Source organism: Pseudomonas sp. B20 (assembly GCF_020515755.1).
GTDB classification, from domain to species: domain Bacteria; phylum Pseudomonadota; class Gammaproteobacteria; order Pseudomonadales; family Pseudomonadaceae; genus Aquipseudomonas; species Aquipseudomonas syringae.
Genome location: NZ_JAHPJG010000023.1, coordinates 1 through 114,696, shown reverse-complemented (window position 1 = coordinate 114,696; position 114,696 = coordinate 1). Strand labels below are relative to the sequence as shown.

Sequence of the window (114,696 nt, the reverse complement as noted above, 5' to 3'; positions counted from 1 at the left end):
CTCTGTATATTTACCCATGACGCCTCCAAAGGTTGCATCCAACCTTCGGGGGTCACCCCACTCCGCGTGGGAATGCAGTTCGTGACGCTCCGCGTCACACAGCGGTTCTGCGATATCAGGTGGATTGAGGTTCAACTCAGGTCACCTTTTCGCCCCTCGGCGACTCACTTTGAGGGACCAAAGTGAGCAAAGTCCTTCGCTCCTGTTTCCGGCCCGACTTCGTCGGGTTCCTTCGCCCTGTCACTGATCCGGGGGTCGCCGGATCAGCGCCAGGACTCAGCCGTCACTAACGTCGCACTCTGCGTCGTCAGTGCCATCGCGGTTGAAAAGCACTGCGGTGGCAGCGACTGCGTTTAAGGCATAACATTGTTTCGCATCGACGATTTGTGACGCGGAGCACCAAGAACTCCATGCCTGCACGGAGCATTGGCACGATAATCACTGGAGCGTGCGAAACGAGAGTGAGAAATCACTTTCTCACGGCTTTGGCCACGTCCAGCCTGCGCAGGTGGCAGGTGACTTCTTCGCGGTCGTGGTAGAGCTGTTTGCAGCCGATGGACACGCGTACCCCTCGCGTCTGAAAGCCTTCTTCGATGCGGTCGAGCAGTCGGCGTACTTCAGCGTAGCGCTGTTTCATCGGCAACTTGAGGTTGACCACCGCTTCGCGGCACAGGCCTTCACCCAGCCAGGTTTCCAGCAGGGCTGCATTGCGCGCAGGCTTTTCGACGATGTCGCAGACCATCCAGTCCACGGGGTGCCGAGGCTTGTAGGTAAAACCGTCCGCCATCAGATGCTGCACCAGCCCGGTGTCCATCAGGCTTTCCGCCATCGGCCCGTTATCGATGGCGGTCACCAGCATGCCGCGGCGCACCAGTTGATACGTCCAGCCGCCCGGCGCGGCACCCAGGTCCACGCCGGTCATGTCGCCGGAAAGGCGCTCGTCCCACTGGTCTCTGGGAATGAAATGGTGCCAAGCCTCTTCAAGCTTCAAGGTCGAACGGCTTGGCGCCTCGCGGGGAAACTTGAGGCGCGGGATACCCATGGGCCACATGGCGGAGTTGTCCGCATCGGCCAGACCGAGAAACACCTCGCGACCACTCTTGAAGGTCAGCAGCAGACGCGGCTTGCGCGGGTCATCCACCAGTTTGCCTGCCTGAGTCAGGGCCTTGCGCAGCGGCGCTTCGAACTTCTTGCAGAAATTCGACAGTTCCTTGCCGTCGTTGGTATCCACGACCTCCAGCCACAGACTGCCGCAGGTAGGGAACGCCGCCAGCTGCGCGAGAATCACACTGATGCGATCGGTTTCCGGCAACTCGAGAAACAGCCCCCGCGCCCACTGCCGGGGAAAGATCAGCTTGTCGAAGCGCTGACCGTTCATCAACCGTTCGGCGCCATCCGCCTCGGTGCAGATGAATTCGGCGCAGGCCGTGTCGGGACGGGCCTTGGCATACCCGGCCACGTCCAGGCGCGCGGCGTGATCGGCTATTTCCGAGCAGACTTCGCCCTCAAAACCGGGTCGGCAGTGCATAAACAGTGTATTCATGGGTTACTCCTGGGCAGTGGGCACTCGGGCGTAACCCCGCAGACTTGAAAGCCGCGCATGATAGCCCAATCCAGGAACCACTGGTGCGGCCGAACAGTCCACACAACTTGAAGCCTGATGCGGCGCTCCCGACCTGATGCACATGGAGCCCGTGAACCGATGTTCGGAGAACATTCCTCAAAGGAGACATTCATGCCCTCCCTCGATAGCCTGAAGAGCCTTAAAACCCTCGAAATCGATAACAAGACCTACCACTACTTCAGCCTGCCGGAAGCCGCCCGATCGCTGGGCGATCTGGACAAGCTGCCCATGTCACTCAAGGTGCTGCTGGAAAACCTGCTGCGCTGGGAAGACAACAAGACGGTAACCGGCAACGACCTCAAGGCCCTCGCCGACTGGTTGACCGAGCGTCGTTCGGACCGGGAAATTCAATACCGCCCTGCCCGCGTCCTGATGCAGGACTTCACCGGCGTACCGGCGGTGGTCGATCTGGCCGCCATGCGCGCGGCCGTGGCCAAGGCCGGCGGCGATCCGCAGCGAATCAACCCCCTTTCCCCGGTGGACCTGGTGATCGACCACTCGGTGATGGTCGACAAGTTTGGCAACGCCGAAGCCTTCGGCGAGAACGTCGATATCGAGATGCAGCGCAACGGCGAGCGCTACGCGTTCCTGCGCTGGGGCCAGAGCGCTTTCGATAATTTCAGCGTGGTGCCGCCCGGCACCGGCATTTGCCATCAGGTGAACCTCGAATACCTGGGCCGCACGGTATGGACCAAGGAAGAGGACGGCCGCACTTACGCGTTCCCCGACACCCTGGTCGGTACCGACTCGCACACCACGATGATCAACGGCCTGGGCGTGCTGGGCTGGGGCGTGGGCGGTATCGAAGCCGAAGCGGCGATGCTCGGCCAGCCGGTGTCGATGCTGATTCCCGAAGTGATCGGTTTCCGGCTGACCGGCAAACTGAAGGAAGGTATTACAGCTACCGACCTGGTGCTCACCGTCACCCAGATGCTGCGCAAGAAAGGTGTGGTCGGCAAGTTTGTCGAGTTCTTCGGCGACGGCCTGGCCGATCTGCCGCTGGCCGACCGCGCGACCATTGCCAACATGGCGCCTGAATATGGCGCGACCTGCGGTTTCTTCCCGGTCGATGACGTGACACTGGACTACCTGCGTCTGTCAGGTCGCCCCGACGAAACCGTCAAGCTGGTCGAAGCGTATTGCAAGGCTCAGGGTCTATGGCGTCTGGCGGGCCAGGAACCGGTGTTCACCGACAGCCTGGAACTGGACATGAGCACGGTCGAAGCCAGCCTTGCCGGCCCCAAGCGCCCTCAGGATCGTGTAGCACTGCCGAATGTGTCCAAGGCGTTCAGCGATTTCCTCGGTCTGCAGGTCAAGCCTGCCAAGGTCGATGAAGGTCGGCTGGAGAGCGAAGGCGGCGGCGGTGTCGCGGTTGGCAACGAGGCCCAGGTCAGTGGCGAAACCCAATATGAATACGACGGCCAGACTTATCACCTGAAAGACGGCGCCGTGGTGATCGCGGCGATCACGTCCTGCACCAACACTTCCAACCCCAGCGTCATGATGGCAGCCGGGCTGGTCGCGAAAAAAGCCGTCGAGAAAGGCCTGAAACGCAAGCCGTGGGTGAAAAGCTCGCTGGCACCCGGTTCCAAAGTGGTGACCGATTATTACAACGCAGCGGGTCTGACCCAATACCTCGACGCCTTGGGCTTCGATCTGGTCGGCTACGGCTGCACCACCTGCATCGGCAACTCCGGTCCGCTGCTGGAGCCTATCGAGAAAGCCATTCAGCAGTCCGACCTGACCGTTGCGTCGGTGCTGTCGGGCAACCGAAACTTCGAGGGCCGCGTCCATCCGCTGGTCAAGACCAACTGGCTGGCATCGCCACCCCTGGTAGTTGCCTATGCACTGGCAGGCTCGGTGCGCATCGACATCAGCAGCGAACCGCTGGGCGAAGGTGCAGACGGCAAGCCGGTTTACCTGCGTGATATCTGGCCGAGTCAGCAGGAAATCGCCGACGCTGTGGCCAGCGTCAACACCGGCATGTTCCACAAGGAATACGCCGAAGTCTTTGCCGGCGACGAACAATGGCAAGCCATCGAGGTGCCGCAGGCTGCCACCTACGTCTGGCAGGACGATTCCACCTACATTCAGCACCCGCCGTTCTTCGACGGCATCGACGGTCCGCTGCCGGTTATCGAAGACGTGGAAAACGCACGCATCCTGGCGCTGCTGGGCGACTCGGTGACCACCGACCACATCTCCCCTGCCGGTAATATCAAGGCCGACAGCCCAGCCGGGCGCTACCTTCAGGAGAAAGGCGTCAAGTATCAGGACTTCAACTCTTACGGCTCGCGCCGTGGCAACCATGAAGTGATGATGCGCGGGACCTTTGCCAATATCCGTATCCGCAACGAAATGCTCGGCGGCGAAGAAGGTGGCAACACGGTGCATGTGCCCTCCGGCGAGAAGCTGGCGATCTACGACGCGGCCATGCGTTATCAGACAGAAGGCACGCCGCTGGTGATCATTGCCGGTCTGGAATACGGCACGGGCTCTAGCCGTGACTGGGCTGCCAAGGGTACCAACCTGCTGGGCGTCAAGGCGGTCATCGCCGAAAGCTTCGAACGGATTCACCGCTCGAACCTGGTGGGCATGGGCGTGCTGCCATTGCAGTTCAAAAACGGCCAGACGCGCAAGACCCTTGGCCTGACCGGCAAGGAGACGTTGAAGATCACCGGGCTGACCAACGCAGACGTGCAGCCGGGCATGAGCCTGACCCTGCATATCGAACGCGAAGACGGCAGCAAGGAAACCGTCGACGTGCTGTGCCGCATCGATACGCTTAACGAAGTGGAATACTTCAAGTCAGGCGGCATTCTGCATTACGTACTGCGCCAGCTGATCGCGTCCTGATACCCCTGAATGGGGCCTGCACCCTGTTTAAGGGTCAGGCCCCAGCATGAAAATTTCTATAATCTCGCCCCTGCCCTGCTGAACGCCGGATAGAATTCCCCGCTCTCAAGGCAGGACTTACTCATGACCACAAGGCACTGGCTGACTTTCTGCCTCCTGAGCAGCGGCTACGCGCTGGCGTTGTTTCACGGCAGCCTTGACCCTTCGGCAGCGCTGAGCTTTGGCGCATTGTTCATTGCCTGGTTCTGCGTGGCGCGATCCTCTTATTCCTCCATTCGCCTGTGTGGCCACGGATTGTTCATCGTGACCGGTCTGGCGCTGGCCTTTCACCTGGCGCCCGGCTTCAATAACGCCAACGTCATCGAAGCAACGCGATTCAGTGCCGATGCCGCGCTGTTCTCCATGGACCTGAATCTGGACAAGCCGCTGATCGGCTTCTGGCTGATACTGGCCTGCCCCTGGATTCTGCCCAAGGTTGACGTCGCCCATTCACTGCAAACCGGGCTTCTGGCGCTGATTGTGACGTCGGCGTTCTGCATGACCGCTGCGGTCATGTTGAACGTCGTCGGCTGGACACCGAAATGGCCTGCCCAGGGCCTGATATGGCTGCTCAACAACCTGTTGCTGGTGACCCTGACCGAAGAGCTGTTTTTCCGCGCTTATCTGCAGGGCAGCCTGATGCGCCTGTTCAAGAGCTCAAGGTATGCGACGGCATTATCGATCACCCTCGCTGCCGGCCTGTTCGGGCTTGCGCACGCAGGTGCCGGCCCGCAGTGGGTGGCATTGGCAGGCATGGCTGGCGTGGGGTACGGCATCGCATTTCGTTTCGGCGGGCTGCAGGCCGCCGTCATCAGCCATCTGGGCCTGAACCTCGTGCATTTCGGGCTGTTCACCTACCCCATGCTGGCCCGCCAGGGCTGACTCTACGGTCACTTGTCGCACGCCGCTCAATTTATCGACGTGCCCGCCGATAACCACGCCATAGTCTTCCGGATCGAAGGATCGAAATCCCATGCGCAACAACCAGCCCGTCACTCAACATGAGCGGACATTTCCTGCCGAACAACGACTGATTTCCACCACCGACACCCGCGGCACCATCACCTATTGCAACGATGCCTTCGTCGATATCAGTGGCTACAGCGAGGCTGAGTTGGTGGGTGCGGCGCACAACACCGTACGTCATCCGGACGTACCGCCGGCGGTATTCGAGCACATGTGGACCACGCTCAAGTCCGGGCAGCCGTGGATGGGTATCGTCAAGAACCGCTGCAAGAACGGCGATCATTATTGGGTCAATGCCTACGTGACGCCGGTGCTGGAAAACCGCCAGGTGGTGGGTTTCGAGTCGGTACGTATCAAGCCGACCGCCGAACAGATCCGCCGTGCCGAGGCGCTTTACACCCGGCTCAACAAGGGCAAGAGCGCCGTCCCAAGCCGCGACAAGTGGCTGCCGGTACTTCAGGACTGGCTGCCGTTCATTCTGGTCAGCCAACTGAGCTTCCTGATCGGCGTGTGGCTCAATTCACACTGGGGGTTTGCCCTGGCTGCGGCACTGTCGGTACCACTGGGCCTGCTCGGGCTTTCCTGGCAGCAGCGTGGCACCAAACGCTTGTTGCGCCTGGCCGAACAGACCACTTCCGACCCGTTGATCGCGCAGATGTACACCGACAGCCGCGGCCCGCAAGCGCGCCTGGAAATGTCGATCCTCAGCCAGGAAGCGCGCATGAAAACCTGCCTGACGCGTTTGCAGGACACCGCCGAACACCTGAACAGTCAGGCCCGCCAGTCCAACTCGCTGGCCAATGCCAGTTCGATCGGGCTGGAGCGTCAGCGTGTGGAAACCGAGCAGGTTGCCGCCGCCATCAACCAGATGGCCGCCACCACCCAGGAAGTCGCCAGCCACGTAAACCGTGCCGCTGACGCCACCCAGCAGGCCAACGAACTGACGCGTCGCGGGCGCGATATCGCCGGTGAAACCCGCGAAGCCATTCAGCGTCTGTCAACCTCGGTGGGCGAAACCGGCCTGACCGTGACCCGCCTGGCCAAGGACAGCGATGAAATCGGCGGCGTGGTCGATGTGATCAAAGGCATCGCCGACCAGACCAACCTGCTGGCGCTCAACGCCGCGATCGAAGCGGCGCGCGCCGGTGAGATGGGTCGCGGTTTTGCCGTCGTGGCAGATGAAGTGCGCCAGCTGGCGCAACGCACCGCCGAGTCCACCGGGCAGATTCATGGCCTGATCGCCAAACTGCAGCAGACCGCAACCGACGCGGTACACACCATGGACACCGGTCGCCGTCAGGCCGAAGAAGGCGTTGCCCGGGTGCTGGAGGCAGATCAGGCGCTGGTGGGCATCAGCGAGGCTGTCGCCAATATCACCGACATGACCACGCAAATCGCCACCGCCACGGAAGAGCAAAGCGCCGTGGCCGAGGAAATCAATCGCAACATCGCCACCATCGCCGGCCTGGCAGACCAGACCTCTGACGAAGCGCGTCGCTCTGCGGTATTAAGTGGCGAACTGACCGACACGGCCAACTCACAGTATTCGCTGGTAGAGCGGTTTAATCGCTAAAGCCTGATACTGTTTGCCAAGCCTCGACAAACTTCGGTTGGTCGGGGCTTTTTAGGAGTATTAATAGTGTGCACTGTTAGCACCCTATTCAAATCTGACAGAACTTGAGAAGCCATCTGAAGAGCGTGTAGGATATTTCTTTAACATCTTTAACGACAGCAATGCAGTACTTTTGACCATTGACAGTGAACGCATACTCCGATTAGTTGAAACTCAGGTGGTGCGGTAGTTATCTATTACCCCTTACGTCGACATACAGATCGTTTTCAACAAAGCATTCCTGCCCGGTCTGGACACCCCGGCACTTTCAATGCAGTTTTAAGCACAGCAGCCTACATTTCTGCCCATAACCTTGACGGCCTCGCACGCTAACGCGTGCGAGACCCTAATGATAAAGTTGAGTGAATATTCCTACGCAGGAGTGGGAATTCAGCCAAAACTTACTTTTTTACCTTTTGTAAGACTTATCTGTAGTTAACGTCCTACAGGTATTTCACACACAAAAAGCCATGAAAGAACACCCACATCAAGCCACACCCTTTATTTACAGCATCTCCGACACTAACGAGCGATAACTCACTATGCACATGATACCAAATGTAACTGCATAACCTCGCACAACCTTGGCTTACCTTTGATATCGGCAGACACTTGACCTGAACACTTATGTGCCTTGTAATATTTCCGTTGCCGACAACTGCCGGCACGCACATAACAACTCAACTTAATGTCAATAAAAGAGTTTACGATGGATAAAGAACAATCCACGGATGTAGCGGCGCGCACCCAAAAAAAACAAAACAATCCCGACAGCGCGAGCACTGTTCAAGAAGCCCCGCCCCACAAGAGCCTCTACCGACACGCGAGCCCCCTCCATCTTCCATCCGATATTTCCGATACGCTGAAAGCACCTGTGCTGCCTGACATCGATCCTGATTCCATCAGTCACGAACAGGCACATGCGGGCATTACCATTCATATCCCGGGGTCAGTCAAAATGTGCTGGGGTGACGAAATCCGTTTTTATTGGGGGAAAAACCTGTCATCGACAACGCTTTTTCATCGGGTAGGCGAAAACAGCGTGATACGTGTGCTGTGCATTTCCTACACTTTTACGCCCTATATTCAGTACGGTCTGGTTGATCTGTATTACGAGCTTTATCGTGATCATCGACTGATCGGCACATCGCCAGTGCTACGGGTGAACGTCAACTACGCAGTGCCTGTCACCTCCCGACAGAGACAACGCAAACGCAGGTTCACCGATCATTAACTGAAAAGCCCCCGGTGATCATTCACCGGGGGCTCTGGTGTTGCTCAGGCACTGGCCTTAAGAATCAGAATGCCAGGCGTAGCCCTACATTCGCTCCCCAGGGTTGCTCGATATGCCGACCTTTCATGTAATCGAAGTCTGCGTGCAGTTTCAGACGCTCGGACAGCGACACCGATACCCCGGCTCCCAGTTCGCCGCGCGAACCGAACAGGCTGTTATCGAATTTCACATCGTTGGCTTTCACCTCGTTGCGGCGCGAAAACTCCTGTGCAACGGCGACGCGCACATAAGGCTGCAATACCCCGCCATCCTTGAGCGCGACACTGCGGCCCAGCGAGGTGCCCACCTTGCCCACTACCGATTGGGTCTGGTCGTTCTTCGCTTTCATGCCGTTGTCCAGGCGCAGTTCCTGTCCCTGAACGACGACACTGGACAACTGAGCGAACGGTTCGAGAAAGTAATCGTCCGCCAGTTTGATGTGGCGGCCGAACTCTACCCAGCCCCCTATCCCGTTGTTGGTGTAGTCACCCTTGGCCTTGCTTGCATCGCTCATGGCAACATCTGCCTTGTTGCGAAAGCGGTTGAGTTTGAGCACGCCGTCAACGTAGTAGCCTTCGTCCAACAGCCAGGTGGCATAGGCGCCTGCATAGTAGCTGTCGACTTTACCCGTAGTGCCACGGCTCAAATCGATACCGGACGTGCTGTACCCTCCCAGCACACCCACTACCAGTTGGCCGTTGCTGACCTCGACGGGCGCATCGACACCCAGCGACAGGCCACTTTGTTTCTGCCGGTAGTCAACACCGTCACTGGTCGTGGCATTCAGCCTGTTGCCATAGGCACGCATCCAGCCGCCCGCCCTGCCGCTTGCACGAACCTCACCCATGCGCGAACGCAAGGTAGAGAGCTCACTCATCCAGATGGCAGGTGCCGCGCTGTAAAGGGCAAGCGCGCTCTGGGTCGAAGGGCTTATGACCTTGTCTTTACCGACGATGAACCAGTCATTGCCTTGCTGCTCCAGCAAATACGAATAGGCGCCCAGGTCGACCCGTCCGCCCAGCAGGCTGAATTGCGCGTCGCCACCTTCGGTATGCACCACCTTGAGCGGTGCCATGTCGGCAGACACAATCTCCTCCCCCGTGTTGCGCACCCGCAAGCCGAACTGCCCACTGGCCTGGCCGTTGACGTCAATGAGGTCTCCGACGCCGTTGTCCAGATCCACGCGCAAGCCGAACGTGCCAGCCCCTGACAACTCATTCAGCGAAAGGGTATGAAACCCTTCGCCAGCAAACGAAACCCTGCCACCCTGCAGGGAAAGCGACGTGACGGCATTGTCGCCCTGCATCTGCCAGTGACTGCCCGAGGTAATCGCCAGACGGTTGCCATTGACGATGTCGCCGTTCAATTGCGCGCCGTTTTGCAGCGTGATGTTCAGGGTGCTGGTGTCATCGGCGACAAGGTTGCCATTGAGGGTGCTGTTGTCGACGTTGAAGTTGGCGGTGCTCTGGTTCAGAACCTCAAGAAGCATGCCATTGCCGGACAGCAGGAGGGTGTTGTTCTTGATCTCAATATCCGCAAGGTGGCTTATACCCTCACGCCCTTCCACCCTTATGGCAGCTCCAGTCAGCCCTTCGACGGTAGAGTTGTCGATGCTCAGTTGACCGTGATTGAACTGCGTTCCATCACCCACTGTGAGGCCTGGATGAGTGAACCATACCCCGTGAGACAAGCCTTTTATGTAGCTCCGGGAAGTGATATCAGCGCGAGCGCCAAAAATGCCAACGCCCCAGCCAGTGTGTCTACCCACTTCATCCTGCAGCGAGCTGACCTGTGTATTGCTGATCAGGGCCGAGGCGTCCTCGACAACGGTAATGCCGCCCCCTTTTCCCTCAACGACACTGTGTTCAAGTGTCACGTTCGAGTTGCCCTGCACGATGAGCGCTACCGAGCTATCGCTGAGGATGGTGGAGTCTTTAACTAAAACCCGAGCGTCACCGTCAGACAACATTCCATCCTTGACCAGGGTATTGCCCGTTAATTCGACCCTTCCGCCATAAGAAGACATACGTTTGATCGTAGCCCCATCGGAATGAAGGTATCCAGTACCGTATACAAGGTAATTACCAAATGCGCTGGCCGCATCCACATACTCTGTCCGGTCTCTGACAATCTCCCTAAGCGGAGAGTCGGCCATCACGTGAGTCGACGCGAGGTACGCAATAGCGCCCAGCCCTGCCCTGTAAAGCCCACACTTCCCAATAAAACACTCAGCCACAATAAGAAACTCTCAACATTCATAGGAGTTTTATTGTGGCTGCACCGCTAGCAGATACAATTAATTTCCACTAACAAACAAGTAGTCCAATTCCGAAACTTTAGTAGTACCTTTCCCACAAAACACTAGGCTAATCCGATTGGACAGCCAGCCTACATTAATAAAAATATTTATCCAAAGAGCATTGACAGCCGTTCAAAAAGTCTATTACTTAAAAATCCAGATGAAGCCAAGAGCTTCTCTCTGACGGCCAAGCGCCCCTGGAATTATCGTTATCGACTGACGACATCAGGACACTCCTGCTCGTCAATAAAAAATTAAATAGAGGAGTTTCGACATGCGTCAAAAAAATACTTTTTACACACGCGGCCCCAATCAAGAACCGACGCTCATACCACCGTTTGTTCCTGTCGCAGACGAAGTGGACGGACTTATAAAAACAGCCGACCTTGCCAATGACATCATCGTCGAATTTCCAGTCTGGGAAGGTGCCAGGCTTCAAGACTCTTACCAGTTGCGATTGAATGGCGATGAAGTTGGTTTAGCAGGCCAACTGATACCTCTTCCACCGGTCGGAACGCTATTACGCTTGACCATCCCCGTCGACACCGAACTGAAAGACGATGGCGCGTACGAACTTGACTACATGACGATCGGTTATCCCAGTGGTGTGAAGCAATCGTCCCAAATCAAAACGCTTGTTGTCGACCGCACCGCTCCGGGCGCCCATCAACTGGGTTACATGGATTTTCCGGCTGAGGCCAAAGATGGCCTGACACTTGAAGAGCTTCAGTCCATGGGCGGTGTATTGACCGGTAGCATTTTCGGATATTCGGGACTGAATCGCGGCGACGTTATCAAAACCTATTGGGGAAACGTGCCCGGTCCAGAGCTTGAACTGAACGGTCTGGAAGATGAAAGTCAAGCGATCGAAATCCTGTTTACCCAAGAGTTTCTTACTGCTCTCGGCAGCCCTGCAGGTGCAACCTATTACACGGTGACAGACCGAGCCGGCAACACGTCTGCCGAGTCTCAGAAGATTACCATCCCTCTGTTTCTGACCGAAGTGACGCCCGGCCTGCCTGCTCCGGTTATTGATAATAACGACGGCGTGATTGATTACGCAGAGGCCATGGCCAGCGTCGAGGTAAAAATTCCTTTCTCGTCCTTTTTGATGGAAGGCGATCAGATTCTCCTGCACTGGGGTTCTGAAGAGTTAGGGCCTGCCGCTATTGCCGTGGAGGACTTGGGCGAGCCTTTCATTCTGTTTTTTGATGTCCCGTATCTGATCATTGAACAGGCTCAGAATGGTCTGCGCGATATCAAGTATGACGTCATTAGAAACGGACAGGTTACCGGTACTTCAGACCCGCTTGAGGTGCTTGTCAACATCGAGCTGCCCGTACCCGGCATTCTCGACAAACCGACGATCAAAGGTAGCAGCAGCACGCCCAGCAATGAAGACAACTTTATTGATGAGAACGACTTTGAACTTGACGCCACCGTATTGATTAACTGGAACCCCCTCTTTAAGGCCAATCAGATCTTGACAGTCTTTTGGGGTGGCCAAGAGGTATTGGAACAACCCTACACGCTCACCAACAGCGACGTCGTCGCAGGCCGTACGCTGTTGCTCACTGCGCTGAACAGTAAGTTCACCGCCGTGGGCACAGGAAACGACATCAGAGTTTATTACACCGTCAAAACCGAGGGTAACCCCAATCTCTCCACGTCATCAGAGCAGGGCTTGATCGTGCGTTCAAAAAATGAATTACCGGGTGGCCCGGACGGACCAGAAGCGCCGCAATTTATGTCGCTGTCTGCCAACGGCACGCTCACCTTTGAAAACAGTGCGCAAGGCGCCCCCATTTTTATCCAACCCTATTTAAATATGGCCCCAGGACAAGTCATTGTCTTCACCTATGAAGCCTACAACGAGCTGGTGGGCGATGATAAAAAATTCGAATGGTCAGTCACGTCACCGGCCCTCACTCAGGAAGAGGTCCAAAACGGCGTTAATATTCTGGTGCCCCGCACTGTATTGAACCAGCACTGTTACGGGCATGCCGAGATCAGCTTCCAGGTAAGAAGCAGTATGGGCCAAGGTAATTCGAAACGCGCCAGCGCCTACGTCGATATGCGTGTCGGTGGACTCTGCAGAATTTGACCTCGCCTGAACGTCGCCATTTATCTTTAAACACGAAAAAGAGAACATCCATGAATACACTACAGACCTTACCTGCACTGCCTGTCCCACTGCCCTTGAGCTATAACCCTCAAGGCATTGGCGATGTTGACGTAGCAGATCCGGCCAAGCCGATAGAAATACTGATCGGCCCTATCAACCTCAAGCCAAAAGACCGGATCGACCTGTTCTGGGGCACACACAATGAGGTTATTGATACCTACACACATTCTTCAGACTCACCGAACACCAATGGCTTTTTTTCATTGTATGTGGATACCCGCTGGGTCCAGTCAGGCCTTACTGATGTCAACTATCTCTATACACCGTTCCCCTCCAATATCCAGGAACATTCGCCTGTTAACAAAATAGTCGTCAAACTGGAAATCCCCGGTGGTCGGGATCCCGACCCAGCCACACCCTACGAAAATGAAAAGCTCGACATCCCGACCGTCAACCCGTCTGGTGTGATCACCTCACCTGAGGGGGTAAGCGTTACCCTCGACGCTTACGAAAATATGGCTACAGGTGATTCGATTTTTATCTATTGGCACGGCATCAGAGTCGAACATCCTCCTCTGACAGCAGACCAGCTTGGTAAACCGGTCACTGTGAGTATCGACAAGCAGATCATTATCGAAGCAGGGGACTCGGAAAATATTGTTGTCCGTTACGATGTCAGGGATGTCGTCAATAACTGGTCCCGCTTCTCTTTCCCAGCCTATGTCACAGTCGAAGCTGGCAACTCCAGCCTGCAGGCCCCCATCGCCCCGCAGGCGCCCAACATGGAGCTTGACCTCGATAAACTGGCGGGCGCAGATGTTCAAGCGCTTGTGCTGTCACATGCCAGTATCGCCACCGGTGACATCATAAACTTTGTGATGGAGCGAAATACTGCAGAAGGCATTCAACTGGAGTCCTTCACCGCATCAAAAGTGGTTCAGATACCTGGCAGCTTCGTAGAGTTTCTTATCCCCAATGAACAGTTCCACCCCATCGCACAGGGTCGGGCACGCCTGAAATACACAGTGATCAAAGACACTGGCGAGGCGTTGCGCTCAAAAAGTCTGACACTCGCAGTACTCGGCCAACCGCAGCAGCTGTCATTGCCACAAGTCCAAGGCGTCACCAATGGAATTCTGAACCCTGATAGTCACAATGTGATCACTCAGGTGCCGCCTTACTACTTTATGGCAGACGGCCACGACATCAACCTGGTATGGATTGGCAAAACTGCTAACGGTGAGACGGTCATGCATCAGGAGGTTAAAAACCTGAATGCCGATGATATCGGCAAGAGCATCGAGTATTTGATTCCGGATGAAAAGGTTGGTGCATTGGCAGGCGGCTCACTTGAGGTTTACTACACCGTAACCACCTACGCGAAAGCGTTCTTCAAATCGCCCACACTACGGTTGCTCGTGGACGTGGATAACAGCACTCCGCTGGAAGCTCCTGTCGTAGATAAGCTGAGTGCGGACGGCATTCTCGACCCGGCCGATGTACCACTCGAAGCCATTGTTCGCGTGTCGCCTTATCGCGCAATGGCTGAGGGAGACAAAGTCACCATTCACTGGGAAGGCGTTGACGCAGAGGGTACCTATGGCACCTACACCGTTATTAATTCCGGAACCGTCAACAGGGAGACCGTATTCCGCATTCCTAAACGGTACGTAGATGCCAATTTAAACAGGCTGGTCCAGGTCTGGTATACGGTACAACACGGAGACAGAATTGCTGAGTCGGAGAAATTAGCAATTACTATCCGTGAGATGGTGGCACTGCCCCTCCCCACCCCCACCCTGAAAGAAGCCATCGGTACCACGCTCGACCCGGCCAACGCTTCATCCGGTGCAACCGTGGTGATCGACGCCGTCGCCAATCTGCAAGCGGGCGACCAGGTCATCACACAGTGGCAAGGGCCCAACGGCAACGACACCCGGGAAAAAACCCTGACTGGCGCAGACGCGGGCAAGACGCTGGAGGTAGTGTTTGCTGCGGCGCTGGTGACGGCAAACGCCGGGCAGACGGTGGCGATTTCTTATGTCGTCAATCGCGTCAACGGTCTGGTGCAGGTATCCGGCACGCTGGCCTTGCAGATTCTGGCGGCGCAGCCCGAGCTTGAGCTAGACACTTCGCCGGTCACGCTGGCTGGCAAGGTGTATCTGCTTCCGGGCTCGCCGGACCTGTTGCCGAACTTCCCGGCCGACACCACCCTTCTGCGTCAAGCCAGTGGCGGACAGGCACCCTATCAGTACGCTTCGAGCGACCCGCTGGTCGCGAAAGTGGACAGCAATGGCCTGACCTCGGTTCGAGGCAAAGGCATGGCCATCATTACTGCGACCGATGCGCTGGGCGCGAGCAAGCAGTACACGGTGACCGTCACCGGCGTCATCCATTGCATCGGCCTGGGCAGCGGCAGCTTTTCTCAGATCAGCAAAAACGCGGGCAACAACAGCGCGAGGATTCCAACCATTCACGAGCTGGTGGATATCTACGCCTTGTATGGCAATCGCTGGCCGATGGGTAAAGGCAACTTTTGGTCGTCGACTGTTTCAAGCCCCGGCATCGGCGGATGGAACTGGTATTACGTGAAAAACATGGTCACTGGCGGCAACTTCAAGCTGAAGAGTCACAATTCCAGTCTTGGCGTAGGCATCAGATGATCGATTGCTGAAACCCATTGTTAATCCGACAGGGCGTTGCGCTAAAGGCGTAACGCCCTGTCGCCGTTTTCAGGAGCTTCTCAGGGCCAGCCCATGCACCGACCGACTCCCTCACCCAAACGCTGCGTCCAACCTGCTGTCCATGGAGGCCGCTTTGCCGCGAGCATCAACACACAGCCTTTCAGGACGTCCTCACTGACCGGTCGACTGACGCTGAGATCGGAGCTGGAACAGGCCCCCGCTCAGTGGATATGGCAAGTCATCGCCGATGGCAAGGTGGGCAACCGGCGAACCACCATCGGCCTGTTTCTGGATCGCGATCTGGAGCCCGGCGATCACGACCTTATCGATCATGAGCAGATCAAGGTGATCTACACCGAAACGCTGCACCGGAAGAACATCGTCTACCACTCGGCGCATTTCCAGGGCGGCCGGCTGGTGCTGCTTGAAGCCAACCCCTGCACACTGCAGATAAGGGGCGTGTTCAGTTTCAATATGTCATCCATCAACCTTGATGTGACCGACGGCGCCTTCGACCTGTATTGCCGCTGACTCAGCCGCGCAGGAACCCGGCAATCTCTCTCGCGGATTCAGCCAGGCATTGCTCGTGGCTGATACCCGCGACCTTCAGGGGTTTGAGGTCGTGATTGGCTGTCGGCAACCAGTGCAACCGGATGGCACTGGACAATGCATAACCCTCTACGGCTTCGCGATTGCCCAGCGCGTCGCGTTCGCCCTGAACGATCAGCGTGGGTGTCTTCAGCTCGGCCAGATGCGCCACGCGTGGTTTTTCAGGCTTGCCCACGGCGTAGAACGGATACCCCAGGCACACCAGCGCATCGACCTCAAGCTCGTCGGCGATCAGGCTGGCCATCCGCCCACCCATTGATTTGCCGCCGACCGCCAGACGCCCGTTGATGTGCGTACGCGCGCAGGTGAACACCTCTCTCCAGCATTCCAACAGTTGTGCTTGTGGATTGGGTGGACGCTTGCTGCCGCCCTGACGCCGCTGCGCCATGTAGGGGAACTCGAAGCGCAGGGTGCTGATACCTTGCGCCGCCAGATCAGCCGCCATGCGGTTCATGAAGTCGCTGTCCATGGGTGCGCCGGCACCATGCGCCAGCAGCAGGGTCGGTGTGTCCAGCGCATCCGCAGGTTGCGCGGGCGTCCACAGCCAGCCTCTTTCATTGACCAGCTGCAGCCATTGATCCTGACCGATATCGGGCTTCAAGCCGTTGCTCATGGTTGCCTCATTCAGGTGGGTCGCAAAGTAGCCCGTCACTATAACGGCGAATCGGGTGGCGAATCCTGCACGAATCGCGAGCGCACGGCGCATCGACATGCCCCGCCAGGTCGGACAGCCACCATTCAGGTCTGCCTGGGTACTCTGTCAAGGTGCACAAGGTAAAGTACCGAGGCGATGAGCGCCCCAAACCTGACACCGCCGGGCGGTTTCATTGACGGCACTGGCCGCGCGCACTTGCAACAACACCGTTGAGTCGGTCACCAGAGTCATATGCCTGCTCAGGCCAACTTGCTGGGCAATGACAGGTGTTACTGCCGACTGAATAGACGTGACAGTCTTTGCGCGAGTCCTGATCAACTCGTCTGTACGCGAAGATCGCCACCGCTGTATTCCAGTCCAGCGGCGATGCGTGAACTCCGCACCCTGCAACGGGGTGCGGAATACCTTCTGAGCCTGCTCTCAACGCAGCATCACCAAACACAGCCACTTTTCGTACAGAGCCTGCGACTTCCCACACCCCTGTTTCAAAGCTAAACTCGCCAACACGCGTCTGCCGCAAGCCTTTGACGCTCGTTGATGTGCCTGTCTGTTCCTGCCCCTGCCTTTTCGGTGTGCTTCGATGCCATTTCCAGCACTGCATCGCGCTGGCCCGATTACGTCTGCGGTAACCCTCTGAATCGTGGAAGTCTGCAATGAGCACAACAATCAGTCCGACAACCTACAACTACACCGTGGTGCGCCAGTTTGCCATCATGACCGTGGTCTGGGGTGTGGTCGGCATGAGCCTGGGCGTGTTCATTGCTTCGCAGCTGGTCTGGCCTGGGCTGAACCTGGAGCTCGAATGGACCACCTTCGGACGCCTGCGCCCTCTGCACACCAATCTGGTGATCTTCGCCTTCGGCGGCTGCGCGCTGTTCGCCACCTCCTATTACGTGGTGCAACGCACTTGCCAGACTCGGCTGATTTCCGATGGTCTGGCGGCCTTCACCTTCTGGGGCTGGCAGGCCGTGATTGTCGGCGCCATCGTGACCCTGCCGATGGGCTACACCACTACCAAGGAATATGCCGAGCTCGAATGGCCGGTGGCGATTCTGCTGGCCATCGTCTGGGCCGCCTACGCGGCGGTGTTTTTCGGCACCATCGTCAAACGCCGCACCCGGCATATCTACGTCGCCAACTGGTTCTACGGCGCGTTCATCGTCGTGACCGGCATGCTGCACATCGTCAACCATATCTCGTTGCCGGTCAGCCTGTTCAAATCCTATTCGGCGTATGCCGGTGCGACCGATGCCATGATCCAGTGGTGGTACGGACACAATGCCGTCGGTTTTTTCCTGACCACCGGTTTTCTCGGCATGATGTATTACTTCGTGCCGAAACAGGCCGAGCGTCCGGTCTACTCCTATCGTTTGTCCATCGTGCATTTCTGGGCATTGATCACCCTGTATATCTGGGCCGGTCCTCACCATCTGCACTACACCGCCCTGCCGGACTGGGCGCAGTCACTGGGCATGGTGATGTCGATCATTCTGCTGGTCCCCAGTTGGGGCGGGATGATCAACGGCATGATGACGCTGTCGGGCGCGTGGCATAAATTGCGGACCGATTCGATACTGCGCTTTCTGGTGGTCTCGCTGGCGTTCTATGGCATGTCGACCTTCGAAGGTCCGATGATGGCAATCAAGACCGTCAACTCGCTTTCGCACTACACGGACTGGACCATCGGCCATGTCCACGCCGGAGCCCTGGGCTGGGTCGCGATGATTACCATCGGGTCGGTCTATCACATGATTCCGAAACTCTACGCCCGCCCGCACATGTACAGCGTCAGCCTGATCAACACGCACTTCTGGCTCGCGACCGTCGGCACCGTGCTGTACATCACCTCGATGTGGGTCAATGGCATCACCCAGGGCCTGATGTGGCGCGCGGTGAACGACGACGGCACGCTGACCTACTCCTTCATCGAAACCATGCAGGCCAGCCACCTGGGCTATATCGTGCGGGCCATCGGCGGCGCGATTTTCACCAGCGGCATGTTGCTGATGGCCTACAACGTCGTGCGTACGATACGTGCCTCTGACCCGCAGGCGGCCGCAGCGGCCACCCGCATTGCAGTCGCAGGAGCGCATTGATGAAGCACGATGCGCTGGAAAAAAACATCGGCCTGCTGGCCTTCTTCATGGTGATTGCCGTGAGCATCGGTGGGCTGACGCAGATCGTCCCGCTATTCTTTCAGGACGTGACCAACCAGCCTATCGAGGGCATGAAGCCACGCAGCGCGCTTGAGGTGGAAGGCCGTGATGTGTTCATCGCCAACGGCTGCGTCGGTTGCCACTCGCAGATGATCCGCCCGTTGCGCGCCGAAACCGAGCGCTACGGGCATTACTCGGTGGCAGGCGAAAGTGTCTGGGATCATCCTTTCCTGTGGGGCTCCAAACGCACCGGGCCGGACCTGGCAAGGATCGGCGGTCGCTACTCGGACGAGTGGCACCGGGTACACCTGAACAACCCTCGCGACCTTGTTCCGACCTCGATCATGCCGGCTTATCCGTTTCTGGCCGAGAAGACACTCGACAGCACGCAGACTGCAAAAAAGCTGCAGGTGCTGCGTACCCTCGGCACCCCTTACACCGACGCGGATATCGCCGGTGCAGCGGCTGCAGTGCAGGGTAAGACCGAAATGGACGCGCTGGTGGCCTATCTGCAAGGCCTTGGCACGCTCATCAAGAGCAAACGGTGATCATGATGGACATCGGAATGATTCGAGGCCTTGGCACACTGGTCGTGATGGTGGCGTTCATCGGCCTGATGCTGTGGGTGTTCAGCCCTGCCCGCAAGGCAGACTTCGACGACGCGACCCTGCTGCCTTTCGCGGATGACCCCGAGGCCATCGGCAAGGTCGAAACTGCCAGGGCTGAACGGGACGGCCGGTCATGAGTACGTTCTGGAGCCTGTACGTCGCGGTCCTGACCCTGGGCACCCTCATCGCCATGCTGTGGCTGCTTCTGTCCACGCGCAAAGGTCAGCCCGACGAACCCACGGATGAAACCGTCGGCCATACATTCGACGGTATCGAGGAGTACGACAACCCGCTACCCAGATGGTGGTTCTACCTATTCATAGCGACCATCGTCTTTGCGTTGGGCTATCTGCTCCTGTACCCGGGCCTGGGCAACTGGCAGGGCTTGCTGCCCGGCTATGAATACCGGGACCAGGACAGCCAGACGCAATTCTCCGACGGCCAGCAAGGCTGGACCAGTGTCCACGAATGGGAGCGGGAAGTCGCAAACGCCGAGGCCCGTTACGGGCCGCTGTTTGCCAGGTACGCCGCCATGCCCGTCGAGGAAGTGGCCAAAGACCCGCAGGCGCTGAAAATCGGCGCACGTCTGTTCGCGTCCAACTGCTCGGTCTGCCACGGCTCTGACGCGAAAGGCGCCTATGGCTTTCCCAATCTGACCGACGCCGACTGGCGCTGGGGCGGCGATGCCCAGGCGATCAAGACCTCTATCCTCGCCGGGCGCATGGGTGTGATGCCGGCCCTGGGCGGCGTGCTTGGCGAACAAGGGGTGCGCGATGTGGCGGCCTACGTGCTGACGCAACTGGACGCGCGCCCGCTACCGCAGGATGCCAAGGCTGACCCGGTGGCCGGACAAAAGACCTTCGCCAGCCTGTGCGTTGCCTGTCATGGGCCAGAGGGCAAGGGAATGCCGATTCTCGGCGCGCCGGACCTGACCCACCCCAACGCGTTTATCTACGGCTCCAGCTTCGCTCAGTTGCAGCAGACCATTCGTGATGGCCGCCAGGGCCAGATGCCTGCTCAGCAAGCATTGCAAGGCAATGACCGGGTTCACATTCTGGCTGCCTATGTTTACAGCCTGTCCCGCCAGGAGCAGCCAGCTGAATCCAAATGACAGGGCGCCGGTCAGCCCGGGGTTGTAGCATTCTGAAAGAACAAATTCTTTGTAGTTACATCTCTACATGACTAGACTGGTTGATGACCACGACACCCTGTCTACTCATTCTGGAAGTCGCACACATGACCACTACCCTCTCCAGCCGTGAATTCAATCAGGACACCAGCGGGGCCAAGAAAGCGGCTAATGAAGGCCCGGTGTTCATTACCGACCGCGGCCGCCCGGCCCATGTGCTGCTTTGCATCGAGGATTACCTGAAGCTGACCGGCAGCGCGGCAAGCATCGCCGACATGCTGATAATGCCCACTGACATCGATATCGAGTTCGAGCCTCAGCGCGCCGTGATCACGCCCCGACAGGTTGATCTGTCCTGATGTTCCTGCTCGACACCAACGTGGTTTCAGAGCTCAGAAAGCGCACTGCAGACGCCAACGTGCTGCGCTGGTCGCGAACACAAATGGCCTCCAGCCTGTTCATCTCGACCATCACGATTCTTGAACTCGAAACCGGTATCCTGCGCATCGAACGCCGCGACCCGACACAAGGCGCAGTATTGCGACTGTGGCTCGACCAGCATGTATTGAAGGCGTTCGCCGGGCGTATCCTGACAGTCGACACCCAGGTCGCAAGACGCTGCGCTCAACTGCACGTTCCCGACCCGCGCAGCGAATGCGATGCATTGATCGCCGCCACTGCGCTGGTGCATGGCATGACCGTGGTCACACGCAACACAATGGACTTTCAGTCGTGCGGGGTCGCGTTGCTCAATCCCTGGGTCAGCCAGTTGAATGAAGAAGCGGCCGTTTATTCACGTGCATCACGTTGAACGCGGATATGAACCTGCCTGACCTGTGTCGGCCGGAGCCAGGCCGCTGGACTCATCGATGACCAAGCAGATTCCAGTACACGACATCACCACGGCATCCGAAACAGGCGGCGAATTCACCGACCTCTATGCTTCGCGCGAGAAGATCCAGACCCGCGCGTTCAAAGGCCTGTTTCGAAATGTGCGGATGCTCGGCGGCGCCCTGTTGCTGCTGATCTTTTTCGGCACGGTCTGGCTGAATCGCAGCGGGCATCAGGCGGTCTGGTGGAACCTGCCGGAACGCAAGTTCTACATCTTCGGCGCAACGTTCTGGCCGCAGGATTTCATCCTCTTGTCCGGCATTCTGATCGTTGCAGCGTTCGGGCTGTTCTTCATCACCGTCTATGCCGGGCGGGTCTGGTGTGGCTATACCTGCCCGCAGAGTGTCTGGACCTGGATCTTCATGTGGTGCGAGAAAGTGACTGAAGGCGACCGCAACCAGCGCATCAGGCTCGACCACGCCTCGATGAGTGCCGGCAAACTGCTGCGCAAGTTCGCCAAACACAGCCTGTGGCTGCTGATCGGGTTTGCCACCGGCATGACCTTCGTGGGCTATTTCTCGCCCATCCGCGCGCTGTGCGTGGATCTGTTCACGGGCCAGGCGGATGGCTGGGCCTGTTTCTGGGTCGGTTTCTTTACCCTGGCCACTTACCTTAATGCCGGCTGGCTGCGCGAGCAGGTATGCATTTACATGTGTCCCTATGCGCGGTTCCAGAGCGTGATGTTCGACAAGGACACGCTGATCATCTCCTACGACCAGAATCGTGGCGAAGCCCGAGGCCCGCGCAGGAAGGAAGCCGACCCTCAGGCACTGGGGCTGGGTGACTGCATCGACTGCACGATGTGCGTGCAGGTCTGCCCGACCGGCATCGATATTCGTGACGGCCTGCAGGTGGAGTGCATCAGCTGTGCGGCGTGCGTCGATGCCTGCGATACAGTCATGGACAAGATGGATTACCCTCGCGGCCTGATTCGCTACACCACCGAGCACAACCTGTCCGGGCAACGCACCCGCACCCTGCGCCCGCGCCTGATCGGTTATGCGCTGGTCCTGCTGATGATGATTGCGCTGCTGACGGCTGCGTTCTGGATGCGCACGCTGGTGGGCCTGGAGGTCAGCAAGGACCGCATGCTGTTCCGGGAAAACGCCGAAGGCCGGATCGAAAACGTCTACAGCCTGAAAGTGATGAACAAGGATCAGGTGGACCACACCTATGTGCTGCAGGCCAGCGGCCTTCCCGACCTGAAACTGCAGGGCCGTCGTGAAATCAGCGTTCCGGCGGGCGAAATCGTCAGCCTGCCGGTGGAGCTGTCCAGTGCGCCGGAAAAACTGCCGTCGCACAGCAACGAGGTAACCTTTACCCTCAAGGACATCGACAGCGATACGCAGGTCGAGACCCGAAGCCGCTTCCTCGGCCCACCTATTCGTTAAGAGCCCCGTCATGCCCGCTGCGACTGCTGCAAGCCCTTGGTACCGGCACCTCTGGCCATGGATCATCATCGCCATCCTGACCGGCTCGGTGACCTTGAGCCTGTCGATGGTGTTCATCGCCGTGACCCACCCGGATCCGCTGGTCACCGATAACTATTACGAGGCCGGCAAGGGCATCAATCGCTCGTTGAATCGCGAAGTGCTCGCCCAGACCCTCAAGCTGCACGCGCGCCTGCACATGGATGAGCTGACCGGTGAAGTCGGGCTGCGCCTGAGCGGCAACAGCAACCCGGCGCGTCTGGAACTCAACCTTATTTCACCCACGCGCCCTGACAGTGATCGCCGGGTGTTCCTGACCCGAAGCCCGTCCGAACCAGGCCGTTACATCGGTCAGTTGCAGGACAAGGTCAACGGTCGGCGTTTTGTGGAACTGCTGGGTGTCGAAGGCGAGCAGACCTGGCGCCTGTTCGAGGAAGAACAGATTGGCACCAATGACGTGGCCCTGGGTGACGAGCCCCTGCAAGCCGCGCAACGCCGGAAAGACTGAACGTGGCCAGGCCCTCCTCCCCCGCGCCGCTGCACTGCTACCACTGCGGTTTGCCGGTTCCGGCGGGCAGCCATTTCAACGCGGTGGTGCTCGGTACAACCCGACAGCTGTGCTGCCCCGGTTGCCAGGCAGTGACCGAGGCCATCGTTGCGAGCGGTCTGGACAACTATTACCGCCATCGCAGTGAAACCTCGGCCAACCCGGAAAGCCTGTCCAGCCAATTGCTCGAGGAACTGGCGCTCTACGACCGCCCCGACGTACAGGCGCCGTTCGTGCGCCACGACGGCGACCTCTCAGAGGCCACCCTGCTTATCGAAGGCATCAGTTGCGCTGCGTGCGGCTGGCTGATCGAGCAACGCCTGGGGCGATTGCCCGCGTTGGTCGAAGCGCGGCTGAACCTTTCCACTCATCGCCTGCTGGTGCGCTGGAACGCCGACCAGCTTGCCCTCAGCCAATTGCTGAACGAGCTGCACGCAATTGGCTATGTCGCCCATCCATGGCAGGCCGACCGCGCTGCCGAACGCATGGCGAGTGACAATCGCCTGGCGTTGCGACAACTGGGCGTCGCCGGCCTGCTGTGGTTTCAGGCAATGATGGCAACCATGGCCACCTGGCCCGAGTTCAATATCGACCTCAGCCCGCAGATGCACACCATCCTGCGCTGGGTGGCGCTGTTTCTGACCACGCCGATCGTCTTCTACAGTTGCGCGCCGTTCTTTCGCGGTGCGTGGCGCGACCTGCGCAGCCGTCACCTGACAATGGATGTCTCGGTGTCGCTGGCAATAGGCGCGGCCTACGCCGCAGGCATCTGGACCGCCGTCACCGGCGCTGGCGAACTGTATTTCGATGCCGTCGGCATGTTTGCACTGTTCCTGCTGGCCGGGCGTTACCTGGAACGCCGGGCTCGCGAGCGCACCGCGGCGGCCACAGCCCAACTGGTCAACGTGCTGCCCGCCTCATGCCTGCGCCTAAGTGATGACGGCCAGAGCCAGCGCATCATGCTCAGCGAACTACACCTGGCTGATCGGGTGCTGGTGCAGCCCGGTGCAGTGATACCGGCCGATGGCAAAATCCTTGAGGGTCACTCCAGTGTCGATGAGTCGCTGTTGACCGGCGAATACCTGCCACAGATGCGCGCTGTGGGCGATGCGGTCACCGCAGGAACGCTGAATGTCGAAAGCCCGCTGACCGTTGCCGTGACGGCGCTGGGCCACGAAACCCGTCTTTCGGCCATTGTCCGACTGCTCGAACGCGCGCAGGCAGAAAAGCCCCGACTCGCGCTGATTGCCGACCGTGCAGCACAGACCTTTCTGCTGTTTTCGCTGATCGCAGCTGCGCTGATCGGGTTGATCTGGTGGCAACTGGACGCATCGCGCGCGTTCTGGATCGTTTTGGCCATGCTCGTCGCCACCTGCCCCTGCGCACTGTCGCTGGCGACACCGACCGCCTTGACTGCGGCGACCGGCACGCTGCACACACTCGGTCTGCTGCTGACCCGGGGTCATGTGCTCGAAGGCCTCAACCAGATCGACACGGTCATCTTCGACAAGACTGGCACCCTCACCGAAGGGCGCCTGACACTGTGCAGCATCCACCCACTACGCGAGCTGGACGCCAATCGCTGCCTGGAACTGGCGGCAGCCGTGGAAAACCGCTCCGAGCACCCCATCGCCAGCGCCTTCGGTCGAGCGCCAACGGCTGCCGAAGAGGTGCTCAGCACACCGGGACTGGGCCTGCAAGGTCGTGTTGACGGGCATCTGCTGCGCATCGGCGAAGCGGCTTTCGTCTGTGCGCTGAGCGGCGCTGAAACGCCCTTGCCAAACGAGCGATCCGGCCAATGGCTGTTGCTGGGCGATACGCAGGGCCCACTCGCATGGCTGGTGCTGGACGACCGGCTGCGCGAGGATGCAGGTACCCTGTTACAGGCATGCCGGGCGCGAGGCTGGAAAACGCTGCTGTTGTCCGGTGACAGCTCACCGATGGTCGACCGTGTCGCGCAGGCGCTGGGCATCGACGAAGCGCGTGGCGGCATGCGCCCGGACGATAAGCTGGAGGTGCTGCGCCAGCTTCAGGCTCAGGGGCGCAAGGTGCTGATGATCGGTGACGGGGTGAACGACGTACCGGTCATGGCAGCAGCCGACATCAGTGTGGCGATGGGCTCGGCCACCGACCTCGCCAAAACCAGCGCTGACGCCGTGCTGCTGTGCAACCGCTTGCCGGTGCTGATCGACGCGCTGAATCTGGCCCGGCGCACGCGTAGCGTCATTATCGAAAACCTGCTTTGGGCCGGTCTGTACAATGGCCTCATGCTGCCCTTCGCGGCGTTGGGCTGGATCACTCCGGTATGGGCGGCGATCGGCATGTCGCTCAGTTCACTGACCGTGGTGCTCAACGCCTTGCGCCTGACCCGCCTGCCGCGTCGTGCGCTTGTCCCCCCATCTGCCCCGGAGGTTTCATGCCCGCGCTTTACATCATGATCCCTGCCGCTCTGCTGCTGGTGGGCGTGGCGATCTACGTGTTCTTCTGGGCAGTGGACAGCGGTCAGTACGACGACATGGAAGGCCCGGCACACAGCATATTGTTCGATGACACGCCGCCTGTGGAGCATGTCCCGCCTGAGTCTCCGCAGTCGGGCCCGGACGAGAAACGCGATGTTTGAACTCGCCTCGATGCTGTTCTCGGCGTTCATTCTCGGGCTGCTGGGCGGTGGCCACTGTCTGGGCATGTGTGGCGGCCTGATGGGCGCCCTGACGCTGGCCATCCCCAAGGAACAGCGCAGTCGCCGGTTTCGTTTGCTGCTGGCCTACAACCTGGGGCGCATTCTCAGTTACGCCGCAGCTGGCCTGTGTTCTGGACTGGTCGGCTGGGCTGTGGCGCAAAGCCCACTGGCGACGGGCTTGCGCATCGTCGCCGCCGTGTTGCTGATCATGATGGGGCTGTACCTGGCCGGCTGGTGGAGCGGGCTCACCTATATAGAGCGTCTCGGCCGAGGCCTGTGGCGCTATTTGCAACCCCTGGCCAGTCGCCTGTTGCCGGTGTCCAGTGTGCCGCGCGCCTTGTTGCTCGGCGCCCTGTGGGGCTGGCTGCCCTGCGGGCTGGTCTACAGCGCCCTGCTGTGGGCCGCCAGCCAGGGCAACCCTCTCGACAGTGCACTGCTGATGCTGGCCTTCGGGCTGGGCACCTGGCCCGTTCTGCTGGCCACCGGCCTGGCTGCCGAACGCACCACGGCCTTGCTGCGCAAACGTGGTGTGCGCATGGCGGGAGGGCTGCTGGTGATCGTCTTCGGTATCTGGACCTTGCCAGGCCCGCACCAGCATTGGCTGATGGGGCATTGAGGCCGGCAACTCTTGCCATTTGATCCACATCAACGCCGACCCCCGGCCTCCTGCGTATGCTCGCGACATCGCCAGCCGGACCGGGAAACGCGCGCATGCTTGACGCCATTCGTTGGGATTCAGACCTGATCCATCGCTACGATGTGGCCGGACCGCGCTACACGTCCTATCCGACTGCGGTGCAGTTTCATACCCAAGTGGGCGGCTTCGACCTGCTGCACGCGCTGCGCGAAAGTCGCAAGGCATTACGTCCGTTGTCGCTCTACGTGCATCTGCCCTTCTGCGCGAACATTTGCTACTACTGCGCCTGCAACAAAGTCATCACCAAGGATCGCGGACGCGCTCAGGCCTACCTGCAACGGCTCGAGCACGAGATACAGATGCTCGCCTGTCACCTGGCGCCCTGTCAGGTGGTGGAGCAACTGCACCTGGGCGGCGGTACGCCGACCTTTCTCAGCCATGATGAACTGCGCCGCTTGATGGCGCAGTTGCGCTCACATTTCAACCTGCTGGACGACGACTCCGGCGACTATGGCATCGAGATCGATCCTCGCGAAGCGGACTGGTCGACGATGGGGCTGCTGCGCGAGCTGGGTTTCAACCGGGTCAGCCTGGGCGTACAAGACCTCGACCCGACGGTGCAGCGGGCGATCAACCGCATGCAAAGCCTGGAAGAAACCCGCGCAATCGTTGAAGCGGCGCGCACGCTGCAATTTCGTTCGGTGAATATTGATCTGATCTACGGTCTGCCCGCACAGAATCCGCAAACCTTCAGCCACACCGTGGACAAGGTCATCGATCTGCAGCCCGATCGGTTGTCGGTGTTCAACTATGCGCATCTGCCCGAGCGCTTCATGCCGCAGCGGCGCATCAACGCGGCGGATCTGCCGGATGCAGCGAGCAAACTGCTGATGCTGGAACACACCGTCGAGCAACTGGGCAACGCCGGTTATCGCTACATCGGCATGGACCATTTCGCCCTGCCCGACGACGAGCTGGCCACCGCTCAGGAAGACCTGACCCTGCAGCGCAACTTTCAGGGCTATACCACGCACGGTCACTGCGACCTCATCGGCCTGGGTGTCTCGGCCATCAGCCAGGTCGGCGAGCTGTACAGCCAGAACAGCAGCGACCTGAACGAGTACTTGAGGCTGCTGGACAGCGACCAGCCAGCAACCCGACGCGGGCTGCTCTGCAGTGATGACGACCGCATCAGGCGCGCGATCATTCAGCAACTGATCTGCCACTTCACCCTGGATTTCGGCCAGATCGAAAAAACTTTTTGCATCGATTTCAGGGACTATTTCAGCGAAGCGTGGCCGCAACTGCTCGGCATGGCCAGCGACGGGCTGATTACGTTGGCCAAGACGGGCATTGAAGTCAGACCGGCAGGCCGGCTGCTGGTACGCGCAGTGTGCATGGTCTTCGATGCCTACCTGACCCGGCACAACAGACAGCAGTTCTCCCGAGTGATATGACCTGCGTCCAGGCTCTACATTTTGGCCAGAACCAGCATTCCCGCCTTGGTCTTGTCGGCGTCACTGGAGCCCAGGCTGTTCATGAGCGACGACAGATCGGCCGTGGAATTGCTCACCTGCGCCTGCAACGTGCTGAGCACGGTCTGCAGTGCCGCGGCCTTGGTCCGTCGCTCCTCGGGACTCAGGCTGGGATCATTCAGCGCCTTCTGGATCTGCTCCATGGTTTCCTCGATCCTGCGCTGAAGCTCGCGAATCGCCTTGAGGATCTTTTGCACGGAAGCAGGTAGGCCGCTCTGCTCGATATCAGCGTTTCTGGAAGACGACGACGCAGCCGCCTTGCCTTCTGCCGACAAATTGACCTGTACGCCCTTTGTTTCGCCCGCAGGCTTCTCGGCAGTGCTTTGCCCGGCGTTACTGTAGGTGGTCTGCGAGGTCGCAGTGCGTATCGTAATGCTGTTGATCAACGGGAGTGTCGTTGACATGACAAGGCATCCTGGCGTGGCTGAAGGAATACAGGTTTATCGGCAGGCAGCCTGCAACCTTAACGACCCCGACACTTTTGCAGGCTGGCCCCGACAAGCATCGGTGAGTTACCCTTACGGCTTATGTGTGATTTCCCACAAGGAATTAAGTGATGTCCGAGCCAGTCAAGTCGCGCGCTCAAACCCAGGCTCATTGCAAGGATTGCAGTCTCGCGCCGTTGTGCCTGCCCCTTTCGTTGAATACCGAAGACATGGACTGCCTTGACCAGATCGTCAAACGCGGCCGCCCGCTGAAGAAAGGCGAGTTTCTGTTTCGTCAGGGGGATACCTTCGAGTCGGTCTACGCGGTGCGTTCCGGGGCGTTGAAAACCTTCAATATCAGTGACAGCGGTGAAGAGCAGCTCACCGGTTTTCACCTGCCCAGCGAACTGGTGGGCATGTCCGGCATGGACGCCGAGGCTTACCCGGTCTCGGCGCAGGCACTGGAAACCACATCGGTCTGCGAAATCCCTTTCGAGCGCCTGGACGAGCTTTCCGTGAAACTGCCGCAACTGCGTCGGCAGTTGATGCGCGTCATGAGCCGTGAGATTCGTGACGATCAGCAAATGATGCTGCTGCTCTCGAAAAAGACTGCCGATGAACGTATCGCCACGTTTCTGATAAATTTGTCTGCACGCTTCCGCGCCAGAGGCTTTTCGGCCAATCAGTTCCGCCTGAGCATGTCGCGTAATGAAATCGGTAATCACCTGGGTCTGGCAGTCGAGACGGTGTCTCGTGTCTTTACCCGTTTCCAGCAAAATCAGCTGATTTCTGCCGAGGGCAAAGAGATTCACATCCTCGCCCCCATCGAGCTGTGTGCACTGGCTGGCGGGTCGATGCAAAGCTGAAACGTGCGATCTTTGGCGGGTCGGCTTAAACTGTCGGCCAAAACTGCCATGGAACCCCCTGATGACTTTCGATCAATCGAACTTCAAATCCCTCATCCGCCCGGTCGTGGACTTCCCCAAGCCGGGCGTGGTCTTCCGTGATATCACGCCCCTGTTCCAGTCACCCAAGGCCACCCGTCAGGTGATTGACAGCTTCGTGCAGCGCTACATCGATGCCGAGTTCAGCCATATCGGCGTCATGGACGCGCGGGGTTTTCTGATCGGTTCGGTGGTCGCGTATCAACTGAACAAGCCGCTGGTGCTGTTTCGCAAACAAGGCAAGCTGCCTGCCGATGTACTGTCCGAGGCGTATCAGACCGAATACGGCGAAGCGTATCTGGAAGTGCATGCCGACAGTCTGTGCGAAGGTGACTCGGTCGTCATGTTCGATGACCTGATCGCGACCGGAGGCACGCTGATCGCCGCCGCCAACCTGATCCGCCGCATGGGTGCCGAAGTGTACGAGGCCGCTGCGATTATCGACCTGCCGGAACTGGGCGGCTCCAAGCGTCTTAACGACCTGAAGATCCCGACGTTCTGCCTGACCGAGTTTGCGCTGGACGAGCAGTAAGACGGGGCGCTGACCGTCGCTCGGCGTTGCACAGCGGTTCTGCGATGTCAGGTGGATCGGGGTTCGACTCAAGTCACCTTTTCGCCCCTCGGCGACCTACTTTGATGGGGCCAAAGTAGGCAAACCCCCTCGCTCCGGTTTCCGGCCCGACTTCGTCGGGTTCCTTCGCCCTGTCACTGATCCGGGGGTCGCCGCAACGGGCCATCCATGGCCCGGTGCGGCTAGCCTGGCGTCCTGCCAGGCTACCCCCGGATCAGCGCCAGGACTCAGCCGTCACTTACGTCGCACTCTGCGTCGTCTGTGCCATCGCGATAAAAAAGCATTTTAGGCAGCATTAACAGTTAAGGCATGATCTTGTGCCGCACCGGAAATTTATGACGCCAAGCGTTACGGAGGGCATGCCAACGCGGAGTGACTGGCACGAGAGTTACAAGATTATCGTTCCTCACGCTCCAGCGTGGGAATGCAGTTCTGGACGCTCTGCGTCCGGCCTTGGGTGTAGCGCAGGCGTGCAGGGAAGAGAAACTAGCTCGCTGTATTGCCGTGCAGTTTGGTCATCAGTTGCGCTTCGGCCTGGGTCAGGCCGCAGGACTGGGTCAGCTCGTCGATGCTGGCACCCATGCCGACCAAACGGGCGGCCTGGGCGAAGGACAGCGTGGAGGGATCGCGCTGCTCCAGTGCGGTGAGCTTATCCGGCAACGGCGCAACGACGGCACGCAGCTCATGCAACGCCTCGCCCATGCGCACCGTGCCGTTCTGGTAGTTGTCCAGGCGTCTGGCCAACTCCTTGATCCGCTGATCCCGCAAGGCAGCCGCGTCATCACGCTCGGCGTCCAGCTTGCGCTGACGCCTGGTATGGGCCAGGAACATAAACAGGGTGACAACCCAGAGAATGCCCAGAAAGACGACAGCTACCTCAAAGATCAATCAGATGTTCTCCAGCTCGGACCACTCTTCTTCGGACATCATTTTGTCCAGTTCAACCAGAATCAACAGTTCGCCGTTCTTGTTGCAGACGCCCTGAATGAACTTGGCCGATTCGTCGTTACCGACGTTAGGCGCAGTTTCAACTTCTGACTGACGCAAGTAAACCACTTCCGCCACGCTGTCGACCAGGATACCGACCACTTGCTTGTCGGCTTCGATGATCACGATACGCGTATTGTCGCTGACTTCAACCGGCGCCAGGCCAAAACGCTGGCGGGTGTCGATCACGGTCACGACGTTACCGCGCAGGTTGATGATGCCCAGCACGTAGCTTGGCGCACCCGGCACCGGGGCGATTTCAGTGTAGCGCAGCACTTCCTGCACCTGCATTACGTTGATGCCGTAGGACTCGTTGTCCAGGCGGAACGTAACCCATTGCAGAATAGGATCTTCGGAACCTTGTGCAGACGACTTATTCATAACCCCAACCCCTCACGTGTGTTCTTTGCAGGTGACGCCACTGGCATCGACCCATGATTATTTCGACTTGTTCAACTGCTTGACCGCGCCACTGGCTATCAGCTCGGCCAACTCTGCAACATCCAGCAACGCGCACATATGCTCGATGACCGTACCCGCCAGCCATGGACGATGACCTCGCTGCGCGCGCCATTTGATCTCGTTCGGATCAAGACGCAACGAACGGCTGACCTGATGCACCGCCAGCCCCCACTCGTATCCCTGCACCGAAATCACGTACTGCAATCCCTGGCGAAAATCGTCGCGGTAGCGATCAGGCATGATCCAGCGCGCGGTATCCAACACTTTCAGGTTGCCTGCCTGACACGGCAGGATCCCGAGAAACCAGTCCGGCTGACCGAACAGCGGCGTCAGCTCCTGCCCCGCCAGCGGATAAATCGACCCCAGACACACCAGCGGCACCGCCAGTGTCAGACCGGCCACATCGAACAACAGGCATTCGAATGGCTCGGCAGCCCATGCCGGACGACCATCACTGGTCGGCGGTGGCGTCGGGGTACGCTGGGCTGCCAGCGTGCTCAACTCGGCGACCGGTTCAACCAGCGCAACGCCTGGCACTGCCTCTTCAACCTGAACCACTTCAACCTGCACCGCTTCGGCAACGATCACCGGAGCGACTTCAACCACTGGCGCAGGCGCCAGCACCTGCACCTCGACAGCCACCGGAGCCGGCGCGGCAACCGCGACCGCCAGTGGCTTGATCTGCGCCTGCATCCGCGCATCAAAGGCCTGCTCTTCGAGCACAGCCGCCTGAAATTCATCGATGCTGCTGACGGGCTCTTCGAGCACTTCAGTCGCGTCGTACAGCAGTGCGTCCAGGTAGGACTGCAAAGCCAGTTTGGGTCGTGTTGCTACTTCTACAGGGCGGTTCATACCGGGGCCCAACAAAAAATGGAGCATGTGCAGCCTGATACAGTTATCGGCCGCATTGAGGCATCACTTGAGCAAACAATGTAGAAAGAGTAGACGTTCACGTCAGGCCACCTGCGCATTGAGCTGCTCGGCGAGCATATGCTTGAGCAATGCCCGGTAAGCGATCACACCACGACTCTTGCTGTCGTTCTGCGACGGCGTAAGCCCCAGACGGCTGGCATCGCGCAGTCGAGTATCGACCGGCACATAGGCTTGCCAGACGTGCTCGGGGAAGCTGTCGCGCAACAGTTTCAAGGTACCCATCGATGCCTGGGTACGGCGGTCGAACAAGGTCGGCACGATGGTGTAAGGCAGCGGCACCTTGCGCGAACGGTTGATCATGGTCAGCGTGTTGACCATGCGCTCCAGACCTTTCACGGCCAGAAACTCGGTCTGCACCGGAATCGCCAGCTGTTGGCTGGCCGCCAGCGCATTGACCATGAGAACGCCCAGCAGCGGCGGACTGTCGATCAAGGCATAGTCAAAATCCTGCCACAACTGAGCCAGACTTTTCGCGACAACCAGACCCAGGCCGCTCTGGCCGGGTGACTGGCGTTCCAGTGTGGCGAGTGCCGTGCTGGAGGGTATCAGCGAGATACGTTTGTCGCTGGTAGGCAGCAGCAACTGGCCGGGAAGACCGTCCGGCACTGCGCCTTTATGCAGGAACAGATCGAAAGCACTGTGTTCCAGTTCGTCCGGGTTATGCCCGAAATAACTGGTCATGGAGCCGTGAGGGTCCAGATCGACCACAACCACGCGCTTGCCTGAATCGGCCAGCAAACCGGCCAGGGCAATGGTCGTGGTGGTCTTTCCGACTCCACCTTTCTGGTTGGCTACTGCCCAGACTCTCATTAATTGTTTTCCTTCCGTACAGCGACGACCATACCGATACGATGTTTAGGGGGCGGGTGACGGAGAATTGACGGCGTTCGCGCGTACCGGCGGCTTTGCTGGCACCGGTGCAGTTTGTGTGCCAGCACGCCGCAATGCAGCATCAGGCTGCACATTGGCCGATCCAGCGCTGGTCAGGCTGCGGCGAACGTCCAGATTGCGCGAGATAACCAGCACTACACGGCGGTTCTTGGCGCGGCCGGCAGTGCTGGTGTTGGGGGCGATCGGCTGAAACTCACCGTAGCCCACCGAAGCGAGTCGCGCCGGATTGACACCGTCCATGGCCAGCATGCGCACAATGCTGGCAGAACGCGCCGAAGACAGCTCCCAATTGGTCGGAAACTGTGCAGTGCTGATCGGCTGGTCGTCGGTAAAGCCCTCGACATGGATCGGGTTGTCGAAGCGTTTGACGATCCCGGCGACCTTTTCGATGATGGTGAACGCCTTGTCGCTGGGCATCGCATCGCCGCTGCCGAAAAGCATGCTGGAGTTGAGTTCGATCTCGATCCACAATTCGTTGCCGCGCACCGTCATCTGGTCGGACTTGATCAGGTCACCGAACGCATCGCGCACGTCCTGGGCGATGGTCTGCAACGGGTCATCAGAGGCCTGACCTATACCGGCGTCAGTCTGCTCGCTGTCCTTGACCAGCGGCTCGGCGGGCTTGATCGAGACCGGGCGCTGCTCGCCGATGGGGATCGGCTTCATGGTGCGTTCGGTGTCGTTGAACACGCCGACCAATGCCTGGGACAGGATCTTGTACTTGCCTTCGTTGACCGAGGAAATCGAGTACATCACCACGAAAAACGCGAACAGCAAGGTAATGAAGTCGGCATACGACACCAGCCAGCGTTCGTGATTTTCATGTTCTTCGACCTGACGACGGCGAGCCATGCGCTGTTACTCCATGAAGCCTTGCAGCTTGAGTTCGATGGAGCGCGGGTTTTCACCCTCGGCGATGGACAACAGACCTTCAAGCAACATTTCGCGATAGCGTGCCTGACGGTGGGCAATGGCCTTGAGCTTGTTGGCTACAGGCAGGAGGATCAGGTTGGCCATGGCCACGCCATAGATCGTGGCGACAAAGGCCACCGCAATACCGCTGCCCAGTTGGCTGGGGTCAGCCAGGTTGCCCATGACATGAATCAGGCCCATGACTGCACCGATGATACCCACGGTCGGCGCGTAGCCGCCCATGCTTTCGAATACTTTCGCCGCCTGAATATCGCGGGTTTCCTGCGTGATGAAATCCACTTCGAGAATGCTGCGAATCGCGGCCGGCTCGGCACCGTCGACCAGCAGTTGCAAACCCTTGCGCGAATAACCGTCGGGCTCGGCATCGGCTACGGTTTCCAGACCCAGCAAGCCCTCTTTGCGCGCAGTCATGCTCCAGCCGATGACCCGGTCGACACCGCCGGGCAGATCGATACGTGGCGGGAAAATGATCCAGTGGATGATTTTCATGGCACGCATGAACGCGTTCATGGGCGACTGCAACAGCGAAGCACCGAGGGTACCGCCCAACACGATCAGCGCCGCCGGACCATTGAGCAAGGCACCGAGGTGCCCGCCTTCGAGAAAATTGCCACCAATGATTGCGACAAACGCCAGAATCAGACCGATAAGGCTCAGTACATCCATCAGAGACAGGCCTCTACCAGGTGCCGACCGATGTCGTCGAGACTGTAGATCGCATCCGCGAGTTCGGCCTTGACGATGGCCATTGGCATGCCATAAATCACACAGCTTGCTTCGTCCTGAGCCCATACGGTACTGCCGGCCTGCTTGAGCAGACGCGCACCCTCGCGGCCATCGGCACCCATGCCGGTCAAGACCACCGAAAGCACCTTGTCGCCGTAGGACTTGGCGGCAGAACCAAAGGTAATGTCGACGCAGGGCTTGTAATTGAGGCGCTCGTCGCCCGGCAGAATCTTCACCGTACCGCGTCCGTCAACCATCATCTGCTTGCCACCCGGCGCCAGCAGCGCCAGACCAGGACGCAGCACGTCGCCGTCTTCGGCTTCCTTGACGCTGATCTTGCACAGCTTGTCGAGACGCTCGGCAAACGCTTTGGTAAACGCCGCAGGCATGTGCTGAATCAGCACCAGTGGTGCCGGAAAATTGGCTGGCAGTTGGGTTAGCACCCGTTGCAGCGCGACCGGGCCGCCGGTTGAGGTACCAATGGCCACCAGCTTGTAGGCCTTGCGCTTGGCCGTGCCTGAAGTTGTCGGGTGCGCCGGCGCATGGTGAGCCGGGGCGGCAGCAGGTGTTGCCGTGCGTGACGGCACTGCCCTGGCAGGTGCAGGGGCTGGCGCAGAGGCACGGCTGGACAACGTCGACGATGCCGGAGCCGCCGAAGCGGCACTGGCTGAACCGAACCCGCTGGAACGACGGTTACTGCGTGAAATGCTGTTGATTTTCTCGCACAGCAGTTGCTTGACCTTCTGCGGGTTGCGCGAGATATCTTCGAAATTCTTGGGCAGAAAATCCACCGCACCGGCGTCAAGAGCGTCCAGCGTCACGCGCGCACCTTCGTGCGTCAGCGACGAGAACATCAATACCGGGGTGGGGATACGCTGCATGATATGGCGAACTGCCGTAATGCCATCCATCATCGGCATTTCGTAGTCCATGGTGATGACATCCGGCTTGAGCGCCAGCGCCTGCTCAATCGCTTCCTTGCCGTTGGTGGCGGTGCCGACCACTACAATGTTGGGGTCCGAAGAAAGAATTTCCGTAACGCGGCGGCGGAAAAAACCGGAATCATCCACCACCAGGACCTTGACTGCCATAAACACTCCAATAGGTGCCGCAGGCAGCCAGGCTGCCCGCGACCCCGGGTTCAGATACGCCGTGCGGCGTAACGCTTGAGCATGCTGGGTACATCGAGAATCAAGGCGATGCGACCGTCACCGGTGATGGTGGCGCCCGACATGCCCGGCGTACCTTGCAGCATCTTGCCCAGCGGTTTGATGACCACTTCTTCCTGACCGACCAGCTGATCGACGACAAAACCGATGCGCTGAGTGCCGACCGTGAGAATTACCACGTGCCCTTCACGCTGCTCCTCGTGAGCCGCCGAACTGACCAGCCAGCGCTTGAGGTAGAACAGCGGCAAGGCCTTGTCACGTACGATCACCACTTCCTGGCCATCAACCACGTTGGTAGTCGACAGGTTCAGGTGGAAGATTTCGTTGACGTTGACCAGCGGGAAAGCGAAGGCCTGGTTGCCCAGCATCACCATCAGGGTCGGCATGATCGCCAGGGTCAACGGCACCTTGATGACGATCTTCGAACCCTGGCCCTTGGTCGAGTAGATGTTGATCGAGCCGTTGAGCTGGGAGATTTTGGTCTTGACCACGTCCATGCCCACACCGCGACCCGACACATCGGAAATCTCGGTCTTGGTCGAGAAGCCCGGCGCGAAGATCAGGTTGTAGCAATCGGTGTCACTCAACCGATCGGCTGCATCCTTGTCCATGACGCCGCGTTTCACCGCAATGGAGCGCAGGACGTTAGGGTCCATGCCCTTGCCGTCATCGGAGATCGACAGCAGGATGTGGTCGCCTTCCTGCTCTGCCGAAAGGATTACCCGCCCGCCGCGGGACTTGCCCGTGGCTTCGCGCTCTTCCGGCGTTTCGATACCGTGGTCGACCGCGTTACGCACCAAGTGGACCAGCGGATCGGCAAGTGCCTCTACGAGGTTCTTGTCGAGGTCGGTTTCTTCACCGACCAGTTCCAGGTTGATCTCTTTCTTGAGCTGGCGAGCCAGGTCACGAACCAGACGCGGGAAACGACCGAAAACTTTCTTGATCGGCTGCATGCGGGTTTTCATCACCGCAGTCTGCAGATCGGCGGTCACCACATCCAGGTTGGAAACGGCCTTGGACATGGCTTCATCGCCGCTGTTGAGACCCAACCGCACCAGGCGGTTACGCACCAGCACCAGCTCGCCGACCATGTTCATGATCTCGTCCAGTCGGGCGGTATCGACACGAACCGTGGTTTCGGCTTCTGTCGCCACCGGCTTTTCGCCGGTGGGCGCAGGAGCGCGCGCAGGGGCCGGAGCCGCCGCGGGTTTGGCCGGTTCGGCTTTGGCAGCCGCCGCAGCAGGCTTGGCAACAGGAGGCGGCGGTGGCGGAGCAGCCGCTGCGACTGCCGGAGCAGGCGCCTTGGCAACGATCGCCTCCGGCTCGAACTTGCCCTTGCCATGCAATTCGTCGAGCAGGCTTTCGAATTCGTGATCGGTGATTTCGTCCGACGCAGCAGCGGCGGATGCCTTGGCAGCAACGGCCACAGGTGCAGCAGCTACGGGAGCCGCTACGGCACTATCAAACGAGCCTTTGCCGTGCAGTTGATCGAGTAACGCTTCGAATTCATCGTCAGTGATTTCGTCACCGGCAGGCGCGGCACCGCGCTGCGTCACAGGTGCGGGGGCCGGAGTGGTTGCAGCATCAGCCGCAAACTTGCCCTTGCCATGCAACTGATCGAGCAGGGATTCAAATTCCTGATCGGTGATTTCATCACTTGCCGGCGCAGCGGCTGCTGGCGCCTGTGCAGGCGCTGCAGATACCGGGCTGGAGCCGTGCAGCGAATCGAGCAACTGCTCGAATTCATCATCGGTAATTTCGTCGCCAGCAGCTGGTTCTGCAACCGCAGCAGCAGCCTGGACTTCAACCACCGGCTCGGGCTCTGGCTCGGGAGCTGCGGCCTCATCGGCAGATTGTGGCTCGGCCAGACGCGCGAGCGCGGCCAGCAGTTCTGGCGTCGCCGGAGTTACGTCAGTCCGTTCACGTACCTGACCGAACATGCTATTGACGGAGTCCAGTGCTTCAAGGACCACGTCCATCAGTTCGGAATCAACGCGACGCTCACCCTTGCGCAGGATGTCGAACACGTTTTCGGCGATGTGGCAGCACTCCACCAGCTCATGGAGCTGGAGGAAGCCGGCGCCCCCTTTTACAGTGTGAAAACCGCGAAAAATTGCATTGAGCAGATCAGCATCATCCGGTCGGCTTTCCAGCTCGACCAATTGCTCTGACAACTGCTCCAGAATTTCGCCGGCCTCTACCAGAAAATCCTGAAGGATTTCTTCATCGGCGCCGAAGCTCATGGGGTGCTCCCTAAAATTAACCGTCAACAGATCTTAGAAGCCGAGGCTCGATAGCAGATCGTCTACATCATCCTGTCCGGATACGACGTCTTCACGTTTATCGGCATGAATCTGCGGACCTTCACCCTGAGCGAGATGTTTTTTAGGATCTTTTTCATCGAGGATGGATTGTTCGTCATGTTCGATGCCAGCAAAGCGATCGACATGACTGGCCATGAGCACCAGTTTGAGCAGATTGCTCTCGACTTCAGTGACCAGTTGCGTCACACGCTTGATGACCTGACCGGTAAGGTCCTGGTAATCCTGGGCAAGCAGAATGTCATTGAGGTGTGCGGAAACCTGATGGGTTTCCTTCTCGGTACGCGTCAGAAAACCATCGACCCGCTTGGCCAGCTCGCGGAACTCTTCGGCACCGATTTCGCGGCGCATGAAACGTCCCCAGTCGTCGCTCAACGCCTTGGCGTCGGAACTCAGGCCGTTCATGACCGGCGTACTCTCCTCCACCAGGTCCATGGTGCGGTTGGCCGCATTCTCGGTCAGCCTCACCACATACGACAGGCGTTCGGTAGCATCCGTGATCTGCGACACTTCCTCGGCTTGAGGCATGTGCGGATCGATGTGAAAGTTTACGATTGCACTGTGCAGCTCACGAGTCAGCTTGCCCACTTCCTGATAAAGGCCGCGGTCACGTGTCTGATTGAGCTCGTGGATCAGTTGCACAGCGTCACCGAAACGACCCTTTTCAAGGCTGGTGACAAGTTCCTGCGCGTGTCTTTTTAAGGTCGACTCAAAGTCGGCCATCGAATCATTGTTATCCATAGCGCCCTCGCGGCTTGCATCAGCTATTGACGCGTTCAAAGATCTTGTCGATCTTGTCTTTCAGGGCTTGGGCAGTGAATGGCTTGACTACATAACCGTTCACCCCAGCCTGGGCAGCTTCAATGATCTGCTCACGCTTGGCTTCGGCAGTGACCATCAGCACGGGAAGGCTCTTGAGGCGTTCGTCCTTGCGGACTTCGCGCAGCAGATCGATACCGGACATGCCAGGCATGTTCCAGTCCGTCACCAGAAAGTCAAAGGCACCGCTCTGCAGCATCGGCAATGCGGTCAGACCATCATCCGCTTCCGATGTGTTGGTAAACCCCAGATCACGCAAAAGGTTCTTGATGATCCGCCGCATCGTTGAGAAGTCATCAACGATGAGGATTTTCATGTTCTTGTCCAATTCGACCTCCAAGCAGTCTTTAACGCGTTCAGCACCTGAACACGCTGTTCACTCAATACTGGCACAGCACACCCCCGGCTGTACGAAACGACGACGGGCTTGGCACAACAACAGGCAAGGACCTGAGAAACAAGCCCATCAAGGCAATGCCTGACAGGCTTCTGACGGGTCGATCCTGTTACCACGTAACGCTCTGCACAGCCGGCTTGCAGTCAACATGCGGCCAAAGACCGCACATTGCCTGTCAACGCGCTCGCCACTCCCCCAAACGCCCTCGCAAACGAGCTGCGCACTGGCTGTGTAACTGACTGACCCGAGATTCGCTGACCCCAAGAACCTCTCCGATTTCCTTGAGGTTCAGCTCTTCGTCGTAGTACAGCGCCAACACCAGACGCTCGCGCTCTGGCAGATTGGCAATTGCATCGGCCAACGCAGCCTGGAAGCGCTCGTCTTCCAGGTCGCGCGACGGCTCAAGCGATCCGCTTGCGCCATCCTCGTGCAGCCCTTCATGATCGCCGTCCTGCAGCAGGTCGTCGAAACTGAAGAGGCGGCTGCCCAAGGTGTCATTCAAAATCCCGTAGTAATCATCGAGACTCAACTGGAGTTCGGCCGCAACCTCGTGATCTTTAGCGTCACGGCCTGTTTTAGCTTCAATTGCCCGAATTGCGTCACTGACCATGCGCGTATTGCGGTGTACCGAGCGTGGCGCCCAGTCACCCTTGCGCACTTCATCGAGCATCGCACCACGGATGCGAATGCCGGCGTAGGTCTCGAAACTCGCACCCTTGGTGGAATCATACTTGGTGGAGACTTCAAGCAGACCGATCATGCCGGCCTGGATCAGATCCTCGACCTGCACACTGGCCGGCAAGCGCGCCAGCAGATGATAAGCGATACGCTTGACCAATGGCGCATAGCGCTCGATCAACTCATATTGTGAATTACGGGACGCCTTGCTGTACATCTGGTAGCCGCTCGCAGTCATTGCACAGGCCCTGCACTGGTCTGGTGAACGAGTCGCTCAACGAAGAACTCGAGATGACCCCGCGGATTGGCTGGCAACGGCCAGGTATCAACCTTCTGGGCAATGGCCTTGAAAGCCAGAGCACATTTGGAACGCGGGAATGCTTCGTAAACGGCGCGCTGTTTCTGTACAGCCTTGCGTACGCACTCGTCGTACGGCACGGCGCCTACATACTGCAGCGCAACATCGAGAAAACGATCCGTCACTTTGGTCAGTTTGGCGAACAGGTTGCGCCCTTCCTGCGGGCTCTGAGCCATGTTGGCCAGTACCCGGAAGCGGTTCATGCCGTAATCGCGGTTAAGCAGTTTGATCAGGGCGTAGGCATCGGTGATCGACGTGGGTTCATCACACACCACCAGCAGCACTTCCTGAGCGGCGCGCACGAAGCTGACCACCGACTCGCCGATACCGGCGGCCGTGTCGATCACCAGCACATCGAGGTTGTCGCCAATCTCGCTGAACGCCTGGATAAGGCCGGCATGCTGGGCGGGCGACAGATGCACCATGCTCTGGGTGCCGGAAGCAGCGGGTACGATTCGAACCCCGCCCGGCCCCTGCAACAGCACGTCGCGCAACTCACAACGCCCCTCGATGACATCGGCAAGTGTGCGCTTGGGCGTTAACCCGAGCAGCACGTCGACATTGGCCAGACCCAGATCGGCGTCCAGCAGCATGACGCGACGGCCAAGCTCGGCGAGGGCCAGTGAAAGGTTCACTGACACGTTAGTCTTACCGACGCCACCTTTGCCACCGGTCACCGCGATAACCTGTACGGGATGCATGCTGCCCATGTTATTTCTTTACCTTGTCTTGCGTAGACCGAAACCACATCGAGGGCTGCACGTGCGCAAATGAACACTGCATGGCAGACCGTTGACGCAGGGACATTCCAATAATATCCATCACTTAACCCACTCTCTTGCCAGGGGTGTGATAGAGGTCAGCAAACATATCAGCCATTGCTTCCTCGCTAGGCTCGTCCTGCATCTGCACACTCACCGCGCGGCTTACCAACTGATGACGACGCGGAATATGCAGGTCATCAGGAATGCGTGGTCCGTCCGTGAGGTAGGCCACAGGTAATTCGTGACTGATCGCCAGGCTCAGGACTTCACCGAGGCTGGCCGTTTCATCAAGCTTGGTCAGAATGCATCCGGCCAGGCCACAACGTTTGTAACTGTGATACGCGGCCGTCAGCACCTGCTTCTGGCTGGTGGTGGCCAGTACCAGATAGTTGCGCGACTTGATACCGCGACCCGCGAGGCTTTCCAGCTGCATGCGCAGCGCAGGATCACTGGCCTGCAGGCCGGCGGTGTCAATCAGTACCACGCGTTTGCGCAGCAGCGGTTCCAGCGCCTGAACCAGAGACTGGCCAGGATCGATATGGGTGACCGGAACGTTGAGGATGCGCCCAAGGGTCTTGAGCTGCTCCTGCGCGCCGATGCGGAAACTGTCCATGCTGACCAGTGCGATATTCTGCGGGCCGTACTTCAGCACGTAACGTGCTGCCAGTTTGGCCAGGGTGGTGGTCTTGCCCATTCCGGCAGGACCGACCATTGCAATCACGCCGCCCTCTTCGAGCGGCTCGACTTCGGGTACGGCGATCATGCGGGCCAGGTGCGCCAGCAGCATGCGCCAGGCCTGACGAGGCTCGTCAATCTCAGGAATCATCGACAGCAGGTCGCGTGACAGCGGGCCGGACAGGCCGACACGTTGCAGACGACGCCACAGGTTGGCCTGCTGCGGACGACTGCCCTGCAGCTGGTTCCAGGCCAGCGAGCCGAGCTGGACTTCCAGCAGCTCACGCAGGCCGTTCAATTCGGAACGCATCGAGTCATAGGCGCGCTGGCCGATGGCAGGCTCGGCGGCCTGTGGCGCTGCGTACGCGAATGGACGCGGCGGCTCTTCGAGTGTCGGCTCGATGTGCGTATCGGCAGGGTTGACCGGCTTGCCGGAAAACAGCTGCAGGTTGATCGATGCGTCGCTGTCGCTGCGGTTGTTCAATTCGGCCTGGGCGGAGACGATGCGCGACTGGGTCTTGCGCAGCTCGTCTTCCAGCTCCATGTTCGGCACACGCGGTGCCAGGGCGGACAGCTTGTAATCCAGAGCAGCAGTCAGCTCTACGCCACCGGCAATGCGCCGGTTACCGATGATGGCCGCTTCAGCGCCCAGCTCATCGCGAACCAGCTTCATGGCTTGACGCATATCGGCGGCGAAAAATCGCTTAACTTGCATGACTCACTACCTCAGCCGTTCGGCCCGACAGTCGCTACGATGGTTACTTGCTTGTTGTCCGGAATTTCCTGATACGCCAGAACATGCATGTTCGGTACAGCCAATCGTCCAAATCGTGACAGCATCGCCCGGACAGGCCCTGCTACCAGAAGAATTACCGGCAACCCTTGCATCTCCTGACGCTGGGCGGCCTCGATCAACGAACGCTGGAGCTTCTCAGCCATGCTTGGCTCAAGAAGAACGCCTTCTTCCTGACCCTGACCAGCCTTCTGCAAACTATTGAGCAATATCTGTTCCAACCTTGGTTCCAGAGTGATAACAGGCAGCTCCGGCTCAACGCCTACAATGCTTTGGACGATTGCGCGGCTCAGACCAACGCGCACTGCGGCCACCAAAGCGGCGGTATCTTGACTCTTCCCGGCGTTGTTGGCGATAGCCTCTGCAATGCTGCGGATATCCCGCACAGGTACGTGTTCAGCCAGCAGCGCCTGCAGCACGTTGAGCAGCGAGGACAGCGACAGCACGCCAGGTACCAGCTCTTCAGCCAGCTTGGGCGAGCTTTTGGCCAGCAATTGCATCAATTGCTGGACTTCCTCATGACCGATCAGCTCATGCGAATGCTTGTAGAGAATCTGGTTCAAGTGGGTCGCCACCACAGTACTGGCATCGACCACGGTGTAACCCAGCGACTGCGCCTGACTGCGCTGGCTGATTTCAATCCAAACGGCTTCCAGACCAAACGCCGGGTCTCTGGCGGTGATGCCATTCAGGGTGCCGAACACTTGACCAGGGTTGATCGCCAGCTCGCGATCCGGGTAGATCTCGGCCTCGGCCAGAATCACGCCCATCAGCGTCAGACGATAGGCGCTGGGCGCCAGATCGAGGTTGTCGCGAATGTGCACAGTGGGCATCAGGAAACCGAGCTCTTGCGAGAGCTTCTTGCGCACGCCCTTGATACGCGCCAGCAACTGACCACCCTGATTGCGATCCACCAGCGGAATCAGGCGATAACCCACTTCCAGACCGATGATATCGATGGGCGTGACGTCATCCCAGCCCAGTTCCTTGGCGTCCTGAACGCGGGTCGGAGACGGCAGCAGGTCCTGCTGGCGCTGCACTTCGGCGATGGCCTCGACCTTCACCTGGTTTTCTTTTTTCCACAACAGGTAGGCGCCGCCTGCGGCAACCAGCCCGAGGCTGATAAAGGAAAAGTGCGGCATGCCCGGGACAAGGCCCATGACGATCATGATTGCAGCGGAAACCCCCAGCGCCTTGGGCGAAGCGAACATCTGACGATTGATCAGCTTGCCCATCTCTTCCGAACCGGAAGCACGGGTCACCATGATCGCTGCGGCGGTGGACAGCAGCAGTGATGGCAATTGCGCCACCAAACCGTCACCGATGGTCAGCAGGGTATAAACACGGCCTGCGTCGGCGAAAGTCATATTGTGTTGCAGGATACCGACCAGCATGCCGCCGATCAGGTTGATGAACAGAATCAGCAGACCGGCAATCGCATCGCCGCGCACGAATTTACTGGCGCCGTCCATGGAACCGTAGAACTCGGCTTCCTGGGCGACTTCGGCACGGCGGCGCTTGGCTTCCGGCTGATCGATGAGGCCGGCGTTGAGGTCGGCGTCGATCGCCATCTGTTTGCCGGGCATCGCGTCGAGGGTGAAGCGCGCGCTCACCTCGGAAATACGACCGGCACCCTTGGTGATTACCACGAAGTTGATGATCATCAGAATCGCGAACACCACGATACCGACGACATAGTTGCCGCCGATCACCACTTCACCGAAGGCTTGAATCACCTTGCCCGCAGCGGCGTGGCCGTCCTGACCGTGAAGCATGACCACTCGCGTGGAAGCGACGTTCAGCGCCAGACGCAGCAACGTGGCGACCAGCAGAATGGTCGGAAATACCGAGAAGTCCAGCGGCCGCAGGGCGTACACGCAGACCAGCAGCACGACGATGGACAGTGCGATGTTGAACGTGAAGAACACGTCCAGCAGGAACGGCGGCATAGGCAACATCATCATTGCCATCATGACCAGCAACAACAACGGAACGCCCAACTGACCACGGCCCAGGCCTGTGATATTGCTGCGTGCGCTACTGAGTAATTGAGAGCGATCCACTGATTCGTTACCTGCGCACTAGATCAAAACATTGACGCCAATGGCGCCCTGTATCGACCCTGTTGCAAAAAGCTGTCCAACTTTTACAAAGCCAGTGGCGGTAAGGCTTTAGACACGGAGGTCACGTAAATCCGGTGAGCTGAGTGCAGTCAGAAAATCTTCTCGTTTGCCTGTGCAAGAGCGGACGCGGGTTGTCCAGAACGGCATATCCAAGCGGAGCACAGGCACCATAGGTTTCTGCCGGCAACAAAGGGGGAGCGGACTACTCGTCGCGCTGCAGGTCGGGGGGGATCTTGATGTCGCCCAGAGGGTCGGGGCGCTTGCCCTGGCCGGCGCGGAACTGGCGGATCTGGTAGACGTAGGCCAGCACCTGGGCGACGGCCAGATAAAGGCCGGCAGGAATCTCCTGGTCAAGCTCGGTGCTGTAATAGATAGAACGCGCCAGTGCCGCTGACTCCAGAATCAGGATCTCGTTATGCGCGCCGATTTCGCGAATTTTCAGCGCCACCAGATCAGTACCCTTGGCCAGCAACATCGGCGCCCCGCCCTGCTCGGGATCGTATTTCAGGGCAACGGCGAAGTGTGTCGGGTTGGTGATAATCACGTCGGCCTCTGGCACAGAAGCCATCATGCGCCGCTGGGACATTTCACGCTGCAACTGGCGAATGCGCTGCTTGACCTCAGGGCTGCCCTCGCTGTTCTTGTGCTCGTCGCGCACTTCCTGCTTGGTCATCAACAGCTTCTTGTGCGCTTCATACAACACGAACGGCACGTCCGCCGCCGCGATGAATATCAAGCCGCACGCCATCCAGAAACTGCTCCAGCCCACCACCAACAGGCTATGGATCATGGCCTGCTCGAGCGGCTCGTGAGCAATCGCCACCAGATCCTTGCGCTCATTGTTAAGGACCGCCAGCGCAACTGCCAGAATGATCAGGAATTTTCCGAGCGACTTGAGCAATTCGACCAGCGCATGCGGCGAGAACATGCGCTTGAGACCTGCTGCGGGGTTCATGCGGCTGAACTTGGGCATCAATGATTTGGTTGCGAACAGCCACCCACCCAGCATGATCGGCCCCACCAGTGCGGCGACCAGCATGGCGATCAGAAACGGCAGGACCACGATCAGCGCATGCGTCCCGGAACTGAGCAGCGCCTTGCCCATGTAGGACTGATCCATCAGGGTTTCACGGGATATCGTGAAATTGTCACGCATAAGCTCGGACATCATCAAAGCGATATCGGAGCCGAACACCAGTAACCCGCCCGCCCCCATCAGCATCACTACCAGCGTGGTCAGTTCCTTGGAGCGCGCGATCTGGCCGTCAGCCCGTGAGTCCTTGACCTTTTTTTCCGTGGGGTCTTCTGTCTTGTCCTGGCCATTCTCGTTTTCCGCCATTCAACGAGCCCTCACCATGTCGCGCAACGCCTGCAAGGCCTGCGTAGCGATCGGTTGATACTGATTGAGAATGTCGCCCATGGTCATCCACAGAATGACCATGCCCAACACCAGCGTAAGCGGGAAACCGATGGAAAAGATGTTGAGTTGCGGCGCGGCGCGGGTCATGACGCCAAAGGCGATGTTGATGATCAGCAGCGCGGTAATCGCAGGCAACACCAGTCGCATGCCCGAAGCCAGTACCCAGCCCAGCCCGTTGGCCAGTTCCCAGAAATTATTGACCAGCAAACCACTGCCGACCGGCATCGTGGTAAAGCTCTCGACGAGAATTTCCAGCACCACCAGATGGCCGTTCATGGCCAGAAACAACAGGGTGACCAGCATAGTGAAGAACTGACCGATGGTGGCGGAGGAAACACCGTTGGTAGGGTCGACCATCGACGCAAAACCCATCCCCATCTGCGTCGAGATGATCTGCCCCGCGACCACAAAGATATGAAAGAACAACTGCAGCGACAGGCCCATCCCGGCGCCGATGATGATCTGTTCACCGATCAGCAACAGCGCGCTCAGATCGAGTGCCTGCACGGCCGGCATGGCTGGAAGCGCAGGCGCGACAACCACGGTGATCGCCACGGCGAGGTACATGCGCACGCGACGCGGGACCAGCGTAGTGCCGATGATCGGCATGGTCATCAGCAACGCTATGATGCGAAACAGCGGCAGCATGAAGCTGGCTACCCAGGTACTGATCTGGGTATCGGTCAGCGCAAGCATCGGCTGCATGCCGTACTAGCCGATCACGGTCGGAATACTGGTGTACAACGACAGCATGTACTCCATGAATATTTTCAACAGCCACGGGCCGATGACGATGAGGGTAATGAGCATCACCAGCAAGCGCGGCAGGAAGCTCAAGGTCTGTTCGTTGATCTGCGTGGCCGCCTGAAACATGGCCACCAGCAGACCGCACAGCAGGCTCGGCACTACAAGAATCGCGACCAGCACAGTGGTCAGCCACAGGGCCTCGCGGAACAGATCGACGGCTACTTCCGGCGTCATCGGGCAGACTCCTTAGCAAAACGGCTCATACGCCACCAAAACTGCCAGCCAGGGTGCCGACAATCAGCGCCCAGCCGTCCACCAGCACAAACAGCATGATCTTGAACGGCAGAGAAATGATCAGCGGCGACAGCATCATCATACCCATCGCCATCAGCACACTGGCCACCACCATATCGATGATCAGAAACGGAATGAAGATCATGAAGCCGATCTGAAACGCCGTCTTGAGTTCCGAAATCACGAACGCCGGAACCAGAATGGTCAACGGCGCGGCATCCGGGGTCGGAATGTCGGTACGCTTGGACAGGCGCATGAACAGTTCGAGGTCGCTGGTTCGCGTCTGGGCCAGCATGAAGTCCTTGATCGGCACTTGCGCCTTGGCCACCGCATCCTGCGCGGAAAGCTTCTCCGCCAGGTAAGGCTGCAAGGCATCCTGATTCACCCGGTCGAAGACCGGCGCCATGATGAACATGGTCAGAAACAGCGCCATGCCGGTGAGGATCTGGTTCGACGGCGTCTGCTGCAAGCCGAGGGCCTGACGCAGAATCGAGAAGACGATGATGATTCGCGTGAAGCTGGTCATCAACATGACGAACGCCGGAATGAAGCTCAGCGCGGTCATGATCAGCAGAATCTGCAGACTGACCGAATATTCCTGCTGACCATCGGCACCGTTGGACAGCGTGATCGCCTGGATCGACAGCGGATCGGCCGCCAGCGCAGCAGGCGTCACCATGACCAGCAACAGCAGTATCAGGAAACGCAAGGCGCCCATTACTTCTTGTCCTTATCCTTGCCCATCAGCTCCATCAGGCGCTGAGCGAATTCAGGGGTAGCCTGCTCGCGCACCGGCACCTGTACAGGCTCCTTGAGCACATGCAGAGGCGTGATTCGCCCGGGCGTAATGCCCAGCAGCACTTGTTCATTGCCGATCTGCACCAGCACCAGCCGATCACGCGGACCCAGCGCGCGCGAACTCACCAGCTCGATCACCTGATTGCTGTTGGGCCCGACGCGCTGCACCCGGCGCATCAGCCAGGCGAGCACGAAAATCAGGCCAATCACCAGAATCAGACCGAACAACAGTTGCACCACCTGCCCGCCCATACCGCCGGAGACCGTGTTGGCCACCTGCGCAGGCGCCGCCTGAGCGGCGGGTTCGGCGGCCCAGGCCAGAGATGGCAGGGTCAGCAGAACACTCAGCCAGCGCTTCACTAGCGCAGCTTCTTGATGCGTTCGCTCGGACTGATCACGTCGGTCAGACGGATCCCGAACTTTTCGTTGACCACCACCACCTCGCCATGGGCGATCAGCGTGCCGTTGACCAGCACATCCAGCGGCTCGCCCGCCAGACGATCCAGCTCGATCACCGAGCCCTGGTTGAGCTGCAGCAGGTTGCGGATGTTGATGTCGGTGCTGCCCACTTCCATGGAGATCGACACCGGAATGTCGAGAATCACATCCAGGTTGGGACCATCCAGAGAAACCGGACCGGTGCTTTTCGGCACGCTGCCAAACTCTTCCATCGCCATCCGGCTACCCGAATTTCCGGCATCCGCAGCCAGCAGCGCATCGATATCAGCCTGGCTGTCGCCAGCTTCGCCCAATGCAGCAGCCCACTCATCCGCCAATGCCTGATCTTCAGCAGACATCGTATCGTTTTCATCAGCCATCGGTTGTCCTCTGCACGCAGTATTTCAGTTACGCAACAATTTCCGACGTTGACCAGACTGGTCAGCGTCGCGCTATGGGTTCGATTACTTGCAGGGCCATCTTGCCCTTGTGCGAGCCAAGCTTGACCTTGAACGAAGGTACGCCATTGGCACGCAAGACCAGCGAATCGCCCAGTTCCACAGGGATCACATCACCAGGGCGCATGTGCAGGATGTCCCGCAACGGCAACTGGCGCTGGGCGATGGTCGTGGTGAGCGGAACGTTGACGTCCAGCACGTCTTCCTTGAGCGCGTTGACCCAACGCTCGTCCTGGTCGTCCAGATCGGACTGGAAACCGGCATCGAGCATTTCGCGAATCGGCTCGATCATCGAGTACGGCATGGTCACGTGCAAGTCGCCGCCACCGCCATCGAGTTCGATGTGAAAGGTGGAGATCACTACAGCCTCGCTCGGCCCGACGATGTTGGCCATCGCCGGGTTCACTTCCGAGTTGATGTACTCGAAATTGACTTCCATGATCGCCTGCCAGGCCTCCTTGAGGTCGACAAACGCCTGATCCAGCACCATGCGCACGACACGCAGTTCGGTTGGCGTGAACTCACGGCCTTCGATCTTGGCGTGACGACCGTCACCACCGAAAAAGTTGTCCACCAGCTTGAACACCAGCTTGGCGTCGAGAATGAACAGCGCGGTGCCACGCAGCGGCTTGATCTTGGCCAGGTTGAGGCTGGTCGGCACGTACAGGGAATGCACGTACTCACCGAATTTCATGACCTGAACACCGCCCACTGCCACGTCCGCCGAGCGACGCAGCAGGTTGAACATGCTGATACGCGTGTAGCGGGCGAAGCGCTCGTTGATCATTTCCAGCGTCGGCATGCGTCCGCGGACGATCCGGTCCTGGCTGGTCAGGTCGTAACTTTTGACACTGCCAGGCTCGCTGTTGTTGTCAGTCTGGACCATCCCATCGTCGACGCCATGCAGCAGCGCATCGATCTCGTCCTGGGAGAGCAGGTCTTGCACGGCCATGTGAGAGTCCTACTGCAATACGAAGTTAGTGAAGAGCAGCTGTTCGATCACAGTCTTGCCGAGTTCTTTCTGTGCGACTTCCTGAATGCTGGCGGTCGCTTTCTGACGCAGCATTTCCTGGCCGATCGGCGAAGCCAGCGATTCGAAGGGAATGGCTGCAAACAGCATGACCAGATTATTGCGGATCAATGGCATGTGTACCTTCAGTGCTTCCATGTCGGCGGCGTTACGGCCCAGCATGGTGATGCTCACCTGCATGTAGCGTTGGCGACCATTGGCGTTGAAGTTGACCACGAAGGCCGGGGTCATCGGTTCGAAAACCGCCACTGGCTTGACGTTCGCTGCGGCTGCGGCCGCCGCTGGATCTACCTTGCTTTCGCTCTTGTGCATGAGGAACCAGGTCGCGCCCACCGACAAGCCTACCGCCAGCAGCAACGCCACGACGGCAATGATAATGAGCTTGAGTTTGCCTTTACCTTTGCCTGTGGTCGCGGGGTCTTTAACTTCTTCGCTCTGCGCCATGCCAATAATCCGTCACTATTCAAGAGGTTCTTCAATACGTGACAGAGGCAGAGCAAGTGTTATGCCAGAGTTGTACGAGGCGGAGATGTATCGGACACAAACGGTTACGCGCCTGGGCGCAGGGGCATGGCGATTCTTGTGAAAGCACTTTAGGGCAGTTTGGCTAAAGGCACAGTTCGGGAGCTAATGACTATCGCTCCTCACGCTCCGCGTGGGAATGCAGTTCGTGACGCTCTGCGTCACACAATGGTTTTTCGTTCTCAGGTGGATTGAGGTTCGACTCAAATCACCTTTTCGCCCCTCGGCGACCTACTTTGATGGGGCCAAAGTAGGCACAACCCGCAACTCCGTTTCCGGCCCGACTTCACCCTGTCAATTACGTCGCAATTTGGTCGTCTGTACCATCGCGTTCAAAAAGCACTTCTGCGCCAACACGTTCAGGCAATGCATGACGTCGCGTCGCGGCTGCCATGTGACGCAGGAGCCTCACGCGTAATAATCGATCTCACTGGTGCCGATCACACGTGCTGCTGGCTGGCTGACCGGGATGGCCGCATCGACGCCTGCGATTTCATCGGAGCTATCACCCGAGCTCATGCCACCGCCGCGCCCGCTGCGCTGGGAACGACTGGCCTGTTCCTGAGCCTGCTGTTGCGACTGGTCGGAGACGTTGACGTCGACGTTGCCAAGCCCCTGCTGCACGAACGACTCACGCAACTTCGACATCTGGCTCTCCAGTGCATCGCGTACGCCCATATGTGCGCTCATGAAGGTCACCTGGGTCTGCTGCTCGGGCGCCATGTTGATACGGATATCCAGACGGCCGAGTTCGGCAGGTTCCAGCTTGATGTCGGCGGTCTTGAGGTTCTGGCTCGACAGGTACATGACGCGGTCGACGATGCCTTCGGTCCAGCCACTTTGATGCATGGCCAACGGCTGATTCATCAAGGGCGCGGCAGGTGCGGCCGCTGTGCGTGCAGGTTGCGCGGCCTGGCTGAGCGCAGCGAGGCGATCGGCAAAGTTGTCGACGCGCGTGTCGCCGGCGGCGCCTTTGACATCCTTCAGCCCCTCACCGATCAAACCGCTGAACGACTTGTCGCTGCTTTCAGTGCTGCTCCCGTCGGAGGGCAACTGCTCGCTCAAAACCGACAGGTTATTGACGATATTTTGATTGGGATCAGCTTCAGCATTGCTCGGCGTCGCCTTGTTGGCAGCCTGGGCATTCTGGGCAGCCAGTTGAGTCTTGGCAGTGGCGTTTTCCAGCGCCAACTGCACGGCATCCAGACCGTCCAGCGGATCGGCGTCGGGATTGAAGGCTTGTTCAGCCACGGCTGGCGGTGCCGCCTGAGTGGTGGTGAGCGCCGAGACCACTGGGGCGGTGACAACTTCCGCACTGGGTGGCGCCTTGGCTACAGGCGCCGCGGGAGCCTGTGCGGCCATTGCCTGCAATGCCGGATCAAGTGCCGGATCGACGACCGCCTGGCCCTCAGTCAGCGCCGGATCGGCAGAAGCCTGCGCATCATCCTGCTTCGAGTCGGAGTGCGCCGCATCATCATCTGCAGCCGCCGGCTTGGCTGGCAAATCATTGCCGCTATCGGCAACGCTCGACTTGTCGGCGGCATTCGCCTGGTCGCTTGCAGGCTTGTCCTTGCCGGCGGCAACCTTGTCCTTGTCAGGCGCGGTCTTGTCGCGAACTGGCTTTACTGGCGCATCTTCACGCGCAGGGACGGTGTCTTTCGCCTGCTTTGCATAGACATTGGAAAAGCTGGAGGCCCCGTCCTTGCTGCTGTCAGCAGACTTGACCGCATTGTTGGCCACACCGGACCTGGCGGTCACAGAGGTTGTGGCCTGAAGAAGCGCATTGGTAGCAAGGGGCATTTCGGTCTCCGCATCAGCTGCTGGTTATCGCCTTACCGGAGTAGTTAGCAATATGCGGGCCAATTTAAAATGATGTCCCGTAACGGCAATCGAGCGGGTGGGATCAGGACTCAGCTGACGAACAACTGCCGCTCGGAATTGAACAGCCCGCGAATCGTCATGTATTCGCTGTCGATCGTGCCAATCAGCTCTGCCAGGCCTGCGAACTGCTGCTGGCGAGCCTGCTCCTCAAGCTGACGACACAGCTCGGAAAGCTGCAAGGCGCCCATGTTGCTGCTGCTGCCCTTGAAACTGTGAGCGGTCAGGCTCAACTCCTGAAAATCAGGATTGCGCGACCCGACAGCCAGACGCAGCTGCGCGATACGCTGCTCGGAATCCTTGAGGAAAACATCCAGCAAGGTCGGATATTCGTCCTCCATGACCTCCTGCAAGGTATTCAATACGCTGTAATCCAGATGAATCGACACTTGTTCACTCCTTGATCAAGACTCCAGGCGGGGATTATGCCACTCCCTCCCAGGAAAATTCCACGCAGGCGGTCCTGCCATCCCTTGACCACCTGGCCTCGCGGCTCAATTCGCAGACCAGATGCAGTCCGCGACCATACAGTTCATTGCTGGCAGGCATCAGCGTCCGGGTCTTTTCCGCATCGAATCCCTGACCGCTGTCCTCGACACTGAGGGTCAGCCGACCGCCCTGCTCGACCGCTTCAACCTGCAGGCTCACCCGGATAAAGCCTGACTTCAGCCTGTCGAGACGCTCTGCGCGCTGCTGATAATAAAGGGCGAAGCCTGCTGCATCGTGCTTGAGCGTCGAGTCCAACCCTAGCACACCATGCTCCAGCGCATTGCTGTACAGCTCGCCGAGGACCATATGCAGTGCGGCGCCCTGATCACGCAGGCCATGAACCTCCAGCAGCAATTGCAGAACATAGGGCAGCGGGTTGAAACGCTTGAGGGTAGAGGCACGAAACTCGAAGCTGGCCGACCAGTCCAGCGGGCTGGATGCGCCACTGTCCGAATACATCATGGCAGGCAGGCTCTCCAGCGGCGCCTCGACAGCGCTGACTTCCAGCAGGCTGACATCGTCACGGGCCTTGCCGCCAAATTCGTTGAGCGCCTCGAGGATCTCTTCGATCAACAAGTGCGGCTCGCGATTGGCAGACAGAACCTGTCGCAGACGCTGCGCACCGAACAGCTCCTCCTCATTGTTACTGGTGTCGAGCACGCCGTCGGACAACAGAAATATGCGATCACCCGGTGCCAACGGATATACGTCAGTGCGCGCGTCGAAGGCAGCGACGCTCAGCACGCCCAATGGCAGATGATTCGAAGCCAGCGGCACATGCTCACCCTGCGCGCCGCGCAACAGGTAGCCGTCCGGCAAGCCGCCACTCCAGACCTCGACCTGCCGCTGCGGCAGATTGATACACAGCAGCGTCGCACAGCAAAACATGTCGACCGGGAGGATGCGTTTGAGCTTGGCATTCATCTCACGGAGGATTTCAACCAGTCCATAGCCCTTGGCCGTCATGCCGTAGAATACTTCCGCAAGCGGCATCGCACCCACCGCAGCCGGCAAGCCATGCCCGGTGAAATCCCCGAGCAGCACCTGCATGTGCCCGGCAGGTGTGTAGGCGGCCAGCATCAGGTCACCGTTGAACAGCGCGTAGGGAGACTGCAGGTAGCGGATATTGCTCGCCCCCAGGCAACCGGCGTGGGCGATCTGATCGAACACCGCCTTGGCGACCCGCTGCTCATTGAGCAGATACTCATGGTGCCTGGCGATCTGGTCACGCTGCTGACGGACGGTTTCGTGCAACACTCGCAAGCGGTTCATGGCGTTGATCTTGGCGGCCAATACCAGCGGGTTGTAAGGCTTGGACATGAAATCGTCGCCACCGGCATCCAGGCAGCGTGCAAGCGCTTCGCCCTCGGTGAGCGAGGTGAGGAAGATGATCGGCACCAGCGATTCGCCGGTCATTGCCTTGATTCTTCGCGCCGCTTCAAAACCATCCATGACCGGCATCATGGCGTCCATCAGAATCAACTGCGGGCTTTCGGCCTTGAACATGGCCACCGCTTCGACACCGTTGCCCGCGCTGAGGACCCGGTGACCCTGCCGCGCAACGATCGTTGAAAGCAGCAGGCGGTCACTGGTGCTGTCATCAGCGATCAGAATGCACAGTTTTTTCGGGGCTGGCTGCACTGGGTATGCTCAATTCGAACAGCTTCGAGAAATTGGAAATGGCCAGAATCTTCAGCACATCAGGCGTGCAGTTGACCAGGCGCACCAGTGCCTTGTCACCGCCAGCGTGATCGCGCAGCAGCAACAGCATCCCCAGCGCAGAACTGTCCAGATAATGCGTACTGCGCAGGTCGACCACGTAGTTCAGTGACTGCGGATAGTCCTCATAGGCAGTGCGAAACGCCTGATGGGAATTGAAATCGAAGCGTCCTTCGATATAAAGGGTCAGCGTCTGGCCATCGGCAGAACGTTCGGAAGTGACAGTCATGGGAACCTCGAGGTGTTTCATCACCGAGACATTGATAGCGTAGACCAGCCAGAGAGATCGCTGCGGGTCTGTTTGAGTCAAACGTCAGAATTGTTCATGGCGAGGCAGGCGCTGCGACAACTCGTCGAGCAATTTCTGCTCGCGCTTGTCCTCCAGCCTGCGCGCCTCGTCCATGTAGCGCTGCACCAGCTTGCGCAAGCCCTCTACCCGCGCGTAACAATCCTGCCAGGCGCTGCGCGCCCGATCCAGATTGGCCTTGTGCCATTCGAGACTTTTGTATTGCTGGGCAACGGCGACATCGAGCTGACTGAGAAAGCGCTGGTAACCCAGCAGCCACTGTCCGGAGACCCCGGTACTGCCGCGCTGCAACCATTGCTGCTGGTAATCCTGACGGAACTGGTCAAGCTCCTGCAGCTTGTTGTTGGCAAGGTTGACCTGTCCCTGGAAGTGCCCAAGGCGCTGGGCGGCGGTTCGCTCGGCAGCTTCTGCCATCTCGACCACCGGCGCCAGACGCGCCGCTCGACTTTGGGCCATGGGTTATCAGCCGCCAGGCGCTGGTGCGAAGATCGACGCCAGCGCCTCGCTGCTGCCTTGTATGCTTTCGTTGTCACGCAGGCCCTGGCGCTGGTAGCGCACCAGTACCGGATGCAGCGCAATGGCCATGTCCGTCTCGCGATCGCCGCCCGCTACATAGGCACCCACGCTGATGAGGTCGCGGGTCTGTTGATAACGCGACCACAACTGTTTGAAATGCTGCGCACGCGCCATGTGCTCGGGGCTGACCACTGCAGGCATGACCCGGCTGATGGACGCTTCAATGTCGATGGCCGGGTAATGCCCCTCCTCGGCCAGGCGCCGGGACAGCACGATGTGACCGTCGAGCACACCACGCGCCGAGTCGGCAATCGGGTCCTGCTGGTCATCACCCTCCGACAGCACCGTGTAAAACGCAGTGATCGAACCACCGCCCGCCTCGGCATTGCCAGCACGTTCTACCAGTTTGGGCAAACGGGCGAATACCGAAGGCGGATAGCCCTTGGTGGCCGGCGGCTCGCCAATGGCCAGTGCGATTTCCCGCTGAGCCTGAGCAAAACGGGTCAGGGAGTCCATCAGCAACAGGACATTCTTGCCCTTGTCACGAAAGTATTCGGCGATTCGCGTGCAATACATCGCTGCACGCAAGCGCATCAGAGGCGCATCATCGGCTGGCGAAGCAACTACCACCGAACGCTTCAGGCCCTCTTCGCCGAGGATGTGCTCGATGAACTCCTTGACCTCACGACCCCGCTCACCGATCAGGCCGACGACGATGATGTCCGCCTCGGTGAAGCGCGTCATCATGCCGAGCAGCACACTCTTGCCAACGCCCGTACCGGCAAACAAGCCGAGACGCTGACCGCGGCCAACCGTCAATAAACCGTTGATGCAGCGAATGCCGACATCCAGCGGCTGACTGATGGGATCACGCTTGAGCGGGTTGATGGTCGGGCCATCCATCGGCACCCAGTCTTCGGCCTTGATCGGCGAGCGACCATCCAGCGGACGACCGGCACCATCGAGCACCCGACCCAGCATGCTCATGCCCATCGGTAGCCGACCGGTGTCGGCCAGCGGCACGACCCGCGCGCCAGGCGCGATGCCGGCCACGCTGCCGACCGGCATCAGAAACACCTTGCCACCGGAAAAACCCATCACTTCGGCTTCGACTTCTACCGGGTGATGACTGTCGTCATTGATGACCACACAACGGCTGCCCATGGCCGCGCGCAGGCCCTCGGCCTCAAGCGTCAGGCCCACCATGCGCAGCAGGCGGCCTTCCACCACGGGCTGGGCGGGCAGGCTGATCGACTCGGCGTAGGAGCCGAGGCGCTTGGCGAAACTGGTGCGATCAAGGCGCATCGAGGGTGTCCGCGTCGGATTCGTCAGCAGTGGGCACTGTGCCTGGCGAGGCTTGCAGATCGATACTCAGATCGGCTGCCGCAGGATGGGTTACCTGTTCATGCAACTGGTCGTGCATCTTGGAAATTGCCAAGGCGATGCGCGTTTCGGCGCTGGCGTCGATACGGCTATGTTCGGTTTCGATCCGGCAACCGCCCGGCAGCAGGTCTTCGTCTTCGACGATCTTCCAGGACTCCTCGTGACGTTCGCGCATGGCCTTGACCAGCAGGAAGTCCTGAGGGTTTATGAAAATTCGCACATTCTGGGCGCCCATCGGCAAGAGCTTGAGGGCATCGCGCAGGACGCTGGCAATCTGTGCCGAGTCGGTGACCAGCTCACGCTGAATCACCTGACGCGCAATGTGCTCGACCAGATGAATGACGGCCTTTTCGATCTGGGTATCCTGCTCGGCGATAGGTGTCAGCAGGTTGCCCATCAGTTGTTCCAGGCTGGCAACCTTTGCCGCAAGAACGACCTCCGCCTCCTGGCGCACTTTTAGCTGAGTGCTGTGAAAACCTTCCTTTTCACCGGTGGCGAAACCTTCGTTCCAGGCCTCCTGGCGGATACTTTCCAGCTCTTCCAGGGTCAGTGGCTGGACTTCTTCCAGCGGCACTTCTTCCATCTCGGCCGGTTCGTCGACGTGCTCGGGCTCCGGTTCAGGCTCGGGTTCCACGTGCGGATCGAAGCTGGGCAGCGCCCAGATATCGAGCAACCCGGCGTCCTTGGCGCGAATGAGGTCGCTGGCCGATTCTTTATTGGAACTGGACATGAGTCGGCTGAATCCTTAGATCATTTCCTCGCCACCCTTGCCACCGAGTACGATCTCGCCGGCCTCGGCCATACGACGCGCAATGGTGAGGATTTCTTTCTGGGCGGTTTCCACATCGCTGACACGCACCGGACCTTTTGCTTCCAGGTCGTCGCGCAGCAGCTCGGAGGCACGCTTGGACATGTTCTTGAAGATTTTTTCCTTGATCGCTTCGTCCGAGCCCTTGAGGGCCAGTACCAGCACGTCCGAGGATACTTCGCGCAGCAGCGCCTGGATACCGCGATCGTCCACGTCGGAAAGATTGTTGAAGACGAACATGAGGTCTTCGATCTGCACCGACAGGTCTTCGTCGACCTCGCGGATCGAGTCCATGAGCGAACCTTCGATCGAGCTGTCGAGGAAGTTCATGATATCGGCCGCACGCTTGATACCACCCAGTGTGGTACGCGACGTGTTGGCATTACCAGAGAACTGCTTCTCGAGAATCTGGTTCAATTCCTTCAGAGCCGCTGGCTGTACGGTGTTGAGCGACGACACGCGCAGGATGATATCGAGGCGGACCTTGTGATCGAAATGCCCAAGCACCTCGCCCGCCTGGTCGGCGTCGAGATAGGCGACCACGATGGCCTGAATCTGCGGGTGCTCGAAACGGATCACGTCGGCAACGGCACGCGGTTCCATCCACTTGAGGCTGTCCAGACCGCTGGTATTGCCACCCAGCAGGATCCGGTCGATCAGGCCGTTAGCCTTGTCCTCGCCCAGTGCCTGAGTCAGCATCTTGCGGATATAGCCGTCGGAACCGACGCCAAGGCTGGTCTGATCACCGACGATGTCGACAAACTCGCTCATGACCTCTTCGACCTGCTCGCGATGCACATTGCGCATCTGCGCCATCGCCACGCCCACTTTCTGGACTTCCTTGGGGCCCATGTGCCGGAGCACCTGAGCCGCATCGGTTTCGCCCAGCGAGAGCAACAGTACAGCCGCTTTTTCAACTTTGGAGAGTTTGGCTACCATGGCTCGTTCATTCATCAGTGTTGATCCACTCTTTCACAACCTGAGCCACACGGCCAGGATCCTCAGCCACCAAACTCTTGATTGCATTCAGCTGTGCGTCATAGCCTTCGGTCGGGCTTGGCAGCAGAATGCTCTGCGGGCCGCCCAGGCTTACGCGATCGTTGGACAATTCGCCGTCCAGACCGCCCATGCCACCCAGTTCGGCGTCGCCACCGAAACCTGCCAGTTCCTTGCGCTTGCCGTTGGTGATGTTGTTCAACACCGGGCGCAGTACACCGAACACCAGGATCAGGATGAAGATCACGCCAACAGCCTGCTTGACGATGTCCCAGAACCAGGGTTGCGAATAGAACGACGCTTCAGGCAGCACTTCAGCGCGTTCGCTGGAGAACGGCACGTTGATCACGCTGACGCTGTCGCCGCGGCTGGCGTCGAAACCGACGGCATCCTGTACCAGACGCGTGAAGCGAGCGAGATCCGCCGCGCTCCACGGAGCACGGGTGACTTCGCCATTGGCCGCGTTGGTCTTGACCATGTCATCGACCACTACCGCGACCGAAAGGCGGGTCAGACGGCCCTGCTGCTGCTTGGTGTGACTGATCGAACGGTCCAGCTCGAAGTTCTTGGTCGACTGCACGCGCTTGTCGGCCGGGTATGGCGCCAACGCAGGCTGGCCGGTTGCCGGGTCCATGATCTGCTGACCATTGGCATCGAGCAGGGGCTGGCCTGGAGCGATAGGGCCGGCTGCACCGGCTGCACCACCGCCTGCAGTCTGCGGAGCCGTCGCCGGGCCGGGCGGCTGATTGCTCAGCGCCCCCGGAACGCCGCCCGAGCTTGAGCTGCTGGAACGTTGTTCATTGACCGACTGCTCGCTGCGCAAGGCAGGCTGGTCAGGGTTGAAGCTTTCGGCGGTCGATTCGACAGCGCTGAAATCAACCACTGCCGAGACTTCGGCCTTATAGCGGTCATTGCCCAGAATCGGCTGCAGGATGTTCTGCACACGCTGGGTCAGCATGCCTTCCATGCGCCGGCTGTAGTCGAATTGCTTGCCGGCCATGGTCAGCTCGGAGTTTTCCGCCTGATCGGAAAGCAGAGCGCCCTTCTGGTCGACGACGGTAATTTGCGACTTGCTCAGCTCGGGAACACTGGTGGCCACCAGATTGATGATGGCCATGACCTGACTCGGCTCCAGCGAACGACCGGCGTACAGCTCGACCAGTACCGAAGCGCTTGGCTTGCGGTCATCACGGACGAATACCGAGCTTTTCGGAATTGCCAGGTGCACACGGGCACCCTTGACGTTGTTCAGTGCCGAAATGGTCCGTGCCAGTTCGCCTTCCAGCCCGCGACGATAACGCGTGGCCTCCATGAACTGGCTGGTGCCCAGGCCCTGATCCTTGTCGAGAATTTCGAAGCCAATGTTGGCGTCGTTCTGTACCACGCCCGCCTGGGCCAGCTGGATGCGCGCACGCTGCACATCATCGGACTTGACCAGCAGCGCACCGGAGTTCGGCTCGACGGTGTAATTGATGTTCGCTGCAGTCAGGGTGTCCATGATCTGCTTGCTGTCCATGCCCGCCAGACTGCCATAAAGCGGACGATAGTCAGGCTGCTGGGACCAGAGCACCACGGCGAAGCCGATGGCCACGCTCGCGGCAAGACCGACCATGAGGCCGATCTGACGCAGCATGGTCATTTCGGAAAGATTTTCCAGAAAAGACATACCGAACAACGGTTTTCTTTCGGAAGCGTCCGCTCTTGCAGGAACGGTATCGGCAGCTGCTTCGGCCATGACTCAGTACGTCCCTTAAACCGGCATCTGCATGATGTCTTGGTAAGCTTGAACCAGCTTGTTACGCACCTGGGTCAACGCCTGAAAAGACACGCTGGCTTTCTGCGACGAAATCATGACGTCGGTCAGATCCACGCCGCTCTTGCCGACTTCGAATGCATTGGCCAACTGGCTGGAAGCCTGCTGGGTCTGCGCGACCTTGTTGACGGCCTGGCCAAGCATGTCAGCGAAGCTGCTGGCACCGGCTTCCTGCGCACCGGACACGGGCTTGGGCGCAGACATCGCATCCATCTGCATGGCCCGCATATCCAACATCAAGCGATTAAATTCAACACCTTGGCTCATGGACATATCTCTCGTAAGGCCCGCAAATTTTTGACACTGATTCAGCGGGTACAGAAGGTATAGCAACAACGATGCCAGCTAGATGGCGGCTATTTGCCACACCAGATGAGTGCATCATGTCGCTTGACACGAGTTCGCGCCGCACCGCCCGTATTCATGGGCCGCCGGGATTATTTCAGGCTTGTATCACAGCAAAAATATTCAGTGACCGCCGATCGGGTGCGGCAATCAGTGTGCTTCGTTCATGTGGCAAACAGATAGGCTTCCACATCCATTCCGGCGTCACGCATCTGCGCCAGCTTGTAACGCAATGTACGCGGGCTGATACCCAGGCGTTCCGCAGCCTCCTTGCGACGTCCCCGTTCAGAACGCAGGGTGTCGATGATCATTTGAAACTCGTGACGCCTGAGGTCATCGCCCAGCGCGCCGGCAGATTCCGGACTGACAACGGCACCTGCATTCTCCGCCGCAGTAATGACGGTCACAGCCGCGGCAGCCTCGACCGGTGCGGCAACAGGCAGGCTGGTGACCGGCCCGGACAGACAGAAATCCTGCGCCTGAATCACCCCGCCCTGCTGCAGAATCAAGGCTCGCTGCACGGCGTTATCCAGCTCCCGCACATTTCCGGGCCATGGATAGCTCACCAGACACTGCTGCGCTTCGGCGGAAAGGCGAACCGGCGCGTGCTTCATTTTATTGACGTGCTTTGCCAGAAGCCGCTCGGCCAACGGCAGAATATCGGCAGTCCTTTGACGCAACGCCTGCCATGACAATGGAAATACCGACAGGCGATAAAACAGATCCTCACGAAAGCGCCCCGCCGCCACCTCACCCGCCAGATCGCGGTTGGTGGTCGCCACGACGCGAATGTCCAGAACGATCGGCTTGCGCGCGCCCACGCGCTCTACTTCGCGTTCCTGCAACACACGCAGCAATTTGGCTTGCAGCCCCAGAGGCATTTCGGAAATCTCGTCCAGCAGTATCGTCCCGCCGTCCGCCTGTTCAAACTTGCCAGCCTGGGCCGCAATCGCGCCGGTAAACGAACCCTTTTCATGACCGAATAACGTGGCTTCCAGCATATTGTCCGGAATCGCCGCACAGTTGATCGCAATAAAAGGCTTATCGGCACGGGGCGAGTTTTGATGAATGAAACGCGCCAAGACCTCTTTACCGGTCCCGGACTCGCCGGAGATCAGCACGGTGGAGTCGCTTTTTGCTACGCGGCTGGCCAGGTTCAGCAACTGAATACTGGCAGGCTCGACGGCAATCGGCCCGTCGCGCTCGGCAGGCTCCAGACGACCCAGTGCATGCCGCGCAACCAGCGCGATCAGCGCCTTGGGCTCGAAGGGTTTGACCAGGTAATCCGCTGCGCCCTGGCGCATGGCGTCGACCGCACGCTCGACCGCGCCATGTGCGGTCATCAGCAGCACCGGCAATTGCGGATGCCGGCTGCGCAACAGACTCAGCAGCTGGTGACCGTCCATGCCCGGCATGTTGACGTCACTGATCACCAGACTGAATGGCTGCGCCTCAGCGGCCACCAGCGCCTCTTCGGCGGAACCGACCGCCTGATAGTCATAACCGGCCAGCTCGAGGGTTTCCCCAAGCGCTTCCCGGAGCGAACGGTCATCCTCGACCAGCAGCACATTGATCGGCATCAGTTATTACCTGTCGAACTGCAAGCCGGGATCAACGGCAGGCTGATAATGGCGCAGGTACCACGGCCGACCCGCGACAAATAATGCACGCGTCCCTGATGCGCACGCGACACTGCCGTCACTACGGCCAGACCAAGCCCTGTGCCGGTGGTCTTGGTGGTAAAGAACGGTTCACCGATGCGCGCCAGCGCGGCCTTGTCAATGCCGCTGCCGTTATCGCTGAAGCAGATCCGCAGCTCGTTGCCACGACTGTAGGCGTGGACTTTCAGCAGCGTCCGGCCAGCGCTGGCCTGGACGGCGTTTTCAATCAGATTGAGCAGTGCGCCGACCAGTGTGTCGCGATTGCACAGCAACTCGCCATCGATGCTGTCGCACTGCCAACGCACCGACACGCCCTGAACATGCGTCGCAGCAGCATTTTGCAGCACCTGAAACAGAGCACCGGGCGTCAGGCGATCCGTCAGCGGCAGCTCGCCCCGGGCGAACACCAGCATGTCGCGAACCTGATGCTCCAGCTCATGCAAACGATCCTTGAGCCGCGCGGCGAAACGCTGCTGGGTTTCGACCGGCAGTTCCTGCTCGGTCAAATGGCTGGCGTAGATCATCGCAGCGGACAACGGTGTACGAATCTGATGCGCCAGAGAAGCGACCATACGCCCCAGTGAAGACAGACGCTCGTGACGGGCCAGCTGTTCCTGAAGATGACGGGTTTCGGTCAGGTCATTGAGCAATACCAACTGACCCGGCTCGGCATCCAGTGAGCGCGTGGCAATGGAGAGCCTGCGACCGTCCTTGAGGGAGACTTCGTGGCCGTCGTCCTCTCGGGGTGCAAAGCAACGGCTGATCACATGACGCCAGAGCATGCCCAGCAGCGGCTGCCCGAGCAGATCGATGGCAGCGGGGTTGGCTTCGCGCACGACGCCCATGCCATCAATGACGATCACCCCGCCAGGCAACAGATCAAGCAGATTCTGCAGACGGTTGGCCAGGCGTTCTTTTTCCGCCAGCTCCTGAAGGCGCTGGGCGCCGGCATGAGCCAGTTCGCCCTTGAGTTCGGTGACGCGCGCTTCGAGCAAGCCGTAGGAATCGGTCAGTTGCGCCGACATTTGATTGAACAGCGAGAATGCCTGCTCAAGCCCCTGACGACTTTCCAGCTCCGGGGAGTACTGAGCCTGAACAGATAGGGCGGAAGTCAGTTGGGCGGCCTGGGACATGGTTCATCTCTCTCGTGGCTAACCGTCAGTAAACGGTGTGTTAAGAGAGACTTAGCAATCCCCGTGCCTAAAAAAAACCCCTGAAAAATCAGGGGCTTGGTTTTTGGCACAAAAAACCGGCGTCAATCATCTGCCTGTTCATCGCCCTCGCGACGGCTCATACCGTACTTGCGCATCTTCTCGACCAGCGTGGTACGACGAATACGCAAGCGCTCCGCAGCGCGGGCAACGATGCCGTTGGCGTCGTCGAGCGCCTGCTGGATAAGGCCCTGCTCCAGACCACCGAGGTAGTCTTTCAGATCGAGCCCTTCAGGCGGCAGCATCGCGCCGGAAGCGAAGTTCGGCGTATTGCTGTTGATCGCTACACGCTCTTCGATCTCGCTGCGCATGCTGTCGACCATCTGCTCGTCTTCGTCGTCGACGTAGCGAAACTTCTTTGGCAGTTCGGCCACGCCGATTACGCCGTACGGGTGCATGATCGCCATGCGCTCGACCAGATTGGCCAGCTCACGAACGTTGCCCGGCCAGGCATGGCGACACAGCGACATGATGGCGGCGGAGTTGAAGCGAATCGAACCGCGCTTCTCGTGCTCCATGCGCGAAATCAATTCGTTCATGAGCAGCGGAATGTCTTCGACACGCTCGCGCAACGGCGCCATTTCGATCGGGAACACATTGAGACGGTAGTAAAGATCTTCGCGGAAGCTGCCCAGCTCGATCATGGTCTCGAGGTTCTTGTGCGTCGCGGCGATGATGCGCACATCGATACTTTGCGTCTTGTTGCTGCCCACACGTTCGAAAGTGCGTTCCTGCAGGACGCGCAGCAGCTTGACCTGCATGGGCAGCGGCATGTCGCCGATTTCGTCGAGGAACAAGGTACCGCCGTTGGCCAGCTCGAAGCGGCCGGCACGGCTGGTGATCGCGCCGGTAAACGCGCCCTTCTCGTGTCCGAACAGCTCGCTTTCGAGCAATTCGGCCGGAATGGCACCGCAGTTGACCGGCACGAACGGCGCATCACGACGCTTGGAGTGATAGTGCAGATTACGCGCAACCACTTCCTTGCCAGTGCCCGACTCGCCCAGAATCAGTACGCTGGCATCGGTGTCGGCGACCTGCTGCATCATCTGCCGCACGTGCTGAATCGCGCGGCTGGTACCTACCAGACTGCGGAACAGGTTGGGTTCACGATGACGGCCGCGCTCGCGAGCCTGGTCGTACATCTCGCGATAGACCTGGGCACGGTGCAGCGAATCGAGCAGCTTGCTGTAGCTGGGTGGCATTTCGAGTGCGGAAAGGACTCGTCTGCGCAAATCCTCGGGCAATTCGACAGAAGAATTTTCGCTCATCAGCAGCACAGGAAGGAACTCATCCCATGCCGCGATGGTCTTAAGGAGCCCTTGCAAACTGCCCGGCGCGTTTACGCTACCGACCAGTACGCAGAGTACTTCTCGTGGAGACGCCAGAGAGCCGACCACCTGCTGCCAGTCCTGACTGGAACAGGAGAGATTTTCTTCGCCAAGAAAATTCAGGATCACCGCCAGATCCCGGCGGCGCTGGCTATCGTCATCGATTAGCAGAATCTTGATTTCACGCCACATGCAATAGCAACTTCCCTAGTCAACTCAATGCCCATGATTGGGGGGCAGCTTGGCTTTCTCAGCTGTATAAACCTTGAGACGCCAGAAAATAGTAAACATCACTAGTTAAGTCAAAAAAACGGACACAGTCAAATTTATGGCGAAATTCTTGTCGAACAATAAAAATGACAATTAAACATTAACCAAACAGATGGTATACCTTCGTCGCGCTCTTCGCATTCTGGATTTGAGTCATTTCTTCGACAACCGCTTGACGCTCGCCGGTTGCAACATCAATCAGCTGCCTGTAGACACCCAATAACTCCTCAAGGTTGCTGCGCAATGCAGGTTCGTCGTCAGGCGCTTCGCTGACCACCGCGTCGACGCATTCGCGGCACGCCAGGTCCAGCTTGACGATAGCCTCCCAGTCACGATCTGCCAGCGCACCTACCAAGGCTTCGCGGGTTTCTTCGATACGCTTGAGCGCAGCACTCATTATTGCTCTCCTCAGACCAGCAGATTATTGCAAGGTGCCGATAGCGTCCCAGCCTTCCTTGACAGTGATCAACAGGCCGGCGACTTCATCGAGTATCTTCTGATCATTACGGGCGTTGGCTTCCGCCAGGCGCGTCATCATGTAGTGATAGAGACTGTCTTGCCTGAGCAGCGTGTCACTGGGTGAGTTCTCCAGATCCAGCCCCTCGCGCAGGCCGCCGACGATGTCGATGGCCTTGCTGATGAGCACGCCCTTGCTGGCGATATCCTTGCGCGCCATGGCGCCCTTGGCCTGAGCAATGCGGTCGAGGCCACCTTCCATCAACATTTGCACCAGACGATGAGGGCTGGCCTCTGAGGTCTGGGCCTGGGAGCCGATCTTCTGATACTGCCGCAACGCTAACATCGGATTCATAAGGGGCCTCGTAACAAATCCAGAATACTGATACTCAAGCTATCGACGCAGTGCGCAGAAACTTTAGCCCAAAAGCAGAAACCCGACACAGAGTCGGGTTGCTGATACTTCCACACTCGTTTTTTTACGAGGCGTTTTTCTGGGCGTTCATCGCTTCAAAAATCGAAGTAATGCTTGAAGCTGTCGCCTTTAACTGCCCGACGACCAGGTCCATCGCGTTGTATTTCTTGGTGAGGGTTTCCGTCAACGTGGTAATACGACGGTTGAGCGCCTCTTGATCACTGGCCAGTCGCGTCTGCACTTTATTGAGGCTGGAGGTCTTGCCAGCCAGAACGCCGTCGGCTTTCGTGTAAGGTTCAAGCGCAGTGTTCAGGCGTGCGATCAAGCCACCCGAAGTCGTGCCGTCAGCGCTGGTTACACCGGTGAACATCGCCTGAATCTGGCTGCCCAGCTTCTTGTCGCTCAACGCTGTAGTCAATTCGGTGGTGTTCAACGACAACTTGCCGTCAGCCTGCTGAGTCTTGATCCCCAATTGCGCCAGGGAACTCAAACCGGCATTCGACGTGGCAGTGGAAATCTGGTCGCGTATCGTTGCCAACAGCGCACGCGGGGTGGAGTCGCCAGTCAATGCAGCGGCAGTGTATTTACCATCACTGTCGACAGTGCCCTTGGTCAACGAGGACACCAGTGAAACCAGCGTGTTGTAAGAGTCGACAAACGACTGCAATGAGGTTTTCAGACCATCGGTGTTGGTGGCGACCGTGACTGTGGTCGATGCCGAAGGATCAGAAGACGCGCTGGGCGCGACCAATTCGAATGTCAGACCGGAAATCGCCGTGCTCACGGTATTGGTCTTGCTGGTCAGACTCAGGCCATCGACCGTGAATGCGGCGTCCTTGGCGACAGCGGTAATCGCACCAGCGCCGGTACTGGATTCACTCATCAACTTGGTGCCATCGATGTTAAGTGCTTCCTGGCCGGAAGCACCCGTCACCGAAATGTCACTGCCCTTGCCGGTGGTCGTCGAACTGAACACCAGCCTGGAACCGTTGCTGTCGTTGATGATGTTGGCGGTGATGCCTTTACCCTGCAGCGTCGAGTTGATCTTGTCGCGCACTTCCTGCAGCGTCGAGGTCTTGTCGATCGCCACGTTGTAATCAGTGCCATTTTGAGTGATTTTCAGCGTACCACTCGGAATAGCACTCGACTGCGTCGAGTCCAGCGCGGCGGTAGCCACCTTCGAAGGTGTTGCCAGCTGGCTTATGTTAATCGCGTAGGAGCCGTTGACTGCCGTGTTGCCCGCTGTGGCCTTGACCACCGACTCATTGGCAGACGTGGCAGCAAAGCCCTGGAAGGCAGGCGTGGTGGAGCTGGCCAGGGTATCCAGCGTTTTCTGGAACGCAGCCAGTGCAGACGTCAACTGACTGACACCCGACAGGGATGCAGTCGTGGAGGCGCTCTGCTTGTCGATCTGGTTTTGCTTGGGCGCTTTTTCAGCACCGACAAGACCTTCGACGATGCTGGAAATTGCCAGCCCCGAACCCAGGCCTGTTGTAGAGGTAATCGGACTTGCCATGGTGCTTCTCCCTTCAAGAATGCCGCGGGGCTCGCCGCCCTTTCAAAAGGCGAATGACCCGGCAACACATACCGTACCGGCGATCAGGCCTTGGCGCGGAACAACAAACTGTTCGCATCACTCAGGCTATCGGCCAGCTTCAGGATTTCTGCATTGGGAATCTGTCGTACTACTTCACCGGAATCGCTTGCAATCACTTTGACAATGACTTTGCCAGAATCTTCGTCGATCGAAAACTCGAGATTGCGCTTGACCTCGTGAAAGAACTTCTGGATGTCCTCGGCGGCTGCCTTGACTTTGGCATCGTCCTTGGAATCATCCTTGTGCAGACCGGAGCCTTTACTTTCAGCCGTGGCGGCAACACGCTCGACGGGCGCCTTATCGGCAGGCTTGTCAACGGACGCGTCCGGCACAGGGGCCTGACTCGTCGGTTGAACGGCCGGATAAGTCACGTTCAACTTCACACTCATATCCATGACCATCACCTCAGAAAGCAAAAAAGCGAGAGAGCACTGTTAAGTACTCCCCCGCTAAAACTCACGCCGATATTACTGAAGCAGTTTCAGTACAGCGGATGGCAGCTGGTTAGCCTGAGCCAGAACAGAGGTGGAAGCCTGTTGCAGGGTCTGTTGCTTGGTCAGCTGTGCAGTTTCAGCAGCGAAGTCGGTATCCTGGATACGACCCAGTGCAGCACTGGCGTTTTCGTTGATGTTCTGCAGGTTGGAGATGGTGCTGGTCAGACGGTTTTGTGCAGCACCGAGATCAGAACGAGTGCTGTTGATGGTCTGCAGAGCCGAGTCGATAGCGGCCATTGCAGCAGAGAAGTTGGTCTCTGCAGCAGCACTGTCGGAACCGACGATGGTGATGGCCGAACCGACACCCAGGGTGTTTGCGTCAAAGCTGGCGCTCAGAGTCAGAGTGATCTGGTTCGAGGCGCCGGAGTTGGAGCCAACCTGGAAAGTCATGGTGCTGGCAGAACCGTCGATCAGGTTTTTGCCGTTCAGGTTGGTGCTCTGAGCGATACGGGTCAGTTCCGAACTCATCTGAGTGAATTCTTTGTTCAGCGCAACGCGGTCAGTGTCGCTGTTGCTGTCGTTTCGCGACTGAACAGCCAGTTCACGCATACGTTGCAGAATGTTGGTCGACTCTTGCAGCGCGCCTTCAGCGGTCTGAGCAATGGACATACCGTCGTTGGCGTTTTTGATCGCCATGGTCTGACCTTTGATCTGCGAGTTGATCTTGGTGGCGATGTTCAGGCCAGCAGCGTCGTCTTTGGCGCTGTTGATTTTCAGACCGGAAGACAGACGAGTCATCGAGGTCGAAAGGGCGTCGGAAGCGCGACCCAGGTTCTTCTGGACGTTCAACGATGCTACGTTGGTGTTTACTGTTAAAGCCATGATGAATTCCTCGTTGGTTTGGTACTACGTGGCTTCCGGCCCCTGCAAGCGCCGGGTGTGCCTAGAGAACCTTCGTAATAGTTATCGTCGCGATGGCAGGTTGCTTGAGTGTTTTTTTTTAATATTTTGCCATCATCGTGACACCCCTTATAAAACAAGGGTTTGGGGGCATAAACCCGCGACGGAACAGAGAGAAATTCATGACAGTCAGAAGTGGCGACAGCCGAGCGCGTTGTGCCACGAAGTTAAAAGTGTGACGTGGATCACTATTTAATTTAAAAACGCCCGGGCAGTTATCCGCAGGCGTTCTTTGTAAGACGAGGCGAACTCAGTCTTTATAGATAATTGCAGAGCCCCAGGACAGCCCCACACCAAAACCACTCAAGGCGACGCGCTTCCATGAAGAGCCGAGCACGTGCTTTTCGATCAGCAGCGGAATGCTCGATGACACGGTGTTGCCGGTTTCGACCATGTCCTTGAGAAACTTCTCGGGCTTGTCTTCGAAGCGCCGCGCGACCGCATCGACGATCGCGGCACTGCCCTGGTGAATACAGAAGGCATCGATATCGTCAGGAGTCAGATCCGACTCGGCCAATAGCTCATGCAGATGCGCTGGCACTTTCAACAGTGCGAAGTTGAACACCTGGCGACCGTTCATGAAGAAAATGCCGTTGCTGACCTTGAGATGTGGCGCGCCGGAACCATCGGTACCGAATTTCGCCTTGCCCAGCTGCCATTCGGCCCCCTCGCCCATCCAGGTGGCCGTCGCCGCGTCACCGAACAGCATGGTGGTGTTGCGGTCTTCAGGGTCGACAATTTTCGAATACGGGTCGGCAGTGATCAACAAGCCGTTTTTCAAGCCTGCCGCTTCCATGAAGCCCTTGATCGCATAAATGCCGTACACATAGCCGGAACAGCCCAGCGATATATCGAATGCAGCGACGTTGGTCGACAGCCCCAGCTTGTCCTGAACGATGGCTGCGGTATGCGGCAGCCCTTCCTCGTCGCCATTCTGGGTGACGACGATCAGCACATCGATGCTTTCGCGCTTGAGCTGCGGATTATTGGCAAACAGTGTGTTGGCTGCCTCAACGCACAGATCCGAGGTTTCCTGGCCGGCGTCTTTGCGCGGCAGGAAGGTGGAGCCGATTTTCCCAAGGATGAATTCTTCATCCTTGCCGAATTTGGCGCCTTGAGCGTAGTTATCAACACCTGCAACAGGCACGTAACTCGCTATGCTTTTAATGCCAATCATCATGGCTTCCCGATGAGTAAACAGGTCATTTTTCGTCCCGACGAAATCGGGGCGCTACCGAATAGGGGTGATTTACGGACATTTTCAGGGCGCTTGGCAGGTTAAAGCAAGTCAGGCGCATGTCGCTCCCTGTAAAACAATACAGTGGAGATGCACTTTATGACCCGCAGGTCACTCCCGTCTGCATGCTTTAGGATAATTTGCGTCGAGGGGACATGCACTGGATCCTGGCCTGAAGCTTACTACGAGGAAGCCTTCAAGGCAGCGAACCGGCCGCGAGGCAGCCGGTTTTACGAGGGTAAACGACTCAAACGGCCAGAGTGAAGCCCTTGCCGTGGAGATCCAGATTGACGTTGTAGGCTTCATCCTGCGCGAACTGCGCTGACCACTTGTCCATCAATGCTTCGCGCGCCTGCTGCGGGGCATGCAGCACACCGGAATGCACCACCTGCACATGCGGCGTCCATACGGTCAGGTAGCCGGCCTGCGCAGCCTTGAGGCAAAGGTCGACATCGGCAAGCGCTTCGGCGAATAGATCTTCATCCAGACCGCCCACAGCGTTGTACAGCTCCTTGGCAATCATCAGGCAGGCCGATGACACGGCAGAGTAGTTCTGCTCGACCACCAGGCGCTGCATGTAGCCGGTGGCGGTCTTCGGCTCGCCGACAAACCCCGAACCCACGCCGCCATTGAGTCCCAGCACCAGACCAGCCTGAGTCACTGCACCTTCGCCATCCACCAGCTTGGCGCCTACCACGCCCACTTCCGGGCGCTGCGCCTGGTTGAGCAGTGACTCGATCCAGCCGACATTGACGATCTGACTTTCGGCATCCAGCAGGATCAGGTATTCGCCACCGGCTTCCTGGCTGATCAGATTATGCAGCGCTGCAGGACTCATGCGCTGTTCGGCACGGAACACCCGCACGCGACCCGACACTTGCTCCTGCCGGTCAAGCCAGGTCGACAGTTCGGCAGAGGTGCTGGCGTTGTCACCGATCAGCACTTCATAACGCTGATAGCGGGTGCGTTGCAGAATGCTTTGCAGGCAGCGCTGCAATTCGGGCAGGTTGTCCTGGCTGTGCAGCAGGATCGAAACCACCGGCCGATGGGCGTGGCGATAATCGATCTTGTAGGTGCCAGGCTGCGCCGAGCTGACTTCCGCCTGATAACCGCGCTTGCCAAGGTGGCGCTTGAGCGCTTTCTGTTCGTCCGGATTGTCTTTCAGCTCGGGCGCATCACAGATCAGCAGCGGTTCGCTGAGATGGGCCAGGCCGCTCATGCCGCCCTGCTCGATCAGACGCAGCAACAGATCGAATTCCAGCGCCTCGGGGAACTCGCGCGAGTAACCACCCGCCTCGACCAGCAACTCGCGACGCACCAGCCAGTGACGGGCCATCAGTGCCGGCAGGCTTTGCAGCAGATCAAGATTGAAGCCGGGACGGAACACCGAGGTCAGCGTGCCATTGGCTTGACGCTGAATCTCGTCCACGGCAACAGCCCGGCACTGCGCCGCATCGATCAGCTCGGCGCTGGCCAGCAGCAGACCGCTGCGGGTGAACTCTTCGCCGGCCTGTGCCAGCATCAGCCAGTCGCTGGGCGACTGTTTGACGACCTGATTGATCTTGTCGACGTAGTTGCTTTCAGTGACTTTCACAAAGTGCAAGGTATTGTGCAGCGTGGTCACGGCTGGCAATTCCCCGGTGGTGAACACCACCACCCTGAAGGCCTTGTAGTGACTATTGATCAGGCTGTCGAACGTGGCCTGCAGCTTGAATACGTCCGCCTCCAGGTCCAGCAACAGGACACCGATCTGCGACCCGGCCGGTTTGCTGGCGAGCTTGTCGCTGATCTGCTTGAGGGCCTCAGGCGCCGGATCACGCGAATCGAGCCAGTTGAGCAGTTGACCGGAAGCCATGCCATCGAGCAGCCGACCGTTGTCGAAACCGGATGCCGCCTGCAGACGCTGGCTCCAGGCCGAAACCATTTCGATCTGCTTTTCACTGTCCTTGCCTTTGCCGCTGATCAACTCCGCGATCAGGCTCTGCACGACACCCTGGTTGAAGGCGTAGGTTTCGTAGGCGTACCACAGGCGACTGATGCGCGCTTCAGCATCCGGGTTGCTCTGCTCGCGCAACAATTCAGCCTGCTTGAGCAGCACCGCTTCCAGCCCTTCCAGCTGCAAACGACCCGCTGGCATGAGGTGGATCAGGAATTCGATTCTGGCCAGCTCATCGAACAACGCCTGGTTGTAGAACGGCATTTCGACAAACTGACGAGGCTCGAACAGCGCGTCCGATTGCTCAAGGCCGACATTCCACACCGCGCTGATGATTTTCTCATCGCCCTGGAAGCCCTGAGTCTTGAGGCATTCACCCATGGCTGCGAGACCGGCCTGAATCTTCTGCTCGCCCTGTGCGCCTTCGAAGCCCGAGCCTACGCCGAGCAGCGCGACCAGTTTCTTGGCGAACGCATCGCGGGATGCTCTGGCCTTGGGATCGGTGTGCCTGACGGCGGCGGCAATGGCCAAGCCATGGCGTAGCTCGGCCTGCTTGCCCGAGGTGAAGTGCAGTGCATAAGGGATTGGCAGGATGCGCAGGCGGGCCGCCGCAACCAGATAGTTCATGTGGCCGATTTCCTGCCAGTGCAGCTCGGTGTCATCGGTAACCGACGTGAACCACTGCTGCGCCAGTTCCGTGCGAGTCACTGCGTTGAGCAGCGACAGACTTTCGCTCATGAAACCCAGAACCCGCTCGCCCGCGTCCTCCGAGGCATAGTCTTCGCAGGTTTTGCGATCGCGGCGGAAATAGTCCACCTGACCGACCTGCGCCTGATAGCTCAGGCTGTAGCCCTGACAGGCGCCGTAGGTCGGGTTGGCCTCAAGAAAGCTCAGCGCTGCGCGCAGTGCATCAGGCAGTAAAAAACTGTCGACCGGAGCCTGAACCACGAACGGCGTGGTCACCTGCTTGAGACCCTCTGCCACCCTGACGCCGAGGCTGGCATTGGCCAGCGCGTCACTGTGCAGATAATGCAAGCCAGCGCTTGCGGCAATTTCCGCATCAGGCTGGACTGACGCATCGACCACTATGAGGTTGCACGGGAACTCACTGTAATACTTCAAGGCGCGGCGCAGGAAGTCTGGCTGGTCCTTGGCCATCAACAGCAGGGTCAGACGCTGATTCAAAGCGGTGTGTTCATTTCCCGAATGGCTTTGCATGATCTTTCCTTATAACGAATCGATTGCGCCTTCAACCGCAGCGGGCGTTGAAGCAAGGGCGTAGCGTGGCCGCGCCAGCGGGCAACCCGCTGGTGCGTGTTCAAACGGATCGGATCAGTCCGGCAACCAGCCGTTGGCCCAATATTGCAGGTTTTCGCCGCGCAACATGAAGTCACGCAGTACTGTCTCGCGCAACTCGTCGCCCATGCGGTAACTGGCATTGGGGTCGGACAGGTGCATGCGGATCGCCTGCAACCACTCTTCGGAGCTGTTGGTGTACACCCGGGTTGCCGGCAGATGGCCGCGATACGCCTCGGTGTCGGAACAGATTACCGGGTAGCCACAGGCGCCGTACTCAAGCAACCTGAGGTTGCTTTTGCAGTCATTGAAAATATGAAATTCCAGCGGCGCCAAGGCCAGATCAAGGTTCAGGCTGGCGAGCTTGGCCGGGTAGGTTTTCAGGCTGACCCCCGGATGGAACTCATGGATGTAGGGCTTGAGCAGATCCGGGCACATGCCGAAGAACACCCACTCGACTTCATCAGCCAGTTCGCGCACCACATCGGCAATCAGCTCAAGATCCCCGCGATGGCTGGTTCCGCCGCCCCAGCCGATACGCGGCTTGTCCGAGCTGCGACGCTGGGTCCTGAGGTTGCTCCACAAGTGGGTCGCCAGCATGTTCGGCACGACGCGAATGTCGCTATGCATACTCGACAGCGCCTCGGCCAGCGGGTGAGTCGACACGACCACACGGTCACACAGGCCTATACCCTTGCGCAGCATGGCGCCGATGTTGTCCGGCATGTTGCGCTTGTGCTCGTTGCGCTCGGGGACATCGGCGATGTAGTCATCAAGCTCGAAAATACGCATGGCATTGGAGTAGTTCTTTGCCAGCTCGATGTCCGGAACCTTGGCTTCTGTGTAACGCCCCTGAAAAACGATGACATCTGGCGACTGGCGCTCTATTTCGACGGGCGTTGCGGTCTCGTAAGTCATCCGGCCAACCACCCGCCCGGCCGCCATCAACTCCAGCAGGGGCTGGCTGACCCGGTAGTGACCCACCGCCGAGGAGTTGACCGCCATACCGAAAATGAAAGGCAGATGGCGGGTGCAGAACGGGCTCCAGCCCGCCAGCAGACCAGGGTCCAGGGTGAACGACAGCGCCTCGTTGAGGTACAGGTTGGGGTTGTAGGCCTGATCCCTGGCCATCTTCGGCAGCCACTTCTGGAAGAACGATTTCTGCTCGTTGTCGAGTACCTGACGAGACGTCTCGTTACGTTCGGCGGCAGCAGGCTCAGCCAGTACCAGGGATGAATCCGGGGTACCGACGATCAGGTAACCCTCGCGCCCGACGCGCATGCACAGGTCCAGGTCCTGCAGGCCCTGGGTGAAGGTCGCCGCCTCCAGCGCGCCAACAGCGTCGAACACGTCCTTGCGCACCATCAGGCAATTGCCGCTGACCGCGCTCCAGTTCTGGGTCAATTGCAGACGCTGCATGTAGCCGCTGGCCCCTGCGGGGAAATTGATGAACGGCCGACCGGCCAGGCCATCCATACCCATGACCATGCCGGCGTACAGAATATTGCCTTGCGGATTGAGGATACGTGGGCCGACGATCCCGACCTCGGGGCGCTGGGCATGGTGGATCAGCCCCTGCAGCCAGTCCGCCTGATGAATCAGGGCATAGGCGCTGAGCATCAGCAGATAATCGCCACGCGCCTGACCGGCGGCATGATTCTGGGCGGTTGCTTCGCTGCCAGCCTCGGACAGGGAAAAAATCCGCAGCTTGTCGCTGCCCAGCTCACTCATCGCCGTGAACCATGCGCGGGCTTCGGCGCTTTCGCTGGCGTTGTCGACGATCAGGACTTCGTAATTCGGGTAGGTGGTATTGCTGAGCAGACTGTCTATGCAGCGCTCCAGGGCGCCCAGTTGATCCCTGGCGGTGATGATGATCGACACCAGAGGCAGCGACGGGTGAACGTACTCGATGCGATTGAGCAACGGCAACTGATCGTGATGAATCACGTGTTCTCTGCCGATCCGTGACAGGTGGGCTGCAACCAGAGGCTCGCTGTGCTTGATGACACCAGGCAGTGACAGCCAGTCAGCGAATGCCAGACGCGACTCGACCTGCACTTCGGCGATGTGCTCGATACTCTGCGGCCCTGCCCCCTCGACCAGGCGCCAGATCACATCGTGCGGGGCGAGCTCATCGAAGGCCGGATCGAAACCGCCCATGTCCTGCAGATTTCGACGTTCGAACGCCAGCGTGCGCCCGACATAGGGATAGGCACGCAGCAGGTCCAGGTTGAATCCGGGTTTGAAAATCGGCTCTCTGGACTCGTCCTCGACCAGCGCGCCTTCGTCGCTGTAGACACACAGCAGTCCGGGAGTCTGAGCGATACGCTCCGCCAGAATCAGCAGCGCTGGCTGCGTCAGCCGGTCACCGGAGCGCAACAGGTAGACCCAGTCGGCACTGTCCAGCAGTGGCAATACTTCGTTCAGTTGCCGAGCCCAGTCCGGCTGCAGAGAAAAACGCAGCACCTGCGGATCGTCGACACTGGCATTGGTCAGCACCACCACAGAGTCTGCGGCATAGTCCTGTTCGGCCAGACTGCGCAAGGTGATATCGAGGGCCTCGGCATCGCCATCCGCATCGATGATCACCGGCACGATACGTGGCTGCCAGGCCCAACTGACGATGCGCTGCTCCAGCAACTTTTTTTGCGGCTCGGAAAACCTACGGCAGGACAGCCACTCGGTGTAAAGCTCTGCGTAGCTGTCACTGCTGCTGCCGACGCGGCTCATCATGATGCCCTGGCGACCAGCCATCACCCCGTAGAGGCCGACCTCATCCCACTCGCGCGGCTCTTCGTGCGCGCGGCGCAGAGGCAGAAAACGCACCCAGCCCTGGGCCGGTGCGTCTTCGCCGCTACGCGCCTTGAGCATTTCGTTCAGCCAGCCCCATTCGGTGGTGGCTTTCTGGTACATATCGCCCTGACTGCTGAAGCGCCCCGGGTGCAGGCGTTCGGTACTCTGGATGCTGTGCAGCACAACCAGATTGCCGCGCCGCAGCAGGCAGATGAACAGCGTGAAATCCAGCAGCGCGACGAAACCCTGCGGCAGCGCAATGGACGGCAGGTATTCCTGGACATCGGCGCGACGCATCAGCGCGCCACTGAAGCCGCCCAGATAATTGCGTGGCGTGCGCTCGAAAATCGCCAGCATGTCCTCGCCCTTGAACACGGCGTCGTAGGGCACGAGGCCGACGTTTTCCATGCGGGCCGGCAGGACATAATCATCGACGTCCACCAGATGGCGTTTGCTGATGACGAGCTGGACATCCTTATAGGTATCGAGGGTTTGCGCCTGATGCGCAACGCAGTAGTTATAGAGGCGGTCGTCATCGCAGAGAAACTTGATGTACTCGCCGCTCGCCTGCTCCAGACACTTGAGCAGATTGCCCTGAAACCCCAGGCGCTGAGGATTGCGCAGGTAACGGGCCCGGTCGCTGTCGGGAGCCACCAGTTCGTCGAAAATCGCCTTGATCTCGTCGCTACGGCAATCGTCACAGACGATGATTTCGAAATTGTCGTAGACCTGGTCGAGCGCACTTTGCAGCGCTGCGCGGAAGAAGCGCGGATTGAAGGCGGGAATGACAATACTGACGAGGGGGACTGAATTCACTATGACTGACTCGCGAGCGGCTGGGGGCCCTTCAGTCGAGTGGCCCCCCTCACCGCTGAAAAAAGACGGCGGATGCTCAACGTCAGAACTCAAAGCTGACTGAACAGGTTCAACTTGGATAGCATGGTAAACACCTGCTGAGAAGCGTCCAGCATGGTTTTCTGCAATGTCAGGCGCGTGGTCGCCTCGACGATGTCGGCGTTTACGTAAGTGCCTTGCTCAGTGGTGTTGTTGCCTTTGAGCAGATCGTTGGTCGTACCTTGGGCGGTTGCCGCCAGCTGACGCGCACCGCCACTGGAACGTGCTGTAGAGGCTTGTTCGATGGAGCTGCTCATGTTGCCCAGCGCAGAGTTCAGCGCTGCCGTCATATTCTGCGAGGCCACCAGGTTGCCATCGGTGGGCGTCGACAGGGCTTTGATCGCCGCTGTCAGCGTATTGAGAATGTTCTCGGTCTGGTGCGTGCCAGACTCGACGATGAACTGATCACCGGCAGCGGGTGTGCCGCTGATATTGAAGTTCACCCCGGAGGCGTTGGCCGTCGAGCCGGTCATGGTGCCGCTGGACACTGGCTTGCTGCTACTGGTCAAGGGCGCAGCATACAGGTCGTAATCGGTCGGGCTGGTGAACTTGAGGATTGCGCCTTCTGTGGGGAAGGTATTGTTGAACGCGGTACGGTCCGCAGCGGTATTGCCCACGACAGAGCTGCTGACGGTCGCTGTCGAGGTATTGCCGGCGCTGCGCGAGGTGGAAACACTGTCCGGTGTCGACGCCAGCTGGTAGCTGCGATTGGCCAGAGCCGCATCTGCAGTAGCGTCCGAGACCCGATCAGCGGCTGGCAGGTTGACGTTGAGGGTCATTTCCACGCCGCGGAAGGTGAACGTCTGGGCATCGAACGAGCCGTGGGAAAACTTGCCGCCAGACGAGGTATCGGAACTCACGTCAGTGCCACTGGCATCAGTGATCTTGAATTGCGTGCCACTGAGAAAAGTCAGCGTATAGGGCTCGCCACCCTGGTAGCTGGCGTTATAGGTCGGAGTGGACGTCACCAGCCCACTGCTGAGGCCGATCTTGCCGTCATCGGTTGCAGGCGAAAGCAGTGTGGCAGACGTACGGGTGGTGTTGACCGACTGCTCGAAGGCCTCGAAACCTGTGGTATTGCTGGCCATTACCAGGCCGTCGCCTACCGCCAGATTGACGCTGGTCTGGTCGCCCTTATAGCTGTAGGAGCCGTCGGCGTTCAGCGAATACGGTGGCGTCGAGGCCTTGGAACCGGAAAATATGTACTGACCATTCGGGTCCTGGCTGTTCATCAAGCCCAGAATCTGACTCTGGTACTGCTTGAGCGCCGAAGCCTTGGCGAGACGGTCGGAGTCGGTAAAGGCGCCACTGCCTGCCGATACGATCTGCTCACGCGCGGCCTGCATCGTATCGATGATGCTGGTCAGCGTCGTTTCGGTGGTCACCGCGTTGGTATTGATCGTGCCGATATTGGTTTCATACTGGGTCAGCATGGAGTTCTGCTGGGTCAGTTGCAGTACGCGCGCCGCACCCACCGGATCATCGCCCGCAGTATTGAGCTTGATGCCGCTGGAAACCTCTTCGCTGGTCTTGTTCAGGTTCGAATAGTTACGCTGATAATTGGTGTTCGTGGATTCGAAGAACTGGGTAGTCGAGATACGCATGGCTCACGATTCCTTAAAGACTGTTAATCAGCGTGCTGAAAATGGTTTGTGCCGCCTTGATGATCTGCGAAGAGGCGGTGTAGTACTGCTGGTACTTGATCAGGTTGGACGCTTCTTCATCGAGGGATACACCCGAGACCGAATCGCGTGACGACTTCGCCTGGCTGACAACGGCCGCTGTGGCGGTCACATCGTTCTTGCTCTGGCTCGCCAGCGTACCCACAACAGACACCGTATCTGCATACGAACCGGACAGGCTGGTACCCACACCACCGTTGACGACGCCGACAGTCTTGGCGGTCTGCAGGCCGACCACCGCCAACGCATTGCGGTTATCGGACGAGCCGCCGCCGGTCATGCCGATGCTGAACGTGTCATTGGCAACCGGCGAGCCGGAAATGGTCATTTGCAGTTCAAAAGCGGTTTTGCTGCTTGGCGTTGTCGTGGTGTCGGTATAGCCAACGTTCAATTTGACGGTGTTGGCCTGACCCTGAATGATCGAACCACTGACGGCGTTGCCATTCTGGTCAAGCACCGCCCCGCCACTCGCATTGATCAGGGTATAACTCTGCACGCCGGTGCTGCTGACCGCACCCATTACCAGTTTCATCGGGGTGGAGTCTTTGAGCGCATTGCGCAGATCAGCGGTCTGGGTGCTGTCGTAGATATCGGACTTGGTGTTCAGCACCGGCTGAGTGAAGCCGCCGGTGCCGGAGTTGCTGCTACCCGCGGTTGCCGTCAACGGCGCGGCAGCTGCAATGTCCTTGGCATCGGTCAGCACCACCGAAATCCCCGAGGCGCCAGTACGGGTAGGGATGACCTTGAAACTGTCACCGGCTGCCAGCGTATTGCCGTTGAGGCTCACACTGAAGCCATCGAACTGCTTGGGCGGATTGTCAGCCAGCGAACCGGCACCCACGCTCTCGCCATTAGGCAGACGGCGCACGCTGAAATTCGATGAGTCGCTGAACGTCACTTCATAATCGTTGGCGGTCAGCTTGCTGGTGTCGCCGATCGTCACGTTGAGGTTGCCGGAGCCGACACTGTTGGTGGTTTTGCCGACGCTGCGCTGGGTGATGGCATCCGCACTGTTGATGCTGGAGAACAGGTTCGAACCGAAGTTGCCCTTGCTGTCGATACCCTGGCTCATCTGGCTGTTGACCTGATCGGACAGCACCATCGCGGTACGGCCCAGTTCATTGGTCGCGGGCACCAGCACTTCGTTGCGATAACGCAACAGACCACCGATCGAGCCGCCAGTAAGCACCGAGGTCACATCGGTCTGGGTCTGGCCGTAGGCAATCTGCACGTTGTACTGCAACGGATCGGACGGGCTCGGGCTGGCCGACATCTTGTAGGACGTGCCGCCACTGACCAGCGATTGTCCGGTGCCGGTATAAATGTCGAAGTTGCCGTTGTTCTCGACCACTTTCACACCAACCAGCTCGTTGAGCTGACGAACCGCTTCACTGCGCGAGTCAAGCAGGGTGTTCGGTGTGGCATTGCCCGCCGACGCTTGTGTGATCTGCTTGTTCAGGCTCGCCAGCGTGGTGGTCAGCTCGTTGACCTGTTTGGTGAAGGTGTTGAGCTGTGTGTTGACGTTATCGTTCTGCGTGGACAACTGCGACGACACCGAGTTGAAGCGTGCGCTCAACGCGCCAGCCTGGGTCAGGAACGACGAGCGTTCGGCCGACTGCGTGGCGCTGGTGGCGATGCCCTGCATCTTGGTGAAGAAATCCGCCAGCTGCACGGAGATCCCCGTCGCACTGTCGGACAGCAATGTGTCGGTCTTGCTGGCCTGACCGGAATAAGCCACTGCATCCGCGCTGAGGGCGGTGCTCGATTGCAATTGGGTGTCCAGATAGCTGTTGTAGATGCGACGTACGTCGGACAGCGTGGTGCCGGTACCGATGTAACCTACACCCTGACCAAGAGCGATCTGCGCCGAAGCCGTGGTCAGCACCTGCTGACGCGAGTAACCAGCGGTGTCCACGTTGGCCGTGTTGTTACCGATGGTGTTGATCGCGGCACTGCTGGCATTGATACCTGAGAGCCCAATTGAAATCAGCGACATGAGTCAAACCTTATAAAGTCGTGGAAGAGCCCGCTGCAGCGGCGTAAGTCTGGTAACTCTTCATCTGCTTCGCAATCTGCGAAATCTTGCTGGCATAGTCCGGGTCAGTGGCGTAGCCGGCCTTCTGCAATTCTTTTACAAACTGTTCCGGTTTATCGGCCGAATTGACCACTTCTTTATACCGGCTGTTGTTCTGCAACAGACTGACCAGGTCGTGGAAGCTGTCGGCGTAGGAATCGTAGGAACGGAAATCCGCCGTTTCCTTGACCATCTTGCCGTCGCGGAACTCGCTGGTGATCGCGCGCGCTTCGGCACCCTTCCAGCTGCCTGCCGCCTTGATGCCGAACAGGTTGTGACTGCTGCTGCCGTCCTGCTGACGCATGATCGATTTACCCCAACCGGTTTCCAGTGCCGCCTGCGCCACCAGCATGACCGGGTCGACGCCGATACGCGCTGCGGCTTCCTTGGCCAGTGGCAGCATGGTTTCGACGAACTGATCGGCGTTGCTGAATGCACGCTTGGCCGGTGCCAGCGGTGGCTGAGCCATGGAGCGCACGTACTCCGGCGCGGGTGCCAGGTTCGGATCGAGTGTCCAGTCGCCGTTGTCGCCTGTAGTGCCGGCTGTCGCGCGAGCGGGTACCGGACTGTTGCTGACCGCCGTTGTGGCGGACGGCACGATGCCAGCCAGCAGACGATCGGTGAGCTTGGCGGGCAAGGACAGACGGCGCGCGTTGAGCATCGCCATGTCATTGCGCCCTTCTCCGGACGCCGATGCCGCAGCCGCCGCCTGATCGGCAGCCGCCGAGCGCGTGGCCCACAACGGACGCTGATAGACGCTGGTCGCCAGACCGGTCTTGGCCGGCGCAGCGTCAGTAGCGGCCGCTGCAGCGTCGGTCGTATTGACCGGCGCGGCGTGGTTTATCCCCTTGTCTTTCGACAATTGGCGCATCAGCACGTCCTGCAAGCCTATACCGTTGCCACGGGTGGACAACGTGACCGCCAGTTGCTGGTCATACATGTCCTGATACTGCCGGGTGGCCGGGGTGTTCATCGGATTGTCCTTGGCCAGCACTTCGTTGGCCGAGCGCATGGCCTTGAGCATCTGACTGACGAACAGCGATTCGAACTCGCGGGCCACCTTCTTCTGGTTTTCCACACTGTCCTTGTCGCCATGCTTCAGCGACGCCAGACGGTTGACGTCGGTATAGGCACCCGAATCGACCGCCGACGAAATTCCGCTCTTGGGCATATCCATGCTCGAATCCTCAGATCACGATCAGGTCGGCTTGCAACGCGCCGGCCTGCTTAAGGGCTTCGAGAATGGCCATCAGGTCACCGGGCGCAGCGCCCACCTGATTGACCGCGCGAACGATCTCATCCAGCGTGGTGCCTGGACCGAACTTGAACATCGGGTGCAGCTCCTGCTGGGCATTGACCCGCGAGCGAGGCACTACCGCAGTCTGGCCGCCGGACAATGCGCCCGGCTGGCTGACGATCGGGTCTTCGGTGATGGTCACGGTCAGGCTGCCGTGGGTAACGGCAGCAGGCGACACCTTGACGTTCTGGCCGATGACGATGGTGCCGGTCCGCGAATTGATGATGACCTTGGCAGCGGTCTGGCCCGGATCGACTTCCAGGTTTTCCAGAATCGACAGGTAGTCGACACGCTGGCCCGGATCAAGCGGCGCGGTCACACGCACCGAACCACCGTCCAACGCCTGAGCGACGCCCGGGCCCAGTAATTCGTTGATCTTGTCGACAATCCGCTTGGCAGTGGTGAAGTCGGAACGGTTCAGGTTCAGGGTCAGGGTATTGCCCTGATTGAAGCCGCTCGGCACCGAGCGCTCGACCGAAGCTCCGCCAGGAATGCGTCCCGACGACGGGACGTTGACGGTAATCTTCGAACCGTCACGGCCTTCCGCGTCGAAACCGCCGACCACCAGGTTGCCCTGAGCGATGGCGTAAACGTTGCCGTCGACACCTTTCATCGGTGTCATCAACAACGCACCACCGCGCAGGCTTTTGGAGTTACCGATTGAGGAAACGGTGATATCGACCGTCTGGCCCGGCTTGGCAAACGCTGGCAGATCTGCATAAACCGCAACTGCCGCGACGTTCTTCAACTGCACGGTGCCCGAACCGGATGGAACCTTGATGCCGAACTGCGACAGCATGTTATTGAAGGTCTGCAGGGTGAACGGGGTCTGGGTGGTCTGGTCACCTGTACCGTTGAGACCCACGACCAGACCGTAACCGATCAACTGGTTGGCCCGTACGCCGGAGATGCTCGCGATGTCCTTCAGACGCTCGGCGTGGACGCCGAACGCTGTGGACAACAACAAGGTCGCCGCTATCAGTTGCTTGAGCTTGATCATGTCTATCCCGCTATCAGAAAGGGAACAACGGGCTGAGGAAGAACCGGTCGAACCAGCCTGGCTGGCTGGTATCGGCAAAGGCTCCGGTCCCCGAATAGGTAATACGTGCATCAGCGATACGGGTGGACGACACGGTGTTGTCGGTCGCGATGTCGTCAGCCCGGACCAGGCCGGCAATCCGCACCAGTTCGTCACCGGTGTTGAGGGTCATCCACTTTTCGCCACGCACCGCCAGAATGCCGTTGGGCAGCACATCCGCAACCGTCACGGTAACCGAACCGGTCAGACTGTTGCTCTGTGCGGCCTTGCCATCACCCTTGGTGGTGCGCGCGCCGTTGTAACCGGCGTTCAGGCTCAGGTCGTTGCCGCCTATCGGGTTGTTGGTGGTCAGACCCGAACCGAACAGCGAGGTCAGACCAATGCTGTTGGTGCTGTCCTTGGTCATGGCCGAAGTGGCCGCCTTGCTCGCCGCCATACGCTCGGAAAGCGTGATGGTGATGATGTCGCCAATACGGAAGGCCTTGCGGTCGCCGTACAGATTCTGCTCGAAACCGGCCTGATAGATGGCGCCATTGTTGGCAGCCGCCGACATGGGCGTACGCGGCAACACCGGAGCGTAATAAGGGTCATTGGGCTTGGCCGTCGGCGCAACACAGCCGGACAGCAGGGTGATCCCGCACAATGAAGCGATCAACACTGAAAAACGCGGAACACTAAGGCGGTTCATGACACTTGAAACCTCGCGGTGTAACAGGCGCTTATCAGGCGCCCCATCGGATTGAGCGGTTCTACGAGCAGAGACATCAAGGACTTACAGGTTCTGCGTCAGGTTTTGCAGCATCTGGTCAGCGGTCGAGATCACTTTGGAGTTCATCTCATAGGCGCGCTGGGTAGTGATCATGTTGACCAGTTCCTCAACGGTGCTGACGTTGGAGTTTTCCAGGGTGTTCTGCAGGGTCGGGCCCAGGCCGTTAAGGCCAGGGGTGCCGATCTGCGGCGCGCCGCTCGAACCGGTTTCCAGGTAAAGGTTGCCACCGATGGCCTGCAGGCCGGCCGGGTTGATGAAGTCGGCGGTCTGGATATTGCCGATGATCTGCGGTGTTGCAGTGGCGCCTGCCAGCGTGACGGAAACAGTACCGTCCTGGCCTACCGTGAAGGTCTGGGCGTTCTGCGGAACGACAATCGCAGGCTCGAGGGCATAACCATTGGCGGTCACGATCTGGCCGTTGGCGTCGAGGTGGAACGTACCGTCACGGCTGTAGGCAATGGTGCCGTCCGGCTGGGTCACCTGAAAGAAACCACGACCGTTGACCGCCAGGTCCAGCGGGTTGTTGGTGGTCTGCAGGCTACCGGCAGTGAAGTTCTTCTGCGTGCCTACAATGCGCACACCTGTACCCAGTTGCAGGCCGGAAGGCAGTTCGCTGTCCTGAGTGGACTGGGCACCCGGCTGGCGTTTGATCTGATACAGCAGGTCCTGGAACTCGGCACGGTCACTCTTGAAACCGGTGGTCGAGACGTTCGCCAGGTTGTTGGAGATGGTGGTCAGGTTGGTGTCCTGAGCGGCAAGGCCGGTTTTGGCGACGTATAGTGCAGGAAGCATGTGTGTTCTCCTCAAGCGCCGGTTTGTCGGCGCAAGCTGTCATTGATTAGCCAAGTTGCAAGACGCGAGCCATAGACTGATCGTCTTCTTCGGCGGTCTTCATCATCTTGACGTGCAATTCGAATTGACGGGACAAGGCCAGTACCGAGGTCATTTCCTCGACCGCGTTGACGTTGCTCGCCTGCAGAAAGCCGGACTCGACCTGAACCGTGGCATCTGCGTCGGCAGGCCGGCCGGTCTTGGTGTGGATCAGGCCGTCAGGGCCCTTCTCCATGGTCTTCAGGTCAGGCCTGACCAGCTTGATGCGGTCAACCTGCGCCATCACCTGCGGACTCTCGCCCAGCGAACGAATGCTGATCGTGCCGTCGGCGCCGATCTCGATCTGCTGCTGAGGCGGCACGGCAATCGGACCGCCGTTGCCCATAACCGGCAAACCACTGCCGTCGCGCAACACGCCCAGGGCGTCGATGTTCATGCCGGAACTGCGGGTGTAGGCTTCACCGCCGTCGGGCGTCTGCACGGCGATCCAGCCATCACCCTTGACGGCGATGTCCAGCTCACGACCGGTCTGCACCATGGCACCGGCGGAAAAGTCGGTCCCGGGACGCTCGCTCATGGCATAGGCGCGCGATGGCATCACCTCGCCAAACACCGGCATCGAGCGGGCCTGTTCAAGGTCACGCATGAAACCGTTGGTCGAGACGTTTGCCAGGTTGTTGGCATGAGCCTTTTGCGCGATCGCGTTTTCGGATGCACCGCTCATTGCGACGTAAAGCAACTTGTCCACAGTCTTCCTCCTCCGACAGACGCTTGCCGCCTGTAGCTGTTCTGAAAGGGTTAAAGCAATTTTTGAACCAACTTGTCAGGCTCGATACAAATGCCTGATTAGCCAGTAAAAACTGGCGATCGCCGATCGCCTTGGGACAGAGCGCCAGCCAATAGCGGCGGTGGACTGCCGCCTGCCGCCTGCCAGGCAGGAAACACCGCCAAAAAAACTTCATCGAACTGCGCCGAGAACCGGATCGACAGTGATAATCTTGCCGACACCGCAACCCTGACCGGGAACCGTCATGCCTTTTCGTGCGTGCATCATCGGTATCGCGAGCGCGAGCCTGATGACCTTTGCCCTGCTCTCCCAGGCCGCTCCCGCCCGCTATTACAAATGGCAGGGCGACAGCCGGATCGTCTGCGCCCAGGCCAGCCCGGGCCCAGGCTGGAAACGCTTGAAAGGCCACTTCATCAAAGCCGACTGCTCGATCTGATCAGGTCGATTGAATCAGCGTCTGCATCAGCGTCACTTCGGTGGATATCGCCTTGGAGTTGGCCTGATAGGCCGTCTGGGCCTGAATCAGCGCAATCAGCTCATCGGCCAGCACGACGTTCGACCCCTCCAGCGCGCCACTGACGATGCTGCCCAGCGTGCCGACGCCCGGCACATCATATTCAGCCACTCCGGAATCAGCAGTGGCGGTCCAGCGTGTATCGCTACGCGGCTGCAAGCCATGCGGATTGGCGAAACTGGCGAGCATCACCTGACCGATGGGCTTGGTCATGCCATTGGTAAACCCGGCACGCAGAATGCCGTCCCGGCCGACGTCGAGGCTTTTCAACTCCCCTGCCGAATGGCCATCCACGTATGCGGCGGAGCGCGAACTGGCAGCGTTGTGCTGAAGCAGATGGGTGAAGTCGATGGTGATGCCGTCAGCACTGCCAGCCGCCCCGTTGGGTATCCAGCGCTCGCGACTGGTACCAGGATCAACCGCCATCACCGGCGACCAGCCCGTGAGTTTCAGCTGATCGCCGTTGCTGCTCAGGCCCGGACTGCCGGTCAACGACGCGACAGCGCCATGAGAATCGAAAACAATGTTCGCCGTCAGCGGCACCCTGGAACCGGGGTTCTGCGGATTTCGATCGTCGATCAGCACGTGCAGGCGCCAGCTGTTGGTGCCGTCTTTCACGAAATACTGTTTCAGCTCATGGGTGTTGCCCTGACTGTCAAAGATCTGGTTACCGAACATCCTGCTGTAAGTGTTCAGATCTGCGGGATTGAAGTCCGGAACCGGCCGATGCATGACCGTATCGCCCGGGTCGAGCAGACTGGCCCCGGCGTCGTTCAATGGCAACGAAACAGCCCCGCCATTCAGGGAGCCATTCGCCGCCCAGGCGCCATTGATCTGCGCGGCAGGCACCCAACCCTGCAAGGCAAATTCGGTGTCCGAAACTTTGCGCAGATGCTGATCATTGCCGCTGTACGACAGGGAACCGTCAGGCTTCAGCTCGAGGCTTACCTGCAGCGGCGCTACGCTGTCGGGATCCACCGGATTGCGCCCGTCCACCAGTACATACATCGACCACTGATTGGCCTCGGTCTTGACGAAATACTGCTTGAGCTCATGATTGGCTGCGGGCACCGGAGTGATGCCCACATCCTGGATGGTCCGGGTGGCGACCCGTGTGTAGGTCGCGGGGTCGTCCGGGTCAAAGGTCGGCAAGCGAGCAAGCGAAGGCAGCGAGGCATCCAGATTGATGGTTTCAGCCACCGTGGTCGTGGCCCTGGCACCGACGTTGGACGTATCGATCTGCAAGTCCGTGCGGATGCCACTGGCAATCTCGCCCTTGTCGTTTGCGGCGTAACCCTGCAAGCGCCCGCCATCGCTGTCGACGACAAAGTTCGCAGCGTCCTTCAAAAAGGCGCCGGCCCGCGTATAGGCCAGTGAACCCTGATCACTGACCACGAAAAAACCGTTGCCCTGAATACGCATATCCAGCGCATTGCCGGAACTGATCACCGTTTCACCCTGATTGAAATTCTGCTGCACCGAAGCAAGTCGTACGCCATCCCCGACGGCTTGCTGCCCGGCCCCCAACTGTGCGGACGCATACAGAGCAGAAAACTGCGCACGAGACGACTTGAAACCCAGGGTGCCGACGTTGGCAATATTGTTACCCGCTACTTCCAGTCGTTTATTGGCAGCATGAATACCGCTGATCGCTGTATTGAATGACATGAGAACTCCCTTGCCGTAAAGGCAATTCATAGAGGAGTTTTATTCTCACACCATCGTGCGTAGGAAGTTTCCAAGTAGGATGCGGGAGTCATCCGTAACTTTCAGCACTAAAAAAGACATAACAAAATACTTTGCAGACACCCATAAAAAAGCCCCTTTTTACAGGGGCTCTTTCAACACGTATCAAACAACGCGTGTTACGTCATCTGAATAGTGGTCTGCATGATGGTGCTTTGTGTGGAAATGGTCTTGGCGTTAGCCTGATAGTTGCTCTGCGCCTTGATCAGGTTAACCAGTTCCATGGTCAGGTCGACGTTGGATTCTTCCAGCGCCTGACCGGTGATGTAACCCAAGGTACCCGACTGTGGAGCGCCGCTCACCGGTACGCCGGAAGCGAACGTTTCACGCCAGTTGGTGCCGCCGGCCTGCGCCAGACCCTGCACGTTGGCAAAGCTGGTCAGCGAGGTCTGACCGATCACCTGCGACTTGCCGTTGGTGTAGGTGGCGAACAGGTTGCCGCTGGAGTCAACGTTCATGCCGCTCAGCTGGCCAGTGGCGTAGCCATTCTGATCCTGCTTGAGCAGACCGGATACCGAAGCGGTCTGGGTAGTGCTCGACATGTCCAGCTTGATCGAAGCTGCGCCCGTCGCGCCGTTGGCTGCCCAGGTGGCTGTTGTGCCAGTACCGACCTGCACACCAGGTACCCAGTTGATCACGGCGAATGTACCGTCAGCGTTGAACTTGATGTTGGCGCTGTCAGTAGGAACGGCGCCGCCGGCGGTGGTTACCAGGTTGCCCGAAGAATCGAATGTCAGGTCATTTTTGTCCGGCGCGGTGGACGTCGGATCGGAAATGCTGCGCCCGTCCATCAGGGAATACATCGACCAGGTATTGGTGCCGGTCTTGACGAAATACTGATCCAGGGTGTGAGCATTACCCTGAGTGTCGTAAGTCGGGGTGCTGTATTTGACGTTGTAGCTATTGGTATCGGTCGCATCGAACGTCGCAACGGTCGGCAACGCAGTCGTCGAGTTCAGGTTGGCGGAGTTGGTGATCGTGGTCGTCGCCTTGGGGTCCAGGTTGGACGCATTCACACGCAGATCGCTGAGCGCGCCGGTCACCACAGCGCCATTGGCGTCAACGTTGTAACCCTGCAGCTTCATGTTGCTGCTATTGACGACGTAGCCTTCCTTGTCGGTGTGGAATGCACCGGCACGGGTATACAGCTTCTCGCCGTTATTGCTCATCATGAAGAACCCGTCGCCATTGATGGCAAGGTCCAGACTGTTGGCTGTTCCGGTGGTCAGGCTGCCCTGGGAGAACTGCTGGGAAACCGCAGCGGTTGTCACGCCACTGCCGACGCTGGTATTGCCGGAAGTACCGCGAATCGACTGAGCATATTGATCAGCGAACTCGGCACGTGACGATTTGAAACCGGTTGTCGCGACGTTGGCAATGTTGTTGCCAGTAACGTCGAGACTTTTGTTTGCAGCATAGAGCCCACTAAGGCCGATATTGAAAGACATGTTTCACTCCTGCGCCGTAGCGGCTCTACAATCCGATAGTTTGAACTTTGGACAGGGCAACACTGCCGCTGGCCAGGTTAAGCGTTGTTTCTGCGCCATTGACACCCAGCGTGACACTGTTGACCGTGGCGGGCAGGTAAGTTGAAAACTGTGTGTTCTTGCCTTCGACCGAGCCTTCAGCCTTGAAGCTGTAAGTGCCCGATGGCAGCTGGGTACCGCTTGAGTCCGTACCGTCCCAGGCAAAGCTGGTAGTACCGGCTTTTTGCGTGCCCAGGTCGACACTGTCGACCAGATTCGATTGCGCGTCGTACACCTTGACAGTCGTTAGCGAGCTCTCGCTCGGCACAACGATCGAACCGGTCAGGCCTTTGGTGGTATCGACCGAGGTACTGCTCGCATCGATGATCACCGAGCGACCGACCAGTGACGAGGCCTGCAAGGCCTGCGACGACTTGTAGCTGCTGGCGATCGTGTCCACCGTCGACGTCAGATTCTGCATGCTTTCAAGGCTGCTGAACTGCGCCAGTTGCGCCACGAACTGCGTGTTGTCCTGCGGGTCCAGAGGGTTCTGGTTCTTCATCTGCGTGACCAGCAGTTGCAGGAACGAATCCTTGCCCAGCGTGCCGGTAGAGTCCGTCTTGGTCGGTGTCGGGTTCTGCAGCGTATTCAGAAACGTCGATGAGACGCTGGTTGCTGAGGTGTTATCAACGGCCATAACTTTCGCCTTCTATCACTGACCGAGGGTCAGAACCTTCTGCATCATGGATTTAGCGGTGTTCATGATTTCTGCGTTGGTCTGGAAAGACCGGCTGGCAGAAATCATGTCGGCCATTTCTTCCACGACATTGACGTTGGGGTAATAGACATACCCGTCCTTGTCAGCGGAAGGATGATTGGGCTCGTAACGTGCTTCCAGGTTCGAGCTGTCTTCGATGATGCCGTTGACCTGAACGCCCTGCCCGGCTTCGCCCTGGTCCTGGAACAGCGAACCACCTGTAGACTGCTGACCCTGCATCACGGTGGCGAACACCGGGTGACGGGCGCGATAGGTCTGGTCCATGCTCGAAGACACGGTCTCGGCGTTGGCGATGTTACTGGCCGTGGTGTTCAGACGCGTGGTCTGGGCACTCATGGCGCTACCGGCAATGTTGAACACATTGGCTAGTGACATGAATTATTCTCCGCGAAGGGCTGCAACCAGCCCCTTGAACTTGCTGTTGAGCAATGTGAAGCTGGCCTGGAAGCCCATGGCGTTCTCGGTGTAGCTGGCCTGCTCGACCTGGGAATCAACGGTGTTCTGGTCCAGCGAAGGCTGCGACGGCGTGCGATACATCAGCGTCCCGTCGTCATTGCCCATGCCCTCGGCTTCGATATGGCGGCTGTTGGTCTTGTTCAGCGCGAAGTGACCGTTCTGGACCTTGTCGTTTTCGGCAGCCAGCACCGAAGAGAAGTCCAGATCGCGAGCCTTGAAATTCGGGGTGTCGGCGTTGGAGATGTTGTTGGCCAACACCTCTGCACGCTGAGCCCGGAAGTTCAGAGCCTTTTCATGTATGCCTAGCGCTTTATCGAAGCTGATGCTCATTTCGGGAAACCTTTGCCGGTTGACCTGATTCTGTTGTTACTGACAAAGCAATCGGCGTGCCATGTTGTAAAAGCCAATGTTTGCAGGGGCCGCAGGCGGCGGCGAGGCGGCAATGCCAGAAAAGCGGCAAGGCATTTCCGCTGTGGAGGGGTAAAGCGGCAAGGTGGGTGCCGTTTTTTTGCCAGTATGGGGGGAGCGTTGGCGAATCTCGTATCTGCACTACAGGATTGTGGTGATGACCGATACACTCAGGCACACAAGGATTGGCAATTGGAAAGGAGTTTCATCTTGGTCGACTCAATAGGCACTCAAAACAACCCGGGCATTAACACCGCAAAAGCCGTGGCGTCCCCCACCACCTCACCCACCCCCCGCGCCCCTTCTGCCACCTCAAACAAAACGCAGGACTCAGGCAAGCTTTCTTCTCTTTCTGTGCAACTCAGCGAAAGCGCGACGCGTGCGGCGTCAAGAGATGCGAGCCTTGACCGTAAAGCCTTGAGTGAAAAAAACAGCCAGTTGACAGAGCAACTGGTAGGAAGCAGTTACGACGCGAATAAAGCCAGGCACGATGCCGAAGTCCCCCAAAGCAACGATCCTGATCGCCTGGAACGCGCAAAAAACGCGACTGAATTCGTTACTGGCAGTGGAAAGAACCCGTTTTCCGGCATGTCCCGAGACCAGCTTTCACTTATCGCCTATGACGAAAGCAGCGACTTTACAGTCAATGAGAAAAAATCAGCATGGCTGGAGTCCTATCGCCAGGAGAGGGTATGGCGCCAGCAAGTCGTAGCCGAAGGAAGCGCTGAATACAGTAAGACCGGCAAGCTGACTGACTTTTACACATCGGTTCTCGATCACTATAAAGGGCTGCCAGCCATCGAGCAGTCGCAATACCCTTCCAGCTACGAAACCAAACTTCAGGGCTGGATTGATCAAGACTTCAATTACCTGACCAATACGGCTGAAGGCAAAAGTGACGCTCAAGATTTCATCGGCAAGCTTCTGACCCGTAATGAAAGCTTATTTGGCGACAGTGCATCAGCTACCGACTCACCATCCACCGAATGAAAGTCCGGGCGGTTTTCGATAATCTCCGCCCGGACAACGCTTTCAATCAGAGCCCCAGCTCACTCAACCCTGGGTGATCATCCGGTCGGCGTCCCAATGGCCAATGGTATTTGCGCTCGGACTCGGCGATCGGCAAATCGTTGATGCAGGCAAAGCGCCGTTGCATGAGGCCGTTTGCAGCGAACTCCCAGTTTTCATTGCCATACGAACGGAACCAGTTGCCGGAGTCGTCATGCCATTCGTACGCATAGCGCACGGCGATGCGGTTATCCGTGAATGCCCAGAGCTCCTTGATCAGCCGGTAGTCCAGTTCCTTGCGCCACTTGCGTTCCAGAAAGGCCTGAGCCTCTGCGCGACCATTGACGAACTCGCTGCGGTTACGCCAATAGGTGTCTTCGGTGTAGGCCAGCGCGACTTTCGCCGCATCGCGCGAATTCCAGCCATCCTCGGCGCCACGGACTTTCTGGACTGCAGTCTCCAGGGTGAAGGGTGGCAATGGCGGTCTTCCTTTATCACTCATCTCGGCGTCCTCAGAACGGTTTGTAGGGCAGGAATTTTCCATCGAGGGTGATCACGGCTCGCTCGCCCCCTTCCGGATCGTCGACTTTCTTGATGTCGAGCTTGAAGTTGATTGCGCTGATGATGCCGTCGCCGAACTGCTCATGCACCAGTGCTTTCAGCGTTGTGCCGTAGACCTGAACCATTTCATGGAAGCGGTATATCGTCGGGTCGCTTGAGACGTCTTCGACATTGCCGCGCATCGGGATGGTTTGCAGTTCGGCGACCGCATCCCGGTCCAGCCCGAGACGCTCGGCGACCACCTCGGCCACCGCTTCCGGCAAAGGGTGCTGACCAAGCAAGGCAGCGGTGACATACACCACGCTCAACCCCGTACCTTCTGCTAGCCCCGCCCAGGTCAGGTTCTTTGCAGTCTTGGCCTGCAGCACACGCTCAGTCAGATGCTGGCGCGGCGCTCTGGAAATATTGCTGTGCGGCATAGGTAACCCTCCGGAATGAATTCACGTCAATCACAGCATCGACGACTATCACCATAAGATCCAAGACTGATTTATGATCATCACCATAATCCTGACTTATGGTGATGCTGTGCTGTTACGCCATATACGTTATTTGCTGGCAGTCGCCGACCATGGCAATTTCACCCGGGCAGCCGAGGCCCTGCATGTCTCGCAACCGGCGTTGTCGCAGCAGATCAGGCAACTGGAAAGCAGTCTGGGTGTGCAACTGTTCGACCGCACCCGCCGCAGTGTCGTGCCGACCGATGCCGGCCGCGTGTATCTGGACCACGCGCGTCGCTGCCTGCTTGAGCTGGAGGCCGGGAAGCGTGCGCTCGACGATGTCAGCGATCTGTCACGCGGACAATTGCGCCTCGGCGTCACGCCCACCTTCAGTGAATACCTGATAGCGCCGCTGATCGACCGCTTCAGTGCGCTGTATCCGGGAGTGGCAATCATCCTCACGGAGCTGCCTCTGGAGCAGATTACCGAGGCATTGATCAGTGACGCGCTCGATCTGGCCATCGGCTTTGCCGGCAGTCATGCTGTCGAGATAGACAGCCAGCCTCTGTTCGATGAACAACTGTGCCTGGTCATGGCCAAGCCTGGCCCCGAAAAGCAGGCCGCATTGACACTTGAGGACCTGCAAACACTTCGCTTTGCCTTGCTCGCCCCCGGATTCGCCACTCGCCAGTTGCTGGATGCCTGGTGCCAGATGCACAACTTCAAGCCGACGGTCGGCCTTGAGGCGAACTCGATTGCCATTTTGCTCAAGGTCGTCGCCCAAGGCCGCATGGTGACCATTCTTCCCGATGCCATCGTTCGCGAGCAGCCTGGATTGCGCGAAGTTCAGACCATCCCTGCCCTGCCTGGGCGGACGGTTGCGCTGCTGCGGCGTAAAAACGGCTACCAGAGCGCTGCCGCCAACGCTTTTGCAAAACTGGTGAGCGGCAGCAGTACGCAAACATGAAACCGATGGGCAGACGATCAGAGCTGTTTTCGGCCGCGCACAAAAAAAGAGACCCGAAGGTCTCTTTTTTCATGACAGGCAACTGACAGATCGTCACTTGGCCTTATAGATGATCCCGGGGCTGCACTGAACCATCTGGTAGTGATCCGGCAAACCATTGAGCGCTTCGGAAGCCCCCAGAAACAGGTAGCCGCCTGGCTTGAGCGTGCCGTGGATACGCAGCAGGATGTCTTTCTTCACTTCGGCCGAGAAGTAGATCAATACGTTACGGCAGAAAACGATGTCGAACTTGCCCAGCGAGGCGTAGCTGTCGAGCAGGTTGAACGAGCGGAATTCCACGCGACTCTTGATCGGCGCCTTGACCACCCAGCGGCCCGGGCTTTTTACGTCAAAAAAGCGCTGCAGACGATCCGGCGACAGGCCGCGGCCGATGGCCAGACTGTCGTATTCGCCGGTCTTGCAGTTATTGAGCATCAAGCCCGACAGATCGGTTGCGACGATCTGTACGCCCGATTTGAGCTGCCCCTGATTGGCTCGCTCGAACTCATCGATGGACATCGACAGCGAATACGGTTCCTGACCCGACGAACAGGCGGCCGACCAGATGCGCAGTCGCTGACCAGGGCTGGCCTTGATCTGCTCGGGCAGCACCTTGTTCTTCAGTACTTCGAACGGATAGGTATCGCGAAACCACAGGGTTTCGTTGGTGGTCATCGCATCGACCACCTGCTCGCGCAAACCACTGCGCGGCTGGGTCTGAATGCGCTGGACCAACTCGCCAAGCGACTTGATGCTTTGCTGCTCCATCAATTTGTTGAGGCGGCTGGACACCAGGTACTGCTTGTTTTCCCCAAGCAGGATGCCACAGGCTTTTTCCAGAAATACCCGGAACTGATCAAAATCCAAATTACCCGTAGACAAAGTGCCGCCTCTCAAATCATGTGAATCACCGGGGACGACGCCCCCGGCTGGTTATTCTGCTGCCTTGATCCGCGCAACGACCCTGGCCGCCAGATCATCAGGCCGGAATTTCGCGAGAAAATCATCCGCGCCGACTTTCTTTACCATCGCCTGGTTGAATACCCCTGACAGCGAGGTATGCAAAGTGATGTGCATCTTCTGCATGCGTGGATCATTACGTATTGCTGCGGTAAGGGTATAGCCATCCATCTCCGGCATTTCAATGTCGGAGATCATCATCAGGAACTCTTCTTCAGGTTTTTTGCCTTCTGCGACCATCTTGAGCAGGTAATCCAGCGCCTGACGACCATCGTTGAGCGCTACGACTTCCACCCCGACGGTTTCCAGGCAGCGACTCACCTGCTTGCGGGCCACCGACGAGTCGTCGACCGTCAGCACGCGCAGGGAGACAGCCTTGTGCTGAACCTCGGCGTCAATGACACCGACCGAAATTTCTTCGGACACTGGCGCGACTTCGGCGAGAATTTTCTCGACGTCGATGATTTCCACCAGCTGGTTATCAACCCGGGTAACGGCGGTCAGGTAATGATCGCGCCCGGTGCCCTTGGGTGGTGGATGAATCTCTTCCCAGTTCATGTTGACGATGCGTTCGACAGAATGCACCAGAAAGCCCTGAACCTTGGTGTTGTACTCGGTAATGATGACGAAGGAGTTAACCAGCGAAATCATCCCCGTGGAACCTGTCGCCATTGCCAGATCCATGATCGGGATCGTGCCGCCACGAATATTGGCCACGCCCCGAACGATCTTGCTCGATTTGGGCATGATGGTGAGTTTCGGGCATTGCAGTACTTCTTTTACCTTGAAGACGTTGATCCCATAGAGCTGCTTGCCGTCGAGACGGAACAAGAGCAGCTCCAGGCGATTCTGACCCACCAGCTGAGTTCGCTGGTTTACCGAATCCATTACACCTGCCATGCCGAACCCCCTTACAAAATGACCGCCGCCCAGACACCAGATCAACAAGCGGCACGGGCTTTGCTATTTATTACTTCATGAACGCAAAGACGACAATTTCTCGACACCTCGCATTAGAAACCCGCAGGCTTCTGTGCGCAATCGCCCTGCTGTGCCTTTCCAGCACGGTGACCCTCGCTCGTGCCGAGAATTTCACACTGCCTGAGCAGCTTATCGGCGTCACCCAAGGGTTTCTTGAGTTCACAGTAGAAGACTATTTGGCAACCAACCAGATTGACGGGCGTCATGAGATACAGGTCAAGCAACTCGACCCGCGTTTAAGGATGGGTGCCTGCGACAAGGATTTGACAGCCACACTGGAAAGTCCGCGCCCGGTTGGCCGGGTTACCGTGCGGGTACGCTGCGAAGGTTCTTCGCCCTGGACGGTGTTTGTGCCCGCCCAGGTCCTGCTGTATCGCAACGTCGTTACCGTGATGCGCCCGCTCAAGCGTGACGCGATCGTCACCGAAGAAGACGTCGGGATGCGCGAGCGGGATGTCAGCAGCCTGGGTCAGGGTTTCCTGGCGTCGCTGGATCAGGCGGTCGGTCAGAAGGTTGTCCGACAAATGGTCATCGACCAGGTCATTACCCCGGTGGCGCTTGAGCAGCCACAAATGGTTCACAAGGGCGATCAGGTTGTGATCATTGCCCGCAGCGGCTCGCTGGCGGTTCGCATGCCCGGCGAAGCGATGTCCGATGGAGGCTTCAACGAACAGATACGGGTGAAAAACCTCAATTCCCAGCGGGTGATCAAGGCAAGTGTCACCGGCCCAGGGCAGGTGGAAGTCGCTATGTAGTGCATTGATAGTGGCGCGAAGGGTGTGTTTTTTTTAGACTGCGGGGAATGCCCGACGGCAAATGTCGTCTATTGGGAAGCTTTCTCACAATCAGCCTAAAGTTTGATAGGGGTTGGCCGAAAACAAGGCAAGCGTCCAAACACCCAGAGGTTTTTTCAATCATGGTCATAGATTTCAGTCGCCTTAACAACTCACAGTCTGTTGCCGGTGCTTCACGCACCAGCGCCAGTAAAGACACCGCCAAAACCGATGCCCCAGCCCCTGCCGTCACCGCAGGTGTCAAAAGCACCGGGGAAACTTTTTCCTTGAGCAGTGAGGCTCAACAGTTGCAGAAAATCACGGACAAGCTGACCGATCTGCCAACCGTCAACAGTGCTCGCGTTGCCGAGCTCAAACAGGCCATCGCCGACGGTAGTTACACAGTGGACAGCAACCGTGTCGCCAGCAAACTGTTGAATTTCGAAACCCAACGCTAAGCTCAGGCTGGCGCTGGATATTCTGGACGCTTAAAAACCAGAGCATGCGATGCAAGACACTACTTTGCTGCAGATGATCACTGACGACATGGTTTCGGCCCGACAGCTTCTTGAGCTGTTGCAGGCCGAATCATTGATTCTTCACGGCCGCGACATGGGCGAGATGGAGCAGGTGCTGGCGCAGAAACAGGCGCTGGTCATTCTTCTCGACCAGCATGGTCGCAAGCGTAGTCAGGTGCTTGCGGGCATGGGGCTGCCAGCCAATCGCAGTGGTCTCCAGCAACTGGCCAGCCAGTCGGATATCGGTGAGCAATTGCTGCTGGCCGCCGACGAACTGAATACGTTGATCAATGAATGCCAGACGCTCAACGAGCGCAATGGTAGTCTGATCCAGATGCAACAGGTCAGTACCGCTCACCAGCTTCGCATCTTGAACGGTGGCGATACGCCTACACTCTATGACAGTCGCGGGTCGACTGCGCTTAGAGCAAAACCACGCCCTCTGAGTCAGGCGTAACTTCCTGTATCAAGGTATCGTGCATAGTGGCAGAATGCCTGCTGTTGCGTTGCCGTAGTATTTTGCCTGGAGATTCAAGAACGTGAATGGCTCAAGCGCGGACGATGCTCCGCAGCCCCCGAAGGTTCTCAATACACCTTTGGAAATTGCCGCTAACCTGCGGCTGCTACTCGAGAGTCATGATCCTCTGATCATTACCTTTCATGAGCGTCCCCAGCGCTTTCAGAGTTATCTGCTTGAAGTCGACCGCGACAACAACGTCATGGCCCTCGACGAAATGATCCCCCGCGATGGCGAACGCTTTCTGAGCAACGGCGAATCCTTCCGCGTCGAAGGCTTTCACGACGGGGTGCGGATTGCCTGGGAAAGTACTGCGCAAATGGACATCCTCAGCACCGACGGTCAACGCATGTACCGCGGCCCGATGCCTGAGGAAGTGGTTTATCACCAGCGCCGCAACGCATTCCGGGCCGCGCTGAAGCTGGCGCAACTGGTCGACGTCGAAATCGGCGGTGACCGCCTGAAATTTACGCTGGCCGGCAAGCTGCTGGATATTTCTGCTACCGGTTGCAAGTTGCGCTTCGAGGGCGACGTGTCCGATCGCATGCAATTGGGCCAGGTATACGAACGCTTCGTTGCCAAGCTGCCTTTCGGCGCCATGACAGCGCCTGTCGAGTTACGCCATCTGCATTTCGAAGAAAGAATCAACACTACCTTTGCCGGCGTGCGCTTCCACAACATGAGTGGGCTGGTGCAGCGTCAGGTCGAACGTTTCGTCTATCAGTTACAGCGCGAAGCACGACGCTTCGACAAAGACGACGACTTCTGACACTCATCTGAATCGCCCAACGATTGCGGCATTGATGCCGCAATCGTGCACTGCCCTGCGCTACTCGTCAGGCCTTCCAGGTCTCGCTTTCACGCTCGCGTTCATGCTCATGCTCATGCTCATCGACGTCAGCTGTTTCCGCTTCGGCAGCCGGCTCGGTCTGCGCCAAAACTTCGCTTTCTGCCTCAACCTCTGCTTCGGGCACCACCTCGGCATCCGTCTCTGGCTCTGGCTCAACGGTTGCCTGCATCTGTTCCTGAACCACCTGCTCGTCGACACGCGGGTCAAGTGCAACCACCAGTGGCGAACTGGACATACTGTCCGGCATCGCAACGTGGTGCAGCGGTGCGTTTTCGACCTGGTGAAGGTGAGTGACCGCCTTAGGCCTGATCAGCAGTACCAGAATCACGCCAGCACCACAGACAAACGCATACAGCATGTGCCCGCCGAACAGCTTCATCACCACACCCGCGGCCAACGGACCGATACTGGCGCCAATGCCGTAGGTCATGAGCAACATGGCCGTCAGCGACACTCGGCGCTCGGCCTCGACGTGGTCATTGGCGAAGGCCACTGCCAGCGGATAGAGGCAGAATTGCATCAGCGAAGCCAGAAAACCGACACCGAACAGCACCTCGACCGGCACGCTGGGAAACACCGCCAGCGGTAATGACGCCACCACCAGTGCCGCGGCAAAGATGCGCATCAGCACGGAGCGGTCATAGCGGTCGGACAGCAGGCCCAACGGCCACTGCACCAGAAACCCGGCCAGAATGCAGCAGCCCATGAACAGACCGACCTGCTCGGTGGACAGCCCCTGCTCGGCGGCGTAGACCGGTGCCAGACCATAGAACGAACCGATGATCAGACCGGCGCCCAGTACCGCCGTCAGCGACTGCGGCACACGCTTCATGAAGAAGCGCGGCTCCAGTGGCGCCGGATGCAGCGGTGCCGGGTGAATCGCGCGGGTCATGGCGACCGGCACCAGGCACAGTGCGAAACACAGCGCTACCAGCATCAGCAGCTCAGGCCCCAGTTGCGGGTGCACCACCAGCACTAGCTGACCCAGCACCAGCCCCAGATAGGATGCAATCATGTAACCGCTGAAGACCATGCCGCGCTGTTTGGCGGCCGCCTGCTCGTTCAGCCAGCTCTCGATGACCATGTATTGGCACATCATGCCCAGACCGACGATCACCCTCAGCACCAGCCAGGCGGGTAACCAGCTGATCAGGCCATGCCCGAGCACTGCCGCACCGACGATGCCGGCACAGGTGGCGTAGGCGCGAATATGCCCGACACGGCCGATCAGGCGGTGACCGATCTTGCCGCCCAGTACCAGACCGAAATAGTTGGCGGCCATCAACGCACCGACCCACAGACTGTCAACCTGATCGGCGGCCAGGCGCAGGGCCAGATAAGTGCTCAGCAGACCCGAGCCGATCAACATCATCAACGAGGCAAAATAAAGCGCTCGAAAGGACTTCCAGATTTGGCGCATCAACTTTCCAAAAATAAGGAGTCGCCCGACTGGGCGAGCCCGACACTGCGATTCTTAAACCTGAGCAGCCAGCACGCGCCGTTCCCAGGGGGTTATCTCGTCAAGAAAACTGGTCAGTTCCAGGGCCTTCGACGCGATGTAGCCTTCGATGAATTCATGACCAAACAGTTCCTTGGCCAACTGACTGCTTTTCAGACGCTCCAGAGCAGCGTGCAAGGTACACGGCAACGACAATTCTTCCGGCACCTCCAGTTCGCCCTGCAACGGCGGCGTCGGTTCCAGTCGTTGCTCGATGCCATGCAGCCCGGCCGCCAAACTTGCAGCGATGGCCAGATAAGGATTGGCGTCAGCGCCCGGCAGGCGATTCTCCACCCTTCTGGCCGCCGCTGCACTCGACGGAATACGTAATCCGGCAGCGCGATTGTCGTAGGACCAGCAGGCGTTATTGGGCGACGCATACGGATGGCACAGGCGCTGGTAGGAATTCACATTGGGCGCGAACAGCGCGGTGAAGTCCGCCATGCAGGCTTGCTGGCCAGCAATGAAATGACGAAACGTGTCGGTCGGCTCACCCTGCGCATCACTGAAGACGTTCATTGCGGTCTCTGCTGCCACCACGCTCTGATGAATATGCATCGAACTGCCCGCCGTATGCGCGAGCGGTTTGGCCATGCACACCACGATGAGCCCGTGCTTGAGCGCAACCTCCTTGAGCAGGTGCTTGAACAGAAAAGTCTGATCGGCCAGCAGCAGCGGATCACCATGCAGCAGGTTGATCTCGAACTGGCTGACACCCATCTCGTGCATCACGGTGTCACGCGGCAGCCCCAACGCTGCCATGCAGGCGTACACCTCGGCGAAGAAAGGTCGCAAACCGTTGTTGGAACTGACGCTGAATGCCGAGTGCCCCTGTTCGCATCGCCCGTCCAGCCCTGTCGGCGGCTCAAACGCATAAAGCGGCTCGGGATTGGGCGCAAAGACAAAAAACTCGAGTTCGGTGGCCACCACTGGCACCAGGTCCTGCGCAGCGTAACGGGCGATAACCGCCTTGAGCTGATTACGGGTAGAGAGCATGCAGGGCTGGCCATCAAGGTCCTGCGCATCACAGATGGCCAGGGCTCGCGGCGACGTGCTCCAGGGCAGACGGTGGAGCTGCTGCGGATCACTGATCAGCGCCAGATCGCCGTCATCACTGCCGTAAAAGCGCGCCGGCGGATAGCCGCCCATGATGCATTGCAACAACACGCCGCGCGCCAGCTGCAAACGACGGCCCTCGAGAAAACCTTCAGCCGTCATCACCTTGCCGCGCGGCACACCGTTCAAATCCGGGGTTACACACTCCACTTCATCAATGCCCATCAGCATTTCTTGCTGCGGATGGGGGTCATTGCGTGTCATGGGTCAGTCCTTTTAGTTGAGCAGCAAACGCCAAGCTTCAACCTTCAGGCTGCAATCTTCAAGCATCCCGCTTCAGGCTGTCGGCCTGCCGCGTCAGAGAACCGGGTTATGGAACGGCGTCCCGGTCACTTCGATGAATTCCTTTCGGTAGTCTTCGTTTTCCGGGTCGACCACAAGGGCCTGGCGCAGGAATTCGACGCCTTCGGCCACATTGCCCAACTGACGACTCAGGGCGCCGGCGAGATGCAGCCTGGTGGCATCGAAAAAATTGAATGACAGCATGATCTTGGTCAGCGTCAGCGCGTTCTCGAGCTTGCCTGCCATCAACAATTGGTTGAACTGGGTGTTGAAGTCGCCGACGTCCTGCCACTTTTCGGCAGACAGGCCCTCCACTTTGCGCAGCACGACGGTGTGGCCGTTGCCTACTTTCGAATCGGTTTCTTCGACGCACTCGATGTACCAGCAACCCAGGCCTGACGAGTTAACGTAATTGACCGCACGGAGCATGCTTTGCAGGGAAAAGACCTGATAGTGACCGCGCCACTCGCCTTCAGTGACGGTGGTCATGTCGACCTTGTTTTCATAGTCCCCGATCATCTGCGCCAGCGTCGTCAAACGACGCGCCCGATCAGTCTTGGCTGCGGTGCGCTTGGGAAAGATGCAGAAGAATACCCCGCCGTTCTTCAGCACTCGGAAGGATTCGACGTAGGCAGAAAGCAGGTTGGGGACGTGCTCGATGACGTGCGAGCTGATCAGATAGTCAACCGACGAGTCTGCCGTATGGATGCATTGAAAATCGCCCAGCATGTCGACCTTCGAAACATCGCCCGACACTTTCATCTGCTCGACGAAGTACTGCTGATAGTCTTCCATGTCACGAGGGTGCAGAAAATCGACGCCGTTGCACGGCGCAACGTTCAGGCAATGGGCAAGATTGAACGCGTTGTGAGCCGCTGCGCCCAACTCTATACCGTGCCCTTGGCAGTACTTTTTAGCTAACAGCATCACCCACCCACCGCTCATCGTGATATCGAATACAGCCTTTCAACGATTTCGGCGGTGTCCGCTAAAACTTTAACCAGCACCGCCCCAGACCTTTGGCGTGCCAGCAATTGGCGCAAATATTGCAATCCACTGCGTACATACATCGATTTACGTCAGCGCGGGCTTGAACTGCCCGCCATACGGCGACGCCAATCAACAACAATCACGCTAACGCCCGAGAGAACAGAGGATCACCATGATCAATGGTCAAAAGGTTGGCTGCGGAATCATCACCTACAACCGTCCTGCGCTGCTGAAAAAGCTTTACGATTCCCTGCCTGCCGAGATCATCGACCGCGTTGTCATCATCAATGACGGCGATGTATATCCGGAGTTTTCCGCGTATGACAGCGAGGTCTTCTTCAACAACGAAACCAACCTCGGCGTTGGAAAATCCAAGAACAGAGCCTTGTCGCGACTCATGGATGCCGGGTGCGAGCATCTGTTCCTGATCGAAGACGACATCTATATAAAAAGTCCGGAAGTCTTCGAGCTTTATATTCTGACCTCTACGCTGACCGGCATTCAGCACCTCAATTACAGCCAGCATGGTCTGATGAACAAGACACCGTCCGGCGAGGCCAACGCGGTGTACAGGATTGACTACGGCAATGGCATCAACCTGCCCTTGTACCGCCATTGCGTCGGCGCGTTTTCCTACTATTCCAGACGCAGCCTGGAAGCCGCCGGCCTGATGGACGAGACGTATCACAACGCCTTTGAACACGTCGATCACACCCTGGCCATCATCAACCAGAACATGCACCCGCCTTTCTGGTTTTTTGCCGACATCGATAATTCACAGCTGTATCTGGGGGACGAGCCCTGGACGCTCGAGGGCTCAACGATTTCGTCCGACACCCTGCACCGCAAAAACGCCCTCGCAGCCATTGAATACTTCACGCTCAAGCACGGCTGCGAACCGGTCAGACATCCGTTGGCGTCTGATCAGGAACTGATGGACAGCCTGAACAGCATCAAACAGAACTTCGGATTGAATATCTAAGCGCCGAGCCCGCCCCGCAATCCTGACAAGGCGTTGCGGGGTACTCGTTGAAAGACCGCTGCCTCAGGGCAGGGTCATACTGAACATCGCCCCGCCCAGCACGCCGCCGTTGGCGATTTCAATGCGCCCGCGCATGCCGTTGCGTACATGCAGCCGGGCAATGTGTGCAGCGAAGTACAAGCCCAGGCCGGTACTGCCGCTGCCCTGGTTGATGCCCTGCACATAGTCGGTCTGGCGCTCGATCAGATACGCCGGGTAGCCCGGACCGTCGTCATTGATGGTGATCTTCAACTGCCCGCCTTCATCACCGACACTCACAGAAATCTGCTCGCGGGCAAAGCCGATGGCGTTGACGATGATATTGCCCACCACCGAGCCGATCAGTTCGCGGTCGAAAAAGCCCAAGGGGCTTGCCACATCGATCGCATGACGCGCGGCAATCCCGCGGCTGGCCAGCACGTCCTGGTGATGGGCCAGTTGCGCTTCGATGAAGTCGTCCAGTTCGTGGTAGTCAGGACGCAACGGCATCTGGTTGACACCCAGTTTGTAGAGGCCGAGCAACTGCACGAGCATGCCGTTGAGGTTGGCAAACTCATAGTCGATGACGCCATGCTCCGAGGTGTCGCGCTGCTGGACCGAAAGCTTCGCCTGCCACTGGCTATGTGCCTGGGTCAGGGTCGCCAGCGAGTTCTTCATGTCGTGCACCGTGGAGGCGATCACCATGGAAAAGTCGAGGCCCTGCTCTGTCTCTTCACTCATGCGCTAAACGCCCTCTCCCTGAGTTTATGGTAGCGCTCATAGCGTGGATCGCTTTCCGGGATCTTGCCAAGCGTGGTCAGGCTGGCACGACACTCGTCAATTCCGGCCTGGCCCAGATTCTGGCCAGGGTGAAGCAGCGACTGCACCATGTTCAGCACAATACTGATGTTCTTTGGCTGCAAGCCAAGCGCACTGCGGAAAAACGCCTGTGCTTCGGTGAGGTTGCCAGCCTTGTAACTGCGCACGCCTTGCAGGTTGAAATCGACAGCCGCCTTGCTGGCCCCCAGAATCGCCGGATCATCGGTCATGCTGGCGATGCTTTTCATCACCGCTGGATCGTCGCCATAGGCTCCCGCACAACTCTTCAAGACGCCGGCACCGGCCTCTTCCTGACCGAGCTTCTTCAGTTGCGCAGCCACCATCAGTGCGGCGTCGGCACTGAGCACCTGCTCCATGCCATCCAGCCTGGCCATCGCCTGCTCGGTGAGCTTGGCTGCGGCTTCCGGGTCCGAATGCTGCAGGCTGGCCGCCTTCATCAGCCGGGTACGTACTTGCAGACCCTGGTCGTCGCCATGCTCCTTGGCAACGTCGACGAGGGCGTTGTTGATCTCGACGCGGGTGCGCGCATCGAGCCCCTGATCACCACCCTTGCTGATCAAGGCATGCGCCAACCCGAGGTTGGTTTCCGGATCCTTGAAACGCGAATGCTGACCTTGGGAGACGGCCTGGCGATAGGCCTTGGAAGCACTTTCGAAGTCATCGTTGCCGAGTGCCAGCTTGCCCAGCAGCTTCTGCCGACGCACCGCCAGCGGCGACAGGCGCACTGCGCTTTCCAGCACAGACTGCGCGCGCTTGCCATCGCCAAGCGCTACCAGCACATCAGCCAGGCCGTCGAACAGCGCAGGCATGGTTGGAAATGCCTTGATTGCCTGTTCGTAGACAGCCTGTGCATCAGCGGTCTTGCCGCGCTTGAGCAGCAGGCTGCCCAATGCACCGTAGGCCCACGGCGTGGCCCGATCAGCCAGAATGGTCTTGAGGAACGCTTCCAGGGGCTCGTTCTGCTTCAGGTCACGCAAGGCATCGGCCTTGTAGCGCAGGCACAACGGCGCATAACGCGGGTCCTGCTCGATCAGCTTGTCACACGCGGCCAGCACCTCGGCCGGTTTACGACGGTCGAGGGCCTGCAGAATCGGCTTGAGCAAGGTCTTGCGCTGCACCAGCTTTTCCAGCCGCTGGGCCAGCCCGGCGCGGTTGAACGGCTTGGTCAGGTAACCATCCGGCTCCCACTCAAGCGCACTCATGACCATCGCCTGACTGTTTTCGGCAGTGACCATGATGAATACACTTTCGTAACTCAGCAGCCGCTCGATCATCAGGTCTTCCAGCACCTGCTGGCCGTTCTTGCGGCCATCACCCAGGTTGAAATCGTGCAGCACGAAGTCATAACGCTTTTGCGAGCACATGCGCAGAGCCTGCTCGCCGGTGTCGGCGGTGTCCACTTCCTTGACGCCCAGCTCACGCAGCATCGATCTCACTGAACTGCGAAAGTCAGAGAAATCATCAACGATAAGAAAGCTTTTTTGGTTGTACGCCAGCATCCGGATTCCTGCACAGGAGAGGGTGAAATATGAGACCCGCGGCCTGAAATCATTCAGGCCCGACTCGGCAGCCCATTTTTCAGGACGCACATAATAACTGATGGCAAAGAGCCACAATACAACTTGCCGTCACCCTCCCCCTATGCGTCAGAGCGCGAGGTTGAGGGCAACACTCAGTTTTTCGACCATCCACGCAGAAACTGTAGAACGAACATCAACTTCGCGCACGAACCCGGTGTCAGGCAGGCATAAAGAGTGTGGGCTGGGTCGTGATTGCGGCAGGGGAAAGGCATTTTCGGAGAGGTCTGTCACACATCGGCTGCGTACTCGATACAACGCACAGCGTGGCGGACAACATGCCAGCGCGGGGCGCTGGCATGTGAGGTGGTCCAGGCGGTTTACACCCAGCCGTCGTTCTTCTTGCGGCCCTTGGTCAACGCCGGCAGGATCAGGCCGACCAGCAAGCCGGCACCGGCAATGCTGCCGCCGTAGACCATGTAACGCATCATCACCTGCTTGTTCTCATCGCCAAGTCGCGCCTGAGTAGCACGCAATTCAGCCTGAGAGTCGGCCAGTTGATCGTTGAGGGTCTTGGTGCGCGCCTCCAGTTCATCGACCAGTTTCTTACGCGCGTCCAGCGTTTCCTGCATGCCTTGCACGCGGGTCTTCCAGGTATTGTCGATGCCCGCCAACTGCTCGGTCAGATCTGCGACCTGCTGAGTCAGCTGTGGCACACGCTCGGCCTGCCCAGGGACTTCCTGCAAGTCGCTGCTCGGAATCCACACCGTGGAACCGCCTTCGCCACGCACCTGGCTGAACTTGCCCGAAGCGCTGAGCAGCTCGACCTTCTGCCCGGATTTCAGCGTCCCCACGATCCGGTGATCATCGGTTGGTCCGCTGCGTACATAGGTGGTGAGGCTGTCGCTGACCCAGCGATCGCTGCCTGCGGCCTGTGCGCTGCCAGGCATGACAACGGTCAATGCAGCGCCAACCAGGCCTGCGCCGAGCAAGCGACGCGAAACGGCGAACAGGCCAGGGGCTCGGGAAAGAAGTGCGGAAAAATGACGAGACATGGCGATAATTATCTTTATCTGAAATGAAAATAAAGCCTCGTTTAACGGGCCGGCTAAGGATGGGAGCGGCAAGTGATCAACGGTTTTGCAACTCCTGCCCGGACGGAATGTCTGCCTATCAGGCGCGTTGAAAAAGCACCTGATGATCCCTTTCATGCAGGCCGTCCAGAAAGTCCATCAGCTAACAGACTCCGTTAAAGGGGTCAGGTTCACTATTGCCCGTTGTCCGCGTCAAAATTCAGCCGCACGGTCAGCGAAGCAAGTGCCTGCTTTCAAAAGAATTCGCCTGCCGATTCAATCTGCGATGACGCACAACGGCTCAAACAGGGGACGTCTGCGGTCCGACGTTTGCTTTCCCGGCCAAGTGCTGTAGAAAAGGCTCCACAGGGGCGAATGTTCTCGATATTCGCCATCCTGATGCTCGACTGCATCGCTCTAATGGAAAATAGAATGATCCCAAGACAAGTGATTAACGCCACCGTAAGCCCGAAGGGCAGCCTTGAAACCCTGTCCCAACGTGAAGTGCAGCAGCTCAGCGCGGCCGGTTCAGGCAGCACCTATACCCTGTTTCGCCAGTGCGCCCTGGCCATTCTCAATACCGGCGCCCACGTCGATAACGCCAAGACCATTCTTGAAGCGTACGAGAGTTTTGAAGTCCGCATCCATCAACAGGACCGCGGCGTTCGCCTGGAGCTGCTCAACGCTCCGGCCGATGCATTCGTCGACGGCGAAATGATCGCCAGTACCCGCGAAATGCTGTTCAGCGCCTTGCGCGACATCGTTTATACCGAAAGCGAGCTGGACAGCCAGCGCATCGACCTGAGCAATTCCCAGGGCATCACCGACTACGTGTTCCACCTGCTGCGCAACGCTCGTACCCTGCGCGCCGGTGTCGAGCCGAAGATGGTGGTGTGCTGGGGCGGCCATTCGATCAATACCGAAGAATACAAATACACCAAGAAAGTCGGCCATGAACTGGGCCTGCGCAGCCTGGACATCTGCACCGGCTGCGGCCCCGGCGTGATGAAAGGCCCGATGAAAGGCGCGACCATCGCGCACGCCAAGCAGCGCATCGTCGGCGGTCGCTACCTGGGCCTGACCGAGCCGGGCATCATCGCTGCCGAAGCGCCCAACCCGATCGTCAATGAGCTGGTGATCCTGCCGGACATCGAAAAACGCCTCGAAGCGTTCGTGCGCGTCGGCCACGGCATCATCATCTTCCCCGGTGGCGCTGGCACGGCCGAAGAGTTTCTGTATCTGCTGGGCATTCTGATGCATCCGGACAACAAGGATGTGCCATTCCCGGTAATCCTGACCGGCCCGAAAAACACCGAACCTTACCTGCAGCAGCTGCACGCGTTTGTCGGTGCAACGCTGGGTGAAGAGGCGCAGCGTCACTACCAGATCATCATCGACAACCCGGCAGACGTTGCCCGGCAGATGACGCAGGGCCTGAAGGAAGTGAAGCAGTTCCGCCGCGAGCGTAACGACGCGTTTCACTTCAACTGGCTGCTGAAGATCGAGGAAAGCTTCCAGCACCCTTTCGATCCGACCCACGAGAACATGTCCAAACTGCAACTGAACCACGATGTGCCGACTCACGAACTGGCCGCTAACCTGCGCCGGGCGTTTTCCGGCATCGTCGCCGGCAACGTCAAGGACAAGGGCATTCGTCTGATCGAGCAGCATGGTCCTTATCAGATCCACGGCGACCCATCGATCATGGGCCCGCTGGACAAGCTGTTGCAGGCCTTCGTCGATCAGCACCGCATGAAGCTGCCAGGCGGCGCGGCGTATGTGCCGTGCTACCAGGTCGTGACCTGACCGCATAACGACACGCGAAAAGACGACGGGGTGCTCTTGAGCACCCCGTTTCTATTTCTGCTGGCGAAACGCCTTGGGCGACTGCCCGGTAGCGCGCTTGAAGAAGCGCGAAAAATACGCCGGCTCGGAAAAACCCAGGCTGTCTGAGACCTGATTGATGGTCAGGGTGGTGTAGATCAGGTTGCGCTTGGCCTCCAGCAACAAGCGCTCACTGATGATCTGCAAGGCCGACTGGTTGCACAGCCGCCGACACAGTGCATTCAAGTGCGCGGCGCTGATACCCATCGCCTGAGCATGCTGGTCAATCGACCAGTGCTCGCGAAAACTCGCCTCCAGTTGATGCATGAACACCTGCAAATGCTCGCGGCCGCGATCCATCGCATGAGTCTCTTCGCCGGCATGCTCACTGCTGCGCCGGCTGAGCCATACCGCCAGCACATTGACCAGCGAGTGCAGCATCAGATCGCGGCCCGCTCTGGGCTGCCGGTATTCATTGGCAATGGCATCGAACAGCGTGTCCACATAATCGCTGTCTGCCCCGAGCGCATAACACCGTGCGGTGCTGAGGGCTGAGACGTCGAGCGCAGCCTCGAGTTGCTCCACCAAGGGTCTGGCCAGGCTGAGAATATGGCCCTGAATATCTCTGGAGAACCTGAAGGTGTGCACGCTCAGTGCGGGAACGACCTGCAACGAAGGCATCTCGACCTCGCTGACCCGGTCCTCGACCTTGAGCATGGCCTTGCCCGACTGCACGTAAAGCAGCTGGACCAGATCGCCATGCCGATGCGGCTTGATCTCCCATTCGTGAATCCTGCTGCGCTCGGGGATCGACTCGCAATGAATCAGATCCGGGGTCGGCCAGGCCGTGGTTTCTCCGTAGAGCTTGAACACCGGTACCGCTGCCGTGGCAGGTCTGGGCATATCGTCTTCTCCCGTCCGGACCCTCGAAAAGTCCAGATAATGCAGCGGATATTGCCTTCTTATCTCGACGGCATCCATTAAAAATGCAGGAGACAAAAACAAACACTTCCCGCTGACTAAACCTGGCAGGGATCAAAAGACAGGACTATCGCCATGAAAACCAAGGTTGCCATTATCGGTTCAGGCCCTTCCGGGCTGCTGCTGGGCCAACTGCTGCAGCGTGCCGGCATCGACAACGTCATCGTCGAGCGCAAGGACCCCGACTACATCCTTTCGCGCATCCGCGCCGGCGTTCTGGAACAAGGCATGACCGACCTGTTGCGTGAAGCGGGCGTCAGTGAACGCATGGATGCAGAGGGCCTGATCCATGACGGTTTCGAGCTGGCGTTCGCCGGTCGTTGCGAGCGCATCGACCTGAAGAGTCTTGCCGATGGCAGGACGGTGATGGTCTACGGCCAGACCGAGGTCACTCGCGACCTGATGGCCGCGCGCGCCGCGACCGGTGCAATGACGATCTATGACGCTGCGGACGTCAAGGCGCACGACCTCAAGAGCGATAGTCCGTACCTGACGTTTGTGAAAGACGGCGAGACCGTGCGCCTGGACTGCGATTACATTGCTGGCTGTGACGGCTTTCACGGGGTGTCACGGCAATCGATTCCCGCCGACGCCCTCAAGGTATTCGAACGCGTCTATCCGTTCGGCTGGCTCGGCGTACTGGCCGATACGCCGCCGGTCAACGAAGAGCTGGTCTACGCCAATCACCCGCGCGGCTTTGCCTTGTGCAGCATGCGCTCGGCCATTCGCACCCGCTATTACGTGCAAGTCAGTGCCGACGAGAAGGTCGAAGACTGGTCGGACGAGCGCTTCTGGGAGGAACTCAAATCCCGCCTGCCCGAGCATCTGGCAGAGCGTCTGGTCACCGGGCCGTCCATCGAGAAAAGCATCGCGCCGCTGCGCAGCTTTGTGGTTGAACCCATGCAGTATGGTCGCCTGTTCCTGCTCGGCGATGCCGCGCACATCGTCCCGCCAACCGGTGCCAAGGGGCTGAACCTGGCCGCGAGCGATGTCAGCACGCTGTACCGCATCCTGCTCAAGGTGTATCAGGAAGGCCGCACTGACCTGCTGGAAAAGTACTCACAAATCTGCCTGCGCCGGGTGTGGAAAGCCGAGCGTTTCTCCTGGTGGATGACGTCGGTGCTGCATAACTTCCCCGACACCGACGCCTTCAGCCAGCGCATTCAGCAGACCGAACTGGACTACTACGTCGGCTCGGAAGCCGGGCGCAGGACCATTGCCGAGAACTACGTGGGCTTGCCGTACGAGGCTGTCGAGTAGAGCGTTGGCCCCGGCGCTGTGATGTTCGTTGCATACTGACGTTGGCGACAAGGCATAACCTCCCCCGCGTACCTGCGTTGTGCAATCACACAACGCATGCCCCCTGCCGCCGTGCAAACCCCCAAAGCGTTTTCGTCACCGGCCACCTATGATCAAGCGTGCATCCAATAGCTATCCGGCTATATAAAAACAACAAGCACAGAGGAACACCCGCCATGACACCCGTTTCGACCCACGAGGTGGGCGACGCTGAAGGCAATCATGTCTACCGTCGCATCACCCTGCGCCTTATCCCGTTTATCTTCATTTGTTACCTGTTCAATTACCTCGACCGCGTGAACGTCGGCTTCGCCAAGCTGCAGATGCTCGATGCCCTGAATTTCAGCGAGACGGTTTATGGCCTCGGTGCCGGTATCTTCTTCATTGGCTACGTGCTGTGTGGCCTGCCCAGCAATCTGGCGCTGAACCGCTTCGGGCCGCGTCGCTGGATCGGTCTGATGATGATTACCTGGGGAATCTTCTCGACCTGCCTGCTGTTCGTCACCACGCCGGTCGAGTTCTACGTGCTGCGCTTTCTGACCGGTATGGCAGAGGCCGGCTTCTTCCCGGGCATCGTGCTGTACCTCTCGCGCTGGTATCCGAATCAGCGTCGCGGGCGGATCATGGCACTGTTCATGTCGGCGATTCCGGTCTCCGGCCTGCTGGGCGGTCCGTTTTCCGGATGGATTCTCAATCATTTCGCTGCGGGCCAGGGCGGCATGGCCGGCTGGCAATGGATGTTCCTGATTCAGGGCGTGCCGACCGTGGCGCTGGGTCTGCTGGCCTTCGTTCTGCTGTGCGACAAGGTCGAGGATGCCCGCTGGCTGACGCCCGGGCAGCGTCAACGGGTCAAGACCGATATCACCAACGATGAACTGAGCCGTCCGGTGCACGGCAAAAGCTCGGTGGCATCAGTGCTGAGCATGCCGTTCATATGGATTCTGGGCTTTATCTACTTCTGCATTCAAAGCGGCGTCTACGCGATCAATTTCTGGCTGCCGTCGATCATCAAGAACCTCGGTTTCAGCGATGCACTGGTGATCGGCTGGATCAGCGCCGTGCCGTACCTGATGGCGGGCGTATTCATGCTGCTGGTCGGCCGCTCTGCCGACCTGCGCAATGAGCGGCGCTGGCATCTGGTGGTCCCGATGCTGATGGGCGCGACCGGCCTGATCATTGCCGCCAACTTCGCGACGCTGCCCATCGTAGCCATCATCGGGCTGACTATCGCGACCATGGGCGCGCTGACCAGCCTGCCGATGTTCTGGCCATTGCCGACCGCCCTGCTGAGCGCCAGCGTTGCCGCAGGCGGGCTGGCGCTGATCAACTCGATTGGGCAGATGGCAGGCTTTCTCAGCCCTTACCTGGTGGGCTGGATCAAGGATCAGACCGGCTCGACTACCCTGGCGCTGTATTCACTGGCCGCGCTGACCATCGTCGGCAGTCTGGTGGCATTGCGGGTCAGTCGTTCGTCAGCAGTCAAGGTGGCAGGGCCCGCCTGAATGCACTGGCCGAAGACAGTGTGATCCTGCGCAGTTGGCATGAAACGGGATGCGCAGATTTTTGCGCACCCGATACCCGCATAAAACTGACCAAGGCTCGTATTTAAAGCGCTGCAGCACACAGGTATGAGTCAGCGCATGTGCGCAGACGTTTGCGCACTATTTCATGCTTTTTTTGTTCGATGTCTTTGCTTTGAATCTCTATCTATTTGTTTTTTAAGGACAAATGGACAGTCGGCACATATCTTGGAATGCACCTCTGCATACAGCGGGCGATATCGCCCGTTTCTGCGCAGAGATTCCATGCATGACCGATAAATCCGGCACCCATACACAACGACGTGCTGCAACGTTCGCCAAGATACCCGCCACGGCTACCAGTCTGTGCCCCTTCCGAAAACCTGAAGTCGCCATCGTGCCAGTGCGCTATGCGCTGGACCGCTCCCGCTACGATGCCGCTCCCGAGAAGCTGAAACCGCTACTCAAGGGCAGCCGCTGGGCGGTGATGCCGAAGCTGAAAACACGCAGCTATACCCTTCGCCAGCTGTATGACGGCTATGTGTATGTCTACGACGAGGACGCCAAAACGTTAGATGAATACGCGGTGTCAGCCGCCACCGGCAACCTGAGCCGTATTATCTGGACCGATGCGCAGCTTGGCAGCGACCAGCGCAGTGGCGGCAGCGATGCCAAGCCTTTTCTGCTGTATCCGCGAAGCAACCTGCTGCGCATCGCCTTTTCAGCACAGCAGTGGACCTGGCGAATCTGCGAACACCTGCGCTCGAATCCGGAAAGCCGCGCTTCATGGATGAAAGCGCTGGATCTGAAACGCTACTGCATGACCATGGCCGAGCCGGATACCTTGCCACTGAACCGTATCGCCGAAGCGGTGGCGGACATCGACAAGGAGCATGTGATTGATGATGACCGCTTTGCAGACTCGGCGGTTCCTACATCCAAGTCCTCCAGTGAAGAAACCCAGCCGCTGTTTTCGCCAATCGGCGCTGACGTTTTCTGGCAGGGCAGCGTTGAAGATCAGGACAGCTCCCTGCTCATCGCCCTCGATGACCCGCTGGCCATTTTCAATGATCTGGGCATGCAACTGGCCGCCGATCAGGCCGCTTACCGCAACTGGCAAGCCGAACACGAACACAAGATCCAGATCGCCCAGACTGTCACCGCACTGTGTGGCGCTGAAAGCGAGCCGGAGAAACTGCCAGCATCGGTGCGCGACAATGCGGCGCTTACCCACCAGTACCTGAGCGACGTCGAAGCCTATTTTGAACAATGCATATTTGAACAAGAGCAGATCGGCAACAACACCGCTCCTGGAGGCGTGCTATTGCTGCCGGATATTTTCAAGAGTCCGGAGATGCGCAGATCGCTTCAAACGCGTTACGGCAGCGCTCCGACCGACGAGGCCCTGCAAGCCTGGAAAGATCGCCACAAATGGCGGCGCGAGGTCGATCTGAGCGGTGCGCGTGCGTACCTTCAGCAGCACCTGCCAACCGGAGACACACTGCTGCAACAGGTGCGTGAC

General features: G+C 58.8%; 103 protein-coding genes. 33 read left to right on the top strand and 70 right to left on the bottom strand.

Going from position 1 to position 114,696, the window contains the following annotated elements; genetic code table 11:
* Window positions 1-469 precede the first annotated feature (469 nt).
* On the bottom strand, window positions 470-1,543 hold the full coding sequence (rlmM, locus tag LIX91_RS21345) for a 23S rRNA (cytidine(2498)-2'-O)-methyltransferase RlmM (RefSeq protein WP_003417794.1): 1,074 nt from the start codon (window positions 1,541-1,543) through the stop codon (window positions 470-472).
* A 192-nt stretch (window positions 1,544-1,735) separates the two neighbouring features.
* On the opposite strand from rlmM, the gene acnA reads away from it, so the two are divergent.
* The 4 genes from acnA to LIX91_RS21325 all read left to right on the top strand — a co-directional run bounded on the left by acnA (window position 1,736) and on the right by LIX91_RS21325 (window position 8,331).
* Window positions 1,736-4,480: an aconitate hydratase AcnA gene (gene acnA, locus LIX91_RS21340; RefSeq protein WP_103695690.1), complete on the top strand. Its 2,745-nt coding sequence runs from the start codon at window positions 1,736-1,738 to the stop codon at window positions 4,478-4,480.
* 123 nt (window positions 4,481-4,603) lie between these two features.
* The gene (locus LIX91_RS21335) at window positions 4,604-5,401 is read left to right on the top strand and encodes a CPBP family intramembrane glutamic endopeptidase (protein WP_003412328.1); all 798 of its coding nucleotides are present in this window, start codon (window positions 4,604-4,606) and stop codon (window positions 5,399-5,401) included.
* 91 nt (window positions 5,402-5,492) lie between these two features.
* The gene (locus LIX91_RS21330) at window positions 5,493-7,058 is read left to right on the top strand and encodes a methyl-accepting chemotaxis protein (RefSeq protein WP_226489091.1); all 1,566 of its coding nucleotides are present in this window, start codon (window positions 5,493-5,495) and stop codon (window positions 7,056-7,058) included.
* Between the two features lie 748 nt (window positions 7,059-7,806).
* Window positions 7,807-8,331 carry a hypothetical protein gene (locus LIX91_RS21325; RefSeq protein WP_044313291.1) on the top strand — a complete coding sequence of 175 codons (525 nt, stop codon included), beginning with the start codon at window positions 7,807-7,809 and terminating at the stop codon, window positions 8,329-8,331.
* 64 nt (window positions 8,332-8,395) lie between these two features.
* On the opposite strand, the gene LIX91_RS21320 is transcribed toward LIX91_RS21325, so the two are convergent.
* Entirely contained in the window at window positions 8,396-10,339 is a 1,944-nt protein-coding gene (locus LIX91_RS21320) for an autotransporter outer membrane beta-barrel domain-containing protein (RefSeq protein WP_226489090.1), read from the bottom strand.
* 604 nt (window positions 10,340-10,943) lie between these two features.
* Between LIX91_RS21320 and LIX91_RS21315 the strand changes: the two genes are divergently transcribed.
* The 3 genes from LIX91_RS21315 to LIX91_RS21305 all read left to right on the top strand — a co-directional run bounded on the left by LIX91_RS21315 (window position 10,944) and on the right by LIX91_RS21305 (window position 16,009).
* Window positions 10,944-12,773 (top strand): hypothetical protein, encoded by a 1,830-nt coding sequence (locus LIX91_RS21315; RefSeq protein WP_226489089.1) that lies wholly within the window; start codon window positions 10,944-10,946, stop codon window positions 12,771-12,773.
* Window positions 12,774-12,823: 50 nt separating this feature from the next.
* Window positions 12,824-15,457: a hypothetical protein gene (locus LIX91_RS21310; protein ID WP_226489088.1), complete on the top strand. Its 2,634-nt coding sequence runs from the start codon at window positions 12,824-12,826 to the stop codon at window positions 15,455-15,457.
* Window positions 15,458-15,550: 93 nt separating this feature from the next.
* A complete protein-coding gene (locus tag LIX91_RS21305) occupies window positions 15,551-16,009 on the top strand; it encodes a hypothetical protein (RefSeq protein WP_103695685.1) in 459 nt (152 codons plus the stop codon).
* Between the two features lies 1 nt (window position 16,010).
* On the opposite strand, the gene LIX91_RS21300 is transcribed toward LIX91_RS21305, so the two are convergent.
* Window positions 16,011-16,700: an alpha/beta family hydrolase gene (locus tag LIX91_RS21300; protein ID WP_226489087.1), complete on the bottom strand. Its 690-nt coding sequence runs from the start codon at window positions 16,698-16,700 to the stop codon at window positions 16,011-16,013.
* 695 nt (window positions 16,701-17,395) lie between these two features.
* Between LIX91_RS21300 and ccoN the strand changes: the two genes are divergently transcribed.
* The 12 genes from ccoN (at window position 17,396) to hemN (ending at window position 28,277) form a co-directional block, all read left to right on the top strand.
* On the top strand, window positions 17,396-18,838 hold the full coding sequence (gene ccoN / locus LIX91_RS21290; RefSeq protein WP_003417808.1) for a cytochrome-c oxidase, cbb3-type subunit I: 1,443 nt from the start codon (window positions 17,396-17,398) through the stop codon (window positions 18,836-18,838).
* Window positions 18,838-19,446, top strand: coding sequence for a cytochrome-c oxidase, cbb3-type subunit II (gene ccoO, locus LIX91_RS21285; RefSeq protein WP_003412346.1), 609 nt, complete (start codon window positions 18,838-18,840; stop codon window positions 19,444-19,446). The genes ccoN and ccoO overlap by 1 nt, the downstream gene beginning before the upstream one ends.
* Window positions 19,447-19,451: 5 nt before the next feature.
* Entirely contained in the window at window positions 19,452-19,643 is a 192-nt protein-coding gene (locus LIX91_RS21280) for a CcoQ/FixQ family Cbb3-type cytochrome c oxidase assembly chaperone (RefSeq protein ID WP_032699162.1), read from the top strand.
* Window positions 19,640-20,617 carry a cytochrome-c oxidase, cbb3-type subunit III gene (gene ccoP, locus LIX91_RS21275; RefSeq protein WP_003417809.1) on the top strand — a complete coding sequence of 326 codons (978 nt, stop codon included), beginning with the start codon at window positions 19,640-19,642 and terminating at the stop codon, window positions 20,615-20,617. Before LIX91_RS21280 ends, ccoP begins: the two co-directional genes overlap by 4 nt.
* A 125-nt stretch (window positions 20,618-20,742) precedes the next feature.
* On the top strand, window positions 20,743-20,994 hold the full coding sequence (locus tag LIX91_RS21270; protein ID WP_002554250.1) for a type II toxin-antitoxin system prevent-host-death family antitoxin: 252 nt from the start codon (window positions 20,743-20,745) through the stop codon (window positions 20,992-20,994).
* Window positions 20,994-21,446: a type II toxin-antitoxin system VapC family toxin gene (locus LIX91_RS21265; protein ID WP_003417810.1), complete on the top strand. Its 453-nt coding sequence runs from the start codon at window positions 20,994-20,996 to the stop codon at window positions 21,444-21,446. Before LIX91_RS21270 ends, LIX91_RS21265 begins: the two co-directional genes overlap by 1 nt.
* Before the next feature lie 58 nt (window positions 21,447-21,504).
* Entirely contained in the window at window positions 21,505-22,917 is a 1,413-nt protein-coding gene (gene ccoG / locus LIX91_RS21260) for a cytochrome c oxidase accessory protein CcoG (protein WP_226489086.1), read from the top strand.
* A gap of 10 nt (window positions 22,918-22,927) precedes the next feature.
* A complete protein-coding gene (locus LIX91_RS21255; RefSeq protein ID WP_226489085.1) occupies window positions 22,928-23,464 on the top strand; it encodes a FixH family protein in 537 nt (178 codons plus the stop codon).
* Between the two features lie 2 nt (window positions 23,465-23,466).
* Window positions 23,467-25,941: a heavy metal translocating P-type ATPase gene (locus tag LIX91_RS21250; RefSeq protein WP_226489084.1), complete on the top strand. Its 2,475-nt coding sequence runs from the start codon at window positions 23,467-23,469 to the stop codon at window positions 25,939-25,941.
* Complete coding sequence (ccoS, locus tag LIX91_RS21245) at window positions 25,920-26,123, top strand: cbb3-type cytochrome oxidase assembly protein CcoS (RefSeq protein ID WP_003370219.1); 204 nt, start codon at window positions 25,920-25,922, stop codon at window positions 26,121-26,123. The genes LIX91_RS21250 and ccoS overlap by 22 nt, the downstream gene beginning before the upstream one ends.
* Window positions 26,116-26,799 carry a sulfite exporter TauE/SafE family protein gene (locus tag LIX91_RS21240; protein ID WP_003412360.1) on the top strand — a complete coding sequence of 228 codons (684 nt, stop codon included), beginning with the start codon at window positions 26,116-26,118 and terminating at the stop codon, window positions 26,797-26,799. The genes ccoS and LIX91_RS21240 overlap by 8 nt, the downstream gene beginning before the upstream one ends.
* A gap of 95 nt (window positions 26,800-26,894) precedes the next feature.
* Complete coding sequence (gene hemN / locus LIX91_RS21235; protein WP_226489083.1) at window positions 26,895-28,277, top strand: oxygen-independent coproporphyrinogen III oxidase; 1,383 nt, start codon at window positions 26,895-26,897, stop codon at window positions 28,275-28,277.
* Window positions 28,278-28,291: 14 nt separating this feature from the next.
* Here the strand turns inward: hemN and LIX91_RS21230 are convergent, their stop codons facing one another.
* Window positions 28,292-28,759 (bottom strand): hypothetical protein, encoded by a 468-nt coding sequence (locus LIX91_RS21230; RefSeq protein ID WP_003412365.1) that lies wholly within the window; start codon window positions 28,757-28,759, stop codon window positions 28,292-28,294.
* A gap of 152 nt (window positions 28,760-28,911) precedes the next feature.
* Here LIX91_RS21230 and fnr point away from each other — a divergent pair, with 152 nt between their 5' ends.
* Window positions 28,912-29,646, top strand: coding sequence for a fumarate/nitrate reduction transcriptional regulator Fnr (gene fnr / locus LIX91_RS21225; protein WP_003370208.1), 735 nt, complete (start codon window positions 28,912-28,914; stop codon window positions 29,644-29,646).
* 61 nt (window positions 29,647-29,707) lie between these two features.
* On the top strand, window positions 29,708-30,256 hold the full coding sequence (locus LIX91_RS21220; protein ID WP_003412368.1) for an adenine phosphoribosyltransferase: 549 nt from the start codon (window positions 29,708-29,710) through the stop codon (window positions 30,254-30,256).
* Window positions 30,257-30,781: 525 nt separating this feature from the next.
* Here the strand turns inward: LIX91_RS21220 and LIX91_RS21215 are convergent.
* From LIX91_RS21215 to LIX91_RS20970, 50 genes are all read right to left on the bottom strand, one after another.
* Complete coding sequence (locus LIX91_RS21215; RefSeq protein ID WP_003412376.1) at window positions 30,782-31,183, bottom strand: DUF2802 domain-containing protein; 402 nt, start codon at window positions 31,181-31,183, stop codon at window positions 30,782-30,784.
* Window positions 31,184-31,663 (bottom strand): chemotaxis protein CheW, encoded by a 480-nt coding sequence (locus LIX91_RS21210; RefSeq protein ID WP_003370201.1) that lies wholly within the window; start codon window positions 31,661-31,663, stop codon window positions 31,184-31,186.
* 57 nt (window positions 31,664-31,720) lie between these two features.
* Window positions 31,721-32,623, bottom strand: coding sequence for a CheW domain-containing protein (locus tag LIX91_RS21205; RefSeq protein ID WP_032703045.1), 903 nt, complete (start codon window positions 32,621-32,623; stop codon window positions 31,721-31,723).
* 75 nt (window positions 32,624-32,698) lie between these two features.
* Window positions 32,699-33,487 carry a ParA family protein gene (locus tag LIX91_RS21200; RefSeq protein ID WP_003316833.1) on the bottom strand — a complete coding sequence of 263 codons (789 nt, stop codon included), beginning with the start codon at window positions 33,485-33,487 and terminating at the stop codon, window positions 32,699-32,701.
* Between the two features lie 45 nt (window positions 33,488-33,532).
* A complete protein-coding gene (gene motD / locus LIX91_RS21195; RefSeq protein ID WP_003412380.1) occupies window positions 33,533-34,420 on the bottom strand; it encodes a flagellar motor protein MotD in 888 nt (295 codons plus the stop codon).
* A 6-nt stretch (window positions 34,421-34,426) separates the two neighbouring features.
* Window positions 34,427-35,167, bottom strand: coding sequence for a flagellar motor protein (locus tag LIX91_RS21190; RefSeq protein WP_003412383.1), 741 nt, complete (start codon window positions 35,165-35,167; stop codon window positions 34,427-34,429).
* A complete protein-coding gene (locus LIX91_RS21185) occupies window positions 35,167-36,318 on the bottom strand; it encodes a chemotaxis response regulator protein-glutamate methylesterase (protein WP_226489082.1) in 1,152 nt (383 codons plus the stop codon). Before LIX91_RS21185 ends, LIX91_RS21190 begins: the two co-directional genes overlap by 1 nt.
* Window positions 36,319-36,368: 50 nt before the next feature.
* A complete protein-coding gene (locus tag LIX91_RS21180; protein WP_226489081.1) occupies window positions 36,369-38,639 on the bottom strand; it encodes a chemotaxis protein CheA in 2,271 nt (756 codons plus the stop codon).
* A gap of 33 nt (window positions 38,640-38,672) precedes the next feature.
* On the bottom strand, window positions 38,673-39,458 hold the full coding sequence (locus LIX91_RS21175) for a protein phosphatase CheZ (RefSeq protein WP_003316828.1): 786 nt from the start codon (window positions 39,456-39,458) through the stop codon (window positions 38,673-38,675).
* 19 nt (window positions 39,459-39,477) lie between these two features.
* On the bottom strand, window positions 39,478-39,852 hold the full coding sequence (locus tag LIX91_RS21170) for a chemotaxis response regulator CheY (RefSeq protein ID WP_161420660.1): 375 nt from the start codon (window positions 39,850-39,852) through the stop codon (window positions 39,478-39,480).
* A gap of 256 nt (window positions 39,853-40,108) precedes the next feature.
* Window positions 40,109-40,849, bottom strand: a complete 741-nt coding sequence (gene fliA, locus LIX91_RS21165) for an RNA polymerase sigma factor FliA (RefSeq protein ID WP_002554271.1) — start codon at window positions 40,847-40,849, stop codon at window positions 40,109-40,111.
* Entirely contained in the window at window positions 40,846-41,679 is an 834-nt protein-coding gene (gene fleN / locus LIX91_RS21160; RefSeq protein ID WP_003412391.1) for a flagellar synthesis regulator FleN, read from the bottom strand. Before fleN ends, fliA begins: the two co-directional genes overlap by 4 nt.
* A 115-nt stretch (window positions 41,680-41,794) precedes the next feature.
* Window positions 41,795-43,123: a flagellar biosynthesis protein FlhF gene (gene flhF, locus LIX91_RS21155; RefSeq protein ID WP_003412393.1), complete on the bottom strand. Its 1,329-nt coding sequence runs from the start codon at window positions 43,121-43,123 to the stop codon at window positions 41,795-41,797.
* Between the two features lie 11 nt (window positions 43,124-43,134).
* A complete protein-coding gene (flhA, locus tag LIX91_RS21150; protein WP_003412395.1) occupies window positions 43,135-45,264 on the bottom strand; it encodes a flagellar biosynthesis protein FlhA in 2,130 nt (709 codons plus the stop codon).
* Between the two features lie 262 nt (window positions 45,265-45,526).
* Window positions 45,527-46,663: a flagellar biosynthesis protein FlhB gene (gene flhB / locus LIX91_RS21145; RefSeq protein WP_003417823.1), complete on the bottom strand. Its 1,137-nt coding sequence runs from the start codon at window positions 46,661-46,663 to the stop codon at window positions 45,527-45,529.
* Entirely contained in the window at window positions 46,664-47,449 is a 786-nt protein-coding gene (gene fliR / locus LIX91_RS21140; protein WP_003412400.1) for a flagellar biosynthetic protein FliR, read from the bottom strand.
* Window positions 47,450-47,455: 6 nt separating this feature from the next.
* On the bottom strand, window positions 47,456-47,725 hold the full coding sequence (locus LIX91_RS21135) for a flagellar biosynthetic protein FliQ (RefSeq protein WP_003417827.1): 270 nt from the start codon (window positions 47,723-47,725) through the stop codon (window positions 47,456-47,458).
* Between the two features lie 25 nt (window positions 47,726-47,750).
* Window positions 47,751-48,503: a flagellar type III secretion system pore protein FliP gene (gene fliP / locus LIX91_RS21130; RefSeq protein WP_003412403.1), complete on the bottom strand. Its 753-nt coding sequence runs from the start codon at window positions 48,501-48,503 to the stop codon at window positions 47,751-47,753.
* Window positions 48,503-48,943 carry a flagellar biosynthetic protein FliO gene (gene fliO / locus LIX91_RS21125; RefSeq protein WP_046235852.1) on the bottom strand — a complete coding sequence of 147 codons (441 nt, stop codon included), beginning with the start codon at window positions 48,941-48,943 and terminating at the stop codon, window positions 48,503-48,505. Before fliO ends, fliP begins: the two co-directional genes overlap by 1 nt.
* A complete protein-coding gene (gene fliN, locus LIX91_RS21120; protein ID WP_003370145.1) occupies window positions 48,943-49,401 on the bottom strand; it encodes a flagellar motor switch protein FliN in 459 nt (152 codons plus the stop codon). The genes fliO and fliN overlap by 1 nt, the downstream gene beginning before the upstream one ends.
* Window positions 49,402-49,462: 61 nt before the next feature.
* The gene (fliM, locus tag LIX91_RS21115; protein WP_003412410.1) at window positions 49,463-50,431 is read right to left on the bottom strand and encodes a flagellar motor switch protein FliM; all 969 of its coding nucleotides are present in this window, start codon (window positions 50,429-50,431) and stop codon (window positions 49,463-49,465) included.
* Between the two features lie 9 nt (window positions 50,432-50,440).
* Window positions 50,441-50,953, bottom strand: a complete 513-nt coding sequence (gene fliL, locus LIX91_RS21110) for a flagellar basal body-associated protein FliL (protein ID WP_003343996.1) — start codon at window positions 50,951-50,953, stop codon at window positions 50,441-50,443.
* Between the two features lie 486 nt (window positions 50,954-51,439).
* Window positions 51,440-52,831, bottom strand: a complete 1,392-nt coding sequence (locus LIX91_RS21105) for a flagellar hook-length control protein FliK (protein WP_226489080.1) — start codon at window positions 52,829-52,831, stop codon at window positions 51,440-51,442.
* A 110-nt stretch (window positions 52,832-52,941) separates the two neighbouring features.
* The gene (locus LIX91_RS21100) at window positions 52,942-53,298 is read right to left on the bottom strand and encodes an Hpt domain-containing protein (RefSeq protein ID WP_003412415.1); all 357 of its coding nucleotides are present in this window, start codon (window positions 53,296-53,298) and stop codon (window positions 52,942-52,944) included.
* 34 nt (window positions 53,299-53,332) lie between these two features.
* Window positions 53,333-55,039: a SpoIIE family protein phosphatase gene (locus LIX91_RS21095; RefSeq protein WP_226489079.1), complete on the bottom strand. Its 1,707-nt coding sequence runs from the start codon at window positions 55,037-55,039 to the stop codon at window positions 53,333-53,335.
* Window positions 54,999-55,346, bottom strand: a complete 348-nt coding sequence (locus tag LIX91_RS21090) for an STAS domain-containing protein (protein WP_003412420.1) — start codon at window positions 55,344-55,346, stop codon at window positions 54,999-55,001. The genes LIX91_RS21095 and LIX91_RS21090 overlap by 41 nt, the downstream gene beginning before the upstream one ends.
* 84 nt (window positions 55,347-55,430) lie before the next feature.
* Window positions 55,431-55,880: a flagellar export protein FliJ gene (fliJ, locus tag LIX91_RS21085; protein WP_003412422.1), complete on the bottom strand. Its 450-nt coding sequence runs from the start codon at window positions 55,878-55,880 to the stop codon at window positions 55,431-55,433.
* A 6-nt stretch (window positions 55,881-55,886) separates the two neighbouring features.
* Window positions 55,887-57,245, bottom strand: coding sequence for a flagellar protein export ATPase FliI (gene fliI, locus LIX91_RS21080; RefSeq protein ID WP_003417838.1), 1,359 nt, complete (start codon window positions 57,243-57,245; stop codon window positions 55,887-55,889).
* Window positions 57,235-58,053, bottom strand: coding sequence for a flagellar assembly protein FliH (gene fliH, locus LIX91_RS21075; protein WP_103697065.1), 819 nt, complete (start codon window positions 58,051-58,053; stop codon window positions 57,235-57,237). The genes fliI and fliH overlap by 11 nt, the downstream gene beginning before the upstream one ends.
* 15 nt (window positions 58,054-58,068) lie before the next feature.
* Window positions 58,069-59,085 carry a flagellar motor switch protein FliG gene (gene fliG / locus LIX91_RS21070; protein WP_003316807.1) on the bottom strand — a complete coding sequence of 339 codons (1,017 nt, stop codon included), beginning with the start codon at window positions 59,083-59,085 and terminating at the stop codon, window positions 58,069-58,071.
* Window positions 59,078-60,862, bottom strand: coding sequence for a flagellar basal-body MS-ring/collar protein FliF (fliF, locus tag LIX91_RS21065; RefSeq protein WP_003417841.1), 1,785 nt, complete (start codon window positions 60,860-60,862; stop codon window positions 59,078-59,080). The genes fliG and fliF overlap by 8 nt, the downstream gene beginning before the upstream one ends.
* Window positions 60,863-60,877: 15 nt before the next feature.
* Window positions 60,878-61,207 carry a flagellar hook-basal body complex protein FliE gene (fliE, locus tag LIX91_RS21060; RefSeq protein WP_003344011.1) on the bottom strand — a complete coding sequence of 110 codons (330 nt, stop codon included), beginning with the start codon at window positions 61,205-61,207 and terminating at the stop codon, window positions 60,878-60,880.
* Window positions 61,208-61,449: 242 nt separating this feature from the next.
* On the bottom strand, window positions 61,450-62,865 hold the full coding sequence (locus LIX91_RS21055; RefSeq protein ID WP_226489078.1) for a sigma-54-dependent transcriptional regulator: 1,416 nt from the start codon (window positions 62,863-62,865) through the stop codon (window positions 61,450-61,452).
* Entirely contained in the window at window positions 62,865-64,079 is a 1,215-nt protein-coding gene (locus tag LIX91_RS21050) for a sensor histidine kinase (RefSeq protein ID WP_103697064.1), read from the bottom strand. The genes LIX91_RS21055 and LIX91_RS21050 overlap by 1 nt, the downstream gene beginning before the upstream one ends.
* A 122-nt stretch (window positions 64,080-64,201) precedes the next feature.
* Window positions 64,202-65,677, bottom strand: a complete 1,476-nt coding sequence (gene fleQ / locus LIX91_RS21045; RefSeq protein WP_003316803.1) for a transcriptional regulator FleQ — start codon at window positions 65,675-65,677, stop codon at window positions 64,202-64,204.
* 178 nt (window positions 65,678-65,855) lie between these two features.
* Window positions 65,856-66,152, bottom strand: coding sequence for a flagellar protein FliT (gene fliT / locus LIX91_RS21040; RefSeq protein ID WP_003316802.1), 297 nt, complete (start codon window positions 66,150-66,152; stop codon window positions 65,856-65,858).
* A 24-nt stretch (window positions 66,153-66,176) separates the two neighbouring features.
* Window positions 66,177-66,566, bottom strand: coding sequence for a flagellar export chaperone FliS (gene fliS, locus LIX91_RS21035; protein WP_032699175.1), 390 nt, complete (start codon window positions 66,564-66,566; stop codon window positions 66,177-66,179).
* Window positions 66,567-66,690: 124 nt separating this feature from the next.
* On the bottom strand, window positions 66,691-68,142 hold the full coding sequence (gene fliD / locus LIX91_RS21030) for a flagellar filament capping protein FliD (protein ID WP_100073003.1): 1,452 nt from the start codon (window positions 68,140-68,142) through the stop codon (window positions 66,691-66,693).
* A gap of 83 nt (window positions 68,143-68,225) precedes the next feature.
* Complete coding sequence (locus LIX91_RS21025; protein WP_003370107.1) at window positions 68,226-68,618, bottom strand: flagellar protein FlaG; 393 nt, start codon at window positions 68,616-68,618, stop codon at window positions 68,226-68,228.
* Window positions 68,619-68,690: 72 nt separating this feature from the next.
* Complete coding sequence (locus LIX91_RS21020; protein WP_003417847.1) at window positions 68,691-69,539, bottom strand: flagellin domain-containing protein; 849 nt, start codon at window positions 69,537-69,539, stop codon at window positions 68,691-68,693.
* 328 nt (window positions 69,540-69,867) lie between these two features.
* Entirely contained in the window at window positions 69,868-70,794 is a 927-nt protein-coding gene (locus LIX91_RS21015; protein ID WP_003316797.1) for a ketoacyl-ACP synthase III, read from the bottom strand.
* A 307-nt stretch (window positions 70,795-71,101) separates the two neighbouring features.
* On the bottom strand, window positions 71,102-74,008 hold the full coding sequence (locus tag LIX91_RS21010; RefSeq protein WP_226489077.1) for a TIGR00180 family glycosyltransferase: 2,907 nt from the start codon (window positions 74,006-74,008) through the stop codon (window positions 71,102-71,104).
* Window positions 74,009-74,122: 114 nt separating this feature from the next.
* Window positions 74,123-77,695 carry a glycosyltransferase gene (locus LIX91_RS21005; RefSeq protein ID WP_226489076.1) on the bottom strand — a complete coding sequence of 1,191 codons (3,573 nt, stop codon included), beginning with the start codon at window positions 77,693-77,695 and terminating at the stop codon, window positions 74,123-74,125.
* 89 nt (window positions 77,696-77,784) lie between these two features.
* On the bottom strand, window positions 77,785-79,377 hold the full coding sequence (locus tag LIX91_RS21000) for a flagellar hook-associated protein 3 (RefSeq protein ID WP_003417853.1): 1,593 nt from the start codon (window positions 79,375-79,377) through the stop codon (window positions 77,785-77,787).
* Between the two features lie 13 nt (window positions 79,378-79,390).
* Window positions 79,391-81,451, bottom strand: a complete 2,061-nt coding sequence (gene flgK / locus LIX91_RS20995; protein WP_003404346.1) for a flagellar hook-associated protein FlgK — start codon at window positions 81,449-81,451, stop codon at window positions 79,391-79,393.
* A gap of 10 nt (window positions 81,452-81,461) precedes the next feature.
* Complete coding sequence (gene flgJ / locus LIX91_RS20990) at window positions 81,462-82,706, bottom strand: flagellar assembly peptidoglycan hydrolase FlgJ (RefSeq protein ID WP_100073007.1); 1,245 nt, start codon at window positions 82,704-82,706, stop codon at window positions 81,462-81,464.
* Window positions 82,707-82,716: 10 nt separating this feature from the next.
* Window positions 82,717-83,826: a flagellar basal body P-ring protein FlgI gene (locus LIX91_RS20985; protein WP_003404340.1), complete on the bottom strand. Its 1,110-nt coding sequence runs from the start codon at window positions 83,824-83,826 to the stop codon at window positions 82,717-82,719.
* A gap of 13 nt (window positions 83,827-83,839) precedes the next feature.
* Window positions 83,840-84,553, bottom strand: coding sequence for a flagellar basal body L-ring protein FlgH (gene flgH / locus LIX91_RS20980; protein ID WP_003370084.1), 714 nt, complete (start codon window positions 84,551-84,553; stop codon window positions 83,840-83,842).
* A gap of 84 nt (window positions 84,554-84,637) precedes the next feature.
* Window positions 84,638-85,426: a flagellar basal-body rod protein FlgG gene (gene flgG, locus LIX91_RS20975; RefSeq protein WP_003412455.1), complete on the bottom strand. Its 789-nt coding sequence runs from the start codon at window positions 85,424-85,426 to the stop codon at window positions 84,638-84,640.
* Between the two features lie 46 nt (window positions 85,427-85,472).
* Window positions 85,473-86,213, bottom strand: coding sequence for a flagellar basal body rod protein FlgF (locus tag LIX91_RS20970; RefSeq protein ID WP_003316785.1), 741 nt, complete (start codon window positions 86,211-86,213; stop codon window positions 85,473-85,475).
* 283 nt (window positions 86,214-86,496) lie between these two features.
* Here LIX91_RS20970 and LIX91_RS20965 point away from each other — a divergent pair, with 283 nt between their 5' ends.
* A complete protein-coding gene (locus LIX91_RS20965) occupies window positions 86,497-86,688 on the top strand; it encodes a hypothetical protein (protein WP_032699181.1) in 192 nt (63 codons plus the stop codon).
* Here LIX91_RS20965 and LIX91_RS20960 read toward each other — a convergent pair whose 3' ends face one another.
* The 5 genes from LIX91_RS20960 to flgB form a co-directional block, all read right to left on the bottom strand.
* Window positions 86,689-88,434, bottom strand: a complete 1,746-nt coding sequence (locus LIX91_RS20960) for a flagellar hook protein FlgE (protein WP_226489075.1) — start codon at window positions 88,432-88,434, stop codon at window positions 86,689-86,691. It abuts the gene before it with no gap.
* A 197-nt stretch (window positions 88,435-88,631) separates the two neighbouring features.
* A complete protein-coding gene (gene flgE, locus LIX91_RS20955) occupies window positions 88,632-89,960 on the bottom strand; it encodes a flagellar hook protein FlgE (protein ID WP_226489074.1) in 1,329 nt (442 codons plus the stop codon).
* A 25-nt stretch (window positions 89,961-89,985) separates the two neighbouring features.
* Window positions 89,986-90,675 carry a flagellar hook assembly protein FlgD gene (flgD, locus tag LIX91_RS20950; protein ID WP_003412461.1) on the bottom strand — a complete coding sequence of 230 codons (690 nt, stop codon included), beginning with the start codon at window positions 90,673-90,675 and terminating at the stop codon, window positions 89,986-89,988.
* Between the two features lie 15 nt (window positions 90,676-90,690).
* Complete coding sequence (flgC, locus tag LIX91_RS20945) at window positions 90,691-91,131, bottom strand: flagellar basal body rod protein FlgC (protein WP_002554316.1); 441 nt, start codon at window positions 91,129-91,131, stop codon at window positions 90,691-90,693.
* Window positions 91,132-91,134: 3 nt separating this feature from the next.
* Window positions 91,135-91,542 (bottom strand): flagellar basal body rod protein FlgB, encoded by a 408-nt coding sequence (gene flgB / locus LIX91_RS20940; protein ID WP_003370068.1) that lies wholly within the window; start codon window positions 91,540-91,542, stop codon window positions 91,135-91,137.
* A 288-nt stretch (window positions 91,543-91,830) separates the two neighbouring features.
* Between flgB and LIX91_RS20935 the strand changes: the two genes are divergently transcribed.
* On the top strand, window positions 91,831-92,610 hold the full coding sequence (locus tag LIX91_RS20935; RefSeq protein ID WP_226489073.1) for a hypothetical protein: 780 nt from the start codon (window positions 91,831-91,833) through the stop codon (window positions 92,608-92,610).
* 46 nt (window positions 92,611-92,656) lie between these two features.
* Here LIX91_RS20935 and LIX91_RS20930 read toward each other — a convergent pair whose 3' ends face one another.
* A complete protein-coding gene (locus tag LIX91_RS20930) occupies window positions 92,657-93,130 on the bottom strand; it encodes a DUF1348 family protein (RefSeq protein ID WP_004416966.1) in 474 nt (157 codons plus the stop codon).
* Between the two features lie 10 nt (window positions 93,131-93,140).
* Window positions 93,141-93,608 (bottom strand): cyanase, encoded by a 468-nt coding sequence (cynS, locus tag LIX91_RS20925; RefSeq protein WP_003412468.1) that lies wholly within the window; start codon window positions 93,606-93,608, stop codon window positions 93,141-93,143.
* 73 nt (window positions 93,609-93,681) lie between these two features.
* Between cynS and cynR the strand changes: the two genes are divergently transcribed.
* A complete protein-coding gene (cynR, locus tag LIX91_RS20920; protein WP_226489072.1) occupies window positions 93,682-94,596 on the top strand; it encodes a transcriptional regulator CynR in 915 nt (304 codons plus the stop codon).
* Between the two features lie 93 nt (window positions 94,597-94,689).
* Here cynR and cheR read toward each other — a convergent pair whose 3' ends face one another.
* Window positions 94,690-95,517 carry a protein-glutamate O-methyltransferase CheR gene (gene cheR / locus LIX91_RS20915; protein ID WP_003347319.1) on the bottom strand — a complete coding sequence of 276 codons (828 nt, stop codon included), beginning with the start codon at window positions 95,515-95,517 and terminating at the stop codon, window positions 94,690-94,692.
* A 51-nt stretch (window positions 95,518-95,568) separates the two neighbouring features.
* A complete protein-coding gene (locus LIX91_RS20910) occupies window positions 95,569-96,495 on the bottom strand; it encodes a chemotaxis protein CheV (RefSeq protein ID WP_003316772.1) in 927 nt (308 codons plus the stop codon).
* Window positions 96,496-96,572: 77 nt separating this feature from the next.
* On the opposite strand from LIX91_RS20910, the gene flgA reads away from it, so the two are divergent.
* From flgA to LIX91_RS20890, 4 genes are all read left to right on the top strand, one after another.
* On the top strand, window positions 96,573-97,331 hold the full coding sequence (gene flgA, locus LIX91_RS20905) for a flagellar basal body P-ring formation chaperone FlgA (RefSeq protein ID WP_226489071.1): 759 nt from the start codon (window positions 96,573-96,575) through the stop codon (window positions 97,329-97,331).
* Between the two features lie 161 nt (window positions 97,332-97,492).
* Window positions 97,493-97,807 (top strand): flagellar biosynthesis anti-sigma factor FlgM, encoded by a 315-nt coding sequence (flgM, locus tag LIX91_RS20900; protein WP_003404324.1) that lies wholly within the window; start codon window positions 97,493-97,495, stop codon window positions 97,805-97,807.
* A gap of 49 nt (window positions 97,808-97,856) precedes the next feature.
* Entirely contained in the window at window positions 97,857-98,324 is a 468-nt protein-coding gene (locus tag LIX91_RS20895) for a flagella synthesis protein FlgN (protein ID WP_003316769.1), read from the top strand.
* An 82-nt stretch (window positions 98,325-98,406) separates the two neighbouring features.
* Window positions 98,407-99,153 carry a flagellar brake protein gene (locus LIX91_RS20890; protein WP_046269231.1) on the top strand — a complete coding sequence of 249 codons (747 nt, stop codon included), beginning with the start codon at window positions 98,407-98,409 and terminating at the stop codon, window positions 99,151-99,153.
* Between the two features lie 67 nt (window positions 99,154-99,220).
* On the opposite strand, the gene LIX91_RS20885 is transcribed toward LIX91_RS20890, so the two are convergent.
* The 3 genes from LIX91_RS20885 to LIX91_RS20875 all read right to left on the bottom strand — a co-directional run bounded on the left by LIX91_RS20885 (window position 99,221) and on the right by LIX91_RS20875 (window position 103,057).
* Complete coding sequence (locus tag LIX91_RS20885) at window positions 99,221-100,654, bottom strand: MFS transporter (protein ID WP_226489070.1); 1,434 nt, start codon at window positions 100,652-100,654, stop codon at window positions 99,221-99,223.
* A gap of 54 nt (window positions 100,655-100,708) precedes the next feature.
* Window positions 100,709-101,950: a glutamine synthetase family protein gene (locus LIX91_RS20880; RefSeq protein WP_226489092.1), complete on the bottom strand. Its 1,242-nt coding sequence runs from the start codon at window positions 101,948-101,950 to the stop codon at window positions 100,709-100,711.
* Between the two features lie 195 nt (window positions 101,951-102,145).
* Window positions 102,146-103,057, bottom strand: a complete 912-nt coding sequence (locus LIX91_RS20875) for a methyltransferase domain-containing protein (protein WP_226489069.1) — start codon at window positions 103,055-103,057, stop codon at window positions 102,146-102,148.
* Between the two features lie 235 nt (window positions 103,058-103,292).
* Between LIX91_RS20875 and LIX91_RS20870 the strand changes: the two genes are divergently transcribed.
* On the top strand, window positions 103,293-104,102 hold the full coding sequence (locus tag LIX91_RS20870) for a glycosyltransferase family 2 protein (protein ID WP_226489068.1): 810 nt from the start codon (window positions 103,293-103,295) through the stop codon (window positions 104,100-104,102).
* Between the two features lie 63 nt (window positions 104,103-104,165).
* Here LIX91_RS20870 and LIX91_RS20865 read toward each other — a convergent pair whose 3' ends face one another.
* The 3 genes from LIX91_RS20865 to LIX91_RS20855 form a co-directional block, all read right to left on the bottom strand.
* Window positions 104,166-104,861 carry a sensor histidine kinase gene (locus LIX91_RS20865; RefSeq protein WP_003412487.1) on the bottom strand — a complete coding sequence of 232 codons (696 nt, stop codon included), beginning with the start codon at window positions 104,859-104,861 and terminating at the stop codon, window positions 104,166-104,168.
* Window positions 104,858-106,459, bottom strand: a complete 1,602-nt coding sequence (locus LIX91_RS20860; RefSeq protein WP_226489067.1) for a tetratricopeptide repeat-containing response regulator — start codon at window positions 106,457-106,459, stop codon at window positions 104,858-104,860. The genes LIX91_RS20865 and LIX91_RS20860 overlap by 4 nt, the downstream gene beginning before the upstream one ends.
* Window positions 106,460-106,857: 398 nt before the next feature.
* On the bottom strand, window positions 106,858-107,532 hold the full coding sequence (locus LIX91_RS20855) for a TIGR04211 family SH3 domain-containing protein (RefSeq protein WP_003316760.1): 675 nt from the start codon (window positions 107,530-107,532) through the stop codon (window positions 106,858-106,860).
* 450 nt (window positions 107,533-107,982) lie between these two features.
* On the opposite strand from LIX91_RS20855, the gene ppnN reads away from it, so the two are divergent.
* Window positions 107,983-109,356, top strand: a complete 1,374-nt coding sequence (gene ppnN, locus LIX91_RS20850) for a nucleotide 5'-monophosphate nucleosidase PpnN (protein ID WP_024639339.1) — start codon at window positions 107,983-107,985, stop codon at window positions 109,354-109,356.
* 51 nt (window positions 109,357-109,407) lie between these two features.
* On the opposite strand, the gene LIX91_RS20845 is transcribed toward ppnN, so the two are convergent.
* Entirely contained in the window at window positions 109,408-110,277 is an 870-nt protein-coding gene (locus LIX91_RS20845) for a helix-turn-helix domain-containing protein (protein ID WP_074997566.1), read from the bottom strand.
* Between the two features lie 153 nt (window positions 110,278-110,430).
* Here LIX91_RS20845 and pobA point away from each other — a divergent pair, with 153 nt between their 5' ends.
* The 3 genes from pobA to LIX91_RS20830 all read left to right on the top strand — a co-directional run.
* Window positions 110,431-111,615 (top strand): 4-hydroxybenzoate 3-monooxygenase, encoded by a 1,185-nt coding sequence (pobA, locus tag LIX91_RS20840; protein WP_003347291.1) that lies wholly within the window; start codon window positions 110,431-110,433, stop codon window positions 111,613-111,615.
* A gap of 215 nt (window positions 111,616-111,830) precedes the next feature.
* Entirely contained in the window at window positions 111,831-113,156 is a 1,326-nt protein-coding gene (locus LIX91_RS20835; protein WP_226489066.1) for an MFS transporter, read from the top strand.
* A gap of 307 nt (window positions 113,157-113,463) precedes the next feature.
* Window positions 113,464-114,696 (top strand): toxin VasX (locus tag LIX91_RS20830; protein WP_317135438.1); only part of this gene is annotated, 1,233 nt, incomplete at its 3' end.

Bases quoted from the DNA above. Each gene is read 5' to 3' on its own strand.
- fnr (WP_003370208.1), top strand. From the start codon at position 28,912: ATGTCCGAGCCAGTCAAGTCGCGCGCTCAAACCCAGGCTCATTGCAAG.
- LIX91_RS21170 (WP_161420660.1), bottom strand. From the start codon at position 39,852: ATGAAAATCCTCATCGTTGATGACTTCTCAACGATGCGGCGGATCATC.
- LIX91_RS21300 (WP_226489087.1), bottom strand. From the start codon at position 16,700: ATGAGCAACGGCTTGAAGCCCGATATCGGTCAGGATCAATGGCTGCAG.
- LIX91_RS20870 (WP_226489068.1), top strand. From the start codon at position 103,293: ATGATCAATGGTCAAAAGGTTGGCTGCGGAATCATCACCTACAACCGT.
- ppnN (WP_024639339.1), top strand. From the start codon at position 107,983: ATGATCCCAAGACAAGTGATTAACGCCACCGTAAGCCCGAAGGGCAGC.
- LIX91_RS21220 (WP_003412368.1), top strand. From the start codon at position 29,708: ATGACTTTCGATCAATCGAACTTCAAATCCCTCATCCGCCCGGTCGTG.
- LIX91_RS20835 (WP_226489066.1), top strand. From the start codon at position 111,831: ATGACACCCGTTTCGACCCACGAGGTGGGCGACGCTGAAGGCAATCAT.
- fleN (WP_003412391.1), bottom strand. From the start codon at position 41,679: ATGGGCAGCATGCATCCCGTACAGGTTATCGCGGTGACCGGTGGCAAA.
- flgE (WP_226489074.1), bottom strand. From the start codon at position 89,960: ATGTCTTTCAATATCGGCCTTAGTGGGCTCTATGCTGCAAACAAAAGT.
- flhF (WP_003412393.1), bottom strand. From the start codon at position 43,123: ATGCAAGTTAAGCGATTTTTCGCCGCCGATATGCGTCAAGCCATGAAG.
- fliE (WP_003344011.1), bottom strand. From the start codon at position 61,207: ATGAGCCAAGGTGTTGAATTTAATCGCTTGATGTTGGATATGCGGGCC.
- fliL (WP_003343996.1), bottom strand. From the start codon at position 50,953: ATGGCGCAGAGCGAAGAAGTTAAAGACCCCGCGACCACAGGCAAAGGT.
- LIX91_RS21185 (WP_226489082.1), bottom strand. From the start codon at position 36,318: ATGGCAGTCAAGGTCCTGGTGGTGGATGATTCCGGTTTTTTCCGCCGC.
- flgG (WP_003412455.1), bottom strand. From the start codon at position 85,426: ATGCTTCCTGCACTATACGTCGCCAAAACCGGCCTTGCCGCTCAGGAC.
- flgA (WP_226489071.1), top strand. From the start codon at position 96,573: ATGAACGCAAAGACGACAATTTCTCGACACCTCGCATTAGAAACCCGC.
- LIX91_RS20960 (WP_226489075.1), bottom strand. From the start codon at position 88,434: ATGTCATTCAATACAGCGATCAGCGGTATTCATGCTGCCAATAAACGA.
- cynR (WP_226489072.1), top strand. From the start codon at position 93,682: ATGATCATCACCATAATCCTGACTTATGGTGATGCTGTGCTGTTACGC.
- motD (WP_003412380.1), bottom strand. From the start codon at position 34,420: ATGGCTCGCCGTCGTCAGGTCGAAGAACATGAAAATCACGAACGCTGG.
- flgD (WP_003412461.1), bottom strand. From the start codon at position 90,675: ATGGCCGTTGATAACACCTCAGCAACCAGCGTCTCATCGACGTTTCTG.
- LIX91_RS21055 (WP_226489078.1), bottom strand. From the start codon at position 62,865: ATGCCGATCAATGTGCTGCTGGTCGAGGATGACCGTTCGCTCCGGGAA.
- fliS (WP_032699175.1), bottom strand. From the start codon at position 66,566: ATGAATCCGATGTTAGCGTTGCGGCAGTATCAGAAGATCGGCTCCCAG.
- ccoS (WP_003370219.1), top strand. From the start codon at position 25,920: ATGCCCGCGCTTTACATCATGATCCCTGCCGCTCTGCTGCTGGTGGGC.
- fliH (WP_103697065.1), bottom strand. From the start codon at position 58,053: ATGTCCAGTTCCAATAAAGAATCGGCCAGCGACCTCATTCGCGCCAAG.
- ccoO (WP_003412346.1), top strand. From the start codon at position 18,838: ATGAAGCACGATGCGCTGGAAAAAAACATCGGCCTGCTGGCCTTCTTC.
- LIX91_RS21315 (WP_226489089.1), top strand. From the start codon at position 10,944: ATGCGTCAAAAAAATACTTTTTACACACGCGGCCCCAATCAAGAACCG.
- LIX91_RS20865 (WP_003412487.1), bottom strand. From the start codon at position 104,861: ATGAGTGAAGAGACAGAGCAGGGCCTCGACTTTTCCATGGTGATCGCC.
- fliM (WP_003412410.1), bottom strand. From the start codon at position 50,431: ATGGCCGTGCAAGACCTGCTCTCCCAGGACGAGATCGATGCGCTGCTG.
- fliT (WP_003316802.1), bottom strand. From the start codon at position 66,152: ATGAGTGCTGCGCTCAAGCGTATCGAAGAAACCCGCGAAGCCTTGGTA.
- LIX91_RS21205 (WP_032703045.1), bottom strand. From the start codon at position 32,623: ATGCTCCATTTTTTGTTGGGCCCCGGTATGAACCGCCCTGTAGAAGTA.
- flgK (WP_003404346.1), bottom strand. From the start codon at position 81,451: ATGTCGCTGATTTCAATTGGGCTCTCAGGTATCAATGCCAGCAGTGCC.
- fleQ (WP_003316803.1), bottom strand. From the start codon at position 65,677: ATGTGGCGTGAAATCAAGATTCTGCTAATCGATGACGATAGCCAGCGC.
- LIX91_RS21310 (WP_226489088.1), top strand. From the start codon at position 12,824: ATGAATACACTACAGACCTTACCTGCACTGCCTGTCCCACTGCCCTTG.
- LIX91_RS21330 (WP_226489091.1), top strand. From the start codon at position 5,493: ATGCGCAACAACCAGCCCGTCACTCAACATGAGCGGACATTTCCTGCC.
- acnA (WP_103695690.1), top strand. From the start codon at position 1,736: ATGCCCTCCCTCGATAGCCTGAAGAGCCTTAAAACCCTCGAAATCGAT.
- LIX91_RS20930 (WP_004416966.1), bottom strand. From the start codon at position 93,130: ATGAGTGATAAAGGAAGACCGCCATTGCCACCCTTCACCCTGGAGACT.
- flhB (WP_003417823.1), bottom strand. From the start codon at position 46,663: ATGGCGGAAAACGAGAATGGCCAGGACAAGACAGAAGACCCCACGGAA.
- fliP (WP_003412403.1), bottom strand. From the start codon at position 48,503: ATGGGCGCCTTGCGTTTCCTGATACTGCTGTTGCTGGTCATGGTGACG.
- LIX91_RS21010 (WP_226489077.1), bottom strand. From the start codon at position 74,008: ATGCAAAGCCATTCGGGAAATGAACACACCGCTTTGAATCAGCGTCTG.
- fliJ (WP_003412422.1), bottom strand. From the start codon at position 55,880: ATGGCCCAAAGTCGAGCGGCGCGTCTGGCGCCGGTGGTCGAGATGGCA.
- LIX91_RS20875 (WP_226489069.1), bottom strand. From the start codon at position 103,057: ATGCTGTTAGCTAAAAAGTACTGCCAAGGGCACGGTATAGAGTTGGGC.
- flgC (WP_002554316.1), bottom strand. From the start codon at position 91,131: ATGTCACTAGCCAATGTGTTCAACATTGCCGGTAGCGCCATGAGTGCC.
- LIX91_RS20860 (WP_226489067.1), bottom strand. From the start codon at position 106,459: ATGCTGGCGTACAACCAAAAAAGCTTTCTTATCGTTGATGATTTCTCT.
- LIX91_RS20965 (WP_032699181.1), top strand. From the start codon at position 86,497: ATGCCTTTTCGTGCGTGCATCATCGGTATCGCGAGCGCGAGCCTGATG.
- flgM (WP_003404324.1), top strand. From the start codon at position 97,493: ATGGTCATAGATTTCAGTCGCCTTAACAACTCACAGTCTGTTGCCGGT.
- flgB (WP_003370068.1), bottom strand. From the start codon at position 91,542: ATGAGCATCAGCTTCGATAAAGCGCTAGGCATACATGAAAAGGCTCTG.
- LIX91_RS21105 (WP_226489080.1), bottom strand. From the start codon at position 52,831: ATGCCCCTTGCTACCAATGCGCTTCTTCAGGCCACAACCTCTGTGACC.
- LIX91_RS20885 (WP_226489070.1), bottom strand. From the start codon at position 100,654: ATGCGCCAAATCTGGAAGTCCTTTCGAGCGCTTTATTTTGCCTCGTTG.
- LIX91_RS21305 (WP_103695685.1), top strand. From the start codon at position 15,551: ATGCACCGACCGACTCCCTCACCCAAACGCTGCGTCCAACCTGCTGTC.
- flgJ (WP_100073007.1), bottom strand. From the start codon at position 82,706: ATGGATATGCCCAAGAGCGGAATTTCGTCGGCGGTCGATTCGGGTGCC.
- ccoG (WP_226489086.1), top strand. From the start codon at position 21,505: ATGACCAAGCAGATTCCAGTACACGACATCACCACGGCATCCGAAACA.
- LIX91_RS21325 (WP_044313291.1), top strand. From the start codon at position 7,807: ATGGATAAAGAACAATCCACGGATGTAGCGGCGCGCACCCAAAAAAAA.
- hemN (WP_226489083.1), top strand. From the start codon at position 26,895: ATGCTTGACGCCATTCGTTGGGATTCAGACCTGATCCATCGCTACGAT.
- ccoN (WP_003417808.1), top strand. From the start codon at position 17,396: ATGAGCACAACAATCAGTCCGACAACCTACAACTACACCGTGGTGCGC.
- LIX91_RS20895 (WP_003316769.1), top strand. From the start codon at position 97,857: ATGCAAGACACTACTTTGCTGCAGATGATCACTGACGACATGGTTTCG.
- LIX91_RS21000 (WP_003417853.1), bottom strand. From the start codon at position 79,377: ATGCGTATCTCGACTACCCAGTTCTTCGAATCCACGAACACCAATTAT.
- ccoP (WP_003417809.1), top strand. From the start codon at position 19,640: ATGAGTACGTTCTGGAGCCTGTACGTCGCGGTCCTGACCCTGGGCACC.
- LIX91_RS21090 (WP_003412420.1), bottom strand. From the start codon at position 55,346: ATGACTGTCACTTCCGAACGTTCTGCCGATGGCCAGACGCTGACCCTT.
- fliD (WP_100073003.1), bottom strand. From the start codon at position 68,142: ATGGCAAGTCCGATTACCTCTACAACAGGCCTGGGTTCGGGGCTGGCA.
- fliI (WP_003417838.1), bottom strand. From the start codon at position 57,245: ATGCGCCTTGATCGCACCAGTTTCGCCAAGCGCCTCGGCTCCTACGCC.
- cynS (WP_003412468.1), bottom strand. From the start codon at position 93,608: ATGCCGCACAGCAATATTTCCAGAGCGCCGCGCCAGCATCTGACTGAG.
- LIX91_RS20910 (WP_003316772.1), bottom strand. From the start codon at position 96,495: ATGGCAGGTGTAATGGATTCGGTAAACCAGCGAACTCAGCTGGTGGGT.
- LIX91_RS21210 (WP_003370201.1), bottom strand. From the start codon at position 31,663: ATGAATAAGTCGTCTGCACAAGGTTCCGAAGATCCTATTCTGCAATGG.
- fliN (WP_003370145.1), bottom strand. From the start codon at position 49,401: ATGGCTGATGAAAACGATACGATGTCTGCTGAAGATCAGGCATTGGCG.
- LIX91_RS21015 (WP_003316797.1), bottom strand. From the start codon at position 70,794: ATGATTGGCATTAAAAGCATAGCGAGTTACGTGCCTGTTGCAGGTGTT.
- LIX91_RS21240 (WP_003412360.1), top strand. From the start codon at position 26,116: ATGTTTGAACTCGCCTCGATGCTGTTCTCGGCGTTCATTCTCGGGCTG.
- rlmM (WP_003417794.1), bottom strand. From the start codon at position 1,543: ATGAATACACTGTTTATGCACTGCCGACCCGGTTTTGAGGGCGAAGTC.
- fliR (WP_003412400.1), bottom strand. From the start codon at position 47,449: ATGCAGCCGATGCTTGCGCTGACCGATACCCAGATCAGTACCTGGGTA.
- LIX91_RS21200 (WP_003316833.1), bottom strand. From the start codon at position 33,487: ATGAGAGTCTGGGCAGTAGCCAACCAGAAAGGTGGAGTCGGAAAGACC.
- fliF (WP_003417841.1), bottom strand. From the start codon at position 60,862: ATGGCCGAAGCAGCTGCCGATACCGTTCCTGCAAGAGCGGACGCTTCC.
- LIX91_RS20855 (WP_003316760.1), bottom strand. From the start codon at position 107,532: ATGTCTCGTCATTTTTCCGCACTTCTTTCCCGAGCCCCTGGCCTGTTC.
- LIX91_RS21190 (WP_003412383.1), bottom strand. From the start codon at position 35,167: ATGGATGTACTGAGCCTTATCGGTCTGATTCTGGCGTTTGTCGCAATC.
- LIX91_RS20880 (WP_226489092.1), bottom strand. From the start codon at position 101,950: ATGACGGCTGAAGGTTTTCTCGAGGGCCGTCGTTTGCAGCTGGCGCGC.
- LIX91_RS21135 (WP_003417827.1), bottom strand. From the start codon at position 47,725: ATGACGCCGGAAGTAGCCGTCGATCTGTTCCGCGAGGCCCTGTGGCTG.
- fliA (WP_002554271.1), bottom strand. From the start codon at position 40,849: ATGACTGCGAGCGGCTACCAGATGTACAGCAAGGCGTCCCGTAATTCA.
- LIX91_RS20985 (WP_003404340.1), bottom strand. From the start codon at position 83,826: ATGATCAAGCTCAAGCAACTGATAGCGGCGACCTTGTTGTTGTCCACA.
- LIX91_RS21025 (WP_003370107.1), bottom strand. From the start codon at position 68,618: ATGGATATGAGTGTGAAGTTGAACGTGACTTATCCGGCCGTTCAACCG.
- LIX91_RS21175 (WP_003316828.1), bottom strand. From the start codon at position 39,458: ATGGATAACAATGATTCGATGGCCGACTTTGAGTCGACCTTAAAAAGA.
- LIX91_RS21270 (WP_002554250.1), top strand. From the start codon at position 20,743: ATGACCACTACCCTCTCCAGCCGTGAATTCAATCAGGACACCAGCGGG.
- LIX91_RS21280 (WP_032699162.1), top strand. From the start codon at position 19,452: ATGGACATCGGAATGATTCGAGGCCTTGGCACACTGGTCGTGATGGTG.
- LIX91_RS21255 (WP_226489085.1), top strand. From the start codon at position 22,928: ATGCCCGCTGCGACTGCTGCAAGCCCTTGGTACCGGCACCTCTGGCCA.
- flgH (WP_003370084.1), bottom strand. From the start codon at position 84,553: ATGAACCGCCTTAGTGTTCCGCGTTTTTCAGTGTTGATCGCTTCATTG.
- LIX91_RS21180 (WP_226489081.1), bottom strand. From the start codon at position 38,639: ATGAGCTTCGGCGCCGATGAAGAAATCCTTCAGGATTTTCTGGTAGAG.
- LIX91_RS20845 (WP_074997566.1), bottom strand. From the start codon at position 110,277: ATGCCCAGACCTGCCACGGCAGCGGTACCGGTGTTCAAGCTCTACGGA.
- fliG (WP_003316807.1), bottom strand. From the start codon at position 59,085: ATGAATGAACGAGCCATGGTAGCCAAACTCTCCAAAGTTGAAAAAGCG.
- LIX91_RS21265 (WP_003417810.1), top strand. From the start codon at position 20,994: ATGTTCCTGCTCGACACCAACGTGGTTTCAGAGCTCAGAAAGCGCACT.
- LIX91_RS21335 (WP_003412328.1), top strand. From the start codon at position 4,604: ATGACCACAAGGCACTGGCTGACTTTCTGCCTCCTGAGCAGCGGCTAC.
- LIX91_RS21230 (WP_003412365.1), bottom strand. From the start codon at position 28,759: ATGTCAACGACACTCCCGTTGATCAACAGCATTACGATACGCACTGCG.
- LIX91_RS21320 (WP_226489090.1), bottom strand. From the start codon at position 10,339: ATGTTGTCTGACGGTGACGCTCGGGTTTTAGTTAAAGACTCCACCATC.
- LIX91_RS21020 (WP_003417847.1), bottom strand. From the start codon at position 69,539: ATGGCTTTAACAGTAAACACCAACGTAGCATCGTTGAACGTCCAGAAG.
- LIX91_RS21050 (WP_103697064.1), bottom strand. From the start codon at position 64,079: ATGTCCCAGGCCGCCCAACTGACTTCCGCCCTATCTGTTCAGGCTCAG.
- pobA (WP_003347291.1), top strand. From the start codon at position 110,431: ATGAAAACCAAGGTTGCCATTATCGGTTCAGGCCCTTCCGGGCTGCTG.